The 115,343-nt window shown below is 38.0% G+C and carries 98 protein-coding genes and 6 tRNA genes (2 of these 104 cut by a window edge); 45 read left to right on the forward strand and 59 right to left on the reverse strand.

Going from position 1 to position 115,343, the window contains the following annotated elements:
• From chvE to mmsB, 3 genes are all read left to right on the forward strand, one after another.
• A protein-coding gene (gene chvE / locus G8E00_RS11135) for a multiple monosaccharide ABC transporter substrate-binding protein (protein WP_166224651.1) crosses the window boundary here: on the forward strand, positions 1-778 show its 3' portion. Its footprint begins 290 nt before the window's first position; only the last 778 of its 1,068 coding nucleotides appear in the window; its start codon lies beyond the left edge, outside the window; its stop codon occupies positions 776-778.
• Between the two features lie 100 nt (positions 779-878).
• Positions 879-2,408 (forward strand): multiple monosaccharide ABC transporter ATP-binding protein, encoded by a 1,530-nt coding sequence (gene mmsA / locus G8E00_RS11140; RefSeq protein ID WP_166224654.1) that lies wholly within the window; start codon positions 879-881, stop codon positions 2,406-2,408.
• Between the two features lies 1 nt (position 2,409).
• Entirely contained in the window at positions 2,410-3,582 is a 1,173-nt protein-coding gene (mmsB, locus tag G8E00_RS11145; protein WP_227591364.1) for a multiple monosaccharide ABC transporter permease, read from the forward strand.
• A gap of 766 nt (positions 3,583-4,348) precedes the next feature.
• On the opposite strand, the gene G8E00_RS11150 is transcribed toward mmsB, so the two are convergent.
• From G8E00_RS11150 to G8E00_RS11195, 10 genes are all read right to left on the reverse strand, one after another.
• Positions 4,349-5,569, reverse strand: a complete 1,221-nt coding sequence (locus G8E00_RS11150) for a Gfo/Idh/MocA family protein (RefSeq protein ID WP_166010769.1) — start codon at positions 5,567-5,569, stop codon at positions 4,349-4,351.
• A gap of 226 nt (positions 5,570-5,795) precedes the next feature.
• Positions 5,796-6,068, reverse strand: a complete 273-nt coding sequence (locus G8E00_RS11155) for a FeoB-associated Cys-rich membrane protein (protein WP_166224657.1) — start codon at positions 6,066-6,068, stop codon at positions 5,796-5,798.
• 258 nt (positions 6,069-6,326) lie between these two features.
• Positions 6,327-8,129: a DUF4209 domain-containing protein gene (locus tag G8E00_RS11160; protein ID WP_196781986.1), complete on the reverse strand. Its 1,803-nt coding sequence runs from the start codon at positions 8,127-8,129 to the stop codon at positions 6,327-6,329.
• 152 nt (positions 8,130-8,281) lie between these two features.
• Positions 8,282-8,371, reverse strand: a tRNA-Ser gene (locus G8E00_RS11165).
• A 97-nt stretch (positions 8,372-8,468) separates the two neighbouring features.
• Positions 8,469-10,502 (reverse strand): NADPH-dependent 2,4-dienoyl-CoA reductase, encoded by a 2,034-nt coding sequence (locus G8E00_RS11170; protein WP_166224660.1) that lies wholly within the window; start codon positions 10,500-10,502, stop codon positions 8,469-8,471.
• Positions 10,503-10,689: 187 nt separating this feature from the next.
• Positions 10,690-12,387, reverse strand: coding sequence for a D-lactate dehydrogenase (gene dld / locus G8E00_RS11175; protein WP_166224663.1), 1,698 nt, complete (start codon positions 12,385-12,387; stop codon positions 10,690-10,692).
• A 491-nt stretch (positions 12,388-12,878) separates the two neighbouring features.
• Positions 12,879-14,030 (reverse strand): FMN-dependent L-lactate dehydrogenase LldD, encoded by a 1,152-nt coding sequence (lldD, locus tag G8E00_RS11180; protein WP_166224666.1) that lies wholly within the window; start codon positions 14,028-14,030, stop codon positions 12,879-12,881.
• Positions 14,031-14,033: 3 nt separating this feature from the next.
• Entirely contained in the window at positions 14,034-14,777 is a 744-nt protein-coding gene (gene lldR / locus G8E00_RS11185) for a transcriptional regulator LldR (RefSeq protein ID WP_166224669.1), read from the reverse strand.
• An 18-nt stretch (positions 14,778-14,795) separates the two neighbouring features.
• Positions 14,796-16,457 carry an L-lactate permease gene (gene lldP, locus G8E00_RS11190; RefSeq protein ID WP_166224673.1) on the reverse strand — a complete coding sequence of 554 codons (1,662 nt, stop codon included), beginning with the start codon at positions 16,455-16,457 and terminating at the stop codon, positions 14,796-14,798.
• Between the two features lie 788 nt (positions 16,458-17,245).
• Positions 17,246-19,144 carry a bifunctional metallophosphatase/5'-nucleotidase gene (locus G8E00_RS11195; protein WP_166224676.1) on the reverse strand — a complete coding sequence of 633 codons (1,899 nt, stop codon included), beginning with the start codon at positions 19,142-19,144 and terminating at the stop codon, positions 17,246-17,248.
• Positions 19,145-19,554: 410 nt separating this feature from the next.
• On the opposite strand from G8E00_RS11195, the gene argG reads away from it, so the two are divergent.
• Positions 19,555-20,895, forward strand: coding sequence for an argininosuccinate synthase (argG, locus tag G8E00_RS11200; protein WP_166010785.1), 1,341 nt, complete (start codon positions 19,555-19,557; stop codon positions 20,893-20,895).
• A 41-nt stretch (positions 20,896-20,936) separates the two neighbouring features.
• Here argG and G8E00_RS11205 read toward each other — a convergent pair whose 3' ends face one another.
• The 4 genes from G8E00_RS11205 to G8E00_RS11220 form a co-directional block, all read right to left on the reverse strand.
• Positions 20,937-22,250 carry a GGDEF domain-containing protein gene (locus tag G8E00_RS11205; protein ID WP_166224679.1) on the reverse strand — a complete coding sequence of 438 codons (1,314 nt, stop codon included), beginning with the start codon at positions 22,248-22,250 and terminating at the stop codon, positions 20,937-20,939.
• The gene (locus G8E00_RS11210; RefSeq protein WP_166010789.1) at positions 22,201-23,466 is read right to left on the reverse strand and encodes a GGDEF domain-containing protein; all 1,266 of its coding nucleotides are present in this window, start codon (positions 23,464-23,466) and stop codon (positions 22,201-22,203) included. Before G8E00_RS11210 ends, G8E00_RS11205 begins: the two co-directional genes overlap by 50 nt.
• A gap of 263 nt (positions 23,467-23,729) precedes the next feature.
• Positions 23,730-24,617 (reverse strand): GGDEF domain-containing protein, encoded by an 888-nt coding sequence (locus tag G8E00_RS11215; protein WP_166224682.1) that lies wholly within the window; start codon positions 24,615-24,617, stop codon positions 23,730-23,732.
• Between the two features lie 18 nt (positions 24,618-24,635).
• Positions 24,636-25,046, reverse strand: a complete 411-nt coding sequence (locus G8E00_RS11220; protein WP_166224685.1) for a hypothetical protein — start codon at positions 25,044-25,046, stop codon at positions 24,636-24,638.
• A gap of 374 nt (positions 25,047-25,420) precedes the next feature.
• Here G8E00_RS11220 and pyrC point away from each other — a divergent pair, with 374 nt between their 5' ends.
• From pyrC to G8E00_RS11250, 6 genes are all read left to right on the forward strand, one after another.
• Complete coding sequence (gene pyrC / locus G8E00_RS11225) at positions 25,421-26,455, forward strand: dihydroorotase (RefSeq protein WP_166010794.1); 1,035 nt, start codon at positions 25,421-25,423, stop codon at positions 26,453-26,455.
• Positions 26,440-27,099, forward strand: a complete 660-nt coding sequence (gene rnt, locus G8E00_RS11230; protein WP_166224688.1) for a ribonuclease T — start codon at positions 26,440-26,442, stop codon at positions 27,097-27,099. The genes pyrC and rnt overlap by 16 nt, the downstream gene beginning before the upstream one ends.
• 20 nt (positions 27,100-27,119) lie before the next feature.
• Positions 27,120-27,195 (forward strand) — tRNA-Glu (locus tag G8E00_RS11235).
• Positions 27,196-27,647: 452 nt separating this feature from the next.
• A complete protein-coding gene (locus G8E00_RS11240; RefSeq protein WP_166224691.1) occupies positions 27,648-30,248 on the forward strand; it encodes a TonB-dependent receptor plug domain-containing protein in 2,601 nt (866 codons plus the stop codon).
• A gap of 178 nt (positions 30,249-30,426) precedes the next feature.
• Positions 30,427-31,368 carry a hypothetical protein gene (locus G8E00_RS11245; RefSeq protein WP_166010800.1) on the forward strand — a complete coding sequence of 314 codons (942 nt, stop codon included), beginning with the start codon at positions 30,427-30,429 and terminating at the stop codon, positions 31,366-31,368.
• 33 nt (positions 31,369-31,401) lie between these two features.
• Positions 31,402-31,554, forward strand: a complete 153-nt coding sequence (locus G8E00_RS11250; protein ID WP_166010802.1) for a hypothetical protein — start codon at positions 31,402-31,404, stop codon at positions 31,552-31,554.
• Between the two features lie 117 nt (positions 31,555-31,671).
• Here G8E00_RS11250 and serC read toward each other — a convergent pair whose 3' ends face one another.
• A complete protein-coding gene (serC, locus tag G8E00_RS11255; RefSeq protein ID WP_166224694.1) occupies positions 31,672-32,751 on the reverse strand; it encodes a 3-phosphoserine/phosphohydroxythreonine transaminase in 1,080 nt (359 codons plus the stop codon).
• A gap of 422 nt (positions 32,752-33,173) precedes the next feature.
• Between serC and G8E00_RS11260 the strand changes: the two genes are divergently transcribed.
• The 6 genes from G8E00_RS11260 (at position 33,174) to G8E00_RS11285 (ending at position 40,898) form a co-directional block, all read left to right on the forward strand.
• Entirely contained in the window at positions 33,174-34,598 is a 1,425-nt protein-coding gene (locus tag G8E00_RS11260) for a TolC family protein (RefSeq protein ID WP_166010806.1), read from the forward strand.
• A 14-nt stretch (positions 34,599-34,612) separates the two neighbouring features.
• Positions 34,613-35,737 carry an HlyD family secretion protein gene (locus tag G8E00_RS11265; protein ID WP_166010808.1) on the forward strand — a complete coding sequence of 375 codons (1,125 nt, stop codon included), beginning with the start codon at positions 34,613-34,615 and terminating at the stop codon, positions 35,735-35,737.
• Positions 35,737-36,879, forward strand: coding sequence for an ABC transporter permease (locus G8E00_RS11270; protein ID WP_166010810.1), 1,143 nt, complete (start codon positions 35,737-35,739; stop codon positions 36,877-36,879). Before G8E00_RS11265 ends, G8E00_RS11270 begins: the two co-directional genes overlap by 1 nt.
• Positions 36,876-37,985, forward strand: coding sequence for an ABC transporter permease (locus tag G8E00_RS11275; protein WP_166010812.1), 1,110 nt, complete (start codon positions 36,876-36,878; stop codon positions 37,983-37,985). The genes G8E00_RS11270 and G8E00_RS11275 overlap by 4 nt, the downstream gene beginning before the upstream one ends.
• 271 nt (positions 37,986-38,256) lie before the next feature.
• Complete coding sequence (gltP, locus tag G8E00_RS11280; RefSeq protein ID WP_166010814.1) at positions 38,257-39,552, forward strand: glutamate/aspartate:proton symporter GltP; 1,296 nt, start codon at positions 38,257-38,259, stop codon at positions 39,550-39,552.
• 179 nt (positions 39,553-39,731) lie between these two features.
• Positions 39,732-40,898 (forward strand): type I restriction endonuclease, encoded by a 1,167-nt coding sequence (locus G8E00_RS11285; RefSeq protein ID WP_166010816.1) that lies wholly within the window; start codon positions 39,732-39,734, stop codon positions 40,896-40,898.
• A 44-nt stretch (positions 40,899-40,942) separates the two neighbouring features.
• On the opposite strand, the gene gyrA is transcribed toward G8E00_RS11285, so the two are convergent.
• The 5 genes from gyrA to G8E00_RS11310 form a co-directional block, all read right to left on the reverse strand.
• Positions 40,943-43,933 (reverse strand): DNA gyrase subunit A, encoded by a 2,991-nt coding sequence (gene gyrA, locus G8E00_RS11290; RefSeq protein WP_166224701.1) that lies wholly within the window; start codon positions 43,931-43,933, stop codon positions 40,943-40,945.
• Between the two features lie 313 nt (positions 43,934-44,246).
• On the reverse strand, positions 44,247-44,870 hold the full coding sequence (locus tag G8E00_RS11295; RefSeq protein WP_166224705.1) for a hypothetical protein: 624 nt from the start codon (positions 44,868-44,870) through the stop codon (positions 44,247-44,249).
• Positions 44,871-45,096: 226 nt separating this feature from the next.
• The gene (locus G8E00_RS11300) at positions 45,097-46,029 is read right to left on the reverse strand and encodes an electron transfer flavoprotein subunit alpha/FixB family protein (RefSeq protein WP_166224708.1); all 933 of its coding nucleotides are present in this window, start codon (positions 46,027-46,029) and stop codon (positions 45,097-45,099) included.
• Between the two features lie 18 nt (positions 46,030-46,047).
• Positions 46,048-46,800 carry an electron transfer flavoprotein subunit beta/FixA family protein gene (locus tag G8E00_RS11305; protein ID WP_166010824.1) on the reverse strand — a complete coding sequence of 251 codons (753 nt, stop codon included), beginning with the start codon at positions 46,798-46,800 and terminating at the stop codon, positions 46,048-46,050.
• 707 nt (positions 46,801-47,507) lie between these two features.
• Positions 47,508-48,113, reverse strand: a complete 606-nt coding sequence (locus G8E00_RS11310) for a LysE family translocator (protein ID WP_166224711.1) — start codon at positions 48,111-48,113, stop codon at positions 47,508-47,510.
• 113 nt (positions 48,114-48,226) lie between these two features.
• On the opposite strand from G8E00_RS11310, the gene G8E00_RS11315 reads away from it, so the two are divergent.
• Both G8E00_RS11315 and G8E00_RS11320 read left to right on the forward strand, forming a co-directional pair.
• Entirely contained in the window at positions 48,227-48,721 is a 495-nt protein-coding gene (locus tag G8E00_RS11315) for an Lrp/AsnC family transcriptional regulator (RefSeq protein WP_166010828.1), read from the forward strand.
• A 46-nt stretch (positions 48,722-48,767) separates the two neighbouring features.
• A complete protein-coding gene (locus G8E00_RS11320) occupies positions 48,768-49,331 on the forward strand; it encodes a GNAT family N-acetyltransferase (protein ID WP_166224714.1) in 564 nt (187 codons plus the stop codon).
• Between the two features lie 61 nt (positions 49,332-49,392).
• Here G8E00_RS11320 and G8E00_RS11325 read toward each other — a convergent pair whose 3' ends face one another.
• The 8 genes from G8E00_RS11325 to G8E00_RS11360 all read right to left on the reverse strand — a co-directional run bounded on the left by G8E00_RS11325 (position 49,393) and on the right by G8E00_RS11360 (position 56,276).
• Positions 49,393-49,776 (reverse strand): hypothetical protein, encoded by a 384-nt coding sequence (locus G8E00_RS11325; RefSeq protein ID WP_166224717.1) that lies wholly within the window; start codon positions 49,774-49,776, stop codon positions 49,393-49,395.
• A 237-nt stretch (positions 49,777-50,013) separates the two neighbouring features.
• Positions 50,014-50,397 (reverse strand): hypothetical protein, encoded by a 384-nt coding sequence (locus G8E00_RS11330; RefSeq protein ID WP_166224720.1) that lies wholly within the window; start codon positions 50,395-50,397, stop codon positions 50,014-50,016.
• A gap of 111 nt (positions 50,398-50,508) precedes the next feature.
• Entirely contained in the window at positions 50,509-51,402 is an 894-nt protein-coding gene (locus G8E00_RS11335; RefSeq protein ID WP_166010971.1) for a tyrosine recombinase XerC, read from the reverse strand.
• 59 nt (positions 51,403-51,461) lie between these two features.
• Positions 51,462-52,277 (reverse strand): enhanced serine sensitivity protein SseB C-terminal domain-containing protein, encoded by an 816-nt coding sequence (locus G8E00_RS11340; protein ID WP_166224723.1) that lies wholly within the window; start codon positions 52,275-52,277, stop codon positions 51,462-51,464.
• 95 nt (positions 52,278-52,372) lie between these two features.
• Positions 52,373-53,218, reverse strand: a complete 846-nt coding sequence (gene dapF / locus G8E00_RS11345; protein ID WP_166010838.1) for a diaminopimelate epimerase — start codon at positions 53,216-53,218, stop codon at positions 52,373-52,375.
• Positions 53,219-53,224: 6 nt separating this feature from the next.
• Complete coding sequence (lysA, locus tag G8E00_RS11350) at positions 53,225-54,475, reverse strand: diaminopimelate decarboxylase (RefSeq protein ID WP_166010840.1); 1,251 nt, start codon at positions 54,473-54,475, stop codon at positions 53,225-53,227.
• Positions 54,476-54,509: 34 nt separating this feature from the next.
• On the reverse strand, positions 54,510-54,734 hold the full coding sequence (gene lptM, locus G8E00_RS11355; protein ID WP_166010842.1) for an LPS translocon maturation chaperone LptM: 225 nt from the start codon (positions 54,732-54,734) through the stop codon (positions 54,510-54,512).
• Between the two features lie 135 nt (positions 54,735-54,869).
• Positions 54,870-56,276, reverse strand: a complete 1,407-nt coding sequence (locus G8E00_RS11360) for an amino acid permease (RefSeq protein ID WP_166010843.1) — start codon at positions 56,274-56,276, stop codon at positions 54,870-54,872.
• A gap of 400 nt (positions 56,277-56,676) precedes the next feature.
• Between G8E00_RS11360 and G8E00_RS11365 the strand changes: the two genes are divergently transcribed.
• On the forward strand, positions 56,677-58,032 hold the full coding sequence (locus tag G8E00_RS11365) for an alanine/glycine:cation symporter family protein (protein ID WP_166010973.1): 1,356 nt from the start codon (positions 56,677-56,679) through the stop codon (positions 58,030-58,032).
• Between the two features lie 63 nt (positions 58,033-58,095).
• Here G8E00_RS11365 and G8E00_RS11370 read toward each other — a convergent pair whose 3' ends face one another.
• Positions 58,096-58,500 carry a hypothetical protein gene (locus G8E00_RS11370; RefSeq protein ID WP_166224726.1) on the reverse strand — a complete coding sequence of 135 codons (405 nt, stop codon included), beginning with the start codon at positions 58,498-58,500 and terminating at the stop codon, positions 58,096-58,098.
• Between the two features lie 182 nt (positions 58,501-58,682).
• Here G8E00_RS11370 and radA point away from each other — a divergent pair, with 182 nt between their 5' ends.
• Positions 58,683-60,074, forward strand: coding sequence for a DNA repair protein RadA (gene radA, locus G8E00_RS11375; RefSeq protein ID WP_166224729.1), 1,392 nt, complete (start codon positions 58,683-58,685; stop codon positions 60,072-60,074).
• Positions 60,075-60,193: 119 nt separating this feature from the next.
• Positions 60,194-61,180, forward strand: coding sequence for a Tim44 domain-containing protein (locus tag G8E00_RS11380; protein ID WP_166224732.1), 987 nt, complete (start codon positions 60,194-60,196; stop codon positions 61,178-61,180).
• 69 nt (positions 61,181-61,249) lie between these two features.
• Here the strand turns inward: G8E00_RS11380 and G8E00_RS11385 are convergent, their stop codons facing one another.
• Positions 61,250-61,939, reverse strand: coding sequence for an aspartate/glutamate racemase family protein (locus G8E00_RS11385; RefSeq protein ID WP_166010851.1), 690 nt, complete (start codon positions 61,937-61,939; stop codon positions 61,250-61,252).
• A gap of 132 nt (positions 61,940-62,071) precedes the next feature.
• Complete coding sequence (locus tag G8E00_RS11390; protein ID WP_166010853.1) at positions 62,072-63,250, reverse strand: S1C family serine protease; 1,179 nt, start codon at positions 63,248-63,250, stop codon at positions 62,072-62,074.
• A 166-nt stretch (positions 63,251-63,416) separates the two neighbouring features.
• On the opposite strand from G8E00_RS11390, the gene G8E00_RS11395 reads away from it, so the two are divergent.
• From G8E00_RS11395 to G8E00_RS11430, 8 genes are all read left to right on the forward strand, one after another.
• Positions 63,417-64,175 (forward strand): Nif3-like dinuclear metal center hexameric protein, encoded by a 759-nt coding sequence (locus G8E00_RS11395; RefSeq protein ID WP_166224736.1) that lies wholly within the window; start codon positions 63,417-63,419, stop codon positions 64,173-64,175.
• A gap of 155 nt (positions 64,176-64,330) precedes the next feature.
• Positions 64,331-64,957, forward strand: coding sequence for a superoxide dismutase (locus G8E00_RS11400; RefSeq protein WP_166010857.1), 627 nt, complete (start codon positions 64,331-64,333; stop codon positions 64,955-64,957).
• A gap of 157 nt (positions 64,958-65,114) precedes the next feature.
• Positions 65,115-65,190 (forward strand) — tRNA-Asn (locus G8E00_RS11405).
• Between the two features lie 347 nt (positions 65,191-65,537).
• Positions 65,538-65,613: transfer RNA gene (locus G8E00_RS11410), tRNA-Asn, on the forward strand.
• Between the two features lie 111 nt (positions 65,614-65,724).
• Positions 65,725-66,378 carry a hypothetical protein gene (locus G8E00_RS11415; protein ID WP_166224740.1) on the forward strand — a complete coding sequence of 218 codons (654 nt, stop codon included), beginning with the start codon at positions 65,725-65,727 and terminating at the stop codon, positions 66,376-66,378.
• 94 nt (positions 66,379-66,472) lie between these two features.
• Positions 66,473-66,907: a hypothetical protein gene (locus G8E00_RS11420; RefSeq protein ID WP_166010861.1), complete on the forward strand. Its 435-nt coding sequence runs from the start codon at positions 66,473-66,475 to the stop codon at positions 66,905-66,907.
• A gap of 235 nt (positions 66,908-67,142) precedes the next feature.
• Positions 67,143-67,218: transfer RNA gene (locus tag G8E00_RS11425), tRNA-Asn, on the forward strand.
• A 62-nt stretch (positions 67,219-67,280) separates the two neighbouring features.
• Positions 67,281-67,757 (forward strand): DUF2726 domain-containing protein, encoded by a 477-nt coding sequence (locus G8E00_RS11430; protein ID WP_166224743.1) that lies wholly within the window; start codon positions 67,281-67,283, stop codon positions 67,755-67,757.
• Positions 67,758-67,771: 14 nt separating this feature from the next.
• Here the strand turns inward: G8E00_RS11430 and rodA are convergent, their stop codons facing one another.
• The 3 genes from rodA to G8E00_RS11445 all read right to left on the reverse strand — a co-directional run bounded on the left by rodA (position 67,772) and on the right by G8E00_RS11445 (position 70,682).
• Positions 67,772-68,914 (reverse strand): rod shape-determining protein RodA, encoded by a 1,143-nt coding sequence (gene rodA / locus G8E00_RS11435; protein ID WP_166010865.1) that lies wholly within the window; start codon positions 68,912-68,914, stop codon positions 67,772-67,774.
• 361 nt (positions 68,915-69,275) lie between these two features.
• A complete protein-coding gene (ubiA, locus tag G8E00_RS11440; RefSeq protein ID WP_166224746.1) occupies positions 69,276-70,154 on the reverse strand; it encodes a 4-hydroxybenzoate octaprenyltransferase in 879 nt (292 codons plus the stop codon).
• Between the two features lie 45 nt (positions 70,155-70,199).
• Positions 70,200-70,682, reverse strand: a complete 483-nt coding sequence (locus tag G8E00_RS11445) for a chorismate--pyruvate lyase family protein (protein ID WP_166010869.1) — start codon at positions 70,680-70,682, stop codon at positions 70,200-70,202.
• A gap of 260 nt (positions 70,683-70,942) precedes the next feature.
• On the opposite strand from G8E00_RS11445, the gene G8E00_RS11450 reads away from it, so the two are divergent.
• Together G8E00_RS11450 and G8E00_RS11455 are read left to right on the forward strand one after the other, a co-directional pair.
• Positions 70,943-71,848 (forward strand): TauD/TfdA family dioxygenase, encoded by a 906-nt coding sequence (locus tag G8E00_RS11450; RefSeq protein ID WP_166010870.1) that lies wholly within the window; start codon positions 70,943-70,945, stop codon positions 71,846-71,848.
• Between the two features lie 9 nt (positions 71,849-71,857).
• Positions 71,858-72,766, forward strand: coding sequence for an AEC family transporter (locus G8E00_RS11455; RefSeq protein ID WP_166224749.1), 909 nt, complete (start codon positions 71,858-71,860; stop codon positions 72,764-72,766).
• Positions 72,767-72,828: 62 nt separating this feature from the next.
• On the opposite strand, the gene G8E00_RS11460 is transcribed toward G8E00_RS11455, so the two are convergent.
• From G8E00_RS11460 to G8E00_RS11475, 4 genes are all read right to left on the reverse strand, one after another.
• Complete coding sequence (locus G8E00_RS11460) at positions 72,829-73,107, reverse strand: hypothetical protein (protein ID WP_166224752.1); 279 nt, start codon at positions 73,105-73,107, stop codon at positions 72,829-72,831.
• A 95-nt stretch (positions 73,108-73,202) separates the two neighbouring features.
• Entirely contained in the window at positions 73,203-74,618 is a 1,416-nt protein-coding gene (gene glnA / locus G8E00_RS11465; protein ID WP_171522247.1) for a type I glutamate--ammonia ligase, read from the reverse strand.
• 702 nt (positions 74,619-75,320) lie between these two features.
• On the reverse strand, positions 75,321-75,854 hold the full coding sequence (locus G8E00_RS11470; protein WP_166224755.1) for a GTP-binding protein: 534 nt from the start codon (positions 75,852-75,854) through the stop codon (positions 75,321-75,323).
• 56 nt (positions 75,855-75,910) lie between these two features.
• Complete coding sequence (locus tag G8E00_RS11475) at positions 75,911-76,858, reverse strand: hypothetical protein (protein ID WP_166224758.1); 948 nt, start codon at positions 76,856-76,858, stop codon at positions 75,911-75,913.
• Between the two features lie 663 nt (positions 76,859-77,521).
• Here G8E00_RS11475 and G8E00_RS11480 point away from each other — a divergent pair.
• Genes G8E00_RS11480 through trpC form a run of 3 tightly spaced genes read left to right on the forward strand, consistent with a single transcriptional unit; the run spans position 77,522 to position 79,990 of the window.
• Positions 77,522-78,106 (forward strand): anthranilate synthase component II, encoded by a 585-nt coding sequence (locus G8E00_RS11480; protein WP_166010882.1) that lies wholly within the window; start codon positions 77,522-77,524, stop codon positions 78,104-78,106.
• 14 nt (positions 78,107-78,120) lie between these two features.
• Positions 78,121-79,173, forward strand: coding sequence for an anthranilate phosphoribosyltransferase (gene trpD / locus G8E00_RS11485; protein ID WP_166010884.1), 1,053 nt, complete (start codon positions 78,121-78,123; stop codon positions 79,171-79,173).
• Positions 79,174-79,183: 10 nt separating this feature from the next.
• Complete coding sequence (trpC, locus tag G8E00_RS11490) at positions 79,184-79,990, forward strand: indole-3-glycerol phosphate synthase TrpC (RefSeq protein ID WP_166224761.1); 807 nt, start codon at positions 79,184-79,186, stop codon at positions 79,988-79,990.
• A 655-nt stretch (positions 79,991-80,645) separates the two neighbouring features.
• Here trpC and G8E00_RS11495 read toward each other — a convergent pair.
• Complete coding sequence (locus tag G8E00_RS11495; RefSeq protein ID WP_166010888.1) at positions 80,646-80,831, reverse strand: hypothetical protein; 186 nt, start codon at positions 80,829-80,831, stop codon at positions 80,646-80,648.
• A gap of 638 nt (positions 80,832-81,469) precedes the next feature.
• Here G8E00_RS11495 and G8E00_RS11500 point away from each other — a divergent pair.
• From G8E00_RS11500 to G8E00_RS11515, 4 genes are all read left to right on the forward strand, one after another.
• Complete coding sequence (locus tag G8E00_RS11500) at positions 81,470-81,736, forward strand: nuclear transport factor 2 family protein (RefSeq protein ID WP_166224764.1); 267 nt, start codon at positions 81,470-81,472, stop codon at positions 81,734-81,736.
• Positions 81,737-81,899: 163 nt separating this feature from the next.
• Positions 81,900-82,586 (forward strand): Smr/MutS family protein, encoded by a 687-nt coding sequence (locus tag G8E00_RS11505; RefSeq protein ID WP_166224767.1) that lies wholly within the window; start codon positions 81,900-81,902, stop codon positions 82,584-82,586.
• A gap of 94 nt (positions 82,587-82,680) precedes the next feature.
• A complete protein-coding gene (folE, locus tag G8E00_RS11510; RefSeq protein ID WP_171522252.1) occupies positions 82,681-83,229 on the forward strand; it encodes a GTP cyclohydrolase I FolE in 549 nt (182 codons plus the stop codon).
• Positions 83,230-83,673: 444 nt separating this feature from the next.
• Positions 83,674-85,752, forward strand: a complete 2,079-nt coding sequence (locus tag G8E00_RS11515; RefSeq protein WP_166224770.1) for a catalase — start codon at positions 83,674-83,676, stop codon at positions 85,750-85,752.
• Between the two features lie 171 nt (positions 85,753-85,923).
• Here the strand turns inward: G8E00_RS11515 and G8E00_RS11520 are convergent, their stop codons facing one another.
• The 5 genes from G8E00_RS11520 to hemE form a co-directional block, all read right to left on the reverse strand.
• Positions 85,924-87,282: a diguanylate cyclase gene (locus G8E00_RS11520; RefSeq protein WP_166010897.1), complete on the reverse strand. Its 1,359-nt coding sequence runs from the start codon at positions 87,280-87,282 to the stop codon at positions 85,924-85,926.
• A 127-nt stretch (positions 87,283-87,409) separates the two neighbouring features.
• Positions 87,410-89,260 (reverse strand): Lnb N-terminal periplasmic domain-containing protein, encoded by a 1,851-nt coding sequence (locus tag G8E00_RS11525; protein ID WP_227591420.1) that lies wholly within the window; start codon positions 89,258-89,260, stop codon positions 87,410-87,412.
• A 115-nt stretch (positions 89,261-89,375) separates the two neighbouring features.
• Positions 89,376-89,846: a DUF3015 family protein gene (locus G8E00_RS11530; protein ID WP_166010901.1), complete on the reverse strand. Its 471-nt coding sequence runs from the start codon at positions 89,844-89,846 to the stop codon at positions 89,376-89,378.
• A gap of 133 nt (positions 89,847-89,979) precedes the next feature.
• Entirely contained in the window at positions 89,980-90,789 is an 810-nt protein-coding gene (locus G8E00_RS11535) for a DUF817 family protein (protein ID WP_166224775.1), read from the reverse strand.
• A 15-nt stretch (positions 90,790-90,804) separates the two neighbouring features.
• Positions 90,805-91,881, reverse strand: coding sequence for a uroporphyrinogen decarboxylase (hemE, locus tag G8E00_RS11540; protein ID WP_166010905.1), 1,077 nt, complete (start codon positions 91,879-91,881; stop codon positions 90,805-90,807).
• A 201-nt stretch (positions 91,882-92,082) separates the two neighbouring features.
• Between hemE and G8E00_RS11545 the strand changes: the two genes are divergently transcribed.
• On the forward strand, positions 92,083-93,339 hold the full coding sequence (locus tag G8E00_RS11545) for a L,D-transpeptidase family protein (protein ID WP_166010907.1): 1,257 nt from the start codon (positions 92,083-92,085) through the stop codon (positions 93,337-93,339).
• A 203-nt stretch (positions 93,340-93,542) separates the two neighbouring features.
• Entirely contained in the window at positions 93,543-94,232 is a 690-nt protein-coding gene (locus G8E00_RS11550; protein WP_166224778.1) for a pirin family protein, read from the forward strand.
• An 88-nt stretch (positions 94,233-94,320) separates the two neighbouring features.
• On the opposite strand, the gene G8E00_RS11555 is transcribed toward G8E00_RS11550, so the two are convergent.
• Positions 94,321-94,410 (reverse strand) — tRNA-Ser (locus tag G8E00_RS11555).
• A 401-nt stretch (positions 94,411-94,811) separates the two neighbouring features.
• Here G8E00_RS11555 and greB point away from each other — a divergent pair.
• Positions 94,812-95,291, forward strand: a complete 480-nt coding sequence (gene greB, locus G8E00_RS11560) for a transcription elongation factor GreB (RefSeq protein ID WP_166010911.1) — start codon at positions 94,812-94,814, stop codon at positions 95,289-95,291.
• Between the two features lie 96 nt (positions 95,292-95,387).
• On the opposite strand, the gene G8E00_RS11565 is transcribed toward greB, so the two are convergent.
• The 8 genes from G8E00_RS11565 to G8E00_RS11600 all read right to left on the reverse strand — a co-directional run bounded on the left by G8E00_RS11565 (position 95,388) and on the right by G8E00_RS11600 (position 103,122).
• Complete coding sequence (locus G8E00_RS11565; protein WP_406741468.1) at positions 95,388-96,758, reverse strand: alginate export family protein; 1,371 nt, start codon at positions 96,756-96,758, stop codon at positions 95,388-95,390.
• Positions 96,759-96,971: 213 nt separating this feature from the next.
• Entirely contained in the window at positions 96,972-97,886 is a 915-nt protein-coding gene (locus G8E00_RS11570; protein WP_166010916.1) for a VOC family protein, read from the reverse strand.
• A 335-nt stretch (positions 97,887-98,221) separates the two neighbouring features.
• Complete coding sequence (locus G8E00_RS11575) at positions 98,222-98,812, reverse strand: TMEM175 family protein (RefSeq protein ID WP_166010918.1); 591 nt, start codon at positions 98,810-98,812, stop codon at positions 98,222-98,224.
• 12 nt (positions 98,813-98,824) lie between these two features.
• Complete coding sequence (locus G8E00_RS11580; protein ID WP_166224784.1) at positions 98,825-99,535, reverse strand: YoaK family protein; 711 nt, start codon at positions 99,533-99,535, stop codon at positions 98,825-98,827.
• A gap of 32 nt (positions 99,536-99,567) precedes the next feature.
• Entirely contained in the window at positions 99,568-100,242 is a 675-nt protein-coding gene (locus G8E00_RS11585) for a YoaK family protein (RefSeq protein WP_166224787.1), read from the reverse strand.
• A 23-nt stretch (positions 100,243-100,265) separates the two neighbouring features.
• Entirely contained in the window at positions 100,266-100,430 is a 165-nt protein-coding gene (locus tag G8E00_RS11590; RefSeq protein WP_166010925.1) for a DUF1427 family protein, read from the reverse strand.
• 63 nt (positions 100,431-100,493) lie between these two features.
• Positions 100,494-102,368 (reverse strand): amidohydrolase, encoded by a 1,875-nt coding sequence (locus tag G8E00_RS11595; RefSeq protein ID WP_166224791.1) that lies wholly within the window; start codon positions 102,366-102,368, stop codon positions 100,494-100,496.
• A 67-nt stretch (positions 102,369-102,435) separates the two neighbouring features.
• Positions 102,436-103,122 carry a hydrolase gene (locus G8E00_RS11600; RefSeq protein ID WP_166224794.1) on the reverse strand — a complete coding sequence of 229 codons (687 nt, stop codon included), beginning with the start codon at positions 103,120-103,122 and terminating at the stop codon, positions 102,436-102,438.
• Positions 103,123-103,304: 182 nt separating this feature from the next.
• On the opposite strand from G8E00_RS11600, the gene G8E00_RS11605 reads away from it, so the two are divergent.
• Complete coding sequence (locus tag G8E00_RS11605; protein WP_166224798.1) at positions 103,305-104,120, forward strand: LysR family transcriptional regulator; 816 nt, start codon at positions 103,305-103,307, stop codon at positions 104,118-104,120.
• Between the two features lie 782 nt (positions 104,121-104,902).
• Positions 104,903-106,015 carry a transglycosylase SLT domain-containing protein gene (locus G8E00_RS11610; protein ID WP_166010930.1) on the forward strand — a complete coding sequence of 371 codons (1,113 nt, stop codon included), beginning with the start codon at positions 104,903-104,905 and terminating at the stop codon, positions 106,013-106,015.
• 100 nt (positions 106,016-106,115) lie between these two features.
• Here the strand turns inward: G8E00_RS11610 and G8E00_RS11615 are convergent, their stop codons facing one another.
• Positions 106,116-106,499, reverse strand: a complete 384-nt coding sequence (locus tag G8E00_RS11615; RefSeq protein WP_166010932.1) for an SCP2 sterol-binding domain-containing protein — start codon at positions 106,497-106,499, stop codon at positions 106,116-106,118.
• A 431-nt stretch (positions 106,500-106,930) separates the two neighbouring features.
• A complete protein-coding gene (gene ttcA, locus G8E00_RS11620; RefSeq protein ID WP_166010934.1) occupies positions 106,931-107,848 on the reverse strand; it encodes a tRNA 2-thiocytidine(32) synthetase TtcA in 918 nt (305 codons plus the stop codon).
• 552 nt (positions 107,849-108,400) lie between these two features.
• Here ttcA and G8E00_RS11625 point away from each other — a divergent pair.
• A complete protein-coding gene (locus tag G8E00_RS11625; RefSeq protein WP_227591220.1) occupies positions 108,401-109,234 on the forward strand; it encodes a lytic transglycosylase domain-containing protein in 834 nt (277 codons plus the stop codon).
• A 226-nt stretch (positions 109,235-109,460) separates the two neighbouring features.
• Positions 109,461-110,366, forward strand: a complete 906-nt coding sequence (htpX, locus tag G8E00_RS11630) for a protease HtpX (RefSeq protein WP_166010938.1) — start codon at positions 109,461-109,463, stop codon at positions 110,364-110,366.
• A 313-nt stretch (positions 110,367-110,679) separates the two neighbouring features.
• Here the strand turns inward: htpX and G8E00_RS11635 are convergent, their stop codons facing one another.
• From G8E00_RS11635 to G8E00_RS11650, 4 genes are all read right to left on the reverse strand, one after another.
• On the reverse strand, positions 110,680-110,832 hold the full coding sequence (locus tag G8E00_RS11635) for a VOC family protein (RefSeq protein WP_166224804.1): 153 nt from the start codon (positions 110,830-110,832) through the stop codon (positions 110,680-110,682).
• A gap of 91 nt (positions 110,833-110,923) precedes the next feature.
• Positions 110,924-111,502 (reverse strand): DUF4112 domain-containing protein, encoded by a 579-nt coding sequence (locus G8E00_RS11640; RefSeq protein ID WP_166224807.1) that lies wholly within the window; start codon positions 111,500-111,502, stop codon positions 110,924-110,926.
• A 97-nt stretch (positions 111,503-111,599) separates the two neighbouring features.
• Entirely contained in the window at positions 111,600-112,964 is a 1,365-nt protein-coding gene (mgtE, locus tag G8E00_RS11645) for a magnesium transporter (protein ID WP_166224809.1), read from the reverse strand.
• Positions 112,965-113,213: 249 nt separating this feature from the next.
• A protein-coding gene (locus tag G8E00_RS11650; protein WP_166224812.1) for a multidrug efflux RND transporter permease subunit crosses the window boundary here: on the reverse strand, positions 113,214-115,343 show its 3' portion. The gene runs 963 nt beyond the window's last position; only the last 2,130 of its 3,093 coding nucleotides appear in the window; its start codon lies off the right edge, out of view; its stop codon occupies positions 113,214-113,216.

The following is a 115,343-nucleotide window of genomic DNA, read 5'->3' on the forward strand; positions in this document are numbered from 1 at the left end:
GTCGAATGTATTGCAAAAAGCGAAGTTAAAAGGCGTCAAAGTCATTTCATACGATCGATTAATTATGAAAACGGCTAATGTTGATTATTATGCAACTTTTGATAATCACCAAGTCGGTGTACTTCAAGCTACTTCTATTGTCCAAAAACTAGGATTAGATGCAGGTAAAGGCCCATTCAATATTGAGTTGTTTGCAGGCTCACTCGATGATAATAACGCACATATGGTCTACGCGGGTGCAATGTCTGTTCTCAATCCATATATCGCAAAAGGTAAGCTTGTTGTACGCAGTAAGCAAACCACACTCACCAAAGTGGCAACTTTACGCTGGGACGGTGCACTAGCTCAAGCACGTATGGATAACTTACTCAGTGCTTTTTATAGTGGCAATAATCGTATACATGCTGTTTTGTCTCCAAACGATAATATCGCAACAGGTCTTATATCCTCTCTAAAAGGAGCAGGTTATGGCACAGCGAAAAAACCAATGCCAATCGTACCTGGTCAAGATGCTCAAATTTCAAATGTCAAAGCCATTGCTCGTGGAGAGCAGGCATCAACTGTTTTTAAAGACACGCGACTATTAGCAAAAGCAGTCGTTGATATGGTGGATGCAATTACTAAAAACAAACCCGTTCCTGTGAATAACACCAAATCGTATAACAATGGCAATAAATTTGTCGCAACTTATTTGGTTAAGCCAATCTTAGTGGATAAAACGAACTTTGATGCTGTGCTCATCAAATCTGGTTATTACAAAGCCAAGCAAATCAAATAAAAATATGTTTTAGCGCATCATGTTGAAGCGCTTAAACAAAATACAAGGCGATTATTATGGATTCATGCTGATTAGTATCGTGATCAGCAGAGGTTACTGTATGGAAACTATATTAGAAATGCGTGGCATTAAAAAGTGTTTTGGACATGTTCAGGCACTCAGTAATGTCGACATGGTTGTCAGAACAGGAGAAATTCATGCCATTTGTGGTGAAAATGGTGCTGGCAAATCTACATTAATGAAAGTTCTAAGTGGCGTATACCCTTACGGTACTTTTGATGGTCAAATCATCTATCAAGGTGAAGAGCAGAAATTCTCAAGTATTCATGAAAGTGAACAAAAAGGAATTATTATTATTCACCAAGAGCTCGCATTAGTCCCAATGCTCTCCATTACCGAGAATATATTCCTCGGCAATGAACAATCTAAAGCCGGCATTATTGATTGGAATAGCTCCTATAAAAAAACCAAAGAAGTTCTGACTAGAGTCGGTTTGACAGATTCTCCAGATTCTCTCATTACCGATCTTGGAATAGGCAAGCAGCAACTGGTTGAAATTGCCAAAGCCTTATCAAAAGAAGTCAAACTGTTGATTTTAGATGAGCCTACAGCCAGTTTAAATGACAATGATAGTGATCGTTTATTAACCCTACTCTTAGAGTTAAAAGCAAGAGGCGTCACTTCAATTATTATCTCTCACAAGCTCAATGAAATATCACGAATTGCCGATAGTATTACCATCATACGTGACGGTGCTTCTGTAGATCATCTCAATTGTCGAGAAGATGAGGTCAGTGAAGACCGCATTATCAAGGCTATGGTGGGTCGAGATATGGAAGACCGCTACCCAAAACGCACCCCGAATATTGGTGAGGTTTTATTTGAAGTGAAAGACTGGCGTGTTAATCATGCCAATCATGCATCACGCGAAGTCATTAAAGGCATCAACATCAAAGCACGTAAAGGTGAAATTGTGGGTATTGCCGGATTGATGGGCTCAGGTCGTACTGAACTCGCAATGAGTATTTTCGGAAAAACTTACGGTAAAAATATTCGTGGCTCGGTTTCTATTCACGGCAAAGTGGTCGATGTTTCAACAGTACGTAAAGCGATTGATAATGGCATCGCCTATGTCACAGAAGATCGTAAAGGTTATGGCCTATTACTCGAGGAAAGTATTAAAAAGAATACGTCTTTAGCCAATCTGGCAGGGATCTCAAAACATTTGGTCGTGAATGAATATCTAGAGACCAAAATTGCAAAAGAGTATCGAAATAAACTTCGTATCCGCAGTTCAGATGTAGAACAACATGCAGAGAATTTATCTGGGGGTAACCAACAAAAAGTCGTCATTAGCAAATGGCTGTTTACCGCACCTGATGTTTTGATTCTCGATGAGCCGACACGTGGCGTGGATGTCGGCGCAAAATATGAAATTTACACCATTATTGATCAAGTTGCCCAAGAAGGTAAATGCATTGTCATGATTTCTTCTGAAATGCCAGAGCTATTAGGCATGTGTGATCGAATTTATGTCATGAATGAAGGAAAAATTGTCGGTGAGTTCCTAGCGAAAGATGCAAATCAGGAAGTCATTATGCGATCAATTATGAGAAATGGAGAGATCTAAAGTGAATAATACAACTAATATAAATAATACAAATATTTTAGCTCATGGGCTCAAGGAATATGGTCTTTTATGTGCCTTAATTATTATTGTCACATTTTTCCAGTTCTCTACAAATAATATTTTGCTCGACCCACTTAACCTGACAAATTTGATCTTACAAAATAGTTATATTGTCATTATGGCATTAGGTATGCTCATGGTGATTATCAGTGGACACATTGATCTTTCTGTTGGTTCAGTCGTTGGTTTCACAGGGGCATTAGCTGCTACGCTCATGGTGACAAATGAAATGCCATTTATTCCAGCCATGTTCATCTGTTTATTTGTAGGAGCGCTCATTGGTGCTATTCAAGGTTATTGGATTGCCTATTGGAAAGTACCCTCATTTATTGTGACTTTGGCAGGAATGCTGGTATTCAGAGGTTTGACACTGATTGCGCTTGAGGGACAATCTGTTGGTCCTTTTGAAGATAGCTTTAATACGCTCAGTTCAGGTTTTATTCCTGAGTTTTTTGGCGAAGAGTTCCATATGACTTCACTCTTAGTTGGTGTTGTTGTCAGTATTGCTTTTTTCTTCCTCGAATTACGTCAACGTAAACTGGCAACATTACATGAAATCAGTACGAGTTCGACACTGTTTTTTGTGTTAAAAAATTTAGCGCTGAGTGCTGTTATTATTGCTTTCTCTTATTTATTAGCATGTTATCGTGGCATGCCAAACGTTTTAATCATTATGGGTGTGCTCGTTGCACTTTATACTTTCATTATGAACAGAACGACGATTGGTCGTCGTATTTATGCGGTTGGTGGAAATGCAAAAGCAGCTAAACTTTCAGGTATTAACACTGAGCGAGTCGTGTTTTTGGCCTTTGTCAATATGGGTATTCTTGCTGCATTTGCAGGACTCATTTTTACAGCGCGATTAAATAGTGCTACACCCTCTGGTGGTTTCGGTTTTGAATTAGATGTGATCGCTGCCTGTTTCATTGGCGGTGCATCTGCAGCTGGTGGTGTGGGTAAAGTCTTTGCTGTTGTGATTGGTGCATTCATTATGGGTGTGATGAACAATGGTATGTCAATCATGGGAATTGGTGTAGATTATCAACAAGTCATTAAAGGTTTAGTCTTACTGGGTGCAGTACTGATTGACATCTATACTAAAAATAAAACCTAAAGATGGTTGTCTGCATATGACTTTTATATAAAAAACGATAAAAGAAACGATATAAGTAACAAGCAAATCACAAATACTCAAACCCAGTAATTGAGTATTAAAAAACCTGAACCACTCGAGTTAAAGTCAAATTTAACTTTGTAGGGGTTCAGGTTTTTTTACATTAGAAGCCTGCCTTTTTTGCATAATAATCAGTGAACGACTTTCATCAATCATGAAATGATATGAATTTAGTTTGATACGCGTAGGTATGTTCAACCAAATAGTCAACGAGGTCAAAGTCAAACTGCTTCAGATATAACGATTCAATACTGTTGGCATTTGGGATAGGATGCCTTTTCGCTAGCTCATCAGCATATTGAGTAAAATGCCATTTTTGTCTGATGTGCGTTTGATTGCGCTATAACTTCGCTAGAAATAGTAGATAGTAGATGAATCACGAAATATCCTGTTTGCAATATGTCGTGTAAATCATCCATCACCTTATAAAGCATAAATCAGATTTGTTTGTTTTTGAGTGAGATGAGAATAATTGATTGTGGGGAGTATGAGTATTACCGTGGAATTTTGACTTTGGTCAGTCTGGAAGCAAAATGCGATTCCATCTTGCCACTTACAGAAAATCATCTGTTTTGTACTTCATTTCAGCAACTAAAATTCAATAAACAACGGTCAAATACATATAAAAAAACCATAAAGCCTGTATCACACATGACTTTATGGTTTCATATTTTAGAAGAAATGAACGCTTTCTCCGTTCAGTAGTTCAACCTTTTTTGTACGATGCAAGGACTTCTGCAGGACTGACCCAGACATTTCCGTTATGGTGAGATTTCAAGATAGACTCAACAAACAATACGCCACTCACACCATCATGAATATCTGAATACATGGGTGCAACCTCTGGTTTTTCGCCTGTACGATGACTTTCAATCGCCACAGCAAACTCAGAATAGAGTTGTGCAAAACCTTCGATATAGCCTTCAGGATGACCTTTAGGCAACCATGTTGCTAAGTAGCTCGATTTTGATAAGCCGAAATCACCACGTGAAATAATTTGTGTCGGCTTATCGACAGAGGTATAGCGTAATTTATTCATTTCGTTATGGTTCCATTCGATACTTCCTTTCGAACCATAAATACGCACTCTCACTTCACAATCATTCCCTGGGGCAACTTGACTCACTAAAATCGTACCACGCGCACCATTTTCAAAACGTGTAAGTACCTGTACGTTATCATCTAAACGACGATTTGGTACAATCGCTTCGACTTGCGCTAACACAGCATTAATTTTTTGACCGGTAATAAATTGTGCAAGATGCCATGCATGCGTGCCGATGTCTGCACTACCACCACCTGGTCCTGATTTTGTTGGATCTGTACGCCAGTTGCCTTGTCCGCCATCTTGTTGCTCGATTGGATTGGTAAGCCAATCCATCATAAACTCTACATGCACAAGGCGAATATCACCCAATAAACCTTCTGCAACCATCGCTTTTGCTTGACGAACCATTGCATAGGCAGAGAATACATGCGGTACCATAAAGCATAGACCTGAATCTTTGGCGATTTTTTCAAGTGCTAATGCATCTTCAAGGCTTGTTGTCATTGGCTTATCACAAATGACGTGAATACCTGCCTCTAAGAAGGTTTTTGCAATATCAAAATGGGTAAAATTAGGTGTCGTAATTGCCACCGCTTCGATACCATCTTCACGTTGCGATTCGATTCGTGCCATTTCTTTATAATCGGTATAACAACGCTCAGGATCAATAAACCATTCCGCACCAGCAGACTTTGCCACTTCAGCACGTGAAGACAATGCCCCTGCAACGATACGATAACGATTATCCATACGTGCAGCCATCGCATGAACGGGTCCGATGAAACCACCACTTGCACCACCCACAATCCCTAAACGAATTGGGCGAGAATTTTTTTGCAAATCCAATTTATTTAAACGGCTTTTATTTTCAGCTTCCATAATGAATTTCTATCCTGATTGTTCAACTAAGCAATAATTTTGTGTTGAGAAAGTCACTCATACTTTTAGCAATTAACCTTAGCATTAAATTTTTCTCAGAAAACGAACTAATACGAAATTGAGTTTTTCAGTTTTTATAATTCTCAAAAATTGCCCAATGGAGTTCATTCAGCATTTTAATTCATGTTTAATTCATGTGGAATTAAAGCTTGCTTAGTCTACTTGCCTAATCCATTTGCTTAGCAAATTGACTTTTAAACACGAGAAAAGCAAGGAAAATGGGAACCAAAAAATTGATTAAAAAGAATGGGATTTCTTCCATAAAACCATAACCTAAACTTATGCCATGGTACATATTCCAACTCACTATAACCAACCAAAGTGGAAGAAAAATCCACATCGCTAAACGAAAATTTGATTTATTTTTAATGTGTTTGAGCAACATAAAAATGATCATGAATATAATCATTCCAACGATAATCGTGACGAGTGTTCGCATGGTTATTGTCCTTATTATTGTCAGCTACTTTGATACAAAAATGATTCTATAAATGTACACTCATCATTTTTATTCATTTGTATCTATGAGTAAAGCATTTCTACACACCATAAAAAGACCCCAATCTCTCGATTGGGGTCTTAGAATTTGGCGGAAGCGCTTTTTACCATTCTGCACTATGATGAATAGGAAACTATCACCATCCCCCACCAATGAAAGCTATTTTAAAATATTAGGCATGAGTAGGTTTTTCGATAATTATTTAATTCTTCCTGTTACTAAAGAATTAATAATCAGTCTAAGTACCATCCACCACCCATACACTGTGGCTATTGATGATGAGTGTTCATCATCAAGTAATCCATGAGCAACTTGGTTTCTCAAATTGAATCCAAGAGACTCAGTAAATATACATTTTATTTCAAAAAGCAAATCCTCACCAAATACTTCATTTGCTTCAGGCAAAGTCACTAATGTACTTAACCCATTTTCATTTTCAATTCCTTCTGAATCAATATGTCTTGTATGTGCGCCAACTTTTAAAAGTTCAGTTCGTACAATATTCTCTAATTGAGGACATAGTAAATGAATTGCTGTACCAAATTCTTCTTCGAAGCCAAACCACAGCGCATTACCTGTTAACTCAGCTCTTCCATCTGGTACGAGTGGTGATTGCTCACAAATAGCAATTAGTAAATCTTTTGTAAATCGATGTTCTAAACATAGTTGTCGTAATGCAGGGAGGATACTTCCTTGCACTTTTAGTTGAACATCGGTAGTAAAATTCTGATACATTTTACTATGCAATAAAAGTTCATTTTCTGGATGATCTAAACTAACTTCATTATTAAGCGCTGGAATACGTGCAATGATTCTCCCATCTACGCTCATTTGAGATTTTCCAAAAATATTTTCAAAGACACTAGTTCTGATTAATTCTTTTGAAATAGTTTTTAAAGATTGGTAATTAGCACCACTAAAACCACAGAAATAGACTAAAGCCTGCTGAGGGCTTTGTTTACCTGCCACATGAGCAATAGATGATTCAACTAATGGTGAAATATCATATTTTTCTGTTTCAAATGTAACCATTTCGTCAAGCGAAGCTTGTCCTGATAAATTTTTTTTTGTTTTTAATTTTTGGATTTTCTCTTCAACACCATATTTAGCTCTATGTTTTACTGGAATTTTTCTATAAGCCTGAATTGCATTTTCATAAAAAGAATTAGCAACGAGGTTGCTATCATGACTCCTTAGATCTGCCTCTGATTCAAAAGTTTCAGCAATTTCAACTAAAGACCTAACCCAATCATCTTCCAAAGCACATTTCTTATATTTTTTTGCTGCTAAATCAAAATACCCCCTTGCAATGAGATAATCTGATTGTGATTTTAAATTACTTGCTCTAATAAACAGTGACTCTGCAATATCTTTTTCAAAATCCTTATCTATTTTGAAATTATCCATTAAATCCGCTATCCAAAAATTCATATATTTTAAATTTGAATATTCAGAAAGAAATGCTGAAAATAATTTTGCTTTAATAGTGTCTAAACGCTCATAATCTTTGAGTTGTAGACTTAATTGTATTGCTCGTGACAAATAATTATTTACACCTTTATGCCATGACTTTTCATCAATTTCGCATAGAAGATATAAGTCTATTACAATTCTTGCATGCTCTGGATTACGTCGTTTTTGAAGCAACCAAAGTAAATCAGCGAGCCTAGCTTTCAAAAATGGCTCAGTAACAACCGTAAGGAAGCTTTCAAAAGTTGCCAAATCATCAACAGTAAAATCATCTGGGATAGTTGATCTCTGACCTGTTTGAAAATTTTCTATATAAGCCTTGTAAGGTTCATTTATGCTATTTACAAGCGACATGGATGTAACTTTGACTAATAACCCAAAAATTTGGGCACTGTCTGTTTTTTCACTTTCTTTTAATTCTTGTTCTTTTTGACGCAAACTATTAGATATATCAAAATAAATATCATACATTTCATTTGAAGAAATATATTCCCATTCAGCTTCTAAAAACAACTGCGCCGCATTTTCCATTTTCCCCTCCAAAATACTTAACTTGATATTGAGTGTAGTTTGTAAATTTTATTTTGAGAATTAAATTGAATATTATTGCTTATTATTTGCTTACGTTGCATAAACCCCAAAAACAACAAAGCCCCGATATTCGGGGCTAAGTCGTTGATATTTGGCGGAAGCGGTGAGATTCGAACTCACGGAGGACTCACACCCTCGTCGGTTTTCAAGACCGGTGCATTAAACCGCTCTGCCACGCTTCCATGTGCGCCATAATACGGAGCTTTTATAAATCTGACAAGTAAAAATTACAGTGAAAGCATTCAAGTGCATATACTTTCACCAAATTCTCATAAAAAATCACAATTTGGCTGCTATTTCAGCGCCTTCACGTATTGCACGCTTAGCATCGAGTTCACCTGCAAGCTTTGCGCCACCTACAATATGATATTTTGCCAAGGTTTTTTCAGTCTCAGATGGCATAATTTCCCGCACTGACTCTTGCCCTGCGCAGACCACAATCGTATCTACACGCAACAATTGATCATTGCCCTCCATCTCAACCCATAAACCTTCATCGGTCACTGCTTTATATTGCACACCACGCAGCATACGTACACGGTGCTTCTTCAACTGTGCACGATGCACCCAACCCGACGTTTTCCCTAAACCTATGCCCAATGGCGTGGTTTTACGTTGCATCAAGTAAATTTCACGTACTGGATGCTCCACCTCAGGAGGAACTGAACCACCTTCGGTCATATAGTTCGGATTCGGGTCTACACCCCACTCTCGTTTCCAATCCTCTAAAGGTTGCGGTTGTGGTTGATGTTCAGGTTTTAACAAAAATTCAGACACATCAAACCCAATTCCGCCCGCACCAATCACGGCAACTTTATCGCCTACAGGCGCACCACGAAGTACTTCAGCATAAGACAGCACTTGCGGCGCATCACTGCCATCAATCTTTAATGCACGTGGAATCACACCTGTTGCCACTACAACTTCATCAAACCCTTCACGCTCAAGCTGTTCACGATTGACTTTGGTATTTAAGCGTAGCTCTACACCAGTCCTTTCAATTTGTACTTTGAAATAACGGATGGTTTCATGAAATTCTTCTTTGCCTGGAACGACTTTGGCTAAATTAAACTGCCCACCGACTTCATGACTGGCTTCAAATAAAGTCACCTGATGTCCACGGCTTGCTGCAACTGTTGCCGCAGACATTCCCGCAACACCACCACCGACAACCGCAATGCGTTTTGGTTTCTTGGTTTTAACATAGACCAATTCAGTCTCATAAGCTGCTTGTGGATTCACCAAACAGGTTGCACGCTGATTTTTAAAGGTATGATCTAAACATGCCTGATTACATGCAATACAGGTATTGATTTCATCTACACGATTCGTTGCCGCTTTATTGACCCAAAATGGATCTGCCAAGAACGGACGAGCCATTTGAATCATATCAGCTTTACCAGTCGCAATAATTTCTTCAGCGACATCAGGCATATTGATTCGGTTTGATGCAATGACTGGAATCGCAACATGCTTTTTCACTTCTGCTGTGTAATCAACAAAGGCTGCACGAGGCACAGAGGTGACAATGGTTGGAATACGTGCTTCATGCCATCCAATACCTGTATTTAAAAGTGTTACCCCTGCTTTTTCTAAAGCCTGAGCCACGGTAATCACTTCATCCATGGTATTGCCATCGTGTACCAAATCCAGCATGGACAAACGGAAGCAAATAATAAATTTCTCACCGACTTTTGCTCGTATGGCTTTGACAATTTCAACCGCAAAACGCATCCGATTTTCAATATCGCCCCCCCAACGATCGGTGCGTTGATTCACATGACGACTTAAAAATTGGTTTAGAAGATAACCTTCTGAACCCATGATTTCCACGCCATCGTAACCAGCTTTTTTGGCAATATTTGCCGTTTGTGCATAATCTTCAATGGTATCCAAAATTTGCTTATCACTCATTTGACGTGGTTTAAATGGTGAAATCGGAGATTTAATTGGACTTGCTGAGACCACAAAAGGTTGATAACCATAACGACCAGAGTGCAAAATCTGCATGAGAATTTTAGCACCATGTTTATGTACAGCATGCGTCACTAAACGGTGTGGCGCAACGTCGCCCAAGGTATTCATGGTTCCACCCGCAGGCAATAACCACCCTGAACGGTTCGGTGAAATTCCCCCAGTAATAATCAGCCCTACGCCACCTTTGGCACGTTCACCAAAATAAGCCGCCAGTTTTGGATAATTATAAAAACGGTCTTCCAAACCTGTGTGCATAGAACCCATCACCACACGGTTTTTAAGGGTGGTAAAGCCTAAATGAAGCGGTTTTAATAGATTTGCATAGCTAGTTGTCATGGTGAAATCCTTTATTTATTGGCTTTGCAACTTGTTGCATACTACTTTAATGCTTTTTTAATTTTTATTTATGACCGAATTCAAAAAATTATTATACGCTAGAGTCAATATGAAAAAAGGGATGATTATTTCATCCCTTTTTTAATGCTAATCTAGGATACAATTCAATAATAAAACTTGAACTCAATTATTTCCAATTTTTCAACTTAGATGTATGCCCAATGCCGACATTAAAACTGTTGGTTGGATCGAGTTTTTGATAATGCGTTTTTAGTGCAGGCTTTGCCACATATAAATGTCCAACATTATGCTCCGCAGGATATTCAGCTTTACGTGCATCCAGTAATTTCCACATCGCATGTTCCATCGCCAAAGGATCTACGCCTTTTTTGACAATATAGTCCTGATGGAACACATGACAGAGGAAATGGCCGTAGTAGAGTTTATGAATAATTTGCTCGTCCATCTCTTTAGGCAAAGTCTCTACCCATTCACGGTCATTACGGCGTAAAGCAATATCCAACGCCACAATATCTTCCACTTCGCGTAAATGCGTATCCCGATAACGAATGGCAGCTCCTGCCACAGCAAAACGGTGTAAAAAGGCTTTACGACCTTCGTCCGCATCACACAGGAAATAATCGCCTGTGTTACGGCCTGCAAAATACTGCTTTAAGAACGTATCCACGGCTGGAACGTCCTGATCTTCAATCCTTAAAACTAAATGATGCTCATATAAATCACGGAAATCGTTCATCCGTTTTGGCAGATGCGACGGTAAAAACTTGGTGACCAATTGTAGAACTTTGTCAGAAAGCCCTTTCATGCCCCATTTTTCCAAATAACCATCGACCTTGTCTTTCATGGCAAATGCGGCAGGCACTTTGGCTGTACCAAATTTTTCGATAAACATAAACGTGTCTTTACCGTATTCCGCACCAATGTCATAAGCCACACGGTGAATGTATTCCCCCGCAATTGGAATACGAGGCAAATCGGTCAACAGGAAACGGCGAATTTCGGTCAAGTCATCATGTGAGTTTGTGCCCACATAAAACACCTGACTTGGAATTTTCTCGAAGGTATCTAAACGTACGGCAAATACACAAACTTTCCCCGCAGAACCCGAAGCTTCGTATAAACGGGAAGGATCGGCATTAAAACGAGCTGGTGTATCGGCATCGACTTGCGCCACATCTTTCATATAACGATGGTCAGATGCACAGCAATGACTATCATTTTGAATATCCGCAATTTGGTACTGTTGTTGTTCCAGATTGGTCAGGATCTGTTCAGGCGTTTCACCCAAATTCACGCCTAGGTGATTGACCAGTTCAAGTTGACCTTGCTCATTCACCCGTGCATATAAAGCAAGTTCGGTATAAGCAGGACCACGACGCACCAAAGCGCCACCCGAGTTATTACATACGCCACCCAATACCGACGCACCGATACAAGAAGACCCAATCACCGAATGCGGTTCACGGTTAAACCCTGCCAATTCTTTTTCTAACCGATCTAAGCTTGCACCGGGTAAACAAATGACTTGTTTGCCTTCATTAATGACTTGAATGCCCTGCAGACGGCGTGTACTCATCAGTATCACAGGACGGTCATAGTCATCACCAAATGGGGTTGAACCACCCGTCAAACCCGTATTCGCTGCTTGCATAATGACAATACAATCAGCATCGACTGCTATTTTCAGCACTTGCCACTGTTCGAGCAATGTTCCAGGTGCAACCACAGCGAGAACTTGCCCTGATCCATAGCGACGTCCCTGACGATATAAACGGGTCTCTTGTTCATCGGTCAATACATGGGCTTTACCGACTATATCAATCAGTTTTTGAATGGTGTTTTGACAAGTAAGTGAAGCTGACATGGTTTAAATCCTGTATGACTGAATCCATCTTGAATGATGATCCTTTCAGATTCATTCGAAACTTAAAGAAAAAGAAATCTCGATACACGACCCAGTCTTTCGTTTCTGTTCGAGCCAGACTGAATTTTGAGGCAAAATGTTTCTGCGACTTAAAATTTTTCGTGACTGTTATTGTGCAAGTTCAACGAAAGACAAATGGTTTTGCTTACTTTTCCCGAAAGAAAATTAAGGAATAAGCGAGCTATATATGCTGTTAAAACTATAGTTCTTTCGGAAATAAAAAAATAATCAATGATCCATAATCTTAATGATCAATGAAATTCCCTTTTCCCTCTGAGAGAAGGTTAGGTAGGATGAGGGAACTTCAAACTAAAAACCTCTCCCTAACCCTCTCCTGACAGGAGAGGGAACTTTGTGATCAATTTTAATTGGACATAAGATGATTAACAGCATCATTTAAGTTCAACTCTTAAATTTATGCAGTTAAATGCTTAAACCAATTCTTTTTCTAATTTCACTAAGCAATCTGAAGTAATATCAGCGATGCTTTTTGCACCCGTTAAGGTCATTGCAACACGCATTTCCTTATCAATCAGTTCGAGTAAGTTACTTACCCCTGCACCGCCTGCCGCACCCAAAGCGTAAACAAAGGCACGACCGAGCATACAAGTATCCGCACCCAATGCGAGCATACGTACAACGTCTAAACCATTACGAATACCCGAGTCCGCAAGGATTTTGATATCCCCTTTCACCGCATCCGCAATCGGAGGAAGCGCACGAGCAGAGGATAAAACACCATCGAGCTGACGACCACCATGGTTCGATACCACAATACCATCCGCACCAAAACGTACAGCATCTTTAGCATCTTCAGGGTCTAGAATCCCCTTAATCACCATTGGACCATCCCAAAATTCACGAATCCATTCTAAATCTTTCCAAGAAATAGAAGGATCGAAATTATTGCCCAACCAACCGATATAATCTTCTAAACCTGTAGGTTTACCGAGGTATTTTGAAATATTGCCCAAATCATGCGGACGACCGAGTAGACCCACATTCCATGCCCAATGAGGATGGAAACACGACTGCATATAACGGCGCATCGCGGCATTTGGACCACTCATACCCGAATGCGCATCACGGTAACGTGCCCCCGGAACAGGCATATCGACAGTAAATACTAATGTTGAACATCCTGCTGCCTTGGCACGCTCCAAGGCATTTTTCATAAAGCCACGGTCACGCAGTACATATAACTGAAACCACATTGGACGGTTAATTGCAGGTGCGACTTCTTCAATTGGACATACTGAAACTGTAGATAAGGTAAATGGAATGCCTTTTTTGTCTGCTGCTACTGCGGCTTGAACTTCACCACGGCGTGCATACATCCCAGTTAAACCCACAGGTGACAATGCCACAGGCATCGACAAGGTTTCATCAAACAGTTTGGTCTCTAAACTTAACTTTGACATGTCATTTAAGACACGTTGACGTAATGCAATTTTCGATAAATCTTCAACATTACGTTTTAAGGTATATTCGGCATATGCCCCACCATCAATATAGTGAAACAAAAATGGCGGTAATCGACGTCTTGCTGCTTCACGATAGTCATTAGCAGAAGAAATAATCATAACTTATGTCCTATTCAATCGACTTGCACGCTGACGACGAGCTTCTTCTTCATCAATCATACGTACTTGCTGAACTACAAATTCAATATGCCCACACACTGCTTTACGGGCAGCTTCAGGGTCTTGGCGTTCAATTGCATTCATTACTTGTAAGTGCTGATCATGCAATTGTTCAAAACGATGTGGAGAGGTATAGACTTTACGTCGACCCAGCATCACGTTGTACTGCAATAAATCAAACAAACTGCGCATCATTTGTATAAGCACCAAATTGTGTGATGCCTCTGCAATGGCTAAGTGAAACTGAGCGTCAGCAATAGCCGCTTGAGCATCATCACCAATGGCTTGAAAATGATTGATCTGCTCATAACATTTGCGGATATTTTCCAAATCTACCGCCGTTGCACGCTGAGCCGCATACCACGCCGTTCCACCTTCAAGCACAATTCGAGCTTCTTGCACATCAAAACGATATTCAGGATCCTGATCGATTAGATTCGATAAAGGTTCAACAATATTGTGCTGTGACCAATTGGCAGGTAATTGCTGTAAATAGGTTCCTGCCCCCATACGGCTGTGTAAAATTCCACTGGCACTCAATTGTTGAATCGCTTCACGCAGTGATGTTCGAGACACACCCATTAGTTCGCATAATTTACGTTCTGCAGGCAAACGTGCTCCGACTTGCAAATGACTTTGCTCAATTAAAAGGCGTAAGCGTTGTACAACTTTGTCGGAGACTTTCATTCGTTTACCTTAACCAATTTATGGAATCATCCACGGAAAAACATAAGCTTGTAGTGTGATGATGATACCAATCATTACCGTAAAGGTAATACTGTGTTTGACCGTAAAGCGGAATAAATCGGATTCTTTACCCACCAAACCGACGGCTGCACAGGCAATCGCAATCGATTGTGGAGAAATCATTTTTCCTGTCACGCCACCACTGGTATTGGCTGCAACCAATAACACTTCTGGAACACCAATTTGCTGTGCTGTGGTTGCTTGTAAAGCCGAGAACAAGGCATTGGCTGATGTGTCTGAACCAGTTAAGAACACCCCGACCCAACCTAAGAAAGGCGAGAAGAATGTAAATGCCTGTCCCGTATGTGCCAGTGCCAAAGCTAAAGTTGCAGATAAACCTGAATAGTTCGCAATAAAGGCAAAAGCCAGCACCATACCAATTGAGTAAATTGGCGTTTTTAATTCACTCACTGTCTCTGCAAAAGTTGCGATGGCATCCTTTGGTTTCATTTTGAGATAAATGATGGTGATCACCGCTGCCAGCATGATTGCAGTGCCCGTCGCTGAGAACCAATCAAATTTATAAATGGCATCATAGTCTTTCACTTCAGGCGCGACAGGCGGTAATTTTTGGATCAATTGGTGCAAATACGGCACTTTGATTGAAATCACCCAGTCACTGAGTGCACCATCCTTAGCGAATAACGCTTTAAAGGGTTGAATACTCCATAAAGTCACCATTGCCGTCAGTACAGCAAACGGTGACCATGCTTTAATAATTTGACCTACCGAGTATTTTTGTTTTGCAGCCTGAGCGAGAGTTTCATCGACTTGAACATCATCTTCAAAGCGGAAAATATGTTTCGGTTGCCAAAATTTCAGCAATACGGTCAAACTGACCAATGCAGCAATAGCAGCGGTAATATCTGGAAGTTCAGGTCCAACATAGTTAGCAGTTAAAAATTGCGCCAATGCAAAAGAACCACCACCTACGAATATTGCAGGCCATGTTTCTTTCACACCACGCCAGCCATCCATAATCGCCATAATCCAGATCAACACAATCGGAACCATAATTGGCAGTTGACGACCCACCATCTTACTGATGTCTAGCGTATCTAGACCTGAGACCTGACCTGCGACAATAATCGGAATCCCCATCGCACCAAATGCCACTGGGGCCGTGTTGACAATTAAACACAGTCCAGCTGCGTATAGCGGTTTAAAACCAAGTCCCACCAACAATGCAGCGGTAATCGCTACTGGCGCACCAAAACCCGCAGCCCCCTCCAAAAACGTACCGAAGGCAAAACCGACCAATAACATTTGCAGGCGTTGGTCTTCAGTTAAAGATAAGATGGAAGAGCGGATAATATCGAACTGCCCCGTCTTTACTGAAATTTTGTAGAGAAATACTGCCCCAATGATGATCCATGCAATTGGCCAAAGTCCGTAGAAAAAGCCATACACCATCGATGCCAAGGCCATGCTTACAGGCATTTTATAGAGGAACATCGACACCAAAAAAGCCAGTGCAACAGTAATCGTACCTGCCACACTGCCCTTCATTCGGAACACGGCAAGTGCAAGGAAGAAGAAGATAATTGGAATTAAAGCAATTGCGCTAGATATCCAAATATTCCCCAGAGGGTCATAAACTTGTTGCCATTGTTGAAGCATCGCTCTCTCCTTGACATGCTTAGCCAGTTCCGATGTTAAAGATCATGTCTATTTCGGTATTGGTATTACCAATATAAGCAATAAAGACTAAAAATCATTTATTTCAGACCAATAATGGTAATACCCACTGATTTAAAGCGCAATAAAGAATCATTGAAATTAAATTGGTATGACCAATATTGACGGTTGAAAGGAGCACTGCTGTACTTTTAAAATCGTATAATATTAACAACAAGATATTGATTAATAATATTATTTTAATTTTTAGTGATGTATTAAAGATCATCCTTCAAACTTTAGTCTAAATACAGTCATTGCAACCGATTTCTAGAATGTGAAAATGATTTATGCAGCACAGCATATGGAGCTTTTTATCGCTAAAATTCACTTTTTAGGATGTTGATGAGAATTAAATTTACCAAGATAAATGTCATTATTACTTTGCAGATGCTTAGCCAAGGTCAAGTACTAAAGAAAAATGACGGGCAGAATAATTAAACCAAAAGTATCCGTTATATAACAAAACAAAAGAAACAATAGAAATAGACGTACGCGATTTTTAGCTTTTTTCGAGCCTGAGCTAACCATTAATGAAACACGATGCGAAAAAACCATTAGTGCAAGTGATGAATAGCACTACTGCATAAGGGCGAAGTCTTTTTATTTTGACTCGCCTCATCACAATCTTCTCTTTGCTCCATATATAAATCGATTCTCATTGATCTTATTAATCAGAAACTAACGATCATTTTGTTTTCGAAAAAACGCATTGAATACATTAATTCAGATTAAGGCGCAGCATCGATAAAACCTTGTGTACTATAATAAGTCACATCTAAAGGACCTAAATAACGCGTACCATTATTCAAAGGTAAATCTTCTAAATACTGTAAAAAGGCTTCGGTATAATCAAGCCCAACATCAATACGACGATCTCCACGAATCGTGCTTAATGTGTGATATGAACCCTGACCATCAGCTAAAAAATTAATGGTGATGAGTTTATACATCCGATTTAAATCGAGCGCCTGCAATTGGTTTTGCGCATCTCGAATTTGAATATGACTTACGCGTTGACCAAGCGGTTGATTTAAATCGACTTGCCATGTCATTCCTGCTGTATATGGATAACTCCCTGTTTGACCATTTAACACAGCTTGCATCGCATCCTCAAGCATGGCTTTTAGCTCATGTCCATACATATTCAGTTGAACCAAGGTGTTATCAAAAGCTAAGATTCGATAGACCTTATCCACATTAATATCGCCTTGTGCTATATCTTCACGAACACCGCCACCATTGATCAAAGATATATTCGCTTGGAAATAACGCTGTCCTTGTTTTAAATAAGCTTCAGCAACCAATTGTTGAATATCACCACCATGCTGATGCGTAAATGAATTTTGATTACAGACATCTCCTAAAGCTGATCGGTTGATATCGCGCCATGTTCCAGGAACACGTCTTAAACAAAAATTTGTGGTTGCCACCGCCACATTTTGCTGACCAAATAATATTTTTGCCGAACGATATGGCGCAAGTATGGCATCAGCTTCAGCATCGGGTTGCACAATACTCAAACTGCCACTTTGTTGAATATCTTGATGGATAAAATCTAATTCTTCAGCGGATAATACTGGTGTGTTTCCAACGCGTTGAAAACGATCTCCCAGCAAAATATGCGGTCGACCACCACATTTTAATACATGACCTTGGTCATCAAACTCAATATTGAGTTGTCCCACCACATAAGCATACTGTGCTGCTTGAGCCACACAAACACGACGACCGTTTTTGTCTTGAGCAATAGTTGGATAAGGACCTTGAGGGCTAAAACCATAATCACTTAAGTTTTCATTGGCCAATAAACTATGTGAATCCCCACCAATGACAATATCCACTCCATCTAATTGCCGAATAAGGTTCAAGTCTTCTTGATAACCAATATGTGACTGTAAAACAATTTTATTGATACCTTGTGCTTTTAAGACATCAATCGCTGCTTGTACGCTTGCCAGTTCATCCAAAAACTCAGTATTGGTATCTGGACGTGAGGAATGCTTGGTTTTAAATGCGGTGGTGACCCCAATCAAACCAATTTTTTGACCTTGTTTTTCAATTACTGTATAAGGTTGAACACGATTACTTTGATATAAAGCTGATCCTTCACCAAACACTACATTACTACTTAGCACAGCGGTTTTTGTTGGACATGCTGAGCTTTGCTCTAAGTCATTTAAGAATTTAAGTAATGCAGTATCGCCATTATCAAACTCATGATTGCCTAAAGTAAAACTGTCGAAGCAAATGCTATTCATCATTTTTGCTTCAGCTTCACCACGCCCAATTTTGAAATATAAATCGCCGACCAATGCATCTCCTGCATGGATTTTTAGGGTATTGGGCAATTGGACGCTTAGCTGTTTAAATAATGCTGCGACACGACTAAAACCACCATAATTGACTTGTATTGGTTCACGTGTGTCTTCAGCTGTTTTGAGTTGCAATTGGATCGTGGATTCATCAAGGTGAGAGTGACTGTCATTAATATGTAAAATATTCAGTTCAAATGTTTGATGGTTCTGTTCTGAACCATTTGATTTACAACCTTGTATCATAAAAAACGACATACAAAAGCTAAGCCACAGCAAGCTATTCAGCATTTTCCTTTCCTGAATGTGTTGCATATGTTTCCCCAAATACCGTAGCCATGTTGTCATTCTTTTTCCCTAATTGAATCGATTTAATCTTGAGTCAATGAACTTAAGACTTGATCATACATGATTATTTTGACAGTTTGATCACCACTTTATAGTCAATATTTATACAAAATTCTATGAAAATCGAAGAACATTTTACTCTAAGCCATGATTATTCGATTATTTTCAAAAAAAGATCAGTCAATAAATCACGTATATTATGATTTTTCTCTATGCTGAATTTTTTTAAATTCTCAAAATGAATTATTTGCAAAATTTCAACGAGATTTTCTCATCTAAAAACCACACCAAATAAAATAGTGGTACAATTAACTAACTGTATATTCTCCTAGGTCAGTGGTTTTAGGACCTATTTACATATCTCGTTAGGATTAACAATGTCTGATAATGCAACCATTTTGCAGAATGTTCCTGTAGGCAAAAAAGTTGGTATTGCCTTTTCTGGTGGTCTAGATACTTCTGCTGCTTTATTGTGGATGAAACAAAAAGGCGCTGAACCTTATGCCTATACAGCAAACTTAGGTCAGCCAGATGAAGACGATTACGATGCGATTCCAAAAAAAGCTGAAGCGTATGGTGCGGTAAAAGCACGTTTAGTGGATTGCCGTCTTCAACTTGCATTAGAAGGTATTGCTGCGATTCAATGTGGCGCGTTCCATATCTCTACGGGTGGCGTTCCATACTTCAATACAACACCATTGGGTCGTGCAGTAACAGGAACAATGCTTGTTACAGCAATGAAAGAAGATGATGTAAACATCTGGGGTGACGGTTCAACTTATAAAGGAAACGATATTGAACGTTTCTACCGTTATGGTTTGTTGACTAACCCTGCGCTTAAAATTTACAAACCATGGTTAGACCAAACTTTCATTGACGAACTAGGTGGCCGTGCAGAAATGTCACAGTTCCTGATCGACAATGGTTTTGACTATAAAATGTCAAAAGAAAAAGCATATTCAACAGATTCGAATATGCTAGGTGCAACGCATGAAGCTAAAGATCTTGAATACCTAAATGCTGGTATCAAAATCGTTGATCCAATCATGGGCGTTGCATTCTGGAAAGAAGACGTTGAAATCGCACCTGAAGAAGTATCGATTACTTTTGAAGAAGGCTTCCCTGTTGCGATCAACGGCAAACGTATCGAAGATCCAGTTGAATTCATTCTTGAAGCGAACCGTATCGGTGGTCGTCATGGTCTAGGTATGTCGGATCAAATCGAGAACCGTATCATCGAAGCGAAATCTCGTGGTATCTACGAAGCTCCGGGTATGGCACTTCTTCACATCGCTTACGAGCGTCTTGTGACTGGTATTCATAACGAAGATACGATTGAACAATATCGCATCAATGGTTTACGTTTAGGTCGTTTGCTTTACCAAGGTCGTTGGTTCGATTCTCAAGCGCTTATGCTTCGTGAAACTGCTCAACGTTGGGTTGCTAAAGCAGTAACAGGTACTGTGACTTTAGAACTTCGTCGTGGTAATGACTACACTATTATGAACACCGAATCTGAAAACCTCACTTATGAAGCTGAGCGTTTAACGATGGAAAAAGGTGATTCTATGTTCTCTCCTATGGATCGTATTGGTCAATTGACCATGCGTAACTTAGACATCACAGATACACGTCAAAAATTAGGCATCTACACAGGTGCAGGTTTATTGGCTGTTGGTACAGGTTCTGCTGTTCCACAACTTAAAGACAAAAACTAAGTTGTAGTTAAGTCAAAAAGCCGCGCAATTTGCGCGGTTTTTTATTGATTTAAATACTGCACAAACACTCGATTTCGCCCTAAAGCTTTCGCCTGATAGAGTGCCTGATCAGCAGCTTTGAGCACATCAGCGTAAATTACATTGTCTTGCCCATCATAAACCGTTAAACCAATACTCACGGTCAGATGTTTTGCCACAGATGAGCGTTGGTGCTCTATATCTAATGAACGAATCTTTTGCAACAGTTGCTGAGCAAATACTTCAGCCTCTGCTTGATGAATATGATGCAATACAATCACGAACTCTTCACCACCAAATCGCACTGCATTTGCTTTATCTGGGAGTGAACAACTCATACAATGTGCCACTTGTATCAGTGCTTGATCACCTTGTTCATGACCATAGTAATCGTTATATAGCTTAAAAAAATCAATATCAATAAACAATAATGCGAAGCTAGATTGCGTTTGCTTTGCATCAATAATCGTTTGACTTAAATATTCATTAAAACCACGACGATTCCCCAATAACGTTAAGGCGTCTTGATGACTTAAATCTTTAAAATGTTGATTCATCAATGCATAAATACGTCTGTCATAATGAATAATAATTGATTGTAAAAATCTAATTTTTTCTGTTGAACTGACCAACAATGCAAGCGCAAATCCGACTAAATTTGGGAGCAACAAAGCATTAAGTACAACCCAACTCGCAATCTGTACATCTGCCCAGTGAAAATAAACAATGCTCAATAATGCAGATAAAATACTCGCTAAAAATGTAATTTTAGGTTTTAAGCCTGAGCATACATAAACAAATACAATCGCTAAAGCAACCACAATACTTCCCCGCCAAGCCAAAGGAAGTGAATACATGGAAAGTAAAATAGCGGAGTTAAGACCTATGCCAAAAAAAACAATATAAGGTACAATCTTGCCATAGAGATAATGCCATTGTGGATGTTTGGCCAAAGTAAAAATAATCAGTAACGCCAACCATGAACCAGCAAAAGAAAAATGATTCCTGAAAATATCTCGTTCACGATACAGTGGATCTGCGGAAAGATAATTCATTGATAAACTGACACAATGGAAAATAAAATAAATGACTATTGCAGGAAAAACAGCTCGGCCAATGAGTTTTATAATCCGATCTTGACGATCTTTCCAAAATTGATGTTCTAAAGCATCATCAAATGAAGCATTGACTGATTTTTTCTGTTGCAACAAAAGTTGCTCAAACTTTAATTTTTCTTGTCTTAGTATGTGGACTTCATTTTCAAGATCATTCATACGCCATGGGCTATCATAACAGCAAAGAATCTTGCGATCGAACACTCGCTGTGTGATAGCCATTTCTTCCTTGATCTTTTGCCACATACAAAGCTTGATCTGCTGCTTTTAAAATATCTGGATAAGATATTTCATCTTCACCATCATATAAACTCAGCCCAATACTTACGGTTAAATAACTGGAAATTTGAGATTTTGCATGCTCAATTTTTTGCTGTTGAATATCGTGAATAATCGCTTGAGCAATATGTTCAGATTCTTGCCATGAGGTGTTTTTAATGAGCAACACAAATTCTTCTCCCCCAAACCGAATTGCAATATCACCTTCACGTATATGTGCCAAAAGTGTTTTTGCCACCTTAATCAGTGCCTGATCACCACATTCATGGCCATAACAGTCGTTATATAGCTTGAAGTAATCCACATCGATAAACAAAATAGCAAAGGCTTCTTGGGTTTGCTGCGCATGAACAATGGCATTTTCCAGATTCTGCTCAAATCCACGACGATTCCCCAATAAAGTCAAGGTATCTTGATGGCTCAAATGAATAAAATGCTGATTCAGCAAAGAGTAAATTTGTTTATCAAGATCAATCACAATCGATTGTAAAAAACGAATACGTTCGGTTGAAATCGAAAGTAATGCCAATGCAAGACCGACTAAATTGGGTAAGATCAGACTATTGGCCATTACCCAATTAGGCAAATCCGAACGTGTAATTTTTAAATACAAAAATGACAATGCAGCTGCCAGCATACACGTCAAAAATGCTCTACGTGGTCTTAAGCCTAAGGTTAAATAAACAAAGATCAGAGCGAGTGAAATAATAATCGTGCCACGCCATATCAATGACATGGTTTGCATTGAGAGCAATATTGATTGTGCAATTGCCAAAGTTATACATAAAGCGACTGAAAGCACTTTTGCATAATATTGATGCCATTCGGGTCGATGGGTAATGGTAAAAATTGTGGCCAGTAAAAGCCAAGCAACCGCAAATGAAATTAAATTACGTGAAATATCGTGAACCAGAAATTCTGCATCCGCACTCAAATAATTAATGAAAATACTCAAAAATTGAAAAATGAGAAATACAACAACAATCGACGATTTTGCACGGTGCAACATTTTAATCAGTCGTTCTTTACGATCACGCCAAAAATGCTGTTCTAATTCATGATCAAATTTGGAAGATAACTTACGATTTTGCCGTTCCAATAAATGTTCATAATGAGTTTTTTTGGCTTGTAAATCATCGATATTTTGTTCTGAATGCATAAGCTCACTTTTGAACCATCACGTGGGATGATTGATTGTTTATTGTCTGGTTTTAAGTGTTGTTCTACTTCTAAGATATAAAATACGCTTATTTGAAAGCATCATTCAAGCCATTCGAGATCTTTTTTAGTGATATAAATTATTGTTTTATATTATTTTTAGACATCATTCTCTTTTTTTAAAAATTCTACTCTTTTTCCCTTAAAATATTCCTCTACATGTATTACAACTTTTTAAAGGGATCGGTTTTATCGTCGAATGCTTTAAACGGTCTTTTTTAAGACCTGCGTTGCTCTTTCAAGTTGTGTGAGATCAGAATAAAGGTTCAGTTCTGCTTGTTCGCGATTCCAAACATAATAACAATTTCTTCCCATACTTTTTGCATGATATAGCGCCTGATCCGCTTGTTTTAAAAGATCGGAATAACCGATATCATGATCCCCATTAAACATGGTTAAGCCAATACTTATAGTCAAATGATCAGCAATACTTGATTGGCGATGTTCAATTTTTTGCAATGCGATATCGTCCAAAATATGTTGTGAAATGACTTTGGCTTGATCTTCTTGAACATCTTTTAACAACACCACAAACTCTTCGCCTCCATAACGAATGGCAGTATCACCATCATCCAAATGACGTAATAATGTTTGGGCAACACGAATTAAAGCTTGATCACCTTGATCATGCCCATAACAATCGTTATAAAGTTTGAAGTAATCGACATCTATAAATAGCAAAGAAAATGGTTTTTTATAGGTTTGCGTATACTGAATTTCATCCATAAGTTGCTGTTCAAATCCACGTCGATTGCCCAACAATGTTAAGGTGTCTTGCTGACTTAAACGAATAAAATGCTCATTTAAAAATGAATAAATCTTTTTATCATATTCAATAATAATCGATTGTAGAAAACGAATACGCTCAGTTGAAATAGCCAAAACAGCCAAAGCCAAACCGACTAAGTTTGATAAAATTAGTGTATTGCTAATAATCCAGATGGGGCGATGAACACCATCCCACCATAAAAAAAGACATGTAATTATTGCCGCGCACATACAACTCATGAACGTTGTTTTGGGTCTTAAACCTGAACATAAATAGGCAAACATCGTGGCAAATGCAATGATTAACGAGCCACGCCAAGTCATTGATAAAGAATGCATAGACTACAGTACAGACTGTACAATGGTTAATGCAAAGCAAATTACCCCAGCCACAATTTGATTATAATAAGCATGCCAAGCGGGTCGTTTTGCCATCGCAAATGTGGTAAATAATGCGATCCACCCTGCCGTATAAGACAACATGGTTAGACCAACATCATGCAATCGATGTTCAGGTGCTGTGGTTAAATAATTCAGTGGTAGACTAATCAATTCAAAAATAATAAATATTTTTATTGCAGGCACAATTGCACGCACGATCATTTTAATTAAACGATCTTGACGGTCTTTCCAAAATTGCGCTTCGAGTTCAGGGTCAAAATGATGAATTAACTTATTTTTTTGAATCTCTAGAAGTTGCTCAATTTCAGATTTTTTATGTTGTAATTGATCGATTTCTATTTGCAATTTCATAATACGTATTTAAGGTGCCAGATTAATTTCTTTTTCCACTAAATAATTGTTTTTTGATTATATTCAACATTAGCATTTTTTAAGGAAAATCAAAATATTAAATTTAAAAACCAGACACCAATAAAGCAATTTTTATCACGCTTCTTATATATTTTTGTGATTGAATTCACATCAAGGAAACAATAAACTACAATGATCGCCAGTAAAATCAATTGCTACAATTTCAAATCAGATTAATTTTTATATAAACGACTAATAAATAAGCACATTATTATATATTTCTTATCTAAATCGTAAATTTAATTCTATTTTGCAGTTATCAATTTGTTGATTTTTGGATTATCATCTACTTTATTTTTTCAGTAATAATCACCTTGAATACGATCACTCTGCTTCAACCTGATGATTGGCATGCCCATTTACGAGATGGACTTGCATTACAACGTACTGTTCCTGATTTAGCTCGTCAATTTGCTCGCGCAATCTGTATGCCAAATACAGTTCCGCCTGTAAAAACAGTTGAAGAAGCTGTGGCATATCGCAACCGAATCATGGCGCATGTTCCTGAAAATTTAAACTTCGATCCTCGAATGGTTTTATACTTCACAGATCACACATCGCCAGATGAAGTACTCAAAATCAAGCAGTCTGACGTTGTCAATGCCATCAAACTTTACCCTGCTGGCGCAACAACTAATTCTGACAACGGTGTCAGCGATATTCGTAAAGTTTATGCAGTCATTGAAAAACTAGAAGAACATCAAGTTCCATTGCTGTTACATGGCGAAGTAACCCATAACCATGTTGATATTTTTGATCGTGAAAAACGCTTCTTAGATGAAGTTTTATCTCCACTGTTAAAACAATTTCCAAAATTAAAATTGGTCTTAGAACATATCACCACCAGTGAAGCAGCTCATTTTGTACTAGAGCAAGATCGTAATATTGCTGCAACGATTACACCGCAACATTTATTATTCAATCGTAATGATATGTTAGTCGGTGGAGTGAAGCCACATTTCTATTGCCTTCCAATTTTAAAGCGCCAAACGCATCAGCAAACTTTGCTTGAAGTTGCAACCAGCAGTAATCCAAAATTTTTCTTGGGTACAGATAGTGCACCGCACTCTAAAAATGCCAAAGAAAATGCCTGTGGTTGTGCAGGTTGCTACAGTGCTCCAACAGCAATTGAATTGTATGCACAAGCATTTGATCAAGTTGGAAAAATTGATCGACTCGAAGGCTTTGCAAGCCATTTTGGTGCAGACTTTTATGGTCTTCCACGTAACACCAACACCATTACCTTAGTTAAAGAAGATCAAGTCATTCCAGAAAGTTTAACGTATTTGGAAAATGAAACGATTATTCCTTTATATGCTGGAAAGACCATTCAATGGAGAAAGGTTTGACAACTGAAAATCAACCTATCATCGGTCAACGTTTTCGCGGTTTTTTACCTGTCGTTGTTGATGTTGAAACAGCAGGTTTTAATGCAGATACAGACGCATTACTCGAAATTGCTTGTATCCCTATCGTTTATAATGAACAAGGTGAGTTTGTTCTAGGGCAAGCGTACCATGCACATATAAATCCATTTGAGGGTGCGAATTTAGATCGTCGCTCCTTAGATTTCATTGGAATTGACCCCAATAATCCAATGCGTATGGCGATGGCTGAAGATGAAAAATCAGCGCTAAAACGTATCTTCAAATCAATCAATGAAGTACGTAAGCAACAGCAATGTACGCATGCTGTTTTGGTGGGTCATAATGCTCATTTCGATTTAGGCTTTGTAAAAGCTGCAATCAATCGTACGGGTACAAAAAATCAGAACCCATTTCATAGTTTTTCTGTATTCGATACAGTGACTTTAAGTGCGGTAATGTTTGGTCAAACAGTGCTAGCGAAATCATGCATTCAAGCTGGAATTGAGTTTGATGGGAAAGAAGCACATTCAGCATTATATGATACGCAGAAGACCGCTGAACTGTTTTGCTATATTTTGAACAAACTCGCACCTCACCTGCTTGACACTTTGGTGGCGGATCAATAAGATACCGCCATCTTCTAAACGTCCCTATCGTCTAGAGGCCTAGGACATCGCCCTTTCACGGCGGTAACCGGGGTTCGAATCCCCGTAGGGACGCCAATTAAAAAAACTCTCTCTTCAAACCAGTTCCATATCCTTACATCCCTATATTTCAAATATTTTTCTAGTAATATTTGAACTGCCTTCTATTGCCCTCTTTTTTTGAATTGATATTTACACTCCCTTTTTACTCACAACAATATTCAGCTATATAATTTTAAACAAATGACATCAATGTCTAATCTTTCGCTTCAATAGCTATTCAAATGAATTTTCAGCAAATCATATAGTCTGAATGTTTTTCTCCTTAAACCCATTCCTCTATAACTCATTACCTCCACGTATAAAATGAAAACGCATTAAACTAAAAAATTTCATTGTTCACTTTGGCCCATTCATACTCAAAAAATATTTTTTAATAGAATTTAAATATGATTAAAGTGCAAACGTATATTGATTAATAAATCATGTTTAATGATAATCACTCTCGTTTTCATTTCGTTTAATTTATTATGAAGTTTGCATATTCTCCTTTAAGTTTCGCAATTTTTGCAGCAATGAATACGCATAGTTTTGCAGCCAATGAGGTTGAAACAAACAAAAATAATGTCAATGCGTCATTACAAACGATCGTGGTTGAAGCTAAGGAGAAAAGTGAAGTCGGTAATACCGTTTATAGTAAAGATCAACTTGAAAGCATGCCGAATAGTAAAAAATCAATTACCGATTTCTTAAAAACCAATAGTAATGTTCAATTTTCTCGTGATGCAAATAGCGCCGGAACCCAAGGTTCTTTAGCACCAGATAAAATCTCTATTAATGGTGCACCAAATTTTGCAAATAAATTTGTCGTTAATGGCGTAAATACATCGAATACATTTGATCCAGTAGGTGAAAGTGCTGATGCTAATTATTATGGTATGCCAAGTAACTCCCAAACGGCAAATATCAATACAGATCTTCTTTGCGAATTAGAAGTCATTGATAGCAATGCTGGTGCCGAGCATGGTGACTTTTTAGGCGGTGTAATTCAAGCGAAGACTTGTGCTCCTCAAACTGAAATAGGCCAAATTCATGGAAGCTTAAGTTATGATTACACTACTGATGCTTGGGCTCGATTTAATTATTTAAATGAAACAGAAGAAACAAGTTTTGAGGAAAAGCAAGATGCAACTCACAACCGAGAATATACCATACAAGGCGGTAGTGCGAACTTCTATGGACGTATGTCTGAGAAATTTGGACTCAGTTTAAATCTTGCTAAACGCAATTCTGTTATTCCAGTGATGAGTGGCTTTGTTGAAGGTGAAAAAGTCAAGACTGAGGAAAACAATGACAGTGTAGGATTAACATTATTTTATACACCAAACGCGACTTCGAAATATCAATTTGGTATAGAGCACTATAATTATGATAAAGAAGGCTATTATAAAAATACTTTAAACTCGAACTATAACATTGATACGATTACTCATTCGTTTTTTATAAATAATGAGAAGCTTTTTGAGCAGTTCAAGCTAGAACAAAACCTAAATTACAGAACAAGCGAATTAAATCGGGAATTAAAACAGAATTATTCTGTGAACTGGGCCTACTCCCCTATTTCCAAAAATGACATTATTGGACTAAAAGATGGTAGTACTTACACCATGGGTGGTTATGGTGGAGATTTAATTAATGAGCAAAAAAATTTATCCTACGATGCAAAGTTAAGCTTGAATGCATTTGATTTTCTACAAATGAATCATCAAATAAAGCTAGGTTTTGGCTATAACCATAATGAAGGCTCTTGGGAAAGAAATAATGATATGGCCTTATATACTGGTACTGGATATGAAAATAACACCACCAAAACTGATCCTCAACGCGGTAACTTAAGAGATGCTAGCTGTGCAATAGGTGATTATCTCTGTGATGAAGGTGATCTCAACTATCGACCAACAACATCCGCAGCTTTTGAGCAATGGAATGGACAGTACCTCAGGAAGGGAACACTTTACGGCAAAGGAAAATTTACAGCGAGACAAGATCAATGGAATGTATTTATTGAGGATAGTATTGCTTGGAAAAATTTCAAAGCACGTTTTGGTGTGCGTGCTGATTATGAATCACTTGCTTCAAATTTAAATATTGCACCAAGAACCAATATTGAATATCTACCATTTCATAATGATAAATTAATATTCTTAGCGGGATTTAATCGATACTACGGTACAACATATCTTTCTACGGAGTTAGATGCAAAAGCTTATTTAGCTAATGCTGATTTATCTCGAGGTTTAGTATATTTGGACTCATGGGATTCAAGTAATAATTATGGCTGGATTAAAACACCTAAAACCAATGTTACAGGTGCTGAAGCAACGGATCTGAAAACACCATATAGCGATGAACGCGTCTTTGCAATCAACAGTCAATTAGCCAACATGAATATTGGATTAAAGTGGGTTAATCGAACATTTAAAAATCAGATTCGCGAACAACAACCTATCGATGATCAATCACGCACTTATAAAAATGTTGATGGTGGAAAATCAGACACTTACACATTGAACGTAGCATCTATACAACCTATTGATTTTTTAAATATTCATCATAACTTGAGTTTGGGTGTCAGCTACATCGACAATAAAACTTTTACCAGTGATTATAAAGTTCTCGACAACTCAAATGCTGACTACAACACACAAGTCTATTTCAAAGGACAAGTATTTAATCGCAGTGATTTACCCACTAAGGATTCACCGATTACAGCACGCTTAACATGGGACATGAAAGCCAAAAATATCCCACTCAGTTGGAATAATTTTTTCTACTATCGGGATAAATCCACCAATTATGTCAATCAAAAAGATGAAAAAAACAAAGAAATTAAAATGTCTCTACCCAATGGCAAGTCAATCTACGTGATTGAAGAAAAATCATTTTCAAGTAAATTCACATGGGATACAAGACTAACGTATACCGCAAAAACTCAACGAAAACAGGATTTAATATTTGGTTTAACTGTAAATAATGTACTCAACAAACACAATTTAATGGTCACAGATAGCGGTACCTTATCATCCGAAATCGGTCGCCAATTTATTGCAGATGTAAGTTTTAAGTTCTGATGTTCAAGATAGATAAAAGAAGTCATTGAGTACTTCTTTTTTTATCATTTTTTTACAGCAGCATACTTTTTTTGAGCTAAACTCTTTATTTCAATAAAAAACATTGATTGGGGCTTGAAAAAAAGCAATCACCCTCGATATTAATGATACATAAGTCACTCACTCTCAAAATGTGCATATGAACAATCAAAATAGACCAGAAATTATTACCATTGACGATAAAAACTTTGGCAGTCATGTAGAGCATTGGAGCTTACTGACTGAAAATCCAACACAAGAAGTTCCTAAATGGTTAGGTCTGGCTTTAGAGACACCTGTCATGCCAATGGGGCTATGCCAACAAGAAAGTGAGATGGACGCCGCTGTTTGGCTCATCCAAGGCCCAGAAAAATCTGCAATCCAATTTTCACAAGTGATTGAAGTCGACAACAATAAGCCAAAATCACTGAAAACAGCATTCCCAATCTTCAGTAGTCCCTATACATTAGATGCGACGGTTGAGCGAGTGATTACGTGCAAATCCAACACTCAGGCTGTTTTACAGCTCAAGGTAAATCCCAATAGCGTGGTCTATGCATTTGATAGTTTATATTCGGTCAATCATAACCAATACCAGAAACAACAAAGTTATAAAGTGCAATTAAATGGCTGGGCATATAGCTTAGAAAAAGTATCAGATCACGAACAAATTGTTGTTGATGATCCTGCATCGATTAAACACCATCGTGCTTTAAATGAAATTTTAAGTGAAAATAATGGTGTTGCACCAGCAAATCTACAACAACTGATTGATGCATGGGAACCAAAGACAGAAGCAGACAAAGAGCCTGTGACTGTAGATTTTTCAAAAATGGTGGCGTATTTATATGGTGAAATATTGGGTCAAGAAGATGAAGCCTGGTTCCAAGGCAAAGTTGTAGGCAAGACGTCAATGAGCGCCTTAAATGAAGATTATACCCTTTATGATGTCACGCTCATTTTAGATGAAAACCAACCTGCGACCCTGATTCGCATCGCAACTAAAGATAATTTATATAAAAATTTCGAAATTGGTCAATATATTCGCGGAAATATCTGGATTCAGGCGAATATTTATGCTAAAAATACATCAAATAAATAGGATTTAACTATAAATTAGCATTTAGGCTGTTGGATGAAAATTATACCAGAACAATCGACTAGTTTAATGACACATAGTTCCCCTCGTTTTCGAGTGGATACTTGGGCTTGTTGTTTCTTCATTTTAGGCATGTTCCTCTCTGCTGTCATCCTTCATTTGGTTGGGATTTTTCCAACATCCATCTAAATTTATTGATGATTACGCCTAAATTTAGCTTCTAAACTCGCATCCTATTTTCAACACATTTAAAAAAAGCCCTCATTATGAGGGCTTTTTGATTTTCTTTATAAGGTCTTCAAGTCATTAACCGTGACGCTTTTCAAACTCAGACATGAAGTTCACCAATGCCTGAACCCCTTCTAAAGGTACAGCATTGTAAATACTTGCACGCATACCACCTACAGAGCGGTGACCTGCCAAATTCAACAAGTGATTTTGTTCTGCTTCTTGAAGGAACAATTTATCCAGATCAGCATTCGCCAATGTAAATGGCACATTCATAATTGAGCGATTTGGCAACGCAATTGGATTGTTATAGAAATCACTTGAATCAATAAAGCCATAAAGCAATTTCGCTTTTTCAAGATTCACTTGATGAATCGCATCTACCCCACCCTGCTCAAGCAACCACTCAAACACGAGACCCGATAAATACCAAGAATAAGTCGCAGGTGTATTCACCATCGAATCATTCTTCGCTTGAGCAGCATATTTCAAAATACTTGGAATTTCAGGTTTGGCTTGATCGAGTAAATCTTCACGAACAATCACCAAAGTTAAACCTGCAGGACCAATGTTCTTTTGCGCACCCGCATAAATCAGTCCAAATTTAGTCACATCGATTGGTGCAGACAAAATACTTGAAGACAAGTCTGATACTAAAGGCGCTTGCACCTCTGGAATACCTGCAAACTGCAAACCACCAATGGTTTCATTATCTGCGTAATGCACATAAGCCGCATCATCCGATAAATTCCATTGACTTTGCGCTGTAATAGCAAGTTTGCCATCGATGCTTGTTCCCGCTTCCACGACATGAATATCGCCATAGCGCTGTGCTTCTTTCAGTGCTTTCTCAGACCAAATCCCAGTATGGATATAATCTGCTTTGTTGTTTTTACCCAATAAGTTTAAAGGAATCGCAGAAAACTGAAGTGAAGCACCACCTTGTAAGAACAATACTTTATAGTTCTCAGGAATATTCATCAGCTTACGCAAATCTGCTTCTGCTTTTTCCGCAACGGCAACATAGTCTTTACTACGATGGCTCATTTCCATGATCGAAAGACCTTTACCTTGCCAATCTAGCAATTCAGCTTGAGCTTTTTCTAAAACAGCAGTAGGTAATGCAGCAGGACCAGCACAGAAGTTGTAGGCGCGCATGATTTTTCCTTTCAAAGTGAAACACAATAAAATGATGGCATTTAACCATATCTTGCGCAGGCTTGCAGTATATTCTCCTGAAAATATTTCAATACTTTTTCGCTTTTAAAGTTAATTTCTCAATAAAGAACACATTTTTATTTTGAATTAATTTCTTTTATATTTGTTTTTTTACACAATCTCAGAGAAAATAGAATATACATCGAATACACTATTTCACCTCTATTTATAGATATTTTGTAGGATGTTTTTAAACAATTCAGTTACTACTTCAATCTCACATCCCTCAACCAATATCATATAATGATTTGAAACCCTTAAGAGTTTGATTTATGTCTGTGCTTTTCTTTAAAAACAACAATAAGAGAAAACATGTATCACAACCCTCAATACGCAGGATCAGCACTTCGCGTCCATGGATCATGACAACCCTGTTATTATCGATATTCAGTTCAATCTCTCATGCTGAGTCTTTAAGTTATGGTCAAGCTGAACAATCTTTTTTAAAAGATTCCTATACCACACAAGCCAATCAAGCCCTACAACAAGCTTCACAACTTGAAGCGGAAGCAGTCAAAGGCTTAGGATTACCACGTGTCGATTTAAATGTCCGTGCTTATGCGTTTCATAGTGAAGTGGACATTCCACTGGATAAATTCAAAAATAATTTAGAAACAACCTTATCGCAAAGTGTCAATAATGTGGTCGACCAACAAAATTGGGCACCCAATATTGCAGATCCTTTGAAACAAGATTTTAATCAAGCGATTCATAGCGGTGTTGGACTTTTTCCAGATTCAACCAACGTGGTTCTTGAAGATCAGGTGATTCGTCCAACTGTTTCAGTGCTCATGCCACTTTATACCGGTGGATTAACCTCAAGCGCTAAAGAAATTGCTAAAATCAATGCACAACGCAGTCAACTCACCACTAAACAACAACAAGATGTGCAACGTTTTGAATTGATTCAAGCCTATTTCAATGTACAAATGCAAAAGCAACTTTTAAGCTCAAATCAGTCCAATTTAAGTGCCATGCAAAGCCATTACAACAATGCGCTGAAACTTGAACAACAGGGTTTTATTGCCAAAGGGCAACGCATGCAATTTGAGGTGGCGAAAAATAATGCTGAACGTGGTTATCAAAATGCCCAAGCCAACTACAAAGCCAGTCTATTTCAACTGAATAATTTACTGAGACGCAGTCAAATCACTGAACTGACCACTCCCCTATTTGTAAACTCGAATCAAAATCAAAATGTGAATGCATTGTTGAAAAGTTATCAAGATCAATCTGCACTGATTCAAAAAATGCAGATGGATACCCAACTTGCCAACGCCAATGTAAAAGCAAAAAATGCTGCGAAAAAACCGAATCTATTTGCTTTCGGTGAATACAGTCTAGACGACAAGCAAAATTGGATTATTGGGGTGATGGCTCGCTATAATCTATTTTCAGGAGTGGACAAAAATAAGTCTGTGCAAGCAGCTGAATTACAACGCTATGCCACAGAGTTACTCACTGAACGAACTAAACAAGAAATTGAAAATGTCATTTATAAATCATATAGCGAACTCAGTACGGCTCAATTGACCCATCAACTTTTACAGAAAAATATGCTGGCAGCTCAAGAAAACTTACGTATTCAATCTTTGTCATTTAAGGAAGATATGGGCACAGCCAACCAAGTCATTGATGCTCAGAATGCGTTATCAGGTCTTAAAGGTGAAATGGCTTTGAATGCTTATAAATACGTAATGTCTCTTGCGACCCTATTACAAAGTCATGGTTCAATTGATCAGTTCCAAAATTATGTCACACAAACCAATACCAGCTACATTCGTTGATGGATGGAAATCATATGACTCAAGAACAAAACCATTCAGATTCCAACATTTCAGATAATGAATCAGCTTCACAAAACACAGCTGAATCTAGTCAAATCGAGCCAGAACAAGTGCATCCTCAAAATGATCATCCTCAGCCAAATGACACAAAAAAAAATAAAACCATCAAAATAATAGCAGCCATTTTTGTCATCATTTTACTGGCTGTGATTGCATATGGCTTATGGAAAGCCTATCAACCTAAAGAAATCGAACTACAAGGTCGCGTTGAAGCTGAAACCCTACATATCAGCACCAAAGTTCCGAGTCGCATAGAAGAAATTTATGTTCATGACGGACAGAAAGTCACCAAAGGACAAGACTTAATTCGATTGGCCAGCCCTGAAATTGATGCAAAAAAACAGCAAGCTTTGGCTAGTCTACAGTCTGCCCTCGCCTTACAATCCACAGCAGATCGTGGCTCGCAACAAGAAAACGTCGAAAGTCTCTATGCCAATTGGCAAGCCATGAAAGCACAGCAGCAATTAGCCAGTACCACAGCACAACGTGGACAAAATCTCTTTAAGGAAGGTGTGATTTCCCGTCAACGTCGTGATGAACTTCAAGCAGCAGCCATTTCAGCAGGACAACTGACCGAAGCGGCTTATCAACAATACGCTCGTGCAAACCGTGGGAGTACACCACAACAAAAATCATCTGCAGATGCCCAGGTTGAAATTGCCAAAGCTGCGGTGGCAGAAGCCAATGCTTTAGATGCCGAAACCAAACTGAGTTCCCCAATTAATGGCACTGTGTCTAAAATCTACGGAAAAGTGTCTGAATTGGTGGCGGCAGCAGTGCCCGTGGTGAGCATTATTCAAGACGATGAAATTTCTGTCAGCCTGAATATCCGTGAGGATCTATATGCACAAATTTATCAATTAGACACGATTCAAGGTTATATTCCTGCCTTAAAAAAAACAGCGCAGTTTAAGATTCATCATATTGATGCTGAAGGTGAATTTGCCACCATTAAAACCACACGTCAAACTGGTGGCTACGATATTCGCAGTTTCAAAGTCGAGTTACGACCAACGGAGAAAATCCCTGACCTCAAAGTTGGGATGAGTGTGCTCTTTAAAGTGAAAGAGTCCAAATAATGGGCAAAGGTTTCTGGCGTGAACTCCATTATCTCATCCATCATAAATGGGATTTATGTCTAACGACGCTTGCGCCAATCTGTATTATTGTTTTATTTAGCAGTATGTTCTATCAGGGTAAACCCAGCCATTTGCCCATCGCGATTATTGATCAAGATCAAAGTGAGCTCAGTCGAAATATCGAAAAATATGTCGGTTTAAATCATACTTTGAAGACTGAGCAAATTGACCATCAGCAAGATGAAGTCGAACAATTACTGAATCAAAATAAAATTTGGGGCTATATCACCATTCCACAAGGTGCTGAACAACGTTTTGTACAAGGTAAGGATGCAGAGATTAGTATCGCCTTTAATCAAAGTTATTTTAGTGTTGGTAACAGTATTTCAACCGCCATGCTGGTGAGTACACTCAGAGCCTTAGCTGATTTTTCAGGTCAAAATTATTTAGACAATACCTTACCTGCAATTGAAGTCCCTACGCCAAACATCAAGATTTCACCACTCTATAACCCCAACTTAAATTACGAGTTGTATTTAGAACCTTATATGATTCTCGCGATTTTGCATTTATTGCTCTGTTGCTGTGTTGCATTTTCAATAGGGCAAGAACTGAAATATAAAACCGTTTCCGATTGGGTCAATCAAACCACCATGCCCGCTGCGGTTTGGAAAAGCTTGCTCTCTAAGAATCTGACCTATGTGCTGATCTTTAGTTTTTGGACTTGGCTTTGGATGTTCTGGCTCATTGAAATAAGAGGATGGTTCGTACAAGGTCATCTGTGGGTGATTTTACTCGGGCAATTTTTAATGTACTGCGCTTATGCATTCATTAGTTCAACTGTCGTTCTTGCGACACAAGATTTGGCACGTTCTTTTGGTTTAATTGCTGTTTATGGTGGTTCATCGCTAAGTTTTGCGGGTGTGACACTACCATTAAATAACGCGCCTATTTTCACCAAGTTTTGGGCGAATATTATTCCATTTACCCCTTATGCCAAGCTTCAAACGGAACAATGGGTCATTGGAACACCTGTTTTCATTTCTTTGCTCCCACTTGGCATATTGGCGATTTATTGCATCATTTATTGTTGCATCGCATATGTTCTTTTAAATAAATATTTAAGAGGATTAGCAACATGAAATCGAAAGCTAATTTTTGGAATGCTTACTGCCAAACATTTAAAGATATTGTAAAAAACAGTTCGATATTCACGACCTTTATTCTCTCAGTGATTTTTTATAGTTTTTTTTACCCCACCGCCTATAAAGCTGAACATGCGGAAGCACTTCCGATCGTTATAGTAGATGAAGAACAAAGTCTAGTCAGTAATCAAATTATAGATCAAGTCAGTAAAAGTCCTAACGTTGTCATTACATCGATTACAGGAAATTTTGCCGAAGCGGAACTGATGGTGAAATCTCATCAAGCCGATGGTATTTTGCTGTTGCCCAATAACTTATCCAATAGTTTACGTCGTGGCGAAACAGGTGGAATTGGTTTATATCTCAGTGCTGCGAATTTCTTGGTTACTCAAAAAATTGGTTTGGGACTTGCTGCATCAATTGAAAATGCTTTGGCTATACAAGCTGAAAAATTTGCCAATATCTCCGAATTTTCACCTGCGATTTCTATTCATCAAATTCCACTGTTCAATACACTTTCAGGTTATGGCAGTTATGTTTTTCCTGCGGTCGCACCTCTGATTATTCATCAGACAATATTACTGGGTCTATGTATGCTCATTGCCACTTATAGAGAAAAGTTATGGCGACCGACTCCAAGTCAATTCTGGGGATTGTTTAGCGCCATATTCACTATTGGCTGTTTAGGGTGTTTGTATTTATTCGGCTTTACGTTTTGGTTATATGACTATCCGCATGGGGGGAATTTCTGGGGAATGCTGTTGTCTGTGCCTATTTATGTGAGCTGTGTCATTGCAATCTCAATGTTTTTGGCTTCATTTTTAGACATGCCTGAACGTGCTGGGCATGTTATCGTCTTTACCTCCATTCCTTTGTTTTTACTTTCAGGGACAGCATGGCCTCATGCAGCCATGCCGCTATGGATGCAATATAGTGCAAATGCCTTACCATCAACCCAAGGCATTCAACTGTTTATCCAACTCAATCAGATGGGAGTTCCTACGCAACTCGTGATTCCTAAATTGATTTATTTAGCGTCAATTGGCGCTATATTTCTTATCTTGAGTTTCTATCGTTTAAAATCCACACCCATAAAATCGTGACACTCATCACTATATACATCTAGTATTACTATAAAAAATAGTAATATCATTTATAAACCAAATTAAACTGTTAGTTTTTTAATCTATTAAACCAAAACTACATAAAAAAGTTAGCTGAATTGAATATAACGTTGCAAAATAATGCGATTTCCTCATTTCCTGCCCTTTGGTTGTCACTCTAAACGATCATTTCTCCCAAATTTGTCGTGAGTTTTTGACAGCATTTCAAGGCAGTTTTTTTATTCCCCAAATTTCATTTTAAGGGTTTAGCATGAAGAGAATTAAGATTAGCCTCGCATGGCAAATCGTAATTGCGCTCATTTTAGGTGTGCTTGTTGGCTCTTTTTTGCACAACTCACCCGAATATCGTGATCTCTTAATCAATAATATTCTTAGCCCACTTGGTAAAATTTTTATTAATTTAATCAAGATGATCGTGATTCCACTCGTGGTTTCAATGTTGATTCTTGGTATTGCCAATGCTGGAGACAGTAAAAGTATCGGAAAACTCGGTGTAAAAACCATTGTTTATTTCGAGATTATTACCACTGTTGCGATTATTGTTGGTTTAGTGGCTGCAAATGTCTTTAAACCAGGTGCTGGTATCGACATGTCGAGTCTGACGCAGACCGATATTTCACAATATCAACAAACGACACAAGAAGTCAGCAGCCAAGCACATGGTTTAGTTCACACCATTTTATCGGTCATTCCATCCAACATTTTCTCAGCAATGACTGATGGGCATATGTTGCCTATTATTTTCTTCTGCGTGATTTTTGGTCTTGGCTTGGGTTCGCTTGCAAAAGAAACCAAACAGCCTTTGCTGGATGTGCTGAAAGCAATTTCAGAAACCATGTTTAAAGTGACACATATGATTATGATGTTCGCACCATTTGGTGTGTTCGGCTTAATCGCTGTGACTGTGGCGAATTTTGGATTTACTTCACTCATACCATTACTCAAATTAGCCGTTTTGGTTTATGCAGCAATCTTATTCTTTATTTTTGTTGTGTTAGGTTTTGTCGCTAAGTTCTGTGGTTTTAGTATTTGGACGATTATTAAAATCTTAAAAGATGAGTTGATCTTAGCTTACTCTACGGCAAGCTCTGAAACCGTTTTACCACGTATGATGGAAAAGATGGAAGCGTATGGTGCGCCAAAATCGATTACCAGTTTTGTGGTGCCTATTGGTTATTCATTTAACTTAGATGGTTCTACCCTTTACCAAAGTATTGCGGCAATCTTTATTGCACAGCTTTACGGTATCGATTTAACCATTACACAGCAGATTGTGCTTGTATTAACCCTCATGATTACGTCTAAGGGGATTGCAGGTGTTCCTGGGGTGTCCTTCGTGGTGCTTTTAGCAACATTGGGTAGTGTTGGTATTCCACTTGAAGGTCTTGCGTTTATTGCAGGTATTGACCGTATTTTAGATATGGCACGTACGGTATTGAATGTGATTGGTAATGCGCTTGCTGTGCTTGTGATTAGTAAATGGGAAGGTCAGTTCGATACTGAAAAGCAAAAAAATTATAATATTGCTGCTCAAAACGAACTTTAATTTTCATTTATCTTAAAAAGGACGCTTCGGCGTCCTTTTTTAATTTATATTTTGTGAATTTAGTCTATTTTTCATAAATTTTTCAAATTGTTTTCTCAATATTAGTTATTGAAATATAAATGAATTAGTTCAATACTGAATAATATTTAATCAAAATAATATTATTCAGTAGGTTTTAAATGGAAACTTTTGTAAATAAGCTACAAAATCATATTGAACACGTCAAACGTGTTGGGGAACATTGCTCTACAGAAGAAACGACGAAACAAGCATTAATTCTCCCTCTTTTAGATATTTTAGGTTTCAGCCCTTATGATCCTACAAAGGTTCTTGCTGAGTTTGCTGCTGACTTCCCAGGAGTTAAAGCATCGGAAAGAGTTGATTATGCATTGTATTGCAATGGACAACCTGTCATGTTCATTGAAGCAAAACCATTTACAGCAAATTTAACGAACCATGCACCGCAGTTATCTCGTTATTTTAATAGCAGTCTTGGTGTGACTATCGGCGCGATCACAAACGGAAAAGAATGGCGCTTTTTTACAGATCTCATTAATACAAACGTAATGGATGAAAAACCATTTTTAGTTGTTGATTTTACAAGACATAAAGCTGAAGAACTTATTCAATTGGCAGAATTTAGACATGATAATTTTCATGTAGAAAAATTACGTTATTTTGCTGAAGAAAATCAATATATTCAGCTCTTCAAAAGTGTTATCAGAAAAAGCATTAATGAAGTTGATATTGATTTTGTCCGTTATGTCGCTCAACAAGCGAGTATTCAAAGACAATTAAATACTAAATTTTTAGAAAGTATTCAGCCCTTCGTTAAACAAGCAGTTGAACAAGCTATTAGTGATACGGTAGTAAAAGGGCTATCTTCACCAACTATTATTACAGCGAAACCTGTAGAGCAAATAACTGAAACTAATAATCCAGCTGATTCTAATGATGGTTTTGAGGATATTGTAGATATTCATAATGATAGAATAATTACAACAAAAGATGAGCAAATTCTTTATTCGATTGTGAGTGAATTATTTCCAGAAGCACAACTTAATCAAAGAGATACTGAAAGCTATTATTCAATTTTGTTCCAAAACAAAAATAACCGATGGTTATTTAGATATGATGTGAACCGTAAACGCCCGACTATCCAATTTATTGTTCCATTGGATGAGCAAAGAAAAATTGAATTAATTCGATCAGGTCTAGAAATTCAACCTAATGGTACGATTTTCTTGGATAAACCTGAATATATATATCGTGCAGTTGGAATTTTAAAAGATAGTCTTGATTACTGTAGCAATGATGAAAATTTCAAACGTACTAGCAATGGTTAAACTTAAAAAAGGACGCTTACGCGTCCTTTTTTAATCAACCTAACTTACTCATCATCAGATTCATTCACATCTGATTCATTTTCAGTTTGATCTACAATCGTTTCATCATCCACTAAAGTTTCAGAATGAATTAATTCTTCACCTTCAACAGCTTCAACGAATTCATCTTCTTCAACAGCTTCAACTGAAACCACACCCACAAGGATTTCTTCTTTACCTAAACGGATCAGACGAACACCTTGCGCATTACGACCAGTCGTTGCCACTTCTGAAGCACGTGTACGAACTAAAGTACCACCATCAGAGATCAACATCAGCTCTTTGGTTTCATCAATAGACACCGCACCAACCAGCTCACCGTTACGCTCAGAGGTCTTGATCGCAATCACGCCCTTACCGCCACGTTTCTTAGTTGGGAAGTCGCCTACTGGTGTACGTTTACCATAACCGTTGGCACACGCACACAATACTTCGCCTTCTTCTGGTACAACCACAAGTGAAACAATACGACTCATCACGTTACTGTCTGAAGAATCCTCATCTTCTGACTCAACGTCAGTATCGACATCTTCTTCAACAGTGGCAGCAGCAAAGGTTACACGCATACCACGTACACCTTTCGCAGAACGACCCATTGCACGGACATCAGTTTCAGCAAAACGAATTGCCTTACCTTCGTTCGAGAACAACATGATTTGCTGTTCGCCATCAGTGATCGCAACACCTATTAAGGTATCGTCTTCTTTTAACTCGATTGCACGTAAACCATTTGAACGAACATTACTAAATTGTTCTAATTCAACACGTTTGATCGTACCTGAAGCCGTTGCCATAAACACATAGAAGTTTTTACGAACAGCTTCAACTTGTTGAGCAAAGTCATTGATGATTTCGTCATCCAAATCAGAAGTAGAAAGTTCTACACCCAATTCTTTTAACTGCACACGTAGCGCATCAGAAATATCATCCGCACCATCTTCAAGTTCAGCAAGAGCAGATTGAAGTGCTTCAAAATGACTATTGATCACTTCATTTTCTTGCAACTTAGCCGCATTCGCTTTCACAAATGCTTGGAACGCTGCGAGACGGTCTTTAAATTTCTTCGGTGCATCAATCACAGGTAAGATTGCTGTAATCGTTTCATCAGCATCCAGTGGCAACAAGTTCACCATTGGGCGACCTTTTGAACCACGAGAAGCTTGTGGTACTTCATACACTTTCAGACGGTAAACTTTACCGACATTGGTGAAACACAGAACCGTTGCATGGTTCGACGTCACAATCAGATGTTGAATGTAATCATCTTCTTTCATGCTGGTTGCAGACTTACCACGACCACCACGACGCTGAGCAGCATAGTCAGATAATGGTTGAGTTTTCGCATAACCTGTTTGAGAAACAGTGAGCACCATTTGCTCTTCAGGAATCAAATCTTCACGTGAAAAATCAATGCGTGATTCAACAATGTCCGTACGACGTCCATCACCATATTGTTGAAGGATCAATGCCAATTCTTCACGAATGACATCCATCAACAAATTGAAGTCATTCAAGATTGCAGTGTATTCAGCAATTTGCGCTAAGATATCAGAATATTCAGCATGTAACTTGTCTTGTTCAAGACCTGTTAAACGATGTAAACGTAATTCTAAAATTGCGCCAACTTGCGTAGGTGAAAGACGGTAAATACTGCCATCAAAACCAAATGGTTTAGCAAGATCTTCACCTTCAATCACATCTGGACGTACAGACACCGAACCTGCTTTTTCAAGCAAAGCAACTACGCCACCTGCATTCCATTCACCTGCTTGTAAGCGCTCACGTGCCTCTGCAGGATTCGCAGATGTTTTGATGGTTTCGATAATTTCATCGATGTTGGCTAAAGCAACTGTCAAACCTTCCAAAACATGTCCACGTTCACGTGCTTTACGCAGTTCATACATGGTACGACGTGTCACCACTTCTTGACGGTGACGGATAAATGCCGCAATGATGTCTTTTAAGTTCATTAACTTAGGTTGACCATTGTCTAGGCAAACCATGTTAATGCTGAACGAGTTTTCAAGTTGAGTATTCAGGAACAAGTTATTCACGATCACTTCAGCGTTTTCACCACGCTTCAAGTCAATCGCAATACGCATCCCTTCTTTATCTGACTCATCACGAAGTTCAGAGATGCCTTCGAGTTTTTTCTCTTTCACCAACTCAGCAATACGTTCAATGGTTTTTGCTTTGTTGACTTGATAAGGAATTTCAGTGAAGACAATCGTGTTACGACCAGTTTTTGCATCTTCCTCAATATGGTATTTACCACGGATATGCAGACGACCTTTACCTGTACGGTAAGCATCTACAATGCCTGATTTACCATAAATAATACCGCCTGTTGGGAAATCTGGACCAGAAATATGCTCCATCAATCCTTCAATGCTGATATTTGGATTATTTGCATAAGCAAGACAAGCATTCACAACCTCAGTCATGTTATGCGGTGCCATGTTGGTTGCCATACCTACTGCAATACCTGTTACCCCGTTAATGAGTAAGTTTGGTACACGCGTTGGCATAACTTGAGGAATACGCTCAGAGCCGTCGTAGTTATCTTCCCATTCAACCGTATCTTTTTCGAGATCAGCCAAGAGTTCATGGGTCAATTTACGCATACGTACTTCGGTATAACGCATTGCTGCTGCGCTGTCACCATCGACCGAACCGAAGTTACCCTGACCATCTACCAATTGGTAACGTAGGCTAAATTCTTGAGCCATACGAACAATGGTTTCATAAACTGCAGAATCACCATGCGGGTGATATTTACCGATGACGTCACCGACCACACGTGCAGATTTTTTATAGGCTTTGTTATAGTCATTGCCCAACTCGTGCATAGCAAAAAGCACACGACGATGAACGGGCTTTAGACCATCTCTTACGTCTGGTAATGCACGAGATACAATCACACTCATAGCATAGTCGAGATATGAGCTTTTCAGTTCATCCTCAATGGCAATCGGTCTAATTTCCGATACGCTCATGCATACTCCTTATTACAAGCGGATCATCATTGAACCACTTGTTTTTGTATAATCAATCTTGCAAAAAATTAACCCAAAAATGTAGGATTAAAATCTGAAATTTAGCCGTAAATTATAGCATAAAAACTCTGATTTTTGTGCCATAAGATTTATCTTAATCTTGTTAATTTTCTTGAATTTAAGGTTTATTTTTTAAACAGCAAAACGGGTCACATTCTCGGACTCATTTTTTCAAAAAACCGCTCGAATTTTTTATTCAAATATAAAAAAAGCCCCTAGAATCAGGAGCCTTTTTAGTGCTTTTAAGTATGAATTAATTGACTTCAATATGAGTATCGCTTTGCTTATCCTGTTTCATGAACTGAAAAGCAACGATAAACAATCCGATGATCAATGGAAATTCGTACAATTCTTCCATCAAATCCCGATAAGCGACATTATAAACAAACAAATTACCAATAAAACGATGATGCTCAATTGCATCTGAAATCATTAAACCAAAGATCACTAAAATCACTGCCCACAGTGAAAAAGCTCCATTCTTAAATTTATTGGCAATTTCACGCCGCAACGCTGCATTGAGTAATGGAAATACTACGGATGCAATTAATAGAATAGAAACGCCACGAAAGAAAATTTTCGGGATTTCTGGAAAATAATCTCTTCCCCAGCTCGTACTACGTCCTAAAAGAACAACCCACCAACACACTGCCCATATCCAAAATAGCTTACGACCTTTACTGAGTTGCAGTGGCTTCATATACACATATGTCGATATGGCAAAAATAAGCAATAACACAGCTTGTATCGCCTCGATGATATGTACTGTCGTCATACTATATACGGCGTTACTGTGAATCAGCTGTACCAATGGAAAACACAAGCACATCAGTATTGCTAAAAAAATCGGCCAAGAAAACCGTAAATCAAATGACAATTTAAACTCCACCCATAGAGCAATTCTATTAAAAATTTATATAAATAATTGTATAATTATAACACAATTCAATTATTTAACGTAAATTATACTCAATACAAATTACTCAAATTAAGCCGATAAAAACTTGTATCGCTTAATTATGACTTAATAATAAAAATGAATATTCAATCAATTAAAAAAGCCCTTAAGTTTCCTTAAGGGCTTTCGCAACTTAAGTGCCCAATTATAGTTTTGACACCAATTCAGGCACTACAGTATTTAAGTCGCCTACTAACCAGTAGTCAGCAACTGCGTTGATTGGCGCTTCTTCATCTTTGTTGATCGCAACGATCACCTTAGAATCTTTCATACCCGCCAAATGCTGAATCGCACCAGAAATACCAACAGCGATGTACAAGTCAGGCGCAACGATTTTACCAGTTTGACCTACTTGCATGTCGTTTGGTACGAAGCCAGCATCCACAGCTGCACGTGATGCACCTTGTGCTGCACCAAGCTTGTCAGCCAATGGATCAAGAACTTTATGGTAGTTTTCACCAGAAGCCACACCACGACCACCAGAAACAACAATACGCGCTGCTGTTAATTCAGGACGTTCAGATTTCACAATCTCTTCAGAAATGAATTTAGAGATGCCTGCATCTTTAACGTCAGCAACAGCTTCAACTGCAACAGAACCACCTTCGCTAGCAACTGGGTCAAATGCTGTACCACGAACAGTTGCAAGTACGATATCTTCAGCAGATTCTACAGTTGCAATCGCGTTACCTGCATAGATAGGACGTTTGAAAGTTTTTGCACCCTCAACCGCAATCACGTCAGTGATCATGCTTGCATCAAGAAGCGCTGCAGCACGTGGAAGTACGTTTTTACCTGTTGTAGTCGATGCAGCAAGGATATGCGAATAACCTTTACCCAAATCTGCAACTAAAGCAGCAACGTTTTCAGCCAATTGGTTTGCATACGCTGCGTTGTCAGCAAGTAATACTTTGCTTACACCAGCTACTTTCGCTGCTTGATCTGCAACAGCTTGCGCACCTGAACCCGCAACCAATACAGTGATATCACCACCGATTTTTTGAGCTGCAGCTACAACGTTTAAAGTTGCACCGTTAAGTGCTTTATTGTCGTGCTCAGCGATAACTAAAATACTCATGATTTTTATCCTTCTGTATTAGATCACTTTCGCTTCATTTTTAAGTTTTTCAACAAGCTCATCTACAGATTTCACTTGTACGCCAGCTTTACGCTCTGCTGGTGGCTCTACTTTAACTGTTTTAAGTTTCGTTGTAGATGTCACACCAAAGTCTGCTGGAGTTTTAGTATCAAGCGGCTTTTTACGTGCTTTCATAATGTTTGGAAGTGCAGCGTAACGCGGCTCGTTCAAACGTAAGTCAGTTGTAATAATCGCTGGAGTATTTAACTCAACAGTTTGCAAGCCGCCATCAATTTCACGCGTCACTTGAACAGTTGTGCCTTCAACTTTTACAACTGAAGCGAATGTACCCTGACCCGCACCAAGTAAAGCACCTAACATTTGACCAACTTGGTTAGAGTCGTCATCAATTGCTTGCTTACCTAGAAGAATTAATTCAGGTTGTTCAGCTTCAACAACACCTTTAAGGATCTTCGCTACTTCCAAAGCACCTAGTTGGCTGTCATCAGCTTCAACTAAGATACCGCGGTCTGCACCAAGCGCCATAGCAGAACGGATTTGTTCTTGCGCTTCTTTAGGACCAATTGAAACCACAACGATTTCAGTAACAGTTCCTTTTTCTTTTAAACGAACCGCTTCTTCCACTGCGATTTCATCAAATGGGTTGATCGACATCTTAACGTTAGTAAGGTCTACCCCACTATTGTCCGGTTTAACGCGAACTTTAACGTTGGCATCAACCACACGTTTTACAGCAACAAGAGCCTTCATGTAATCCTCGGCTGTGATAACAAAAGTAAATGTTAAGAAGCATTATCATAACGCTTCATTTAAAATTTTTTAGGTGTCCTATCTTGCAATGTGTTTGGCATTTGGGTCAAGTCACAATTCGCAAAAGACCTGTAAAAAAGCGTAAATTTCGTAGAATGATGCGTTCATAAAAAATAAAGTAGCCAATAATTCATTCAAATTAAAGAAAAATAAATATTTTATTAGATGTTGATTTTTATTATTTTTTTATTTGATTTAATACATCAGAAGAGATGATATTAGCCTTTTAGCTAATACAAAAAAAAGCGCTCCCACTGGTTAAAATGACCATACAGTCTTCGTAATGAATTGTCATTTAGGACAGATGATCTATAAGGTTTGCCCATATCTGCACCCAGAGAAACCATCAAAAACATGCATGCTATTTGTAACAAAATAAATATATCTTATTCTTTACTATAAATAGCCATTTTAAATCTCTCTTACTATCTGAATTTTATTTATCACTTAGTTTCTTTTTCTGATTGATTTTAAAATATATTTAGACCATTTATTATTTTAACATTGCATTTAATTTAAAGTAATAAAATATTGAGTCATCACAAATAGCATCTCAAAAAGATGAAACAAATATGAAATAAACATTGAAAAAATAAAGGCACGTCCTATTGGCTGTGCCTTTATTTTAATGTCGTTCAATCAACAAACTAATTTGCAATCAACCAAGTTGCAGCCAATGCCAACAAAACACCAGAACCACCATCAACCCATTTTTGTTTGCGTTCATCGATATGCGCTTTTTGACTCAGTTTAGCCAACAATAGACTTAGACCACTATAGACCACAAAACACAATACAATAAAAATCGTCGACAAAATCAGTGCTTGGGAAATTGTATTTCCTGACTTACTCATAAACTGCGGCAAGATTGCAAAATAAATGAGCATACCTTTCGGATTTAACAGTGCTGTTAAGAACCCTTTACGAATTGGATGACTGGTTTGTTTTCTCTCGATCACCAATTGATTTTGACTAAACACAGATTTCAATAAGTTAAATGCCAAGTACAAAAGATAAGCGATACCCAACCAGCGAATCGTTTCAAATAACAAGGGAAAAGAAACAATAATTGCAGCAATACCGAGTGCAACCAATACCGAATGAACAATATAACCAGAGCAAACGCCTATTGTTGCCATAATGCCTGATTTTGCATCTTTACCCATTACTTGTGACAATATAAACAACATATCTGGTCCAGGTGTAAAAATAAGCGGGATAATCGTCAGTGCGAACAATGCATAAACAGACATTTTCTTTTCCTTTCAACAACATGAAAATGAGAAAATAGTATCTGCGAAAATATACAAAATAGGATTTCAATTATTCTATAATAATGATTATTTTTCGAATTAAATTCTAATTTATGAAAATTATATCTAAATCTATTTCAGTTAAATTGGATCGAACCGATAAAAGTATCATTCGACATCTACAACAAAATGGACGTATTCAAAATAATGACCTTGCCAAAGAAATCGGTCTGTCTCCGTCATCGTGTTTAAGACGGGTCAAACTCTTAGAAGAAGCAGGCGTTATTCAGAATTACACCACTGTGGTAGATCCACAAAAAGTGGGCTTACAACTGATTTTGTTTTCACGTATCTGGTTGGTTGGTCAAGATGCTGAAACCATTGATACATTTATTGAGGCGATGAAAGAACTGCCTCAAGTCATGGAGTGTTATATTATTTTGGGTGAATGTGATGCCATGCTGAAAGTGGTCGTCCCCGATTTAGAAAATTACCGAAAATTCCAATCTGCGCATTTAACCAAGAAAAATGGCATTACCAGTGTAAAAACAGATTTACCCAGTCAAATTATTAAACAAAGTTTTCAATTACCGTTAGATCAAATCTAGTAAGACAAAATCGAACAACTCAAATACGCGAACATGGAAATATGCTATGTGCATTTCGATTGAGACAGATCGGCTAATTTTAAGACCTTGGGGAAAAAATGATGCTTTACCTTTTGCTGAAATGTCTCAAGACAAAGAAGTGATGCGCTACTTCCCCACTTTACTCTCGAAATATGAAAGTGATGCACTCATTCAACGTATTCAAAGCTATATTGATCAACAAGGTTGGGGCTTTTGGGCAATTGAACTGAAAGAATCAGGTGAATTTATTGGCTTTACGGGTCTACATCACCAACCTGATAAATTTGAGTTTTCACCATGTACAGAAATTGGTTGGCGACTTAAGTGTTCAGCATGGGGCAAAGGCTTTGCATTTGAAGCAGCTACGGCAAGCCTAAATTTTGGCTTTAATTCACTAAATTTAAAGGAAATTGTCGCGTTTACAGCGCAGTTGAATGAGCCATCAGAAAAGTTGATGCTACGATTAGGCATGCATAAGATACAAAATTTCGAGCATCCTGATATAGAGGAAAAGAGTCCTTTAAAAATGCACGTATGCTACGCCATCACTGCAACTGAATTTAATCAACTGCGCCAAAGCAATAAATAAAGCGCTGAAAATTTTCGCGCTTTATTGGGTTTTGAATATAATTTTTTTGAATTTAAAGGTCTTAAGCTGAACCTTGCGGTATGTGTAAATTTAAAAAATCACGATGCACATGACTAAGATCAATCAGCTCATATTGTGCCAACTCAAAAATCTTCCAAATTTCAATTGCATCTTCTTTTAAGTCAATATTTTCAGTATGGATGGGACGTTCTTGCCACTGTAAATCTGAAATCCAAATATATGTTTTATTTTTTTTAGGATTGATCGCCTGTACCTTACCTTCTGCATTAATGCCTTGTACATAAGCGCCTTCAGGCAATACAGCCTCAATTTTGGGTAAACTGATTTCAACAAAATGCTTAATTTGGCGTAAACCGTACCCCGCAAAAATTTCTTTTTGAGCTTGGCTCAATTGATCATATTTCTTTTGAATCTCTGGAATCATTATATTACCTAAAGCTGTTGATGACCTTCATGGTCAGTAACACAGATAGATTGTAAATTTAGTGTGCTTTTGTCCTGAATAAAAGATATACAACATGCTTTAAGTAATTACAATTACCATTTCAAGTTATTTTCAAGTGATTAAGGCGTGCAAAAAATAAAAATTTGCAAAATATTTCCATAGAATATATTTGTACTCATATCGAGTTTCGTTAGAAATGAGACAATATTCGATTCGCTACTTTAATTCGCATTCATCTAATGTCATGAAATCAGATCCACTCGCCATCCCTAAAATGCATTTCGCTTGAATAGACTGACCATCCTTTAACTTTTGAAATTTTTTCTCAGCATCTTCTCGTGGCAATAATCGAGCAACAGCTGTTTCAGGGTCAGATGGGCTACTGATATCAAACACTGTTCCACCAGATAAATTATGATCACGGCCTGCAATCACACCTTTGAACTCAATTTCTTGGTCAAATTCTTCTAATTCAAGGGTTGAATAATCCGCTTGTTGATATCGTGCATATAAATCATCAAGTTCAACAGTTTTGGCAAAACTGTGCGTAGCGGTTAAACATGAAAAAGTGATGATGATGGTTCTAATAGTATTGTTCATGGTTTTATTTAGGGCTAATCATTATTGTTGGAGGCGCTAATATAGCTTTATTCTAAAAATATTCCTATAAATCCCACTCACTCTTGCTCATGTTTCTTGAAAATCATTTTTTTAATTCTTAACTTTCGAAGCTCTTGGGTGCGACTGATCATAGACTTGGGCTAAGCGATCAAAATCTAATTGTGTATAAATCTGCGTGGTCGATAAACTACTATGCCCTAACATCTCTTGTACCGCTCGCAAATCACCACTATTGGACAGCATATGGCTGGCGAAACAATGACGTAATAAGTGTGGATGTAAATCTACATTCACACCTGCTCGTTTTGCTTGAAATTTAACTCTTTTTTCAATTTGGCGCGGAGTAATGGCATTGCCTGCTTGCGTAATAAATACAGACGATTCTGGTGTAAACTCCCCACACCAAATACGATACATTTTCAACCAATTCACAAGGCTTTCTTTGGCTTTTGATCCAAATGGAACAATACGGGTTTTATTGCCTTTACCTGTTATTCGTAATAGTTGACGATTAAAATCAATATCTTTAATCGTTAGCCCTTGAACTTCAGCTAAACGTAGACCGCTGGAATACAATAACTCTAAAATCGCTTTATCCCGTAACCAAAGTTGCTGATCTATGGGCTTCTCTGGTGCTTTTTGATCTAGAATTTGATTGACTGTTTCTATGTCCACCATACCGGGTAATGGTCGAGGTTGACGTTTTAATTTAAAGTCATCCGTAGCATTCATTTCTAAGTAATGGCTTTCTTTCGCCCACTTCATAAATTGACGAATTGAGGTGAGATGGCGCTGCAAACTACTGGAATTCAGTTGATCACGTTCAACTTTATGCGCTAGATATTCACGTAAATCAGAAGCTTCAACCTGATTCAACTCAATCTTTTTGTTGTAGCAAAAATCGATAAAGCCTGACACATCACGAAAATATGCATCTAAAGTATGTTCAGATTGATTTTGTATTTTGCGTTCTTTGAGCCACATAGAGAGCAATTGCATTGCGCCATACTGCATTTCACTCTCCTATTCACATATTGAATTCATTAAGAAAACAGTTTAGCAAAAAATCCCTTTTTCTTCTCTTTTGGTTTTTGGTAAAAAGCTTCAACTTCATTAAAAAAATAAGCATGTATCCCTTCTTTTTCTTTCTTATCGAGATGTAAAAGATCAAGGGGTTTCACTTCTTCTGAACTATCTTTTGCGACTTGAGCAATATGCTGATGCAATTTCTGAACTTTATCCGTTTCTAAAACATCATCAAATAACAATGCAATGATATGTGATGGCTCTTGATCTATTGCTGGGTTATGCATTTGCGCCAAATAGGCAGCTCTAACAGCAGGATAATTCAATAAAACCTTGGATAATTGATCCAACATATAATCAGGCTGTTCTTCAGGCTGTCCAAGCAAAATCTGAGTATCTTCCTCTAATGTATACGCTTTAAATGATGCATCCTCACCATACAGTAATTCTTGAATTTCTTCAGGGTAAAATGGTTTCTGTAACTCAGACTCAGGGTTTAAAATAAGCAATGTACCTAAGGTCATTTTAAAAAATACACGACAAGAAAATCTGACAAAATGTTCACCCTCGCCTAAAGCAAGACGCATTTTATCCAATGACGTAAAAAAAGGAATAATCTGTTCATATTCTTCATGTGGCCAAGTTTTAATTTGGAGCGTTTCATCTTTACCTATTATGTGCTCTTGAACACCATCTCCAGAACAATGTTCTGAATTTCCTGCAACATAAATATCTGCATCTAACAGCTCATTTAGAAATTGTGCACGATATGCTGGTTCTTCAAATGCTTTTCTCAATAATTCTTCTAGTTTTAATTCTGCTTCTTGGCTCATTTTAATTGTTTCTCTAATTCTTTATTTAAATCTAAGTTTAGCTAAATCCCATAAAAAAAGCGCTGATCAATCAGCGCTTTTTAAAGTTTTGGATATTAACCTTGGAAATAACGTAAATCTAAACGACCTTCATATACGGTTGCTGTTGGACCTGTCATCCACACCACATCACCTTCACGCCATTCGATAAACAAACTTCCGCCAGCCAATTCAACTTTGACTTTACTTGAAAGCAAACCACGGCGCATACCAGAGACTGCAGCGGCACATGCACCCGTTCCACAAGCCAAGGTTTCACCTACACCACGCTCAAACACACGCAAACGCACATTATTTTCATCAATAATTTGCATAAAGCCTGCATTTACACGCTCAGGAAATCGTGTATGTGATTCTACTTGGGGACCAATCTTTGCCACATCTGCGGTCAAAACATCTGGTACGACAGTCACAGCATGTGGATTGCCCATATTCACCACATCAATCTTGAGTTGCTGATCTTCAGCAAGTTCTAGGTCGTAGAGCACTTCAGGCTCATCAGCTGCAAATGGAATTTCTGCAGGTAAAAATTTCGGGTAACCCATATTTACACGGACCCAACCATTTTGACCCAATTCTGGCTCAACAATACCCGCTTTGGTTTGGACTTTAAATTTGGTTTTGTTGGTTAACTGACGGTCATGAACAAAACGAGCAAAACAACGTACCCCATTGCCACATTGTTCAACTTCAGAACCATCTGCATTAAAAATACGGTATTTAAAATCAACATTGGGTAAATCAGGAGATTCAACAATCAATAACTGATCAAAACCAATACCAAAGTGACGATCCGCTAAGCGACGAATAATGGTGGCATCTAAATAGGCACGTTGGCTGATCAAATCGATCACCATAAAATCATTACCCAAACCATGCATTTTGGTAAATTCTAACAACATCCTCATTTACTCCGCAGGTAATATACGTTCTCTTTCCCAAAGTGATTCGATGCTTTCACGCTCACGAATCAAATGTGCAACGTCGCCATCAACCATCACTTCAGCAGCACGACCACGACTATTGTAGTTCGAGCTCATCACGAAACCATAAGCGCCAGCACCCAAAACTGCAAGATGATCATTGGCTTGAATCGATAATTTTCGCTCTTTGCCTAGAAAGTCACCTGTTTCACAGATCGCACCGACCACATCCCACTGTTTTTCTTCAGCCGATGTATTGCGATTCACTTCTTGAATATCCATCCATGCTTCATACAGCGATGGGCGAATCAAATCATTCATAGCAGCATCAACAATGGCAAAATTACGATGGTTCGTCGGTTTAAGCAGATCAACTTTGGTCACTAACACCCCAGCATTAGCAGAAATACTGCGACCTGGTTCCATATACACTTTTAAACCTAACTTTTCTAAAGCAGGTTTCATCGCATTGGCATATGCTTCAACACTTGGCGGTGTTTCATCTTTATACGTCACGCCTAAACCGCCACCAATATCAATGTGTTTTAAATTGATGCCTAATGCTTTTAGCTGATCAATCATACTGATGACACGATCAAGTGCATCCACGAAAGGTTGTGTTTCTGTGAGCTGAGAACCGATATGACAATCAATACCAACAACATCTAAATTTGGTAATGATGCCGCGTATTGATAGGTTTCAAATACCGCATCAGAAGGAATACCAAATTTATTTTCTTTTAAACCTGTTGAGATGTATGGATGGGTTTTGGCATCGACATCTGGATTGACACGCAAAGAAATCGGGGCTTTTTTACCTAGACGTGCAGCCACAGCCTGAATTCGATCAAGCTCTGCATGTGATTCCACATTGAAACATGCAATACCGACGTTTAATGCTTTTTCAATATCTGCTTCAGTTTTACCTAAACCTGAGAACACAATTTTAGATGCATCACCACCTGCAGCCAAAACACGTGCCAGCTCACCACCCGTTACAATATCAAAACCTGAACCCAGCTTCGCTAAAACATTCAATACTGCAATATTTGAGTTTGATTTCACTGCAAAACAAATCTGATGATCAATAAAGCTAAACGCACGATCCATATCTAAATAATGTTTTTCAAAGTTCGCCTTTGAATACACATAAAGTGGTGTGCCGAATTGCTGCGCAAGTTGATCTAACGAACATTGTTCTGCGTGCAATACCCCTTGGATGCGAGTAAAACTCATGAATGTTTCCTTTCAGTGAAGCAAGATAGAGAGATTATTTAGTTTCTGAAACTGCAGGAGCCACAGATTGCGTATCTGTTTGTTCTTGTGTCGCTTTTACCACAGGTTTTTGAACCTTAGCATCATCTTTGTATAACATGTATTGCGTTTTACGGTTGTCTTTTGGATCATTCGGCAACATTAAATCACCTGTTTGACCACAACCCACCAATGTCATTGTTACCCATAATAGACTTGTGCCACACATCAATGTACGCATCTGACCACCTCAATTTTATAAATTGTGGAAAGTATACTCTGATCATACTGCTGACCAAAGCGCTAAAGGCTAGAGATTAAAGCTTGAGTGAAAAAAACGCCAGTAGAACACTGACGTTTTTTAAATAGTATGGCTTTATTTTAAGTTCTTTTTCTTGTAAAAGCCTAAATAACCGATAAGCAATAAAATAAACCAAATTGGGCTAACTTTCAGCGCCTTAAGCGTATCATCTTCTAAAGCTAAAATACCAATCGTACAAATAAAGAATATGATCACAATCCAGCACGTTACCAAACCACCAGGCAGTTTGAACTTAGACTGAGCATGTAATTCTGGACGTTTTTTATAGTACGCCATATAACTCCAGATAATCATTAACCATACGCAGATAAAAAAGATCGTCGATAGTGTGGTCGCTAAGGTAAAGGCTTCAACCGTATTGGGTACGAAGTATTGAAGTGCTGCCCCCAACATTAAACACACCGTTGAAAAATACAATGCATTCGCTGGTACAGCTCGTGTATTTAATTTACCAAAGGCTTTCGGCCCTTGTTCTTCACGAGACAAGCCAAACAGCATACGACTGGTTGAAAATACCCCACTATTCATCGATGACATCACTGAAGATAACACCACCAAGTTCATGATAATTGCAGCTGCTGCAATACCTGCTTGACTGAATAAATTCACAAATGGACTCATTGATGGGTCAATACGATCCCAAGGCGTCACAGACATCACAATCACGAGTGACAAGACATAAAAGATGATGATACGAATGGGAATAGAGTTTACGGCTTTAGGTAAATTGGTTTCTGGATCTTTGGTTTCTGCTGCGGTAGTCCCCACCAACTCGACCCCAACGAAGGCAAAAATGGCAATTTGGAATCCAGCTAAAAATCCTGTTAGGCCAGTTGGGAACACGCCACCATGATTCCAAAGATGACTAAATTCAGCAACCTCACCAGTGGAAGAAGTAAAGCCTGTAAAAATCATCCAAAGCCCGACAGCAATCAGTACCACAATGGCGGTAATCTTGATCATGGCAAACCAAAACTCCAGCTCGCCAAAGAGTTTGACGGTCATTAAATTGAGTCCCGTCACAAACACAATGGCAGCCACACTGATCATCACCCCTTCAAAAGGCGTAAAAGGCAAACCGTGATTAAAAAATTGTAAGTAGTAAATAATGGCAGATAAATCAGCAATCCCTATAGTGATCCAGCACAGCCAATACGTCCATCCGACAAAATAACCTGCCCAAGGCCCAATTAAATCTGTGGTGAAATCAATAAAAGACTTATATTGAAGATTGGATAATAACAATTCGCCAAGCGCTCGCATGACCAAGAAAACCATTAAACCAATAATCATATAAATAAATAAAATTGATGGGCCGGCCAGACTAATGGTCTTACCAGATCCCATGAACAGTCCAGTTCCGATTGCCCCACCAATAGCAATCAATTGCAAATGACGGTTGGATAAACTGCGTTGCAAATCTCCATCTTCAACGCTGGATTTCAAATTTTCGTCTGGCATTATTCAGTTCAACTAAGAATTTAATCTGCACAAATTATCCTAAAATCTTAAAAAAATGAAAAAAAAATTAATATTTATTGTTTTTTTGCGACTAATTTCCTAGTTTTAAAATTAATTTTTGGAAAAAAATTTATAAATTTCAGCTACAAAAATTTTTTTTACTTGTATAAATTTTAATTCGTAGGTAAAAAAGTATCAGGTGAATTTGATACAGCGAATGTTTGTATTGAGCATTCAGCAATAAAATATTCAATGATTCAACTGAGTTGCATCGATTATTGAGTGATCGCCACAGGTTTTGAGTAGGATGTTTAAACCATGGCATAGCAATTGCTTAATAATTACACGTCAAAAATAAATATTTCATTCAATTTAGGATCGATAAGAAGAAATTATTATGATGCAAAATATTCAAAGTCTAATGGAAACACTAAGTGGTTGGGTCTGGGGACCTTATATGCTTGTTTTGATTGTTGGAACAGGCATTTTTCTCACCTTTCGCTTACTGTTTTGGCAATTTCGAATGCTGCCACTCGCTTTCAAACAAGTTTTCGGCAAGCATGATCAAGCACAATCTCAAGAAGGAGATATTTCACATTTCGCATCATTAATGACCGCACTTTCAGCAACCATTGGTACAGGTAATATTGCAGGTGTTGCAACCGCTTGTGTATTAGGTGGTCCTGGCGCTGTATTTTGGATGTGGATGACTGCACTTTTTGGTATGGCAACCAAGTACGGCGAAGGTGTTCTCGCTGTCAAATTTCGTGTCAAAAATGAAAAAGGCGAAATGTCTGGTGGTCCAATGTACTACATCGAGCATGGTTTAAAGTGGAAATGGCTAGCGATCATATTCGCTTTGTTTGGAACACTTGCTTCTTTCGGTATTGGCAGCTCAGTTCAATCCAATACCGTTGCCTTAGCTGTGGAAAATAGTCTGGGTGTAGAGACTTGGATTACAGGCGTTGTCATCACTCTATTTTCAGCACTTGTGATTTTAGGTGGGATCAAAACCATTTCTAAAGCGTCTTCTGTGATTGTACCTATCATGGCAATCGGATACGTTGCAGGTGGCCTCATTATTATTCTTACTCATCTTGAATTGGTGATTCCTGCTTTAAAAATGATTTTCACTTATGCATTTACCGGTGAGGCTGCTGTAGGTGGCGCAATTGGTGCAGCGATTCGTTATGGTGTAGCACGTGGTGTGTTCTCTAACGAAGCAGGTATGGGTTCAGCGCCTATTGCAGCTGCTGCTGCAAAAACCGATCATCCTGCTCGTCAAGGTTTAGTTTCAATGACGGGTACTTTTATTGACACGATTATTGTTTGTTCAATCACAGGTATTGTTTTAGTCATGGGCTATATCATGGCAGGCAATAATTTTGGCGATCAAACGGGTGCTGTTTTAACCATTGGGGTTTTTGACAAACTTTTACCTGGCATTGGTGGATGGGTCGTCACTTTCGGTATTATTTTCTTTGCCTATTCAACCATTTTAGGATGGTGCTATTACGGTGAGAAATGCTGTACTTACCTACTGGGTGAAAAATTCGTTACGCTCTACCGCATTATATACATTGCATCGGTCTTTGTGGGCTGTGTTGCCACTCTTGATCTGGTTTGGTTATTTGCAGATACCTTTAACGGTCTAATGGCTGTTCCAAACTTAATTGCATTACTGCTTCTTTCAGGTCTAATTGTAAAAGAGTCAAAAGACTTTATTGCCAAACGAAAATCTGGCGAGTTGTACTAAATCGACATAAAAATTTAATCACATACAAAAAAGCCACAATCGTGGCTTTTTTGTTTAAGCCCCCTAAGACAGTAAATTTACTGGCGGTTCGTCATCATGTTGAATCTGACGTTCCGCTTCTATTTCTAATGCCAGCTCTAAAGCCAAAACAAAGAACAGCACACCATCAAGTCGCATATTGCCTTCGTCATCTTCTAAATATTCACATAAAGCTTGATAAATAGGATCATTTTCATCTACAGCTAAATCGATATAAAGATCACCAGCATAAACATCAACAAAACCTTCTTGCTCCAAACCCATACATGGCTCGAATGGGATGCCATGATCTTCTAACCATGCAACCACAATTTCACGAATGGGATCATCCCCCTCCTGATCTTCTTGATAACGTTCGAAATGTAAAAAAAGCACATCTCGATTTTTTTCACGTGCAATTTGGTCAATATGTTGCAATTGTTGAGGCATTCAATGTTTCATCTAAAAGTAGTTGATGTAGCATTATAAACTTCTGACACATCACAACACAGTGTTGATGTGTTTAAGCGACAATGCTTGACGTAAAAGTAATATTTTCAACTGCAAAGACATAGTTTTAGCGCGTATTCAGCGCTATGCTGTTAGATAATTTCAAAATATCAATGTGAATCATGGCGAAAGTTAAGAGTGTTTATCGGTGTGAACAATGTGGCGCAGATCATCCAAAATGGGGCGGACAATGCTCAGAATGTGGTGAATGGAATAGCCTCGTTGAAGTTCGTGTTGAGCCTGCTGTCACTCATCGTGCCCAACCCAAAATGGGCGGTGGATATGCAGGTCAATCTGCCAATGTCACTACACTAAACCAAGTTTCAGTTTCGCATGAAACTCGATTACATACGGGTATTGGCGAATTTGATCGTGTCTTGGGCGGAGGCTTAGTGACAGGCTCTGTTGTATTGATTGGTGGTGACCCAGGTATTGGTAAATCAACCATTCTTTTACAAACTGCAACGCATATGGCCGCTGCCAAAAGTTCTGCGCTATATGTGACAGGTGAGGAATCCTTATCTCAAGTCGCATTACGTGCACATCGGTTAGATTTACCGACTGAACACCTCAAAGTCATGGCTGAAACCTGTGTTGAACGCATCTGTGAAGTTCTGGCACATGAGCGTCCTGCTGTGGCGATTTTAGATTCGATTCAAACCTTGTACACCGAAACTTTGCAATCTGCACCTGGCGGTGTATCGCAAATTCGAGAATCTGCTGCATTACTGACACGATTTGCTAAAAATAGTGGCACTGCCCTGTTTCTTGTTGGTCATGTGACCAAAGAGGGTGCATTAGCTGGCCCACGTGTTTTAGAACACATGGTGGATTGTGTGCTGTATTTTGAAGGTCAGTCTGATTCGCGATACCGTATGATTCGGGCAGTCAAAAACCGATTTGGGGCTGTCAATGAATTAGGCGTTTTCGGAATGACCGATAAAGGCCTCAAAGAAGTCGCTAATCCTTCGGCAATTTTCCTGAGCCGTTATGATGAAGCCATTCCTGGCTCAGTGGTGATGATTAGTCGTGAAGGGACTCGCCCACTACTTGTGGAAGTACAAGCTTTAGTCGATGATGCACACGGTCAACCACGTCGTGTCGCACTCGGCTTAGAACAAAACCGACTCAATATGCTGCTTGCAGTGATGCATCGTCATGGTGGCGTACAAACATCAGGGCAAGATGTTTACGTCAACGTGGTCGGTGGTTTAAAGATTACTGAAACAGGTTCAGACTTAGCTGTGCTTTTGGCCTGTGCTTCGAGTCTACGTTCAAAAGCTTTACCGCAACAGTTGGCTGTTTTTGGAGAGGTCGGATTATCAGGAGAAATCCGCCCTGTACCCAATGGTCAGGAACGCCTAAAAGAAGCCATTAAGCACGGTTTTAAATATATTATTGTGCCTCGTGGCAATGCACCGCAAAAGCCAATTTCGGGTGTAAAAATTATTGCGGTAGCACGTTTGCATGAAGCATTGACGGAAGCCATGCAACTGACCGATGAAGTCAGTTAAAAAACCAGACTTTTCTCATAAATATTTTTGCTAAAATTTGTGTTTTTGCATTGAATTTATTTGAAAAAGACTGCATATATAAAGTTCTCTATTTTCATTCTTGTATTTAGGAAAATTCAATGGAAGTTCGACAGCGTGGTTTGGTGGCTAGTTTATTAGTTGCAAGCTTAATGATTGCTCCTTTGGCTGAAGCGAAACGTGCAGGTGGCGGCAAAAGCCATGGTATGAGCCGTTCAGCATCATCTAGCCAATCTTATTCTCAACCTAGTCAGTCTTATCAACAACCGCGTCAAGCTACTCCTACCACTGCACCTCAAAAATCAGGTTCTAATGTGGGCGGTATGGTTGCTGCTGGTGTCGCTGGTGCTGCAATTGGTGCTGTGGCTGCAAATGCGCTTGCAGATGACAAACCGAATGCTGCCAATCAAGCAGCGGCAAGCGAAGCTCAAGTACAACAACCTGCTCCTGCTGAGGAAAAAGGCGGTATCCCAAGTTGGATTTGGTTATTGATTATTGCGGCAGCTGCATTCTTTATTTTCCGTAAACTCGGTGCAAAAAAAAAATTAGCAGCCAATAATCCGTATGCACCAAACAGTTCAGGTCCTTCACCTGCACCGTTTGGTCAACCAACGCCACGTTCAAATGACAATAGCAATATTTTTGGTCAAAACGTAGGTGGCGCAGCGCCAACTCAAGCACCATTTGGTGGGGCTTCGTTCCAAAGCGGTAATGCATTACCAGATGGTACTGAGCCAGCTGCTTTCTTACGTGTTGCACGCCAACGTTTCAACCATATTCAGTCAATGAACACAGCGAGTAATATTTCAGAAATTCAACGCTATTTGACTCCTGATCTTTACCAGTCAATGTATAACGACATCATGGCGAACCAAGATCAAGATGTTGCTGAGTTTTCTAACTTAAATGCCTTGGTGGTTGATTCTGCAACTGAAAATGGACAATACGTGGTAAGTGTTCGCTTTACAGGTACAGTAAGTGAAGATTTAAATAGCTTGCCACAACCATTTGCAGAAGTTTGGCACTTTGTTAAGCCTGCAGGTTCAACGCAAGATTGGCTCGTTGCGGGTATTCAACAAGAAAGCTAATTCATCACTATATGATGAATTAAGATATAAAATTAGATAAAAAAATAGCGACCTATTCGGTCGCTATTTTTATGCCAATTGAAAATCAACCAACTGTGCAATATGTAATTGTGTCGTATCAAATAAGGGGACATTGATATCATCTTGCTGCACCAATAAACCAATTTCTGTACATCCTAAAATAATCCCTTCAGCACCATCCCGATGCAATTGCTTGATGATCTCAATAAATTTTTTCTTTGAATCTGAACTGAATGTTCCGACTGTTAATTCTTTATAAATCACGTCATGAACCACTTTGCGATCTGACTCATTGGGGATCAATATATCAATACCCTGCTGTTGATAACGATTGCGATAAAAATCTTGCTCCATGGTATACATCGTGCCCAACAATCCAACTTTCTTGAATTGAGCAGCCTGAATTGCCTGTATGGTCGAGTCAGCAATATGCAGAAAAGGAACACGAATATTCCTTTGAATTTCATCTGCAACCTTATGCATGGTATTAGCACCTAAGGCTATACAATCTGCACCTGCATTTTGTAGTTTTAACGCAATATCAGCCAGCATGTGTCCAGCAGCACCCCACTCGTTTGAGCGTTGTAATTGTTCTATTTCTTTAAAATCAACATTGTATAAAATGACTTTTGACGAACTTAGACCACCTAATCTTTGCTTAACTGCCTGATTAAGCCCTTGATAATAAAGATCTGAAGATTCCCAGCTCATACCACCAATTAGTCCTATGGTTTTCATTGACTCGATACTCAATCCGCTTAAATTTAAAAGTCTATAGATTCATTAGATTTTATACAGTCAAATTGGGATATCAATAAAAGCATTTTTGTAAAAAAAGCCCTCTTTTGAGGGCTTCTAAAGTAGATTGAATTATCGTTTTGGTAGCGGAATATATTGTGAGTCATTACTTGGTTGAAGCTTACGTTCGCCAACCACCACATCTATAGTGACAGGTTTTTCATTACGGATGACTTCAATACGAATCGTATTATTCGGCTGTTGTAATGCGACATAATTAATTAAGTGTGACGCAGAAGTGATTTCCTCTTCATTCACTTTAATGATTTTATCACCCACTTTAATTCCTGCTTGCGCTGCGGGACCATCACGTAAAACATCAGCGACCACAACCCCTGCTTCACGTGGTTTAAGGACATCTTCTTGTTTTGGTGGTACCAAACTAATCCCCAGCCAGCCACGAATCACGCGTCCATCTTTTAAAATAGAGTTCATAATTTGCTGGCAAATTTTTGCTGGAATAGCAAAACCAATTCCGAGGTTACCCCCAGATTGAGAGAAAATAGCGGTATTTACCCCAATCAAATTCCCTGCAACATCAATCAGCGCACCACCTGAATTACCAGGATTAATAGCAGCATCTGTTTGAATAAAATCTTCATAGGTATTGATACCTAAATCAGATCGTCCAGTTGCCGAAATAATACCTTGCGTCACGGTTTGACCCACACCAAATGGATTACCAATGGCAAGAACAACATCACCGACTTCGTTGCCGCTCAATTTAAAGGGTAAAACAGGTAATTTATCTAGATCAATTTTGATCACAGCCAAATCACTATCTGGATCTGTACCTACAACCTTAGCAACGGCGCGACGACCATCATATAAACCAACAACAATTTGTTCAGCTTGAGCAATCACATGATTATTAGTCAAGATATAGCCATCAGGTCGAACAATCACCCCAGAACCTAAACTATTTTCATTTTCAGATTGTCTTTGGTCAGGAAGATTATTGCCAAAAAACTCTCTAAACACAGGGTCATTAAGCAAAGGATGATTTTGCTTAACTTTCTGTGTAGTAAAAATATTGACGACGGCAGGCGCAGCAACTTTCACTGCAGCACTATAGGACACAACTCCACCTGATCGTGAAGTATTCACCAATGGTTCTACCTTTTCTGCTGGCATTTTAACGCCATCTGAAGAAATTGTTGCTTTTGGCACATGCAACTTCTGCCATGCAACAAAACTAACAATCACAATGATCAGTAAGACCCAAGGTAACCAAGTAAAGGAACGGCGCACTTTCACTTCCTCTGAAATTTATTTAATTTATTGATGCAAAAGCATTTTCGATATTGTAATCAAAATTTGTAACGATACATAAATTTCACAAAAGACTTTTGTTCAGCTTTAGTTACAATCCATAATATGTTTTGATATTTCCATCTTCATTATTTTTAGGAATCGCATGGCAGATTTATTCGATATCATTCAATGGTGTGACCAAACGCTTAAATCTCATGAATTCAAAGATTATGCACCAAATGGTTTGCAAATTGAAGGAAAACAACAAGTTAATAAGATATTGTGTGCCGTATCAGCCTCGCAAAGTGCCATTGAAGCTGCGGTTGAATATGGCGCAGATATGCTGTTAGTTCATCATGGATATTTTTGGAAAGGTGAACCCTACCCAATTACGGGTATGCGAGGCAAACGAATCAAGACACTTATTCAACAAGATATTTCACTTGTTGGGTATCATCTGCCCTTAGACAGTCATCCAACTTTAGGTAACAATGCGGCAATTGCTGATTTACTAGAACTTGAACAGATTGAACAACTCGATCCGTCAGAACGTAATCCGATTGGTAACATTGGCTATTTAAAACAAGCCATGACGCCAGATGCATTTAAAGCGTTTGTTTCTGAGCAACTTGGATTTAATGCTATTCACTTAGCTGCAGATAAAACTCGCATTCAAAAAGTAGGTTTCTGTACAGGTGGCGCTCAAGATTACATCACTAAAGCTGCTGAACAGGATTGTGATGCGTATATCTCTGGTGAAGTGAGTGAACGTACTTTTTATCAAGCTCAAGAATTGAATGTGCATTATTATGCTTGTGGGCATCATGCGACTGAAAAATATGGTGTTCAACGATTAGCCAAAGCTATTTCAGAACAGTTCAATATTGAGTATAGTTATTTCGAATTAAATAACCCGATTTAATTTCAACATTAAGTGATGGCTTATTTCCTTTATACGTATTAATTCGAGCTTTATTCTGTATTGTTATTTATGATCAATGCGCATTTAGGGCAAAGAATCTATTACAATAACGCTACTTAATGTCAAAACCCAGCAAATCGCAAGGAATTGAAAACATGACAACCATTACTTTACCGGCTCTACCATACGGTTACGAAGATCTTGCTCCCCACATCAGCAAAGAAACTCTTGAATACCACCATGACAAACATCACAACACTTACGTTGTTAACTTAAACAACTTAATCAAAGGCACTGACCTTGAAGGTAAAACTTTAGAAGAAATCATCAAAGCTACTGCTGGTGATGCATCTAAGGCAGGTATCTTCAACAATGCTGCTCAAGTTTGGAACCACACGTTCTACTGGAACTGTTTAGCTAAAAACGGTGGCGGTAAAGCAACTGGCGCTTTGGCAGCTAAAATTGATGAAGCTTTCGGTTCTTACGAAAAATTCGCTGAAGAATTTGCTGCTGCAGCGACAACTCAATTCGGTTCAGGTTGGGCTTGGTTAGTTGCTGACAAAGTAAACGGCAACTTATCAATTACTAAAACTGCAAATGCAGATACTCCACTTGCTCATGGTCAAGTGGCTGTATTAACAATTGATGTATGGGAACATGCTTACTACATCGATTACCGCAACGCTCGTCCTAAATACATCTCTACTTTCTTAGAAAGCTTAGTGAACTGGGACTATGCAAATGCTAAATATGCTGGTCAAGAAGCTGGCGTAGAAAAATAAGTTTTTTGAAAACTTATTTTTAGTTGAAAAAATCACCCTTTATGGGTGATTTTTTTATTTAAAAAGATATAAATGCATAATTATAAGTCAAACGCTTCAATTCTTTACATTTACGTGTTGACGGCTTTGACTTTCCTCCCTAAAATGCGCATCAGATTCTCCAATAGCTCAGTCGGTAGAGCGACGGACTGTTAATCCGCAGGTCCCTGGTTCGAGCCCAGGTTGGAGAGCCAAATTCTAAAAAGCCCACGCATCATGACGTGGGCTTTTTTTATTTCAAAAAATATTTTCAATAACATTCAAATGATAATCCCCCTGTAAATAACTTAACTTTCTCAAGTGATATAAGCTGACCTAACTTAAAAACGTTTCACAGTACTCATGCAATGCATTACTGAAATCCACGATCTACACAGCTTCTCGATACGGAATATTTTGAATTTATTATTGAATAAAATTTCAATTATCCTATAAATTCAATACAATCTGATGATAAAAAATACAAACAAATCAATAATGAGCAAGTTTTTTGAGTTTGGACTTGACCACGTTCACTTTCCTGCTAAAATGCACATCAGATTCTCCAATAGCTCAGTCGGTAGAGCGACGGACTGTTAATCCGCAGGTCCCTGGTTCGAGCCCAGGTTGGAGAGCCAAATTCTAAAAAGCCCACGCATCATGACGTGGGCTTTTTTTATCTATACAATAAACATCAAAATACAATGAATAAAATCAAAATGAATCAAGATCATAAAATTAAGTTCACCATGTCTAAACGTCACATGATCATATATTTGTTGACGATGCCCTTGCTTTCAGCAGTCTTGTATTTTGTTGGACAAGAGATCCTACTTTCAGATCCTTGGATTGCCTACATCCTCATCATTTCTTCAATACTACTTATGATATTAATGTTGTATTCCATACTGTTTTTATTTAGGCATGGACTACCTTATGTAGAAATAAGTGCACATACGATTCAATCTAGGGCTTTTCTGAAAAATAAAATTATTGAAATTAAAAACATAGAAGAAACAGGCTTTATCATTCAAAAATTAAACCGATTTATGTCTGCTATGGATCTTGTGATCTATCAAACATCAGATACAACAAAAATCACCTTAAATGGACATCCAATACGAAATGAAATCAAACTTCCACTCTCCTTTCTCACTGTTGAGTCCAGATTTGATGCATTAAATTTTTTGTCTTTTATTTATTATACAGATGAAGCTAAACGTGAAAGTTTAATCAATGAATATAATCAAACATTAAATTTTGAGTTTGAACGTTATCTTGATCCAAAATTAGTGACCTTAGTCAATCATTTGGGCTTTTTGACGATTATGCCTCAACATGAATTAGAAGAAACATTTAACTTGATTGAGCAAAATTTGGAAAATACGCCACCATTTGATTGAAAAAATAAACATCAGGAAAACCACTTATTTTACAGTTGCTTAATTCCATATAAATGATTATTTTTAAAACATATCCAATCCTTAAAAAAACAACATGAACACACCTTGGCTTAAATCATTAATTTTTTGGTCCGTCGTCATTGCCATTGTCTATGTCGTTTTCCAATGCACACAACGTACGGAATCGAGTAGAGCCGCACCAACCCTAATGTACGAGCGCCTGTATTATTGTGCAAAAGAGCTAAATACACAGCAACATCAAGCTCTAATTCATAAAATTAAAAGCCACGTACAACCCAATATAAAACAAAATGAACTGATGCAATTACTCAATGAATGTCGTCAAGCCAATCCAATGAAATCAACTGAAAGTTACATGCAATTGATTAAAAACATAGAGCATCAAATCGTGACTTCAACTACTGCGAAAGACATTGACCATTCACAAAATACAATAGAAGACGAAACTTACCCTGAAGTGAATGACCCATCACTCGACTCAAATGAAAGTGAAATAGAGGACGAGTAATAAGCTAAAAACATTAGAGAGTTTCACAATGGAAAGATCATTATCTTCAACTCACGACGCTTTTGTATTATTCAACCTTTGACCTCACAGATAGCTGAAATACCTATATATCCAAAACTACGATACCCAAAAGTACTATTCCGATTGTTTTTAAAACAGTTGCATTGAATTTTTATTTTTTTTCATTGTTAACCCTTGACCCATCTAATTTAGATACATAGAATGCGTATCAGATTCTCCAATAGCTCAGTCGGTAGAGCGACGGACTGTTAATCCGCAGGTCCCTGGTTCGAGCCCAGGTTGGAGAGCCAAGATTCTAAAAACCCACTCAATCGAGTGGGTTTTTTCTTATCTCATAGAAAGACGAATATCTGTGGTTCATGCAAGTCAATTTACATTTTTCATTATTGGATGTGCATTTAGTATCGCACTCTTCATCACCATTATCTCTGAAAAAGTAAAAAGCAAATCTACTGCTGAAACAACCACCAATAAAAGAGAATATTACTCAAAGCCAGTCATTACTCGCTTTGAAACAAAGATGTTTCAGCGTTTAAAGCAAGCCTTTCCTGATCATCATATTTTGGTGCAAGTGGCTTTTAGTTCTTTAATTACCAGTGATTACATGCCCACACGTAATAAGTTCAATCGCAAGGTTACAGATTTCGTGATTTTGAATCATCATTTGGATGTGATTTGTATTATCGAGTTAGATGATCCCAGTCATACAGGTAAAGAAGATGAAGATGCCAAGCGAGATGCCATGCTCAATGAAGCAGGATATCGCGTCGTCAGATATGACCATATCCCAACGGTTAAGCATCTTCAAAAAGAAGTGATTGGTAAATGAATATGGATCAAGCTTTATCGATGGGTATGTACAGACATCATAATGCCAAAGCCAGCCATTAAGGTAATCACTGCTGTACCACCATAACTTAAGAAGGGTAACGGATCCCCTGTTACAGGAAAAATTCCACTGACCATACCTGAGTTAACAGCTACATAGAAAAAGAAAGATAACGCCAACGTCCCCACCAAAATGCGACCATAGTTATGAAACGACATCATGGCTATACTCAGCGAGCGAATAATAATGGCACCATACAACACAAACAACAGGAATACACCAAACAAACCAAACTCTTCAGAAAAGGTCGACATAATGAAATCTGTATGGTGTTCAGGTAAAAAACCATGATGTGACTGGGTACCATTTAAATAGCCCTTTCCAAAAAAACCACCTGAACCAATGGCAATTTTAGATTGAGTAATATTCCATCCAGCCCCCAAGGCATCGGATTCTGGATCAAACAAAGTGAGTATTCGCTTCTTCTGGTAAGCTTGAAGGACAAACATCCACAAGATGGGTAATAACGCTAAAACAAAGCCAATTGAACCTGCGATAATGCGCCATGAAATCCCGCTGAGAAAAAGCACAAATACACCACTAATCATAATTAAGATTCCTGCCCCTAAGTCAGGCTGTAAGGCAATCAAAATCATGGGCAGTACCATCAAAATGCCAGCAATAACAATATGCTTAAATTTAGGCGGTAATGGATTACGTGTGATATACCAAGTGACCATAAGCGGCGTTGCAAACTTCATAAGCTCACTGGGTTGCATACTTCCTATTCCTGGCAAAGTCAGCCAGCGTTTAGCCCCAAGACGGGTATCTCCAATAAAAATGACCAGAATCAGCATTGCCAATCCTAAATAATAAAAATAGGGACTCGCAGCTTGATAAACCTTAGGGGGAATTTGCGCGCAGATCACCATTATGATCGTACCCAACATAAAACTAGTGCCTTGTTTGATCACCATATTGAGATCTTGCGCAGAAGCACTGTATAGCACCATCAACCCCACTGCCACATTGATAAACAATAAGCCAAGAAGCCATGGATCTAAATGGATTTTTGTCCAAAATGATGGACGATACTTTAAGTGCAATCCATCTTGAATTGATCGCCTTAAAAATTTGCTTTGCGGGTATTCATTCATACGTCAATCTTTATAATCACAATCAAGATAAAGACGATTAAGATGTTACTTCGTTGATCATTCATGCATTAATAATTTGAATAAGAATGAAACAACAATTCACCATGATTAATCTTTTCGCTAAATGATTGCATATTCATCACAATTAACAACTAAATTATGAATATTTTTTTAATTTAAATATTTAATAAATCACAATTATTTTTATTTATGCCAATTAAATCAAAACTGAAATAATTATTTTGCATTTTGCTTTCATTTAGAAAAACTAAAGTCCCACCTAAAATACAAACCATAAAAAAAGCATCGAACTGCGATGCTTTTGATGACTATATAAATAACGAAAATCTCAATGGATAACTTACCAATAGGCCAATAAAATCCCAATAAAAATAATTACACCCACCCAACGATTATGACGAAATGCCCAGAAACAACGCTGAGGGTCACGATCACTTGTTTTGCTCCATTGATAGATAAAATCAACTGCAACTACAGCTAAAGCAATCAAACCAAAAGGTATTAAAATATCTTCGAGATAAAATGCGCAACCAATCAAAAGAATGCTACTGAGTTGAAGTAAAGAGATGATTTCAATATCATAGCGACCAAACAAAATGGCGGTCGACTTTACCCCAATTTTTAAATCATATTCACGATCTGTAATGGCATATTGCGTATCATAAGCCACAGTCCAAGCTAAATTTCCAAAATAAAGCAGCCAACAAGTTAAATCTGGTGTTTGTCCAACAGCGGTATATGCCATAGGAATACACCATGAAAAAGCAGCACCTAGAAAAACTTGTGGCAAATGGGTATAGCGCTTCATAAATGGATAAATGAATGCTAAGAATAAAGCACCAAATGACCAATAAAATGTTTCAATGGGTAAGAAAAACAGCAAACACGCACTGGCTGCCACTAAGAATAAGAAGACAAAAACTGCCTCTCTGCCACGGATTATGCCCGTTGCCAATGGACGTGTCTTAGTCCGCTCAACATGTGCATCGACTTTACGATCGGCGAAATCATTAATGGCACAGCCTGCCGCACGCATAAAAATCACACCTAAAATCATAGGTATTAATATTTCCACACGGGGCACACCTTGACTGGCAATCCAGAGCGCCCACATCGTTGGCCAAAACACCAATTCTGTACCAATAGGTTTATCAAATCGACACAAGTAGTAATACGCTTCTAAGCGCTCACGCCAAGTTATATGCTGCACAGTAGCCATGACTGCCCTTTTACCACATTATTAAATTAAAGTTAGATCACTGGATCAATGATCTTGAAGATAGCGTTCAAAAGCAGGAAGAAAAGTCTCTTGAACGATAAATTTGCATCCATGCCAAGTATAACAGCTCTGACGTGTCCAACCATCGTCTAACAGCAGCACACGTCGCTCACAATCTGGCGTAGTCCGTTGAAATAAAAACCAACCAATCGGTTTTCGACCAATATGTTTAAAAATACGTGCGCGTTTATACAAGCTTTGGATTGGAAATATACTTTTTGCTTTTACCCAAGGCTCTGCACCACTTCCATACAAATAGCTTTCACGAACCCATGACGTATGGTGATGCGGTGCTTTCATCCAAACTGCATCGATCAAGTTTAGACGTTGAAATTTTTCACGGATAAGTTGAACCTTGAATTGACCACCCGCCAAATCAGTAAGTTGCTGGGTGAGTGATCCAGATGCATATAACCATGTTTTAAGCTCAGGGGATATCTCCTGCTTATTCAATGGTTTTTTTTGCATAGTGTATTTCTCAAACGAATTAGCATAATTTTAACTCAAGTTATACATTCATTTGTTAAAAATGCGTATGCATAAAAATGTACATTCAGCCTCATTAAAAGCGTATAGCTACAGCTTGCCAACCGTTTGCATAGCTTTAAACAACATTAGGACATAAGTTTTTGTGCTGATTAAATGAAAATTAACGCTAAAATAGTAATCAAACCTTCATAAAATAACTTTAGTGTTCTTGCTACACACTCAAGCAAGTAAGGTCGATGATGAATATCAGCATACAATCTCGTACTTCAAAAGCATGGAAAAACACTTTACTCAGCCTAACCCCCCATCAGAATTCATTTAATGATGATTTGATTCAAGAAAGTGCCAATATCGCCCATCACTATTTAAATATTGATGAATCACATAAAGATGAGCTTAAAAATGGGAAAGGCTTTATCGAATTTTCCAACATTCCCATTGATGATCAAATCGGAAATCCGCCGTGTAATGCGACGAGACCTTATAACAAAGGCTATATATCGGAACTCGCATTGATTGGTGTGACCAAAGCTTGTGGTTTAACCCCCTTCTCCTATCTCGAAGAGAAAAATGGGGCTTTGGTTCATGAAATCACACCCTCTGAGAATAAGCTTGCCAAAAGTGTATCCAGTGAAGGTACTGTAGAATTCGACTTCCATACAGATGGTGCTTATTTGTCCCGCTCTATAAGACCGCACTCATTGTCTTTGTTGTGTTTAATGGATCAAAAACAAACAGGAACCAACCTGATTTCACTCAATGATTTAATTGCAGAACTCTCAAACCAACATAAGGAAATCTTATTTCAATCTCGCTTTGTCCATATAGCGCCAGAAACATTTAAAGTTAAACATCGATATATGACCAATTCTGTGCTGGATTTGGTCGATGGACATTATGAAATTAAAGCGGCTTTACATAGTATTACTGCTTTGGATGAAGAAGCAGAAAATGCGTTAACAGAACTGAAAAAACTGAGTAAAAAAATCCACTCAACCAAGAATTGGAAATCTGGTGATCTGCTGATTTTTAATAATTTAAGATGCATGCATGGACGTGGTGAAATTGTAGGCAAACGTTGGTTACAAAGATGTTATGGCACATATACCTTTGATCAATCAACAATAGTAAAACTCAACCCCTAAGTATTCTCTATGATGATCGAACTGTTTATTCGAGTACTGCTTTTATTGTCTTTAACTGCAATAGGTTGGTTACTTGGAAAAAATCTCAAATTGGATGCAAAGGGGATTTCAGCGCTACTCATTTACGTGATTTCGCCCTTTGTCATTTTTTATGCCATTGTTCAGTCACCTGCCAATTGGACTTATTTAAAATATTCATTTGTCGCATTTGTCATGGCATCTACAATGGCAATGTTTGCAATGCTTTTCGCAAAACGAATCTGGCATGATGGTCGCATCAATCTCTTTGGATTTGCTGGTGGTACAGGCAATACGGGTTATTTTGCATTACCTCTAGTCCTCGCAATATTTAATGAAAATCAAATCGCCATCGCAATTTTTATTATTATTGGCATCACTTTATACGAATTCACCATCGGTTATTTTATGACAGCCATTGGTGCAATGAATATGAAAGAAAGCTTGATTAAAGTACTCAAACTTCCACTTATTTATGCCGCCACTTTAGGCATCATCTTCAAATTTTATCAAATCCCAATTGATGATATTGCTGCTTCATTTCTAGCAAATTTTAAAGGTGCCTATAGTGTATTAGGTATGATGTGTATTGGAATCACCATTGCACAATTTTCAAAACTCGCAGTGGATTGGACATTTGCTATTTTAAGCAGCTTTTGGAAGCAAGCCGTTTATCCCTGCATTGCCCTATTAATATTTGCATGGCTATGGCCAGTAAATAAAGAAACTTTACAAGTGATTGCACTGATGGCCGCTACCCCAATGGCTGCCAATGTAGTCATTATTTCCACCAATCTAGATTTACATCCAGAAAAAGCAGCAAGTGCCGTCATGTTAAGTACATTATTGGCTTTATTGTCCATACCTGTTGCCTTGTATGTCAGCCTTACACTTCTATAAAGTGTATGATAAACAATAAATAATCGAATAAGTTGCAATGAGGGGCTGACAGAATCAGATAATTAAGCATTATCCGTTTTTGCAATGACTTCAAATTTACCTTGTGCTGTTTTCACTAAAATCAGTCCTTCAGCACTGATATAAAAAGTTTTTGGATAATCAAAAGCCAATGCCAGTTCAGGGTTCTTGAGTTCGATAAATTCAGCTTGTTTATATCCTTCAATTGTACGACCCACTTCCAAATAAATGACTTCTGAAAAATTTAGCTTAAAGCCTTTCTCATGATCATTCGGATCAATCCATGGAAAGAAGCCTGTACTCTTTTTACGTGGTTTAGCCATAACAACTCAAACTATTGATCTCAGGGTTTATATTAACGCAAGAATATAAAAAACCCGCACAAGGCGGGTTTTTCACAGTGAAATTCTTTAAAGAATTACAAGCTGTAGTACATATCAAATTCAACTGGGTGAGTAGTCGTGTTAAGACGACGAACTTCTTCAGTTTTAAGCTCGATATAAGCATCAAGCATTTCTTTAGTGAATACGCCACCTTTAAGAAGGTAATCGTGATCCGCTTGAAGAGCTTCGAGCGCCATATCTAGGCTATGTGCCACTGTAGGGATTTTTGCTTCTTCTTCAGGAGGAAGATCGTACAAGTTTTTGTCAGCAGCTTCACCTGGGTGCAATTTATTTTGAATACCGTCGATACCCGCCATCAACAATGCTGCGAAACCTAAGTACGGGTTCATCATTGGATCTGGGAAACGTGCTTCAATACGTTTACCTTTAGGGCTTGAAACGTATGGAATACGGATAGAAGCAGAACGGTTACGTGCTGAGTAAGCAAGCATAATTGGCGCTTCGAAATGTGGCACTAAACGCTTGTACGAGTTTGTAGAAGGGTTCGTGATTGCATTCAATGAACGCGCGTGTTTGATCACACCACCAATGAAGTAAAGTGCAGTTTCAGAAAGACCTGCATATTCGTCACCAGCGAACAAGTTCTTGCCATCTTTAGAGATTGACATGTGAACATGCATACCTGAACCGTTATCACCAACCATTGGCTTAGGCATGAAAGTCGCAGTTTTTGCATATTGGTGTGCTACGTTCCAAACAGCATATTTGAACTGTTGTACTTCGTCAGCTTTACGAACCATTGTGTTGAAGCTCACACCAATTTCTAATTGGCAAGATGCTACTTCGTGGTGATGTACTTCTACACGACCTGGCCCCATGATTTCTTCAATTTTTGCACACATATCTGCACGCATATCATGTGAAGAATCTACTGGAGGAACTGGGAAGTAACCACCTTTCACACGTGGACGGTGACCTGAGTTACCAGACTCGTAGTCTTTACCTGTTGACCAAGCTGCTTCTTCAGCAATCAATGTATGGCGAGCGCCAGACATGTCAATTTCCCATTTCACTTCGTCAAATACAAAGAATTCAGGTTCTGGACCAAAGAATGCTGTATCACCGATGCCTGTTGATTTTAAGTATTCTTCAGCACGGCGAGCGATCGAACGTGGGTCACGGTCGTAGCCTTGACCTGTTGAAGGTTCGATTACGTCACAAGTCACAACTACAGTCGGCTCAGCGAAGAACGGGTCGATAAAACCTGTTTCTGCATCTGGGCGTAAAATCATGTCAGACGCTTCAATTCCCTTCCAACCTGAAATTGATGAACCATCAAACATTTTACCGTCTTCAAAAGTATCTTCATCGATTGTGTCAGCAGGATAAGTTACGTGTTGTTCCTTACCTTTGGTATCAGTAAAGCGAAAATCGACCCATTTTGCGCCACTTTCTTGTATGAGTTGAAGGACCTTGTTCGCCATGCTCATTTGCTCCAATGAATTTTATTGCACTGCCCGAGTGCGTGTTAGTAGTTGGTATCTATTAAGCAATTCTCATACCAACTTTTGAGACTGTATCTAAAATCTTGAATTTCTTATGAGAAAAAAAGCTTAGATTGCTTATGACTAAGCGTATTATACTGTGTCAAAGATTAAATGCACCATATTAACCCACAGAACTATACTTTAATTTTTATAACAAAATGATCGCACCATTAAGGTGCGCGTATATACTCCATCAGACAATCTGCACAAAAAACAAGCACAACTTGATCTAAACATGTTGCGCTGATTCAGCGTTCGCAACTATAGGATTGATAATTAATTCTTCAATTTCACTTAGATTGACATTTATATTCAATCAAAATATTAAGGGGGGATTTTAAAGCGTACGGATGCGATTTCATTTTTAAAATTTATGTTGCAAATATGTAAAATCAAATATTTAAGATATAAAACTCAGCATTGAACGATAACTTAAGAATAAAGAGAAGCTGGCTTAAGTAACACATTGATAGAATATAAACTTTGATTTACTGCTACAGCAGTATATTTTGTTTTTTAGAATTATTAAAATACTCAGAACATGAAAACTTCTTGCATAAATCATTTTTGATTTGTGCAAGAGATCTATGTATTGAAAAAATGGGGCTTAGCCCCATCTTTAAAACATCAAATTTAAAATATAAGTTATATATTTTCGATTTCAGCACGTGCAATAAGCGCTTCTACAAGCATTAATATTTCATTTTTATTGCGTGCATCAACTGCAAAAATTGGCATGCTATAACTGTTCAATTTTGCCCAATCACGATATTTCTTGAGTAAATGTTTTGCATCTTGGTCTAAATGCGTGATGCCGATAATCATGTTATTTAAATTATCTTTAAATGAATCGATATAGAACTGTAAATCTTCTAAAGCTGTTTTCTTCGAATGATCGATCAGAATCACGCCACCCAGCGCACCTTTACAAATCACGGTCCAAATAAAATCGAAACGATCCTGACCAGGTGTCCCATACAACCCAACAACCACACCATCATCTAGACGAATTTCACCATAATCAATCCCCACTGTGGTGAGTGCTTTGGTATGTGATTCTTCATCCGTATTCATCGCTTCTGTAGACAATACAGAGACTTCAGACAATGATTTAATCGCTTCTGTTTTCCCTGCCCCCATGGTACCGCCAAAGACGATTTTATATTTTTGTAAAATCACGAAATTCCCCTATTTTTATCCCTTATACAGCTGTGTTTTCGACAGTTCTTTTGAATTTATAATCCTAATTTACTTCTTAAACTGCCGAAGAACCCACGCAATGAACCTTCAGGACGCTGATCTGCTATTTTAAGTTTCGCATCCTGCTCTTGAATCTCAACTATTGCTTTACATAACAATGATACCGAAACAAAACGCTCAATAATGTCTTTATCTAAACTCAGCTTTTTCTGCACTTGTTTAATGCTGGCGCCTCGTTCAAAACAGGCCGCAATTTTAAAGATATTTTGACGATCTTGAACCATTTCAGGTTGTGGCCAAACATTCAATTTAAAATAAACATCGGAGGAAATATCTTGATCTAACACAGGTGAATACCACAGTAGATTCCATAACCATGTTCTTAAATCTTTACCTTGTTGTGACGTTACAGATTGCATGGTCTGCATGGTTGCATAAGTAAAATTTATGGTTTGATCTGTACCAGCAATACGTCTTTCAGCATTCATCCACACTTGCTCAGTATTGGTGTTGACAATCGCAATATTTCCTTTGCTATCGAAAACCTGGACATTGCCATTTCTACCACTGAGGAATTCATCTAAAACCTTTTCATAATCAACATTAACAGGCTTATGCTGTTCTGTCTTGGTCGATGCACTGGCTTGTAATGTTGGCACATTTTTATAACTTTGTTTAAACCAATCTTGAATGGTGTCAGATAATGTTAATGGCAAATACAGAACATCGTTTTCTATCTTGCCTAACTTATTGCTGTCATTGACTAATCTTAGATAAGGAACACGGTTGCCATTGACCAAACTCTGTATGGTCGGTGAGCCAAAAAACATATCATTGACGAGAAGAATATCCAATTGAGGGTCTGCAATATTTGCCCATTTAAGTTCTACTGAGTCAGCATAAATACTTGTTATTTTTTGTTTAATATTCTCCAATACATTAAGACTCAACCCAAATATTGCTATTTTTACTTCTTCTTTCATTTAGCCCCCAGCATTATATATTCATGTGAAGAATTTATAAATTTCCCTATTCCGTATTTATACATCACACAATGAGCAAGTATATTTTTAAATCATAAAATTATTATAAGTGATATAAAATTTGGATAAGTATACATCATATAGTGAAAAATCAACACTCTACAGTAAAGCAATTCAGCTAAAATTTATTCAGAATATAGTGTATGAATTGCTACAAACTGTGCGAGTATTATTCACTTTTTATTGATAATATTCTATTTTTTAAGCGATCGTCCATTCATATTTATATTAAAAATTTTAACCTCGGCAACGGAATAACCATTGTCTTCGATTGATGCCTAATTTGTGTTGTTTAGTCTATAACAATTAGCCTATAACAAAACGCATGGCTGAAATATCAACAGCCCCTCATCACTAAGCCTGCATCTAAGCCGATTTTTGTAGAAATAGATCAGTTTCATCATCAAAACAATCACTCACTAAAATAATTACGCTGAAATTGTGGATTTTTTGCTATGATGTTTCCCACTCTAGATACACATTGAACGTTGTTATTTTTAAAAAATAATCTTCAATGATATGGGTCATATTTTAGAGTCATGATCATGGATACACTAGCACAATAAAGTGCATAAATTTTAACAGGTTAGTAGGTTTAGTCTCATGCTTTTAATGATAGACAATTACGATAGCTTTACTTATAACATCGTCCAATATTTTGGCGAGTTAAATCAAGAAGTAAAAGTTGTTCGCAATGACGAAGTCACATTAGAAGATATTGAACGATGGCAACCGAAATATTTGGTGATTGGTCCTGGGCCTTGCTCTCCATCTGAGGCAGGTATTTCTGTGCCTGCAATTCAGCATTTTGCTGGAAAAATTCCACTCCTGGGTGTGTGTTTAGGTCATCAAGCGATTGGACAAGCATTTGGTGGAGATATCATTCGTGCCAAAACAGTGATGCATGGTCGCTTATCTGACATGTACCACAGTGATAAAGGTATTTTCAGCAACCTTCCTTCCCCCTTTTCAGCGACGCGTTATCACTCACTTGTGATTGATCAAAAAACGATTCCTGAATGTCTGGAAGTGACTTGCTGGACCAATGAAACTGATGGCTCGATGGAAGAAATCATGGGTGTAAAACATAAGACATTGCCTATTGAAGGCGTGCAATTTCATCCTGAATCTATCTTGAGTCAACACGGTCATCAAATCTTTAAAAACTTCTTAGATATTTACGCATAAGAGTGCTTAAACACATGAATATTCAACAAGCTTTAAATAACATCACCAAAAATATTGAGCTCACACAGCCTCAAATGGAAGATGTAATGCGAACCATCATGAATGGTGAAGCAACCGATGCCCAAATTGGCGCGCTCATGATGGGTCTGCGCTTAAAAGGCGAAAGTATCGATGAGATTACTGCTGCTGCCCGTGTCATGCGTGAGTTTGCCATTAAAATTGACGTCAGTGATTTACCTTATTTAGTGGATATTGTTGGTACTGGCGGTGACGGTCAAAACTTATTTAATGTTTCAACTGCATCCGCATTTGTGATTGCAGCGGCAGGTGCAAATATTGCAAAACATGGGAATAGAGGCGTTTCTACGAAATCTGGCTCTTCCGATTTGCTTGAAAAAGCAGGTATCAATTTAGATCTCAATATGCATCAAACCGAACGTTGCATCCGTGAAATGGGTGTAGGTTTCTTGTTTGCACCAAATCATCACAAAGCCATGAAATATGCGGTAGGTCCTCGTAAAGAGTTAGGCATTCGCAGTATTTTCAATTTACTTGGCCCGCTTACGAATCCGGCTGGAGTAAAACGCTTAGTGATTGGTGTTTTCTCTGATGAGCTTTGCCGTCCAATTGCTGAAGTCATGAAACAACTCGGTGCTGAACACGTGATGGTGGTTCACTCTAAAGATGGTTTAGATGAAATTAGTCTCGCGTCTACCACCTATGTGGCTGAGCTGAAAAACGGCGAAGTGACTGAATGGGAAATCACTCCTGAACATGTCGATATCGAATCACAAACCTTAGTCGGATTAATGGTTGAAGATTCAGCACAAAGTTATGAGCTCATCAAAGATGCATTGGGTAAAAAGAAATCCGCTGTGGGTGAAAAAGCAGCCCATATGATTGCTTTAAATGCAGGTGCTGGCATCTATGTTTCTGGATTAACCACTTCTTATAAACAAGGTGTCGCGTTGGCGCATGACATTATTTATGGTGGTCAAGCTTTAGAGAAACTTAGCGTTTTGTCTGAATTTACCAAAACCATCAAACACTACGAAACACAGGAATAAGGAAAATCTCATGGTCAATATTGCCAATACCATTTTAGGTAAAATTGTCGATCGTAAACATGAAGAGTTTGCCCTTCGTCTAAAACAACGTAGTTACAAAGATGTTGAAGAACTTGCTCAGGCGGCAACACCTGTCCGTGGTTTTGCTCAAGCGCTTCGTGGTAAACAACCTGGAGTGATTGCGGAAATTAAAAAAGCATCGCCATCTAAAGGGATTATTCGTGAAAACTTTAATCCTGCTGAAATTGCAGAACAATATGAAAGCGCAGGTGCTGCATGTTTATCTGTATTGACCGATGTGGATTTTTTCCAAGGTGCGGATGAAAACATTCAGATTGCTCGCTCACATTGTTCCCTTCCTGCACTTCGTAAGGACTTTTTAATTGATCCTTATGGGGTAATTGAAGCTCGTGCTTTGCAAGCAGATTGTATTCTTCTGATTGTGGCGTGTTTGTCGAATCAGCAGCTTGAAGAAATGTCGCAGACAGCTTTTGAACACAAGCTTGATGTCTTAGTTGAAGTTCATGATGAAGAAGAGCTTGAACGTGCTTTGCGCTTAAATGATCGCTGCTTGTTGGGCGTGAACAACCGTAATTTAAAAACCTTCGATGTCGATTTAAATACATCTTTGCGTTTAAAAAAATTACTTGATCCATCACGATTGCTTGTAACGGAAAGTGGCATTGCTACCCCTGCCGATGTTGCGATGATGCAAGAACATGACATTCATGCTTTCTTGGTTGGCGAAAGCTTTATGAAGCAACCACGTCCAGATCATGCATTCAAAGATCTATTTGGCACACCACGTTTAGTTTAAATCTATGTTTGGTTTAGATATAAATCATTCATTTACACATCATGATGAGGGCTTAGGCCCTCATTTTAATTATAGTTGTTGCTGTATGATTATATTTGAAATCAAAATTTATAAGTCAGCATATTTCATCAATATTAGTATATATTGATATTTAAATTCATTTTTGACACCCATACATCATTATTGATTTTAACTTTACCATCATTTGATACTTGCAAAACTTTTCCATAATAACTGGTTACATTGATAAAACAACCATCCTCATTATAATTAACCCAAGCACATCGGCATTTAGATGGGTCTTGTTCCTTATAGAAAGTGACTAATACTTTCGGAAATTTCATTTCATCTCCCTCTAATCTTAAATTGTTTCTTCTTGAAAATTGGAATCTCCTTCTACGAAGTAAACTTCTTCGGTACCATTTAGAATCTATTGAGATGTCCCATATATTCGATCTAGTTCTTGATTTATTGAATTATATAATCGAATGAGATGCCCTTTGTCATCAAATTCACCAACATATTGAATGACAGGCAATATGAGAAACTCCTCAAACATCTTATGCACTTTTACTTTCTTAATCATCAATTGCACCATTGCAAATGAATCAAAAGGACCTTCGCCCCTTTAATTCACCTTCCTTAGACTAAATCATTACTTAGGTTGTGCATTAGGCTGTGAAACCTCACTATGCTCAGGAGCATTGATCGACTTTTGGCGTTCTTCAGCATTTTTCTGTTGTTCTTTATTCAATTGTTGTTGCTGCTGAGACGGATTAGGTTTATTCGCATCTGGTTGTTTAATCTGGTCACTGTTTGATGCTTGATTTGAATTTGACATAATATGAACCCTAATTTTGTCATTTGTATTAATGACCAAATCAGCATGTTCCTTTCATGTGTGAATAGATATAGCAAATACGTATCAATATATATTATCTATCCAAAACAATTATACCTACCATGTAATTAAATTAATTTTTAAATATCAAATAAATATAAAAATTATAATCAATCACTTTATTTATGTTCTTTTTAAATTTTTCTTTATTTTTATCGACATGATAAAAAATCAAAATTACTTATATCTTGTTTAAAATGATGTTCGAATTACAAAATACAATTCAATAATCAAGCAATCAATACACAATGTATTTAAATATTTTCACAATCACTCAACACCTAAATAAAGGAAAACTATTCAGTATGTTTCAATGCATTATATTTTAATTATTAAACATCAGGTTGCAATTCCACCATTGAAATCTCAGCGTTTTGCCATTTTAATAAACCGTCAATCATAGGGAAAATGCATTATCAATCAAAAATATATACGAACTTTTATGCATCTGCGTGTTGTTAAAAAATCATAGAACACTGGAAGCGTAACTCAATGTTATATAAAGAAATAAAAATGAATCAAGATCAACTACCTACTGCTATTTCACTTTTTATGCAATCCATTTGGATAATATCGAGATGGATATCATCCAATGTTTAAGTCCAGATGCATGTCTAGAAGATGAAGGTCACTTTTATCAAGGGCATCAAGAAATCAGAAATTGGTTCACATCTGCAATGCAAAAATATCAATTCCAAGCAGAACCTTTAAAAATTATAGAAAATCAAAGTCAACACATCTCAATCCTCACACGTGTCTCAGGTCATTTCCCCAACAGCCCAATTCAAATCACCTATCAATTTAAACTCAATCAAAATTTAATCACACATGTCATCATTTCCTAAAGTATTAAATCTACTCAGTTAGCGTAAATAAAGCACAACATCATTGATCAAATTTTGTCGTTGCTTTGCAACACGTGAGTTCTGAATGCAATTCAGTTCAAATTGCTGTCTTTTCAGATTATAATTGTGGTTAAATTCTTTGAACTTGATGTTCTTTTAATCTATGAGTAAACATGACTCTTCGCTTTCCAAAGAACAGTACAATTTACTGAAATCTTTTAAGAAGCAAATCTCAAATCCTCATTCTAGTGCCCTTGAAAAAAAGCCAGAGCCTAAAACTCAAGCAGAACAAGTGCAGGAAGATGATTTAGATTTATTCAAAAAATCCATGCAAGGTATTCAACGCATGGATACCAGTAATATTGCGCCTATTCAAAACAACAAAGTCAAAAAACCAGATAGTCAATTACTGGCTAAACGGGCTGCAGCTGAAGGTGCGCCTGAAATTGAAGGTGCTGAACTCTCTGATACACAAGCAATTTTAAATCCGGTCGGCAGTCAATCTGCGCTCAGTTATCGTATTGCCACTTTACAGCACCGAGTTTTTGAAGATCTAAAAGCTGGCAATTTACGTTGGTTTGAAGCTGTAGATTTGCATGGTTGTACGGTTGAAGAAGCACGTTCTGCCGTTTTACAAATCATTCAAATGGCTAAAGAAGAAAATCAGAATGTGATTAAGATTGTACATGGCAAAGGTCCTGAAGCAGTCTTAAAAACCTATGTGAATGGTTGGCTGCGTCAGCACCGCGATGTTTTAGCTTTTGTCAGTGCGCCTGAAAAGCAAGGTGGAACGGGTGCAGTATTGGTTTTACTCAAACGCAGTGAAAAAAATCCGAAATTTAATCAATAATCGGTTTTTTTCCTTTAAACAGGGCATTTTAGTGGTTTTCTGCTACAATGCCGTCCTTGTTCAATATCAGTGTAAGTGAACACGTCTTATGTCTATGCAGCAATCCTACGCCAACATCCTAACTGCCGTTGGTGAAGATCTTAATCGTCCTGGTCTTAAAGATACGCCAATGCGTGCTGCTAAAGCTTTTTCGTATTTAACGTCTGGTTATAGTAAAACTTTGGAAGAAGTGACCAACAATGCGGTCTTCCCTTCTGATAACCGTGAAATGGTGTTAGTCAAAAATATCGAATTCTATTCATTGTGTGAACACCATTTATTACCATTTTATGGTCGTGTTCATATTGCGTATTTACCTGAAGGTCATGTTTTAGGTTTATCGAAATTTGCACGTATCACCGAAATGTTTGCACGTCGCTTACAAATTCAAGAAAATCTAACACAACAAATTGCTGAAGCAGTCGCAGAAGTCACAGGTGCACGTGGTGTTGCTGTGGTAATCGACTCAGCACATATGTGTATGATGATGCGTGGTGTGGGCAAACAAGAGTCGACCACTCGTACTGTATCTTTTATTGGTGATTTCAAAACCAATAAAGAAGATCGTCGTGAATTTTTAAGTGCTGTCCCAGAAAGCCACTAAATACGGTTGAACAAAAAAACTCCATTGTATGGGGTTTTTTTATTGCCAACGATAAATTAAAAGATTCGTAATAAAAACGTGATAAGAATCACAATTAAAATAATGATTAAAAACCAAAATTGTTTCTACGTGTAAAGATGTTACATAATAAGTATTTAAAATGTTTATTTTTCAAATTGTTAAGCAAATACATTTTTTACAATGTAATAGTTATACACATTCCGTTTCACATACTTCTCTTAAATCAGTTTAGATTATTAATACTTGTATTTGCACAAAATTTTATTTTCTAAATGAAAACAATGGTGAATAAATACCTCTTGATTTAGACGGTTCATTCAATCCTCCTTGTGCCAATCCAAGATCAACTCTAAAAATGATTTAAAAAACACAGCATTTTTTATAGCTGTCACAAGCCACAATAAAATTGAAGCGAGATGAATCATGACCAAAAAGGACAATGCAAAAATTAAGCAATTTGAAGATGAAGCATTTTCTGATCCTAAAGGTACCGAACTCACCACATCCCTAGGCGTAAAAGTCGAAGACAATCAAAATAGCTTAAAAGCGGGTGAACGAGGTGCAACTTTACTAGAAGATTTTTTGCTCCGTGACAAGCTTATTCATTTCGACCGTGAACGTATTCCTGAGCGTGTTGTACATGCTCGTGCAGTCGGTGCACATGGTTACTTCGAAGCTTATGAAGGCAATGACAAATGGACCAAAGCTGACTTTTTAACCAATACAAAAACGCAAACACCTATATTTGTACGTATTTCTACTGTTCAAGGTGGTCGCGGTTCTGCTGATGTAGTTCGTGATGTTCGTGGTTTCTCCATTAAATTTTATACCCAACAAGGTAATTACGATTTAGTCGGCAACAATATCCCTGTCTTCTTTATTCAAGATGCCATTAAATTCCCAGATTTTGTTCATGCAGTAAAACCTGAAGATCATAATGAAATTCCAACAGGTCAATCTGCACATGATACTTTTTGGGACTTTATCTCACTTAATACTGAAACCGCGCATATGACCACATGGGTTATGTCAGATCGTGCTATTCCTCGTAATTTGCGCTCAATTCAAGGGTTTGGTGTTCATACCTTTAGACTCATCAATGCCAAAAATGAAGCACATCTGGTCAAATTCCATTGGACCCCTAAACAAGGCGTAGCTCAGGTGGTTTGGGATGAAGCCTTAAAGTTAAATGGTAAAGATCCTGATTTTCATCGTCGTGATTTAACTGATGCGATTAATCAAGGCAATTATCCTGAATGGGTACTTGGTGCTCAGATTTTCACCGAAGAAGAAGCAGCGAAGTGGGATTTTGACGTACTTGATCCAACCAAACTGGTACCTGAAGAACTGGTACCTGTGACTCCTCTTGGTAAATTTGTGCTCAACCGAAATACAGATGAATTCTTTGCTGAAACAGAGCAAGTGGCTTTCAGTCCTGCCAACGTAGTACCGGGCATTGATTTTAGTAACGATCCATTACTACAAGGTCGTCTATTTAGTTATACCGATACGCACTTGCATCGTTTAGGCACACCAAACTTTAACCAAATCCCGATTAATAAACCTGTATGTCCGTATCACACCAACCGCCGTGGTGGATTTGCCAATCACGATATTCACAAAGGTCAAGCCAACTACGAGCCAAACTCAGTAGATGGCAACTACCCTCGTGAAGCCAAAGGTAATCCTCAAGCATTTACCAGTTATGCAGAAAAGGTTGAAGGTAGTAAGTTACGTATCCGCCCAGAGAGTTTTGCTGATCATTTTTCACAAGCGACATTAAACTATAAGAGTCTGAAAAAACATGAGCAGCAACATATTAAAGATGCCTATGCGTTTGAATTGTCCAAAGTAAAACGTGAAGAAATACGCAAACGTGTGATTGACCAAATCTTGGTGAATATTGATCTAGACCTTGCGCAATTTGTGGCAGATGAATTAGGTCTCGATGCACCGAAAAAACCAACTGCAAAGCTTCACGAAGCTAAAATCAAAACATCAGAGAAACTGACCATCGAAGCCTTCCCTGCACCAGATATTAAACAGCGTAAAATTGCTGTTTTAGTTCATGACGGCGCAAATTCAGCATCTGTAGATGCAGTCAAAAAATGGGCTGAATCTGAAAATGCGATTGCAGAAGTCTTGGCACCAAACGCTGCACCAGTAAAATCTAAAAATGGCAAAGAAATTGCCGTTGATGGGCGTCAAAATGGTGAACCATCTGTAACTTATGATGCAGTAGTCGTGATCGATGGCAATAACCTAGATACTTTCAAAAAAGATGGTGTTGCAAGACATTATGTTTTAGAAACCTATAAGCATTTAAAACCGTTTGTTTTGTTAGGTGATAAAGAAGCTCTTCTCGACACACTCGGTTTAGAGCCTGATGCTGCGATCTTTACCACTGATGACTTCAAAGCGGTTGCAAAAGATTTTAAAGCTGCGATACAAGATCACCGCTTATGGGATCGTGAAGAAAAAGCCAAAGCTGTTCCAGCTTAGTCTTTCAGACAGCATTTTAAAGATCTAGATACCCATTTATAAACAAAGCCCCTCATTGGGGCTTTGTTTTAACTCTGAAATAACCTTTCTAAAAACTCAAAAGCTATTTTTACAATACTATGATCATCTACTGAATATCATTGACTAGGTGTTGCACTTAGAATCAAGATGTTATGCCACATAAACATTGTTCCGCCCTTGATGTTTTGCTGCATACAGTGCCGTATCCGCAGCATCTAAGAAACGTTGATAATCTGGATGACCATTGTACTTGGCCAATCCAATACTGACGGTCAAATTAAAATTTGCTCCAGCAATTGAACTGACTGTAGATTGTGCAACACGTTGGCGAATTCGTTCAGCAACAATTTCCGCTTGTTGAATATCCGTATCGACCAACAATAACAAAAATTCCTCACCACCTACACGGAATGCATAATCGCTGCCACGTGTATGTTCCACAATGACATCTGCCAGCATTTGCAACGCTTTATCGCCTGCATCATGCCCCCAGCGATCATTAATTTTCTTAAAATAATCTGCATCAATCGCCAGCAAAGTTAAGGGTGACTGATTTTTTCTTGCCAGATTAATTTCGCGTGACACGATGGTACTTAAATAGCGTCGATTCAATAATTGAGTTAATGAATCATTACCAGAATTAATATATTCGGCAACTTGGAACAATTGTTCAACCAAATGTAAAATCTGACGATTTTTTTCACGAATGTCATGAATCAACTGAATCGATTGTTCTGGGTCAAGTTGTTGATTGATGATTTCACACATCTGATCCACTTTATGAATTTTATCAACGATAATTTCAACTTGATCCGTACTGGCAAAAGCGTATGCCGCTTTATGAATAAACCACAATCCAAATTCAGATTTTGACAACAGGGTGTGTTGAATATTTAAAGTATTTGAAAATACCTTAAACATCAGTTCATTTTCCCAATTTAACAATGATCCACGCTGTTTGTCTTTTTGCACAGCAACATCCTGCATCGCGGAGAATAAACGATACGAATGTTTAATATCGTTATGTACTTCAACTTTAGCCTCATATGCTCGACACATAATTTCTGAGGCAAATGCCAAAATTTGTACGATATAACCAGCAACTTTTAATGCATTCGTTGCAGCATCAATCGCTAAAAATTCAAAGACTTTGCGTTCAATTTGACGTATACCATGCATGATTAACCATGATGGAACCCCAATACGTGCGTGAACATCCCCAGCAACGAACTGCTTTTTTACAATTTCATCAAAATTTAAGGCATTTGGAACATTAAAACTTTCATACAACCATTTTTCAAATGTGCTTTTTAAACGACTTTGTACGATTTCATCAGTCAGAAAAAATGAGGCATCCTTTTCGATCATCATTTCTTTATAAAATTCACCTACAAAATCAGATGAGTATTCACATATAAATTCAAAGGCATAATTTAAATCAGTTGCAGAATATTCATTACAGATTTGTTCCCATTGCTCAGACATTTGAGCAATATATTCTTCATTCATACAATTGATTCCAAAAAATTTAAGCCATCTTACGCAATGGCGAATATAGCAAATTAATGGAATATTTTGTTGATTTTTATACAATTATTTTATTGAGGTTTTAGAATATTTACACTATTTACTTGCTTTAAAAAAACCTCACAAAGCCAAGACTGGTTTTATTCCAATCTTGATGATCTTGCTTTTGATATTCCCAAGCGAAACGAATCGCATTTTTCGGATTGAGTACATATTGTAGTTGAGTATTTAGTTTAAGTTGCCACTGGTTAGAATCTTGCCAAAATGGCAATTCGACTTGTATCAACGAATTGAATTGATCCGACCAAATATTTTGACATCCCATGATTGGCCCTAACCCTATACGCCAGCCATCATCTAAGGATTTACCAGCTTGAATGTGATTCTGAAGCTGCGCATAGCACAAATGGTCTCGTGATTGACTGGCAATGGTATAACCAAATTGTGTTGTTAAATTCAAAACGCCGTGCTGATCATCATCATTAAACTTGCCATGATGATCGAGGGCTTCTTGTTTCCAACCCAACGTGAAACCCCAAGACAATGGTGTTTTGAATGGAGTGATTGGATTAAATGAATGTACAGATAACACATCAAAATGATTTACTTTTAAGCGATGATCGCGATACTGGATAGACCCATCTAAAAATTTCAATTGAGTCCCTGTACGCAATCCACCTTGTGGATCAATGAGATCGTGATAAGCCTGACGATGACCAATTTCTACAAAAGATTCGCCTTGAAGCTGCCCTGCTTGCACAGAAATATGGCGTGCATAATGAGATTGGGTCGGATCAATTTTAGGTGTCGCTGGTGGCTGTCGTTGTTTTTCAATAGCAATTGCACTTCTGAGCGTCAGTAATTTTCTTAATCTAGGTTGTGCAAATTTTTCATCAACTTTACGACTGGTGAATTTTAGATATAGATCATCATAAGCCATTTCTAAAATCTGACTTTGTTCTACATCAGAATACCCAGATAAAAGCTGCGCCATTTCTTCAGTTTTTGCAAAAGCAACTTGATGTGCAACTTTAGCCAAACCTTTCCCATGTTGTCGAACTTGCGACAACAGCTGTGTTTCTAAAGCTGGACGATAGACTGTATTTTCAATCAGACCTTGCTTTTGAACTGCTTTAATGGTTTCAACAGGAATTGCAGCAGTTTTAAATTGCTGCGCCAAATTGAGTTCTGGACGAACCAAATCAAACAGACCTAATAGACGATAAGCACAGTTATCATCTGCAAAATAGTAAGGGAAAGTCACATGTTTCATTTCCCAAATATGTTTCACTAAAAAATCTGTTTCTTTGGGCGTAAGTGATAGTTCATATTCCCATAAATCACGACTTTCAAAGTCTCCATATTCTTTTACTTTACGATAGTAAGGCATCAATGAATATTCACCAGGATATTGGCCTGTCACCCCCTTCCAAGCAAAGCTAAAATCATCTCCACTTTCTATAGTTGCTGCATAATTCACTGCATACGACACTAAATTCAGCTGTTTTTGATCTTTCGGGTCAAGACGCAATAAAGTATGCCCAAACATTGAACTTGGATTGCCCATAAAGTCAGTTGCATAAATGAGCGTCGCTTTATAAGGCTTTATTTGACTTAACCATTTATCCAATTCAGTGCATTCAACGTTCGGTAATGCATCTGGTGGAATATTGAGTTGCTCAATCAGCCACTGACTCCGTGCTGGAAATCGGCAACGTACTGCGTGATTGTCATCATCCGTTTGAAACAATGCTTCAATATTGCTGATCAGCTCTAGTTTTAAATCATTTTTCCCATTTGATGCTGTAAAATAGCCTTGATAAGAAACGTCACTTTGACCTTTTTTATTGGCATACATCAATCTCTGCCATGTTGTTTTACGGTCTAATTGAGCTGTCAGTGCTTGCTCAACATAAGGTTGAGCACTCTCAACCGAGGCATTTACTGCCTGATTGATCATCAAAATCAAAGGTAAAACACTTAAAACATAGAGATTTTTTTTCATTTAAATATTCATGTTTTTGGCAAAGGATAAAAAAACCCTGTCACATAAACAGGGTTCTGGATTTTTTTGATTAAACGTAAGCTTTTAATACTTCGTCTTTTGACATCACTGATTGTAAAGATGCCAAGATTTTTAATGCATCTTGGTTTTCATCTGCATAAATTTCAGAGAAATTCTGTTTTGATACTGCAAAAAAATGAGCTTTATCTTCAGATTTAATATTTAACAATTCAGCTAATACGTTCAGGCTTTCACCTTGCCCAACAGCCATATCACGCGCTAAAGCTTCTGCATTTTCATTGGTAAATGTAACAGCTTGAGCAGTTACCGTGCCCGTACCACTACAACCTAAAGTACCAAATGTAATACCAAACAATTGGTTAGCGAAAATACCATTGGTTGTACCCGCAAGGATTTTAGGAATTTTACCTGACTGACCTGCCCAAACTTGTGAACCGATACCGCAACCCACATCTCTATCCGCAAATGCGGCTGTTGAACCCGCTGCTAAAACTGCTGCAAATAACATTTTTTTTAACATGATATTTCTCCAGAATTTAAATAGAATCATTCTATTTTTTTACGGTGTGAAATATGATCCACACGATACAAACATATCTATATCTTTATGATATAGCAAACATTTTATATAAAAAATAAAAACTCAAAATGTATCAATATGTTATATTTTTCCGAAGTTCCCAATGCCCATTTTTATTGCGATTTCCAAGAATTTTAAGCACCAAAACTAAGCTCAGTAGCAACAATAAATACCACGATACAATTTTGGCTTCACCCACCATATGCCATTGTTCAACTTGAGTTGGATATAACCATATTTTATAAAAAGTACTGATATTTTCAGCAATCCAAATAATAAATGCCAATATAAGTAAAACAGGCAACATAGGTAATTGAAATTGTTTATGTTGTAAGTAAAAGCGAATTTTTGTTTTCCAAAAAATAAGCACACTCCATGCAAGCAATACATAACGTATATCTTGAATGAAAAATTTGCTCATAAAGTTCAAATAAGACAATAAAGACAATGCCATCATATTGCCGAAACTGGGTAGATGATCAAAACTCATGTGAAAAAGTCGAATGGAGCGTGCAAAAAAACTGCCCACAGCAGAATACATAAAGCCTGCGAAAAGTGGCACGGTCATAATTTTATATACAGCAGGTTGTGGGTATTGCCACGATGCAATTTGAGGATGCGTTAAAAATATCTCCATAATCATTGCCAAAACATGAAAAATCGCAATCACTTTGGCTTCAGCAAAAGATTCCAATTTATAATATAAAAGGAATATTTGAATGCTTAATGCGAACAGGAACAAATAGTCATAACGGTAGATTCCAAGAAGTGCATCACCTCCCATAGAAGATGACAGTGCAAAAGCAAACAGCAATAAAATACCGAACAAGGCAGCTGATGCTGCCTTATACAATAATTCAAAACACGCTTTAAAAAAAATCATTCAGATCGTTCTGCGTTATGAACCCAAGTATCTAGCACTATATTCATGCACAGTATCTACAAATACTTTTGGATTTTCTGGATCGACCCATTGGGTAATGCCATGTCCAAGATTTGCAACATAGCCTGTTTTTTCGCCTGCCGCATACGCATCATCTAACATCGCTTTAACAGCTTTTTCGATACTTGCAGGTGAACCATATAAAGTCGCTGGATCTAAATTACCTTGTAAGGCAGCACGACCGTTGACTGTTTGGCGCGCCACTTGTAGTGAAGTCGTCCAATCTAAACCAAATGCATCTGCACCTGTTGCCACCATAGGTTCAAGCCATTGACCGCCACCTTTGGTAAATAAAATGACAGGAACTTTACGACCTTCGTTTTCACGTTTTAAACCGTTCACGATTTTTTGCATGTATTTTAATGAAAATTCAAGATATTCACGGTGTGCCAATGCCCCACCCCAACTATCAAAAATCTGAATGGCTTGTGCGCCAGCATCGATTTGCGCATTTAAATAATCAATCACAGCATCTGCTAATCGATCGAGTAATGCATGCAACACTTCTGGTTGTGCATACATCATTTGTTTGGTGAATCGAAAGTCTTTACTTGATCCACCTTCAATCATATAGGTCGCAAGCGTCCAAGGACTGCCAGAGAAACCAATTAAAGGCACTTGCCCACCCAAGGCAGATCGAATCGTCGAAACCGCCTTCATCACATAATCTAAGTCTGAAGCTGCATTGAAGTTCGGTAAATTTGCTACATCTTGTTCTGTACGAATGGTTTTCTTAAATTTTGGACCTTCACCAGTTTCAAAATATAGACCTAAGCCTAGTGCATCGGGAACAGTCAAAATATCCGAAAACAAGATCGCAGCGTCCAGATCATAACGTCGTAAAGGCTGTAAAGTGACTTCACAAGCAAAGTCATTATTCTTACACAGTGATAAAAAATCACCTGCTGTTGCACGTGTTTCTCTGTATTCAGGTAAATAACGACCCGCTTGACGCATCATCCATACAGGTGTGGAATCAACAGGTTCACGTAACAAAGCACGTAGAAAACGATCATTTTTTAAGGTCGTCATTTACTTTCCAATTCAAGTTTCAATGCATCTATCATACCAAAAAGCCCTAGTATTGAATAACTTCTTGGTATTTAAAATGTCTATCATCTTGATCTATATTTTATGAATTACACAAAACAAATACTGCATCATTGTGATTTTTCTGCAATACTTCAATGGTTTTTAATAAATCAATATGAATAATTCTTAAGGTTGAATTACATGTTCGTTCGCTCAATTCTTGCTTTGAGTTTAAGCTGCATATTTGCAGGAACTTCCTTCGCTGCAAATACTCATGCGGAACAACCCTTAAATGTTTCTAAAGCGAATCCACCTGTTATACAAGATCCAATCGATCCTTTAGCCATTGATGCGCCTTCTGCATCTGTACCTTCTACAAGTACAGGTGAAGCGATTATTAGCCCTGAGGAACAAAAAGATCTTAATCAAGCTGCCAACACTTTACAAAATTTAGAGAATACTGAAGATTCTACAGCAGATATTGGTAGTGCTCCCGCATCATCAGTTGCAACCACAACAACTGCAGAACCTACAACAACAGCACCAGTCAAAGCATCTTGGACTTTAGATGGTCTCAATAATGCGACATGGTATGACAATATTGGCAAGGGTCAATTCCCTGTTTATGCACGCGCTCATGTGATGCTCAACAATGCACATGCTTCTCCTGGTGCAATTGATGGTACTAGTGGTAAAAATACCCTAAAAGCGATCTCGTCTTTCCAACAAATGAATGGCTTAAAACCAACGGGTGTGCTTACTCAAGAAACATGGAATGCTTTAGTTGCGAAGCAAGCTGGAAAACCTGCATTTGTTGAATACACCATTACTGAAGCTGACTTAAAAGGCCCTTACGCAAAATCCATTCCGGGGGATTATGCATTACAAGCCAAAATGCCAGGTCTATATTTCACACGTGTGACTGAAATGCTCGGTGAAAAGTTTCATATGGATGAAGATTTCTTAAAGAAACTCAATCCTAAAGCAAGCTTTAACAAAGTGGGTGAAAAAATCATTGTGACCAGTATTCGCAATGAACTTCCTGAAAATATTACCCTCATTGTTGCCCATAAAGGTGCTAAACAGTTGTATCTATTCAATGCACAAAACCAAATGGTGGGTTCTTTCCCAGCAACCATTGGTAGCTCAGATACACCGTCACCTACAGGCACATATAAAGTGACTGGCGTAGCACCAAACCCTTGGTATAGCTACTCACCAAGTAATTTTGTACAAGGTAAAAACTTAAAACCATTGTCACTACCACCAGGTCCAAATGGTCCAGTGGGTAATATTTGGATTGGTTTAAGTAAAAAATCATTTGGTATTCATGGAACACCAAACCCTTCAACTATTTCTAAAACAGCCTCACATGGTTGTATTCGTTTAACCAACTGGGATGCGAATGATTTAGGTAAAAAAGTGAAATCAGGTACCACAGTGAAGTTCTTAGAATAATCTAAGCACTTATCTCAAGTATTTGTAAAAAAAGCTTATTTTCGGATAGGCTTTTTTAATGTCTCAAAAATATGATATTAAATCTCAAAAAGCAACAATCATTTCAATAATAGAACAATGCGTAATATTTATGCTATATAAAACCCTGATATCAAAACCTAAAATAGCTTTATTGAAAGAATAGAAAGATAAGGAGTAAGGCAATGACAACTTATTTACATCGTAGCGAAGACCGTGGTCATGTAAAAGCAGGATGGCTTGAAAGTTTTCACAGCTTTTCATTTGGTAGCTGGTACGACCCAAAATATATGGGTGTAGGTCCGCTTCGTGTGATTAATGATGACCACATTGCAGCGCATAATGGTTTTGGTACACACCCACATGACAACATGGAAATCTTAACCTGTGTGTTATCAGGTACGATTTCACATAAGGACAGTATGGGAAATGCTGGAGACATTAAACCAGGTGAATGGCAATTGATGAGTGCGGGTACTGGTGTTCGTCATAGTGAAATCAATCAATATGATGATGATGTACATTTGTTTCAAATTTGGATTCAACCAAATGTTAGAGATGCTGAACCGACTTATCAGCAAATCAAACTTGATCCAAATGATGCACCGAATCAATGGCATTTAATCGCAGGTCCAAATGCAAACGCACCTATGCATATACGCCAAAATGCTGAAGTAAAAACTGCTGTTCTTGAAGCAGGTCATGAGCTTACAGCTGAAACTACACAAACAATGAATTATATTCATGTGATTCGTGGTGAAGTGGATATTGCAGGTGAGATTGTCAAAGCAGGTGATGCGCTGGTTTTTGGTGATGAAGCGATTGTCAAAGCCAATGAAGATGCACAAATGATTTGGTTTGATTTGCCCGCTTAACATGCAACAACGTTATAGATAATTTAAATCTATAAATACTTAACCCAAAAGTAAAAAACCCTGATCAATGATCAGGGTTTTTTGTATTTGGCGGAAGCGGTGAGATTCGAACTCACGGAGGACTCACACCCTCGTCGGTTTTCAAGACCGGTGCATTAAACCGCTCTGCCACGCTTCCAATGGCGGCTATCATATAAATAAAAAAACAAATTGGCAAATACTTTTCGTTAAATCTCTGCACAAGTGCTCAAAATTACTTCAATTTTGATTAATTTGATGAATATTCAGGCTTTTCAACACATATATATGTCCTATTCCGTCCTATTTCCAATACTTTAATCGTCATTTTTTTGTGTTGCATTGCACCGACAAAGACTACGCAATCGGTTCGATCAATCCCCCTAAATTATTATGCTGTAGAGCCAAAATATTTTTTTAACGTAAGTGCCTCGTGTTTAAATGCATCAAAATATGCTACTTTCTGAATCCTTAAAATCTTAGCTTTCGAATACATCCATTACTGAAATCATATATTGAAGTTTTAAGCTTCGCTGTTTAAACGTCCTTGGAGTTTATTTCATGAATCGCAAATTACTCACCGCTGAAGGTTATCAGCGTTTACAAGATGAATTGAATGATCTTGTTCGTAAAGAGCGCCCAGAAATTACCAAAATTGTGTCTTGGGCAGCGAGTCTCGGTGATCGATCAGAAAACGCTGATTACCAATATAACAAAAAAAGATTGCGTGAAATTGATCGAAGAGTTCGATTTTTAATGAAACTTTTTGAAGTGGCGCATAAAGTGGAATACAGCCCAGAACAAGAAGGCAAAGCCTATTTTGGGGCGTGGGTTGAACTGGAAAATGATGCAGGCGAAACCATTAAATTTCGTATCGTGGGAAATGAAGAAATTTATGGTCGCAATGATTACATCTCGCTTGAATCACCAATTGCAAAAGCCTGTTTAGGTAAATCAGTGGATGATGAAATCAAAGTACATACGCCACATGGCATGAAAGAATGGTACATCATTTCAATTGAGTACGATAAAAATCAATAATAAAGCCTTAGCCATGTTGAAAGCGTATAGATTGACACTTTCAACATGCTTATTTAAGCGATACATGGAATTAACTAAGAAGATATACAGTTTGATTTACCAACCATATTTGAGCTCAAGACCAACATATTGGGAATCATCCCCTCCCATCTTTTGAATACTATCACTCACGTTAAAATGCACCATTTCAGCTGCTAGAGATAGATTGTCATTGAACTTTTGATCAGCTCGAAGTTGTATATAACTCCCTGTCCATTTTGAGCCATGTCCTGCGGTGTTATTCATACTATTATTCCCTTGAAAATATACCGCATCACGTGTCGTTTCACGCCACTGTAGCCCCAAAGCCCCCATCAAAGTGAGTTGATCTGTTGGTTTAATCGTGATAGATGGTTTGACATGAATCAGGTTGCTGTAGCCCGTATACCCAGCTAAGGTAAAATAAGAACCATTGGCAAACAGTTGATTGAACGTATTTAATTCACCATCTTCTGGGTTCCTATCACCTGAAGCAGCATCCAGTTGTAAAGCAATTCTTGGCTTTAACACATGATCTGAAAATGTGTAGCCTGCAATACTACTTCCTGCCCAAGCTGAAATCGATTTTGAACCGATATCACCATATTGCAACATGGCTTCAATATCCCAATCAATATTATTCTTTTTCCCAAGATGACGAACATCATATAAATCACGGCTTTCATGGCCGGCAGCATTAGGAAAAACACCGTGATCACGCTGATAACGAGAGTAATATCCGGAAAGCTCACCTCCCAAAATATTTTGTTTATCGACACGAAAACCACTGAAGCTTAAATTACTGTTAGAAAAATCATTAAAATAACCGTCTTTATCAATTTGCACAGGTCGAGTCAGATACCCTAAAACTCGCCAATCACCAAACTCATAGGCTGACCAAATACCATCAAAAGGCTGTCGAACATTGGGACCTTCCCGGTTTGAAATAAACCTTTGCAAATCGAAAGCCATTTCTTGGCGTCCTACACGAAACTTAAATGTGCCATTGTGAAGTGGACTCACCCAAGCAATAAAAGCTTGCTCAACATCAAAACGGTTTTGATCGGTAGGTGTAATATTTTTCTTATCAAATGCTCTAGAATCAATAAGCTGAGTAAAGACTTGTAAATGTTCACCAATCCGAGCATCGGCATGAATCTGAAGTCGTTGAATCAGATACCCATCTTTAGGGGTATTTCCTGAACCCAATTTAGCACGATCATTGATTTCGATACGTTCCCGAAGATTTGCGCCCAATGACAGATAATTATTATGACCAAAAGGGATATATTTGAATTGATCGCCACGCTTTCGAGGAACACAATCTTGTTTTAAAACATCCCAATTTTCCTGCCAACGATTGGTTAAAACCTTGGGTCTCGTCGGACAAGATGTGGTTTCCGTCTCCGTTATCGCAGCAGAATCTGTTTCAGCATAAGCAACACTCATAGATGTGAAACTCACAATGCAGACGGTACTGCTCAACATCAATTTGACGTATGTTTTTAATTTTATCCGTTTTTGTTTTTTATGACGCAATGTACGATCAATCATCATTCATTCCAAGTATGAAGCAAGCAGACTCATTCAAAATTTCAGTAATGCTCAAAGCACTTGTAAATCGAAAAATACAAGTGCCATTTTATCTATGTGTTGAAAACATCATTGTGTAGGTGCATGAATTTCTGCGATATATCCGCCGGGAAATTCGAGAATGGCAGATTCACGTGCATCGGCTTTAAATGGCTTAACCAAAACTTTTGCACCCGATTTCTGTGCTTTATCGAGTGTTTCGGTGACATTCTTAACTTCATATCCTGTCATTTCATGACCATATGGATACGGTAAGTGCCCATCCGTCACCAATACGGTCATTTTCCCAAAGTCTGACTCGATTCGGATACGTCTGTAATGATCATTTGGACGACCTATTTCCACACCTGCTGCTTTAGCATCATCCGAGATGACTTTTCCATGTGAAAACTTCACAAAGTTTTGAACAAATGTGTCTGCACGATGTTTAGAGACATACACTCGATTTTCAGGAACGGTCTTTAATTCTGCATATTTGGATGGCTTAGTATGCCAATACAATTGCATATTGACGCCACCTGGCCACTGAATCACAGCATCTCGCCCTACAGGATCTGTAAAGGTTTCCACCAAAACGTCAGCACCGTTCGCTTTCGCAGATGAAACAGCTTGATCGATATCTTTAACCAAATAACCTGTACGCTCAGCGCCAAACGGATAAGGAACAGGCGTTTTAAAACCAAATACTGAAAATGTCCCTACTGGCGTCATCACCAGTTGTGACATGGTTTGACTCGGTGTAGGTGTCACTTGAAATACACCTTGTTTAGATTTACTTCCACCAAAAGTTGCAACTAAGCTATTGGTAAATTTCTCAAAGTCTTGAGCACTTACATAAACATGTGTAGTGTCATATTGAGGTGCTACACCAGGTGCTTCAGCCTTGACTGAAGTTGCGGTTTTAGCAAAGGCTTGTGGCACAATCGCACTACTGCTGCCAAGAAGTAAAATACTTAAAAATAAAGATGATAGCGGTTTAGACATACGGTTATTCCTTTATTACTAGACTGGGAGATTTTTGTTATTTCTACTGCTGCTTTTGAATCACGCTGTTGTTTTTAAATCACGTCGATCCTGAACTTTGAAGGTATATCGAAAATAAAACGTCAATAAATAGTTCTATCAGTTGTCCATCTATCAACACCTTTAAAATGATTTGATTTAACAGATAAGATAAAAATTAAATTTCCATTTAAAATACAAGTGCCTTTCAATATTAAAAATAAAAGTGAATCAACCCTATTCAAAATAGAATTGATTAAAAACTTCGATCATAAAAATCTCCTATTTAAAATAAATTTAATCTCGATTAAAAAGAATTAAGTCTTTCCTTCTGAATCTTTAAAATACTTTTCAATACTTCTATTGGGTATAAACCAGAAAGCTGCCAATATACCCAGTGTTAACAATGCCAATTTAGTATTTAAAAAACTCAAAAATATTGCGGCAGCATATAATATATTCGAGATCATCAATTTATTGTCTTCGACCAATAATTCGACCAATAATGAATGATGCCCCTCATCATGAATCAGTACTTTTTCAAGCAGGCGATAAGACAAAGAACTCATAAATAAAACAAAGGCATAGACTGCTGTAGGGACAGCAGCATAATTACTTTGTCCAGACCAACCTGTTGCAAAAGGAATCATGGTGAGCCAAAACATGAGATGTAAATTCACCCACAGAGTTTTACCATTTACGCTTTTGACCACTTGAAATAAATGATGATGGTTATTCCAATAAATACCCACATAAATAAAACTCAGCACATAACTAAAAATCAGATGTAATTCCTGATGTAATGCCAAAAAATCATTTCCTTCAGGAATCTTAAGCTCCAATAACATCACAGTAATAATGATTGAAAATAATCCATCACTTATTGTCTCTAATCGAAGCTTATTCATCTCATTAATATCCTATGGCGTTGAGAATCTGTTTTGACTAGCCAAATAAGATAAATAAAGAATCGGCAATACAAAGAAGCCAACACTCCAAAAATCTAAATAGACATATAAAAATGCACCTAAAAATGCACCCACTACAAATCCAATAACGATACTTAAACTGTGTAATAATTTTTCTAAATTACTGTCATTTCTACTTCTTAAATAGTTGGAAATATCAATTCCAAGTTGAGTGGTATTACCCGTCATCATGGTGCTTGGACTAATATGCTTGATTAAGGTTTTGCTTGATGTGTTTCGAATGGCCAAAGCAATGAGCCCCAATGCCCCAGTCAGTGCGACAGTCATTCCATTGGCATCTTTAAACGGTTCAAAATAGATCCCTGCAACCATAAAACCAATAAGAAAAAGTGCCTCTGCTAGAAATAAATAGCTCAAAGTTTTGTTCTTGTTCTCACTGTGGTCAATACAATATTTAGTGATTGCTACGGTTAAAATAAATAAAGGAATTGCGCAAAGCTTGATCCAAATACCGTCACCGCCTTTTACCCAAGCAGCACCAGCCAACACCAAGTTTCCTGTCACATGTGCGGTAAAAAATCCAAAAAGTGCAATAAAACCAATCGTATCAATCGCACCGCCGACGAGTGTCAATAAAATTGGATCTCGACAAGTGCTCCAAAATCCAGTGGGTTTAGCATCAGTATTTTCAATATTTTCCATATTCATTCTCTTTTTTGATTTCGTTCTCAGGATTAAGTCTTTTTATAATTTTCACGGTTGATATAGACCAAAATTAGCAATATGGGGGGAATCATAAACAACCCCTGTAACGCAAACTTATAGACAATGGCAGCAACAGCACAACCCATCGCAAAAGTCAGGATATTGGGTAAAATTGCATTGAGTTGTTGGCGAATTTTTAATTTTTCAGCGACTGGCTTTGAAAAATAATCGCCAAGTCCTAACATCAGTTGCGTTGTAGAACCAGTCATGACAGTCGTGGGTGATTCCTTTTGCCAATGTAAACGATGCATTGCATTTTGAATCGCCATAGCGGAAACCAGTAACATACCCAACGTAAAACTTTGTGGGGTATCTTGCTGAGCAAAAGGCAATTCAAAGTAAGACAAGATTGCCGCCAAGCAGAAGAATAAAAACATCAGCTTGAGTAAAAAGGTATACGAATTTTTTTGATGCTTTAAAAACTGCTGATCAATCAACTTGACGCAAAGTACACTCAAACAAAACATGGGCAGTGCCGCAAGCTTAGCCCAAGCTCCAGATTGATCATCGGAAACCAAGGCAGCACCTAAAGTCACAAAATTACCCGTGACATGTGCTGCAAACAAACCATGCAATGCTAAGAAACTTGCGGTATCTACATAACCTGCATTAAAACTCAAAAGTTTATTTAAATTCATCTGCATGGCCATTCCATCATTGATTAAGCTTAAGAAATCAGGTTCTTAATGAGGGGAATTAACTGTTCTCCCATCACCATACCTAACAAGCCACAAAGTGCTACGATTGGCGGTGCAGGAGATTTCACATTTAACAGATAATACAAAGCACCCACCAATAGCCCCACCACTAAAGATAAAAGATAAATTTTCATCACATGCTCTTAGATATCACTCCACCATTTTCAGGTGGAGCTTTTCAATGAATGATTTGCGGATTAGAAGGCAAAGCAAGAACAGCCCAATGCACCCCAGAATGATTTTTTATCTTTATCATTGATCGGAACATCTAACATCCAAGCATGTGAATGTTGATGCATACCACAGCTATTTGAACACGCACACATAGCTGATTCAGATTGCAGTGGTTGCAATGAAGGAGCATTACGATTTTCCGATAATCTCCACTGACCACCAAAGCGTTTTACAGGTGACCAATCGGGTAAAGCTGGTGGAATGGGTGGATCTTGATCCTTAAACTCTGCGGCAGCGTAAACAACTTTACCGTTCATTACAGTCAAAACAGATTCAATCCACTGAATATCCTCACCTTCAACTTTGAAATAATCATCGGACAGAACAACCAGATCGGCATACTCTCCTTCAACCAGCGCCCCTTTATTGGCCTGCTCACCTGAAAACCACGCTGAGCCTTTGGTCCAAAGTGATAATGCCGTTTTACGATCCAATACATCCTTTTCATCATATAAAGGCAAGCCGCCGATCGTTTTACCTGTGGTAAGCCAACCTAAACAAACCCAAGGATTATAAGATGCGACACGTGTTGCATCCGTTCCAGCACCGACAGGCACACCCAATTCCAGCATTTTCTTCACCGGTGGCGTTGCTTTTGCGGCTTCTGCACCGTAACGTTTCACAAAAATTTCACCTTGGTAGGCCATACGATGTTGAATGGCAATACCACCACCTAGCGCACCAATACGTTCAATATTCTTTTCAGACACTGTTTCCGCATGGTCGATAATGAAGCGTGTTTCAAAAGGCTTTTTCGCATTCACTTTTTCGAAAACATTCAGTAAGCGATTAATACTTTCATCATAAGTTGCGTGAATTCGAAATGGCCATTTTTTCTCAGCCAGATGTTCCACAATCGCTTCCAATTCACCTTCCATTTTTTCAGGCAAATCAGGGCGTGGCTCGTAAAAATCTTCAAAGTCACCTGCCGACCATGTCAGATTCTCACCTGCACCATTCATTCTATACAGCGCATCTCCATCACCAGGGAAGGTCATTTCAGTCCAGCGCTTATAGTCTTCAAGTTCTTCACCCGCTTTTTGGGCAAACAAGTTATATGCAATACGAACTGTCATCTGATCTTGATCATGCAACTGTTTAATCACATCATAATCTTCAGGATAATTCTGTCCGCCACCACCGGCATCAATCGCGGAAGTCAGTCCTAATCGGTTTAACTCACGCATGAAATGGCGTGTCGAATTGACTTGCTCATCCACAGGTAATTTCGGTGCTTTACCTAAAGTGGAATAAAGAATGGCCGCAGAAGGTGTTGCTAACAATAACCCTGTCGGCTCACCTTTTTCATTACGTTGGATTTTTCCACCCGGTGGATCTGGTGTGTCTTTATTGAATCCAAGCACATTCAAAGCCGCTCGATTGAGCATTGCACTTGCATAGAGATGCAAGACAAAAACAGGAGTTTCGGGCGCAACTTTATTGATTTCATCTAATGTCGGTAGACGCTTTTCAGCAAATTGGAATTCAGTCCACCCACCCACTACGCGTACCCATTGAGGTGCTGGTGTATTGTCCGCCTGCTCTTTTAAAAGCTTGAGTGCCTCTGAAACCGATGGAACACCTTCCCATCGCAATTCCATGTTGTAATTGAGTCCACCACGAATAATATGCAAATGACTGTCATTAAGACCTTGGATAACTCGACGTCCATTTAAATCAATAACTTTGGTGGTATTGGTCGCTAATTTCATGATCGTAGACTCATCGCCTGTAGCGACAATTTTGCCATCGTTTATAGCAATGGCATCTACTTCACTCTTTTTAGGATCCAGCGTTGTAATCTTTCCATTTTTGAGGATTAACTGTACGTCCGTCATAATCAACTCCTTTGCAATAATTCCTATTGTTTAAATAGTCGTTTAAAACACCGTTTACTCAGGTGTATTAGCGTGCAGAAACGGGAGCGATAATCTCATGCTTTTTTTGAGTTCTTTCAGGCGCTTTATGCACCATCGTATAGGCATAATCGACACCCATGCCATAAGCACCTGAATGCTCACGCACAATATCCATAACCGCATCATAGGTATCTCGATTGGCCCAATCACGTTGCCACTCAAGCAAAACTTGTTGCCATGTCACAGGAATTACACCCGCTTGCATCATTCTTTGCATTGCATAATCATGTGCTTCTTTAGATGTCCCACCAGAAGCATCTGCCACCATATAAATTTCGTAGCCACCGTCCAGCATTGCACCGAAAGAAAAGGTGATATTACAGACTTCAGTCCATAAACCAGAGACAATAACTTTTTTTCGATTGTTTTTGGCCAAAGCATCTCTGACTTTTTGATCATCCCACGAATTCATTGAAGTTCGTTCTAATAAAGGTTGATCTGGAAATACATCTAAAAGTTCAGGATAGGTATGACCAGAGAAACTGTCCGTCTCAACCGTAGTAAGTGTGGTTGGGACATTGAATACTTTGGCTGCTTTGGCCAATCCAACCACATTATTTTTTAATGTTTGACGATCAATCGATTGAACACCAAACGCCATTTGCGGTTGATGATCGATAAAAATGACTTGCGAATTTGTAGGTGATAATTGTTCTAAAAGTGACTTATTCATTGTGATCTAGTTCGCAGTTATAAGTGAATTTATATACAATCAGAATAATCTGTAAAATAGAAGCTTCAGATCTGGATACAATGTGTATCTCAAATAGATACAATGAAATAATTTCTTGATTATCAATATCGTTTTCTAAATCATATTGAAAATGAAAAACAAAATAGTGAATCAATAGAACAATGGACAAAATAGACTGTATCAGTACTTTTATTAGTGTTGTAGAAAGTGGAAATTTCAGTAAAGCTGCAAAGAATCTAGGTATCAGTAGAAATCAAGTTGCAAAACGCATTTGTTATCTTGAAGATTTATTTAAAACGTCCTTATTTATACGCGACACTCGGCATATGAATGTGACCATCGCAGGCAAAAAATTCTATCAACATTGTAAAATTATCATGAGTGAATTTGAGTGGGCAAAAAATGAGTTTTTCTATGATCAAAACTATCCTGAAGGAAGGCTCACCATTAATGCCCCGTTATCTTATAGTCAAGAATGCCTAACCAACCTCATCTCAAATTTTTTACAACAATATCCGAGTATTAAAATCGATCTGATGCTCACAGATCGCTTTGTCAATCTGAACGAAGAAAATTTTGATCTGAATTTGAGAATCAGTGAAGACTTCGATGAAGTTGAACATCTTAAACTCAGTACACACCAACGCTGTTTCTATGCAACGCCAAGGTATTTTGAGCAATTTGGTATTCCAAAAACCATTGAAGATTTAAAAGAACACAATATTTTATTTTATACACAGCCTAATCTGAGCACCAAAATTACCCTACAAAAAAATGATCAAAATTTTACGATTTATTCGACGCCAAAATTGACCTGTAACAATGGTGAGTTTCTTTTAGAATGTTGCAAAAAAAACCAAGGTATTGTGTTCTTACCCGATTTTATCGTTCAACAAGATGTTGACGCAGGTAACATTGTAAAATGCCTTGAAGATTATCAATCCAATCCATTGATTTTTTTTGCTGTAACTGCATAAAATTACAAAACATCGAAAAACATTAAATTGTTTTTAGACTTTTTAAGACAATATTATTCAAAGTAGCCAATATGGCAAATCAATACAATAAAATTAAAAATAATCAATTGATTTTAAAAAATATTTATATTTTAGCTAAAACATAATATTTCAGTTAAGAACAGTCGGTATGCATGAATGCTGTATTTTTGGTCGACTGTTCTGATCTTTTAAAAATGTAAACTACGCTAAAAATTGAGTGCGAACAGAGAAGATTTTTTAGTGTAGATATCAGCGTCGTTACAGCCATCATGATAATAAAATATTGGTCTGTTTTTTAGTCTAAATCTATACGTTTTACCACTTTTTAGCGGATGAGCTCCATTACCTAATACACGATAAATGGCGGTTGATTTCGACTTAAATATGAAGCCAGAATCACGAATAGAATCCAGAATTAGCATTACAAATGACTTACAAAATGATTTTTTTTTAACCGTTTAATTAATTAAAAAAAAATTAATTTTTTTTAATTAATTAAATCAATAACTTAAAATGTAATTTTTATTTATTTTTTGTACAAAATTTGACAATGTTTTTTTTCATGATTATCATGCGCTCATGTTTAAGATTGAATACTTTTTAATCGAAGAAGGTTTGCTTCTTCATCCGACCATCCCACATGTCATTTTTGAATGACGTACATGACGCCCACCCTAATTGAATTTATCAACTTTAAAAAAAAGCTTGAGAGAGATCCTTTTTGCTTTTTTTGGGCATAAATTACTTGTAGCGGAGACAACATGCACAGTAGTTCAACATCTGGATCGAGGCTTAGCCTGCACTCATTCCTTAACTCACACACAACCAAAGCGATGGTACTCGCTACAGCATTTATCCCCTTCCATAGTATTAATGCATCTAAGACCAATCAATACCACTCTGTGGTTAACTCAAATACACTGAACGTTGTTGCTGTTTCCGATCCTAGCGTTGTTTTTAAGGATGGCGGATTTCAACATGGTTTTGGCTATGACTTAGTCAGTAGCTATGCCGAAAATTTAAATGTGAAATTGAATTTTAAAACTGTGTCAAGCAATGAAGCTGCTATGAAATTAGTGGCTCAAGGTAAAGCGAATTTTGCCATCACAACGGCTGATATGAATCAGATTGAAACGCAGAAATTGGTGGCTTTCTCTGCAAGTTGTGGCGAAATGAATAGTTTGAAGAAAAGCGGCTTAAATACCAATATCAATTGGGTATTTAAACGTGCAGATGACCCACTCACTGAAACTGCCAGTGGTTTCGTCTGCCAAAGCAAACAAAATGGCCAAATTAAGCAACTGGCTTCTTTTTACAATCGCAACGTTGTGAAACAACAAGACTGGAACACCATCCATCGTGATCTCAGTAAGCGCATGCCCATCTACAAAGCGAGTTTGAAAAAATCTGCACAAAAATTTGATTTAGATTGGCATTTTTTGGCAGCGATTGGCTATCAAGAGTCGTACTTAAAGCCTGATTCAGTTTCACCAACAGGCGTACGTGGCATTATGATGCTGACCAGTAGCACGGCCAATGCAATGGGTGTGACAAATCGTAGTGATCCTGCACAAAGCATCCAAGGTGGTGCCAAGTACTTCGATTTAATGATGACGCGCTATGCGCATATCCCAATCCAAGATCGTTATTGGTATGCTTTAGTTGCCTACAATATGGGTCCAGGTGCAACTGATGCTGTTATGCAGCGTTTAAAAGCGCAAGGTAAAAATCCGAACGACTGGATTCAGATGTATGATTATTTAAATCGCCATCAATCGAGTAATTCACGTTACAGACAAGCCGTACAATATGTGACTCGTATACGGGCGTACTTGGAACACATTAAATCGTCACCGAAACTTTTACAGATCTAGTTGCGCTAAAGTTTAATTGCTAAAGGTTTTACTTGAGTTTTAACAGTGCTAAAAAAAGCTTACCTTAGGGTAAGCTTTTTTCGATTTTGAAAGTCGCAACTTAAGAAGTTTGCTCAAGTACTTTCTTGAATAAATCTTTTTGTTCTTGACTTGGTTTAGCCGTTTGAAGTGCCATTAAAGAAGACATATCGCCTTGTACTTTAATTTTACCTGTCATGAATGCTTGCATTGCAGCAGCCATATCAAACTCTAGGAAAACTTTACGAAGTGTTTCGCCATCCATATTCAAAGTCGTTTTTGCATTTGCAGAAGCGCCTTTTTGGATTTTACCACCGTCCAATGCCAATTCAGTATTCCCTTCAGCACCAGTAACAACAATGTTTAAAGCTAAGTTAGATAGCGCAGGTGGTAAATTTAAATCACCAGCTTCAGCTGTTAATTTATCTACAGTAGCAAACCAATCATCAGTTAAAAATGCAGGCATGTTCATTCCTCAATGTATTTATTCAATTTATTTGCGTCATCTATCCAAGACAACAACATGGTGAAGCAATATGCTTGAGCATTGTTATAGCACGATAATTTCGCTTTGCGATAAATATTTTTGTACTTTCGGTTCATATTTAATCGATTTTTTTTATTAAAAAAAATGTTTGATCACAAACTAACTTTTTTGATTTTAAAGCTTATTTTGTCAATGATTTAATGTTTCGTTCGAGTGGATATTTTGGTACAAAAAATCATTATTGAGTTTTAAGCTATTTATTTTATTAAAGATAAAATTTTAATCAATTCCGGTAACAAAGCTTGAGCATTTAAACTTAAATTTAAATGCTCAAATTAGGCACTGTTGACATTTTAGAGATGTTTTCGTCCCGAAAGGGGGCGTGACTGAAATATCAACAGCCCCTACTTTTATTCAGCAGCAAATCCGAGATTCACCATATTAATTCGCTTATTTTCCCCTTCTTCTTCAGTCGAACAGGTCGTGAAGTCAAACTCACGTTGTTCATCCAAAATTTCAAAGTCAAATAAATCACGATCGGCCAATTGTGACGGCGAAACATTCTGAAGCGCACCGAAAATACTGTGCAAACGTTTCGGATGCTCTTTATCCCAAGCACGAAGCATGTCATTGATAATGGCACGTTGTAAGTTCTCTTGAGAACCACACAAATTACATGGAATAATTGGGAAGTTACGCATTTCCGCATATTTGATGATGTCTTTTTCTTCGACATAAGCCAAAGGACGAATCAAAATATTCTTCTTGTCAGATGACAGCAACTTAGGTGGCATCGCTTTTAAACTACCGCCATGGAACAAGTTCAAGAAGAATGTCGCCATGATGTCATCACGGTGATGTCCTAAAGCAACCTTTGTCGCCCCAATTTCTTGTGCAAAACCGTACAAAGAACCACGACGTAAGCGAGAACATACTGCGCAATATGTTTTGCCTTCAGGCGTCAATTTTTTTGTAATGCTATAGGTGTCTTTTTCCAAGATATAATATGGAATATTATTTTCTTCCATATAGCGTGGCAAAATATCTTCTGGAAAGCCGGGTTGCTTTTGATCAAGGTTCACAGCAACGATATCAAAATTGATTGGCGCGATCCGTTTAAACTGCAACAGAATATCGAGCATGGTGTAACTGTCTTTACCACCAGACACACAGACCATGACCTTGTCACCATCTTCAATCATTTTATAGTCACGAATGGCATGACCAACTTGACGGCGAAGTTTTTTTAACAAGCGATAGTAAGCAGAGCTTGTTGGCGGTTCAGGTTTAAAATTAAATCCTTGATCGGACTCAACTGGTGAATACATAGACGAGTTTAACCATAAAAAAAGTTCTGCGTAATTTTAGCCGATTCGGTGCTTTACCGCATCTAAAGAATCTTTATTTTTTAATCTAATTTTCTGATTGTCATCTTCCTGTCTTATTCACGCATTTAAAATAGACGTCGCAGTTCATTTTTTAATCTAAGTGCTTATCTTTTGGACTTTTCCACAGTTGTCCACAAAACCTGTGGATAAAATTGTGGACTTTTTGGGACTTGACAAACTTTTGGCACGGTAATCTGGGCATTCCCCTCAAATTGATCATTTTTTAACCAATCTTTTTTACCCTTTAAATTCAACATGTTATGCATGTCAAGCAGTTAAAAATAAATAAAAATAAATATTTTTTTTGGATATTAACCCAACAATTAGGACTTGATTTTTTGTAATTGTATTGTTAAAAATCGGTACACGGTGTAACTTGGTAAAAACTCTGATAAACTCAGATTTAAACTTTGGGGCTCTCGCTAAAAAAAAATATTAATAATGAAAAATTTATTTAAATGTACAACGATCTGTTTATTGGGCTATAGCTCAATGGTAGTTTTATTGTCACACACCCATGCAGGACAAACCATTTATCAACTTTCTGATTCAAATGGCACCACCCTATTGACCAATAAAAAAAGTAAATACAGTCATTTAAAAGTCGAAAAGAAAACCTATTACCCAGACAGCAATATCCATTCTTATAGCAATTGGGGAAGCTCAGAGGCAGCCGTTTTACCCAGTTATAGTAAAAATAAAAATGCATTTGATCATTTTATTAAAAATGCAGCACAAGTGCATGGTGTCTCTGAAGGTTTGATAAAAGCCGTTATGCATACGGAGTCAGGCTTTAATACCCGTGCACGATCACCTGTTGGTGCTCAAGGACTGATGCAATTGATGCCTGCAACTGCTAGACGTTTTAATGTCAGTGACTCATACGATCCACAGCAAAATATTCATGCAGGAGCACAATATCTAGCATGGTTATTGAAACGCTTTAATGGCAATGTTCAATTGGCATTAGCTGGCTATAATGCAGGTGAAGGTAATGTGGCGAAGTATGGTGGCATTCCGCCTTTCAGAGAAACCCAAGACTATGTACGCCGCGTGACCAGTCGTTTTAATAACTTATATGCAGGTGGTTTAGGACACTCCAACAGTTCTGCTAATAGCAATTCAAACACAGCGACGCTTCAAGTATCATCAAACAATGCAAGCACTACGCAACTTTCTAATTCCACACCTGCTGCATCCAATTCGCCAAAATATTCCTCCCGCCCAATTATTGTCTCTGCGGATGGAACATTTACAGATGCTCCTGCTGGCTCTTTTTCAACCACCAATGCCACGGCACGCGCTAAGATCTATATCTCAAATTAGAAAATTTTGACAAGACAAAACCTATTGTCTGAGATTCATACCTTATTTTATTTGTATTGTTTTAACTTATAGTGCAGTTCATCGCTGAAATGTCAGCAGAGCTTAATCATATTTGTTTGTAAATTTTATTCAATCGACTTGAAATTTAGTGCAATCATACGCATATTAAAGTCTAGCAAATCAAAAAATTTGATTTTATTTCTTAATTTAAATGAGGGTTTTCTCAATGATGCGGATTGGTTTGTTTTTGCTAACCAACCTCGCGGTACTGGTTGTAGCGGGCATTATATTGTCGCTCTTCGGTGTCGGTAGCTACCATGGCGCAGGAGGCTTAAACTTAGGCAACTTGCTCGTTATCTGTTTTGTCTTTGGTATGGTGGGATCTATGGTATCCCTATTCATGTCAAAATGGATTGCAAAAAAGACAACTGGTACAGAGTTAATTGATCCAAATGCTCCTCGCAACCAAGCTGAAGCATGGTTATTACAAGAGGTTTCTCAATTAGCCCAACGCTCTGGTATTAATATGCCTGAAGTGGGTATTTTCCCTTCATATCAATCCAATGCATTTGCTACAGGTTGGAATAAAAACGATTCTCTTGTCGCTGTATCTACGGGCTTATTAGAACGTATGAACAAAGATGAGCTTCGTGCTGTTTTGGCGCATGAAATTGGTCACGTTGCGAACGGCGACATGGTGACTTTGGCTTTAATCCAAGGTGTTGTCAACGCCTTTGTCATGTTCTTCGCACGTGTTGTTGGGGATTTTGTCGACCGCAACGTCTTTGGTCGTGAAGATGGCGAGGCTCCTGGTTGGAGTTATTTCCTAATCACGATCGTATTGGATATCGTGTTTGGTATCTTGGCATCGGCCATTGTGATGTGGTTCTCTCGTCACCGTGAATACCGTGCCGATGAAGCTGGTGCACGTCTAGCAGGTAAAGAAGCCATGATTTCGGCTTTACTTCGCCTACAGGCTGAGAGTGAAATGCCAGATCAAATGCCAAAAGAAATGAAAGCGTTTGCGATTGCTGAAGGTAAAGAAGAAGGATTTAGCTTAGCGGCTTTATTCCAAACTCATCCAAGCATCGAACAACGTGTTGCAGCTTTGCGTCAGCTAAACTGCCCATAATCGATTCTTCGCTTTCAAGATTCAAAAAAGCCTCATATGGGGCTTTTTTTGATTTTAGATTTTGTAGACCCATTTTTATTTAAATCTCTTAAATCTTTAAGTATTCTGAATGCATCTTAATCAACTGCCATTAGTATCTAACAAAAAATATTCAAATCATCAGAATCTACAATTGGCATTAATTTGGCAATGCGCTATAGATGAAGATCCAAATTTTCCATGGGTCATAGAGCTTCACTAACTCTTCCAAACGTATACATGCACTATGCCACGCTTGTTGAAGCTCAAGTTCAGGATGATGAAAAAACTCAACTTACAGACTCCACTGTTTTAGAATCATCCAAACTTTAGATTGTAGATTGATAGATACAAGCAAAACCCAGTAAGGCATAAAATAGTGAGTTTGATCTAAATCAATCGCAGGAAGATTGGCAACAATGCAATCCACTTGCAGTATGGGGTTCATTATTTTTCATTTCCCTTTACAACATCAACAAGGGAATCACCATTGTCATCGATTCATGCCAAATTTGTGTTGCTTTAACCTCTATCACAACTCAGTGATTTAAACTTTGTATCCAATTCCACAAAGCCATTCCGCCAAACCAAGTGGCTGCAATAATCAAAATCAGTACAATTAAACCTAAAAGATCAGGAATATGTAACCACAACCAAGCCACCAGTGGATTACGCCAAAAGGCAGATGTTTGTTGCTTCTGTTCCAATTTCTCATGTAAAAATGGATGTACCACATGATCATCATTATGAATTTGATACTCTTCACGAATATGATCATGAACCAAATCTAGAGCTTTACGACTAGGCCGAATAAAAATATCAAATAACGTCCCCGCAACAGGGATAAATCCGACCACGGCATCCATCACCGCCAGCTTAATCACCCCATTGAGTTTAGACTGAGGCACTCCAATTTCTTTTGCTTTATATACCGCATAACAAGTTAGAGCAAAGCCTGCTATATCTCCTGCAACAGGTATGGTACTTAAGGCGGCATCTGCACCAACGCCTTGTTTAGTAAATGGAATCCTAACCACTGAATCCATCATATTGGCAAATTTAGCTAAATCACGTTCCAGCTTAACCACTTCAACTTGTGTTAATTTTTTTTCTGTCATGTTGTTTTAATCATCTAATCAACGATAAATCTGATGCTTTGTTATAGCATTAAATTGTGCCTGACTGCATTAAAAGAGTAACTTAAGAAAAGCACTCTCAAACAATATTGACCAATAGCTGTGATGCAATAAATAAATAGATGATCACGCCTGTAGCATCACATATTGAAGTGACTAAAGGTGCAGATGCGCTGGCTGGATCGAGTCCCAGTTTATTTAAAATAAAAGGCAAACTCATCCCAATCAGACACCCAACCAATACAATACCCATCATGCTGATGGCTAATACTAAGGCAACCATGTGATCACCACGTATATAACCTAAAATAGAAACTGCAAATGCCATCGTTGCACCAAGACATAAAGCCACCAAGCTTTCACGTCCTAATAATGAAAACCAATCTTTAATATGTACATCACCTGTGGCTATTGCACGTACCATTAATGTGGATGACTGAGAACCAGCATTACCTCCACTGCCTACCAATAGAGGTAAAAAGAACACCAAAACTAAATTTGCAGCAATGGTTTCTTCAAAATGTGAAATACCAATTCCAGACAATAAACTACCAAAAACCAATATCACCAACCAGAAAACACGCTGACGATAAAGCGTAAAAATAGGTGCAGTTTTTAAGCTTAGCTTCGTGGTCGACTCAACCGCACTCCCTTTTAAAATATCTTCAGTAAATTCTTCTTGGAAAATATCCATAGCATCATCATAAGTCACAATACCCACTAGGTGTTGCTCATGATCGACAATGGGTAATGCAATAAAATCATAATGACTGAGTTTGGTGGCAATACTTTCTTGATCTTCGTCGACCAAACCCACAACCAAGTCAGTGGTCATCACTTCTTTAATCAATTGTTCAGGGGGTGACTGTATAATCTGACGTAATGAAATAACACCTTGCAGTTGATGCGCCTGATTGGTGATATAAATGAGATACAAAGTTTCTCGATCAGCTGCCACACGTCTGAGTTGTACAATGGCTTCTTGCATGGTCAGCTGAGCGGATAAAGTCACATAATCCGAACTCATGATGGAGCCAGCAGATTCTTCTCTGTAGACAATCAATGCCTGAATTTGCGCTTTTTTGTCTGCATCTAATTGAGAAAAAATATAGTTCTGCAGTTGTAATGGTAAAGCTTTAAAAACATCAATACGCTTATCTGAATGCATATTTGAAATCAGCGCAACCAAATCATCTGCTTGAAACTGAAGGGCCAAGCGAACTTGTTCAACGAGGTCTAAATGCTCAAAGACATAAGCTGCATTAGGTAGAACAGAAAAAAATTCGATCTGCTGTTGAGGCGTCATATGATGAGACAACATCGCAATATCAGCGGGTTTGATATGCTGTGTAATCTGCAAAACTTTTTCGACATCCTGTTGTTCTAAAGCAACCCTTATATTTTCAAAGTTGTTATGCGCTGTTATGTCGTCTTTTTTTAACATTTAAAACTCAAATATTGATTTAATTATTTGTTTTAGCTTAATTTGAATACTAGTATACAATCAAGCAACTTAAAGTCCATAGATACAATGATTATCTGTAAAACTGCAACATTTTATTTTTAACAATAAAATTTTAATTATTTCAAAATCAGGTGGTTAAATAGTTACATCAAACCACCTGATACTTGGCTTATATTCATTTATTTCATGAAATATTGTTAAAACTATACAGAATTAAAATATTTACACTCACGGTTTGGCTGAGGAAAATATACTCCTGACCAACACATACATAAACGGAATAAAGATCAGAACCAGTACCGTGGCAAAAATCACACCACCAAAAACACTGATACCGATTTCTTGTCGACTCGCTGCTCCTGCACCAAAAGCAAAGATCAATGGAATCACTCCTGCACCAAAGGCCAATGATGTCATCAAAATTGGACGTAAGCGTAAGCTCGCACCTTCGATCGCAGCTGCAACCACATCACTGCCCTTTTGCTCAGCCAAATAAGCAAATTCCACAATTAAAATTGCATTTTTACAAGACAAACCAATCGTGGTGAGGAGCGCAATTTGGAAGTAAATATCATTTGGAAATCCAGCAAAATAACTGAAGATAATATTTCCGCCAATTCCTAGAGGAATTGCAGTCATGACCGCTGTAGGAATAGACCAACTTTCATATAATGCAGCCAAACAGAGGAAAATAAACCCGATTGAAACCAAATACAGTAACAATGACTGATTGCTAGATTGGCGTTCTTCATATGACATACCACTCCATGCCAAATCAGCTCCTTTAACAGAATCGACTATTTTAACCAGATCTTGCATGGCTTGACCGGTCGTCGAATTTGCACCTTTTTCTGCCTCTAGCTCGATGGCTGTATAGCCATTGAAGCGATTGACAATTTCAGGACCACCAGTCCAAGTGGTTTGCGAGAAATTGCTGAAAGGAACCATCTCACCATTACTATTACGAACGGACCAGAAATTTAAATCTTCAGGCTTCGCTCGAAAAGCAGCATCACTTTGCATCATGACACGCTTAATTCGACCTCGATCAATAAAGTCATTGATGTATTTACCGCCAAGCGCAGCTGAAAGCGTACTGTTAATATCAGCAATCGCCAAGTTCGATGCCATTGCTGCTTTTTGGTCTATCTTCACATCGAATTTGGCTTTATCTGGAGCCGCTTTTTTATTTAAATTTTCAAATGATTGAAACTGCTTCGCATCTTCTTGCATCTGTTTAAATTGTTCATTCAAAACTTTACGGCCATTGCCTTCAATATCACGTAACCAAAGATTAATGCCATTGGTATCACCTAGACCATTCACGACAGGCGGCATATTCAAGTTAATTCGAGCATTTTGATGATTTCGAAAATGTTTCAGAGCCCGTTCACGAATCGCTTCTGCACTGTTTTCTTTACCCGTGCGTTGATCCCACAGTTTTAATTTAATAAAGCCTTGTGCTAAATGTTGCCCCGTCCCTGCTCGGTTACGTCCATAACGCAACATGACTAAATCAACATTGGCTTTTTCTTGATCTAAAAAATAGGCACGAATTTCTTCACCCACTTCACGGGTTTTCGCCATTGGCGCACTGTCTTGTAAAGTGACTTGTACACTTAAAGTCCCTTGATCTTCGCTTGGTAAAAAACTGGTCGGCAAACTTCGATAAAACAATGCAAAAACCACGATTAAGCCCAATGCACAAATCAAACTTACGATTCGATTTCGAATGGTCAAATGAGAAATTTTTAAATATCTATGTTTAATGCGATCCAAAAATTGATTGAACCGTGTCGCCCAGCGATAGGGCTTTTCAGTGGGTTTTAAGATGATGGCACATAAAGCTGGCGTCAGTATCAAAGCCACGATCAATGAAATGGACATAGCCGTGACTAAGGTGATGGAAAATTGACGATAGATCACCCCTGTAGAACCACTGAAAAATGCCATTGGAATAAATACAGCCGTGAGCACTAAAGTAATTCCCACCAATGCACCACTAATTTCATGCATCGATTCAATGGACGCTTGCTTGGCAGTCAAATGCTGTTCATGCATGAGGCGTTCAACATTTTCCACCACAACGATTGCATCATCCACCAACAAACCTATGGCGAGGACTAAGGCAAATAAAGTCAGGGTATTGACACTCATTCCCAGCACATAAAGTATTGCCATTGTGCCCAACAACACCACTGGAACAGTGATAGTTGGAATCAAGGTCGCTCGCCAGTTTTGCAAAAACAAAAACATGACGATAATCACGAGTACAATCGCTTCAAATAAGGTCTTTACAACCTCATGAATCGACTCCTCAACAAAAGGTGTATTGTCATTTGGATAAACCAGCTTGTA

Origin of the sequence: Acinetobacter shaoyimingii, assembly GCF_011578045.1 — a bacterium.
GTDB classification, from domain to species: domain Bacteria; phylum Pseudomonadota; class Gammaproteobacteria; order Pseudomonadales; family Moraxellaceae; genus Acinetobacter; species Acinetobacter shaoyimingii.

Coding starts and splice junctions, on each gene's coding strand:
- G8E00_RS11270 (WP_166010810.1), top strand. CDS start 35,737: ATGGGCAAAGGTTTCTGGCGTGAACTCCATTATCTCATCCATCATAAA.
- G8E00_RS11450 (WP_166010870.1), top strand. CDS start 70,943: ATGAATATCAGCATACAATCTCGTACTTCAAAAGCATGGAAAAACACT.
- G8E00_RS11325 (WP_166224717.1), bottom strand. CDS start 49,776: ATGATTCCAGAGATTCAAAAGAAATATGATCAATTGAGCCAAGCTCAA.
- G8E00_RS11525 (WP_227591420.1), bottom strand. CDS start 89,260: ATGATCAATCAGGCAGTAAATGCCTCGGTTGAGAGTGCTCAACCTTAT.
- G8E00_RS11330 (WP_166224720.1), bottom strand. CDS start 50,397: ATGAACAATACTATTAGAACCATCATCATCACTTTTTCATGTTTAACC.
- G8E00_RS11550 (WP_166224778.1), top strand. CDS start 93,543: ATGACAACTTATTTACATCGTAGCGAAGACCGTGGTCATGTAAAAGCA.
- dld (WP_166224663.1), bottom strand. CDS start 12,387: ATGTCAGCTTCACTTACTTGTCAAAACACCATTCAAAAACTGATTGAT.
- rnt (WP_166224688.1), top strand. CDS start 26,440: ATGGAGAAAGGTTTGACAACTGAAAATCAACCTATCATCGGTCAACGT.
- G8E00_RS11595 (WP_166224791.1), bottom strand. CDS start 102,368: ATGACGGACGTACAGTTAATCCTCAAAAATGGAAAGATTACAACGCTG.
- G8E00_RS11275 (WP_166010812.1), top strand. CDS start 36,876: ATGAAATCGAAAGCTAATTTTTGGAATGCTTACTGCCAAACATTTAAA.
- G8E00_RS11400 (WP_166010857.1), top strand. CDS start 64,331: ATGACAACCATTACTTTACCGGCTCTACCATACGGTTACGAAGATCTT.
- G8E00_RS11310 (WP_166224711.1), bottom strand. CDS start 48,113: ATGTCTGTTTATGCATTGTTCGCACTGACGATTATCCCGCTTATTTTT.
- G8E00_RS11505 (WP_166224767.1), top strand. CDS start 81,900: ATGAGTAAACATGACTCTTCGCTTTCCAAAGAACAGTACAATTTACTG.
- G8E00_RS11460 (WP_166224752.1), bottom strand. CDS start 73,107: ATGGCTAAACCACGTAAAAAGAGTACAGGCTTCTTTCCATGGATTGAT.
- G8E00_RS11335 (WP_166010971.1), bottom strand. CDS start 51,402: ATGTGGCTCAAAGAACGCAAAATACAAAATCAATCTGAACATACTTTA.
- G8E00_RS11415 (WP_166224740.1), top strand. CDS start 65,725: ATGTCTAAACGTCACATGATCATATATTTGTTGACGATGCCCTTGCTT.
- G8E00_RS11245 (WP_166010800.1), top strand. CDS start 30,427: ATGAACAATCAAAATAGACCAGAAATTATTACCATTGACGATAAAAAC.
- glnA (WP_171522247.1), bottom strand. CDS start 74,618: ATGAGCATGGCGAACAAGGTCCTTCAACTCATACAAGAAAGTGGCGCA.
- lldD (WP_166224666.1), bottom strand. CDS start 14,030: ATGATTATTTCTTCTGCTAATGACTATCGTGAAGCAGCAAGACGTCGA.
- G8E00_RS11160 (WP_196781986.1), bottom strand. CDS start 8,129: ATGGAAAATGCGGCGCAGTTGTTTTTAGAAGCTGAATGGGAATATATT.
- G8E00_RS11340 (WP_166224723.1), bottom strand. CDS start 52,277: ATGAGCCAAGAAGCAGAATTAAAACTAGAAGAATTATTGAGAAAAGCA.
- G8E00_RS11210 (WP_166010789.1), bottom strand. CDS start 23,466: ATGCATTCAGAACAAAATATCGATGATTTACAAGCCAAAAAAACTCAT.
- lldP (WP_166224673.1), bottom strand. CDS start 16,457: ATGCTTCAACAATGGCAACAAGTTTATGACCCTCTGGGGAATATTTGG.
- G8E00_RS11640 (WP_166224807.1), bottom strand. CDS start 111,502: ATGACAGAAAAAAAATTAACACAAGTTGAAGTGGTTAAGCTGGAACGT.
- G8E00_RS11520 (WP_166010897.1), bottom strand. CDS start 87,282: ATGAATGAAGAATATATTGCTCAAATGTCTGAGCAATGGGAACAAATC.
- G8E00_RS11605 (WP_166224798.1), top strand. CDS start 103,305: ATGGACAAAATAGACTGTATCAGTACTTTTATTAGTGTTGTAGAAAGT.
- serC (WP_166224694.1), bottom strand. CDS start 32,751: ATGCGCGCCTACAACTTCTGTGCTGGTCCTGCTGCATTACCTACTGCT.
- G8E00_RS11600 (WP_166224794.1), bottom strand. CDS start 103,122: ATGAATAAGTCACTTTTAGAACAATTATCACCTACAAATTCGCAAGTC.
- G8E00_RS11570 (WP_166010916.1), bottom strand. CDS start 97,886: ATGTCTAAACCGCTATCATCTTTATTTTTAAGTATTTTACTTCTTGGC.
- G8E00_RS11300 (WP_166224708.1), bottom strand. CDS start 46,029: ATGAGTATTTTAGTTATCGCTGAGCACGACAATAAAGCACTTAACGGT.
- trpD (WP_166010884.1), top strand. CDS start 78,121: ATGAATATTCAACAAGCTTTAAATAACATCACCAAAAATATTGAGCTC.
- G8E00_RS11240 (WP_166224691.1), top strand. CDS start 27,648: ATGAAGTTTGCATATTCTCCTTTAAGTTTCGCAATTTTTGCAGCAATG.
- hemE (WP_166010905.1), bottom strand. CDS start 91,881: ATGACGACCTTAAAAAATGATCGTTTTCTACGTGCTTTGTTACGTGAA.
- G8E00_RS11615 (WP_166010932.1), bottom strand. CDS start 106,499: ATGCCTGCATTTTTAACTGATGATTGGTTTGCTACTGTAGATAAATTA.
- G8E00_RS11395 (WP_166224736.1), top strand. CDS start 63,417: ATGGCAGATTTATTCGATATCATTCAATGGTGTGACCAAACGCTTAAA.
- lldR (WP_166224669.1), bottom strand. CDS start 14,777: ATGAAAGTCTCCGACAAAGTTGTACAACGCTTACGCCTTTTAATTGAG.
- G8E00_RS11150 (WP_166010769.1), bottom strand. CDS start 5,569: ATGGAAGCTGAAAATAAAAGCCGTTTAAATAAATTGGATTTGCAAAAA.
- G8E00_RS11385 (WP_166010851.1), bottom strand. CDS start 61,939: ATGAAAACCATAGGACTAATTGGTGGTATGAGCTGGGAATCTTCAGAT.
- G8E00_RS11445 (WP_166010869.1), bottom strand. CDS start 70,682: ATGCAAAAAAAACCATTGAATAAGCAGGAGATATCCCCTGAGCTTAAA.
- G8E00_RS11545 (WP_166010907.1), top strand. CDS start 92,083: ATGTTCGTTCGCTCAATTCTTGCTTTGAGTTTAAGCTGCATATTTGCA.
- G8E00_RS11625 (WP_227591220.1), top strand. CDS start 108,401: ATGGTAGTTTTATTGTCACACACCCATGCAGGACAAACCATTTATCAA.
- G8E00_RS11250 (WP_166010802.1), top strand. CDS start 31,402: ATGAAAATTATACCAGAACAATCGACTAGTTTAATGACACATAGTTCC.
- G8E00_RS11515 (WP_166224770.1), top strand. CDS start 83,674: ATGACCAAAAAGGACAATGCAAAAATTAAGCAATTTGAAGATGAAGCA.
- G8E00_RS11220 (WP_166224685.1), bottom strand. CDS start 25,046: ATGAAATTGCAAATAGAAATCGATCAATTACAACATAAAAAATCTGAA.
- lptM (WP_166010842.1), bottom strand. CDS start 54,734: ATGCGTACATTGATGTGTGGCACAAGTCTATTATGGGTAACAATGACA.
- G8E00_RS11635 (WP_166224804.1), bottom strand. CDS start 110,832: ATGAACCCCATACTGCAAGTGGATTGCATTGTTGCCAATCTTCCTGCG.
- dapF (WP_166010838.1), bottom strand. CDS start 53,218: ATGTTGTTAGAATTTACCAAAATGCATGGTTTGGGTAATGATTTTATG.
- G8E00_RS11565 (WP_406741468.1), bottom strand. CDS start 96,758: ATGAGTGTTGCTTATGCTGAAACAGATTCTGCTGCGATAACGGAGACG.
- G8E00_RS11455 (WP_166224749.1), top strand. CDS start 71,858: ATGATGATCGAACTGTTTATTCGAGTACTGCTTTTATTGTCTTTAACT.
- rodA (WP_166010865.1), bottom strand. CDS start 68,914: ATGAATGAATACCCGCAAAGCAAATTTTTAAGGCGATCAATTCAAGAT.
- G8E00_RS11265 (WP_166010808.1), top strand. CDS start 34,613: ATGACTCAAGAACAAAACCATTCAGATTCCAACATTTCAGATAATGAA.
- gltP (WP_166010814.1), top strand. CDS start 38,257: ATGAAGAGAATTAAGATTAGCCTCGCATGGCAAATCGTAATTGCGCTC.
- G8E00_RS11260 (WP_166010806.1), top strand. CDS start 33,174: ATGACAACCCTGTTATTATCGATATTCAGTTCAATCTCTCATGCTGAG.
- G8E00_RS11320 (WP_166224714.1), top strand. CDS start 48,768: ATGTGCATTTCGATTGAGACAGATCGGCTAATTTTAAGACCTTGGGGA.
- argG (WP_166010785.1), top strand. CDS start 19,555: ATGTCTGATAATGCAACCATTTTGCAGAATGTTCCTGTAGGCAAAAAA.
- G8E00_RS11215 (WP_166224682.1), bottom strand. CDS start 24,617: ATGACTTGGCGTGGCTCGTTAATCATTGCATTTGCCACGATGTTTGCC.
- G8E00_RS11315 (WP_166010828.1), top strand. CDS start 48,227: ATGAAAATTATATCTAAATCTATTTCAGTTAAATTGGATCGAACCGAT.
- G8E00_RS11380 (WP_166224732.1), top strand. CDS start 60,194: ATGGAAGTTCGACAGCGTGGTTTGGTGGCTAGTTTATTAGTTGCAAGC.
- G8E00_RS11475 (WP_166224758.1), bottom strand. CDS start 76,858: ATGAAAGAAGAAGTAAAAATAGCAATATTTGGGTTGAGTCTTAATGTA.
- G8E00_RS11480 (WP_166010882.1), top strand. CDS start 77,522: ATGCTTTTAATGATAGACAATTACGATAGCTTTACTTATAACATCGTC.
- mgtE (WP_166224809.1), bottom strand. CDS start 112,964: ATGTTAAAAAAAGACGACATAACAGCGCATAACAACTTTGAAAATATA.
- lysA (WP_166010840.1), bottom strand. CDS start 54,475: ATGAGTTTTACTCGCATCCAAGGGGTATTGCACGCAGAACAATGTTCG.
- G8E00_RS11585 (WP_166224787.1), bottom strand. CDS start 100,242: ATGCAGATGAATTTAAATAAACTTTTGAGTTTTAATGCAGGTTATGTA.
- htpX (WP_166010938.1), top strand. CDS start 109,461: ATGATGCGGATTGGTTTGTTTTTGCTAACCAACCTCGCGGTACTGGTT.
- radA (WP_166224729.1), top strand. CDS start 58,683: ATGGCGAAAGTTAAGAGTGTTTATCGGTGTGAACAATGTGGCGCAGAT.
- G8E00_RS11365 (WP_166010973.1), top strand. CDS start 56,677: ATGCAAAATATTCAAAGTCTAATGGAAACACTAAGTGGTTGGGTCTGG.
- G8E00_RS11610 (WP_166010930.1), top strand. CDS start 104,903: ATGCACAGTAGTTCAACATCTGGATCGAGGCTTAGCCTGCACTCATTC.
- G8E00_RS11530 (WP_166010901.1), bottom strand. CDS start 89,846: ATGTTAAAAAAAATGTTATTTGCAGCAGTTTTAGCAGCGGGTTCAACA.
- G8E00_RS11360 (WP_166010843.1), bottom strand. CDS start 56,276: ATGCCAGACGAAAATTTGAAATCCAGCGTTGAAGATGGAGATTTGCAA.
- G8E00_RS11495 (WP_166010888.1), bottom strand. CDS start 80,831: ATGTCAAATTCAAATCAAGCATCAAACAGTGACCAGATTAAACAACCA.
- greB (WP_166010911.1), top strand. CDS start 94,812: ATGAATCGCAAATTACTCACCGCTGAAGGTTATCAGCGTTTACAAGAT.
- G8E00_RS11500 (WP_166224764.1), top strand. CDS start 81,470: ATGGATATCATCCAATGTTTAAGTCCAGATGCATGTCTAGAAGATGAA.
- G8E00_RS11170 (WP_166224660.1), bottom strand. CDS start 10,502: ATGACAACTAGCTATGCAAATCTATTAAAACCGCTTCATTTAGGCTTT.
- G8E00_RS11155 (WP_166224657.1), bottom strand. CDS start 6,068: ATGCGAACACTCGTCACGATTATCGTTGGAATGATTATATTCATGATC.
- ttcA (WP_166010934.1), bottom strand. CDS start 107,848: ATGTATTCACCAGTTGAGTCCGATCAAGGATTTAATTTTAAACCTGAA.
- G8E00_RS11420 (WP_166010861.1), top strand. CDS start 66,473: ATGAACACACCTTGGCTTAAATCATTAATTTTTTGGTCCGTCGTCATT.
- gyrA (WP_166224701.1), bottom strand. CDS start 43,933: ATGAGCGTATCGGAAATTAGACCGATTGCCATTGAGGATGAACTGAAA.
- G8E00_RS11370 (WP_166224726.1), bottom strand. CDS start 58,500: ATGCCTCAACAATTGCAACATATTGACCAAATTGCACGTGAAAAAAAT.
- G8E00_RS11535 (WP_166224775.1), bottom strand. CDS start 90,789: ATGATTTTTTTTAAAGCGTGTTTTGAATTATTGTATAAGGCAGCATCA.
- G8E00_RS11305 (WP_166010824.1), bottom strand. CDS start 46,800: ATGAAGGCTCTTGTTGCTGTAAAACGTGTGGTTGATGCCAACGTTAAA.
- trpC (WP_166224761.1), top strand. CDS start 79,184: ATGGTCAATATTGCCAATACCATTTTAGGTAAAATTGTCGATCGTAAA.
- folE (WP_171522252.1), top strand. CDS start 82,681: ATGCAGCAATCCTACGCCAACATCCTAACTGCCGTTGGTGAAGATCTT.
- G8E00_RS11590 (WP_166010925.1), bottom strand. CDS start 100,430: ATGAAAATTTATCTTTTATCTTTAGTGGTGGGGCTATTGGTGGGTGCT.
- G8E00_RS11575 (WP_166010918.1), bottom strand. CDS start 98,812: ATGAATAAGCTTCGATTAGAGACAATAAGTGATGGATTATTTTCAATC.
- G8E00_RS11205 (WP_166224679.1), bottom strand. CDS start 22,250: ATGGCTATCACACAGCGAGTGTTCGATCGCAAGATTCTTTGCTGTTAT.
- G8E00_RS11195 (WP_166224676.1), bottom strand. CDS start 19,144: ATGCAACACATTCAGGAAAGGAAAATGCTGAATAGCTTGCTGTGGCTT.
- mmsA (WP_166224654.1), top strand. CDS start 879: ATGGAAACTATATTAGAAATGCGTGGCATTAAAAAGTGTTTTGGACAT.
- G8E00_RS11285 (WP_166010816.1), top strand. CDS start 39,732: ATGGAAACTTTTGTAAATAAGCTACAAAATCATATTGAACACGTCAAA.
- G8E00_RS11580 (WP_166224784.1), bottom strand. CDS start 99,535: ATGGAAAATATTGAAAATACTGATGCTAAACCCACTGGATTTTGGAGC.
- ubiA (WP_166224746.1), bottom strand. CDS start 70,154: ATGGCTACTGTGCAGCATATAACTTGGCGTGAGCGCTTAGAAGCGTAT.